Source organism: Ligaoa zhengdingensis (genome assembly GCF_014384885.1).
Lineage (GTDB): Bacteria > Bacillota > Clostridia > Oscillospirales > Ruminococcaceae > Ligaoa > Ligaoa zhengdingensis.
The window spans coordinates 1-86,671 of sequence record NZ_JACRST010000012.1 but is presented as its reverse complement, the minus strand read 5'-3'; the positions used below and the strand labels follow the sequence as shown (position 1 = coordinate 86,671).

The following is an 86,671-nucleotide window of genomic DNA, read 5'->3' as shown; positions in this document are numbered from 1 at the left end:
GATGGGGCTCGAACCCACGACCTCTAGCGTGACAGGCTAGCGTTCTAACCAACTGAACTACCAGGCCATTTCTTTTGGTGGGAACAACAGGGCTCGAACCTGTGACCCTCTGCTTGTAAGGCAGATGCTCTCCCAGCTGAGCTATGCTCCCTCACCGATCACCGTCTGAAGCGGCGTGATTTATTATACTATAACATGCCCGATAAGTCAACAAAAAAATTCCTATTTTCTAAAAAAACTACCTGTACCAGTGCAAAGTGATAATTCCTGTTCCCCTACAAAAAATAAAGAATGCTATTTTATTTTCTCTTTCCAATTTTATAATTCTGATAGGAGTGCGCAAAATGAGAAAACAGGAAATCCACAAGCAGCAACAATTTAACCCGGCGGCTCAGCACGGAAATCTCGCGCGCATCGACCCCAAAATCAACGCCGTCAGCAAATATGAGTTTTACACCGTCATACAGCAGGATTGTAAGGAACCAGAACCACCATCCCCATCGAAAAGCGGAATGCTGTGAAGCTGGCAAACGAAAAAACCATTTTCGTAAGCCAAAACCGGTATTGCCCTGATAGCAACACCGGTTTTCTGCTGTTACTCCATCTTGATAAAGATGGTTGTGGCATAGGCCACGATCATGCCGTCTTCCCGCTCGATCCAATAGAGGCCAGCGCCAATATGGGTAAATTCAGGGCGGCAGATATTTTCGTAATGTCCGGGACTACTTTTCCACTCCTCAAACCACCATTCCGGATCGGTATGCAGTTCCACACGGGGATCGTTGTACTCGACGTTTGCGAGATTCTCTCCGGCGGAATGGTAGGCAACCGGGATATCCTCCTTAAGGACGGTTTGCCAGGGATCCCCGTTCGGCCGGGTATGCGCCCACACGCCACTTCGGTAAAGCTCCCGGCTGCGAATCCTTGCTGCGGAACGCAACCGCTCATCGTATTGCAACTCATTGAGCCCCAGGGAACGCCGCTCTTCATTGATGGCATCGATGATCCCCTGCTCGACCTCACCTAAAAAGTGGGAACCGGTGACCACCGGAACCTCTTGAGACTTCTCTTCTTGTGGTTCCTCCGGTTCAGGTTTTTGCTCCTGCGCCGCCGGAGGTTCGGGTTCGACTTTCTGCGGCTGAAGTCTCTCTGGATAGACTTGCTCCTCAATCTCCAGAAGATGCTGCGAGTCTTCAATTTCATCGCCGCATACCTTCATAAAGGTGTCATAAGAGATCTGAAAATGCTTCAAGAAGGTAAACAGGTTTCGCGTACAGCTTACGCGGCTGTCATTTGCATTCCGCCATTCGATGTAGGCGTCTCGACCGACCAGCGCGACCAAACGGTCATCGATCTCATGCTGCCAGGTGTGGTCGCACAGCTGGCGGATGGTCAGCCCCTTCTCACCGTTGATTCCCACCTCGACCGCCCGGTCAGACACTGCGGAATCGGTGGTGAAGATATATTCATTGTCGGTCTGCACAATCTCGGACAGGCAAAGCCTTTGCGTCCCCTTCTCATCGGTGAGGGACAACCAATAGGAATCCCCGCTGCCGAACAGCAGATGGTAGATCACCGGGAGGGGCCTCCCCTTCCGGCCAATATAAATCTCATCGGGAACATTGTCGAGAAAATTTTGGTAAAAGCGCTCGACAACATCCAATCCAAGCGTCTCATCTTCATCTTCAAATGCGATATTGTCATGCAACTGCAAAAACTCCAACACAGTGCCATCCTCAATCGCCTTCCGCAACGGCTCAGTCAAATCCGTGACCTGCCGCAACACCGGCAAGACAACCGGTGAAGCTGCCGGTCCCTGCTCCTGTGAACTGCGGGGTTCTACTGAGGCGCAAGCTGAAAAGAGCAGTGCGGCCGCAAGGATAATGGCCATATATTTTAATCTCTGCATACTTTCTCGACCTCCTCTATTGCTCATCCAGGGTCAGATACGGGATGATCTTTTGATAAGTGGCATCGCCGATCCCATCCACCTCTTTGAGCTCTGTCAGGCTTTGAAACCCGCCGGTTTCCTGACGGTATGCCAGGATACGTTCCGCCAAAACCGGACCGATGCCCGGAATGTTTTGAAGCTGTTCGGCGGTTGCAGAGTTGATATCATAAAGGTTAATGGAGGCGGAAGCCGACGTGGAAAAATCCGCCTCCCGGTAGGATACCGAGACCGGCTCGTATTGAGGAAGCAAAAACGCATTATACCCCACCAGCACAATCGAGAGAATCAGCGCGGCGACGATCAGCGCGTTGACAGAGAAGAAATCATCCTTCACTTTCGCACCCCCCTCTTAAAAGATCATGCAGCCTGGGAGAATTCCAGGTTATCAAATCCGCTTGCCGCCTGGGTCGATGAACCAGGATTTTGATAGTATTCGATCTTCACCCGATCCCCCGGCTGGGTGAGCGCAAGCTCGTCGCTCAACGAGGCGTCCACGAGATAAATCATATCCTTTGCCTCCGCCAGGATCAGCTTATACTCGGTTGAAGTGCCGTTAAACTCCGATGCGATGCGCAGCACCGTACCAGTTATGGAAAGGGCTTGATCTGTCTCGCTGAGATTGGGTCTCATCCCCACATTTTTCATCGCCTGCTGGTAGTCGCGCATCGCGTCTGGCACCGTCTCGCCAGTGCCGACAATGGAATAGTCGGTCACCGATACCATGGCATACTGCTTAATCAGGCCCTCGTCATCCTTCAGCGTCATAAAATAGGTGGGTTCCGAGCCGACATTGATGATGAGCGGGAAGGTGGCAGTATAGCGCAGGTTCTGCACCTTGCCCTGTGCGCTGCTCATGGCTGCGTTCTCCGTTGCACCGTTCATCACATAGCGCCGCACCGACTTGTCCACCATATCGACCATCACATAGCCGATGGTGCTGTCGTCCTGGCCCACGCTGGTGAGCCCGGTGAAAAGATAGCATCGGTCATTGTTGTACACGATCATATGTCCTTCGGAGGAACGGAACTTGTCCTTATCCGAAAAATTAAAGATGCCGTGTACATATTGCCCCTGGTTGTTGATCTGATTGATGATGAAATCCTCCGGCTGGACACGGTCCACCCACTCGGGCACATTCCCGATGTGGTAGCGGCTGATCTCGCCGGTGGTGGCGTTGAGCAGAATTACGCCGGTCGCCTCAGGCAGGCTGAATCCACGCTGATTCCGGTAGGTGGAAACCACCCAATAGGGTTGCCCGCTATCGTCCAGCTCGAAGGAGTAGTCGGCCAATCCCTCGAACAGGTAGCCGCTCATGCGGATTTTTCGCTTGACATCGTTGAGCAGATAGGAATCGGTCTGATATTTGACGTATTTGCCATCCACATATTCGACATCTTTGACATTGGTCGCGGAGACAACGATATAGCCGGGAGTTCCCTGCAAATTGGTCAGCCACTTGAAGATGCCGGAATGGTGCAGCGGCACCGCCCAGATCAGCTTCCCATCCACGCGCTGGATCGTGGGCTCGCCCAGCACCACCTGGCTGCCCAGCGATTGCCGTTCACCGAGTTTTTTATCGGCCAGCTTCAGCGCCAGTTTGCGATCGACGATCGGCAGCTGTGAAACATCCACCGGCTGTACATCGCTGCTAAATTCCGTGATCTGCGCCTGCCCCAACTGGTCGCGGAAAGTTGTCCAATGGAACAGCACCGAGGACCCGATCAGCATAGCGACAAAAAATACCCATGGCGCGGCCAACAGCACTTTGACCCACTTGGGAAAATGGCGCTCCTGCACATAGTTGAAAGCACGGCCGGAATTTTCCGGGCTCTGTAGAGTAAAGGTGCCGAATTTAAGAAGCGCCCATACCAACACATAAATGGTGACAACTGCGCAATAGAACATAGCCCCCTCCGCATAGAGCGGGTTCAAATTGGGAGCCTCGAAAAAAATATATCCCAGTACAAACAGGGTAATCAGGGAAAAGAGGATCGCTTTTACTTTTTTCAAGGTTGAAATCCTTCCTTTATCGGTGATATCACCTGGATTTTTTCTGTGAGCTTTGTGATTATTATAACATAACCCTTTTCAACACGCCATTCTTCTCCACAAAAGTTCACGTTATATTCAGAATCTGGATTGCAAGATTGCATACGATTTGGCCCGGCTGGAAACAACTGTTTACAAAATCCTTAAGATTTTCTGAAATCAATCGAACCCGCCTTTACTTCCGGCCGTGACTATGTTAAAGTACCCATTAGAATGTTTTTTGATATTCATTGAGAGGTGAGCCGGCGTTGACCGAAAGCATCAAAATTATATCCTTCAATCTCCGTGCAGATTTTAAGCACGACAAGGCAAACCGCTGGGACTTCCGCAAGGAGTTTGCCACCCGGTTGATTCGGGAATCCGGCGCGACCATCATCGGTGTGCAGGAGCTGCTGCCCAAGATGCGCCAGGATGTGCAGCGCCTCTTAAAAAATTACACGGTATTGGGCTGGGGGCGCTACAACGGCACCCGCGAGAAAGGTGACGAGCATTCCGATATCATCATCAAAAATGCCGACGCCGACGTCGATTTCTACCGCACCTTTTGGCTTTCCAAAAAGAACGAGGACGAGGTCAGCCGCGCTTACTATTCCTTCTTCCCGCGCATCTGTACAGTTGCCGAGGTGTATGTCAAGTCGCTCAACCGCACCATCCGCGTCTTCAACACCCATTTCGACCATATCTGCGGTATGGCACGGGTTCTGGGCGTCAACATCATCCTGCGCACCATGAGCGAATTGAGCCGGGAAAAGCCGATGCCCACCATCCTAATGGGCGATATGAACGCCAAACCGAACAGCAAGCCCATCCGCATCCTGCGTGAAAACCGGCATTCTTACGACAATGTGCATCTAAACGACGTCTATGCCCACTGCAAGGATCAGATTAAAAACACCCACCACGGGTTCCATTCCCAAGGGCTGCTCTCTCGGCTGATCGATCGCGCCCCGATCGACTATATTTTTGTTTCGGATGAATTTACCATCCTTGACGCCTATGTCGACCGCACAAATGAGAACGGCCGGTTTCCGTCCGACCATTTTCCCATTGTGGCGACCCTGGCGCTCAATTCGTGACAAATTCTTACTTGACAAACTCATACAAATGTGGTTTAATGATAAAAACCAATGAGGTGGAGATAAAACCGTCAGCGCACTGACAGAGAGCCGGGGATGCTGGAATCCGGTAGAGAGCGGGATGGACAAATGGACCACCGAGGGCGCAAGGAACAGCGCAAGAGCGCTTAGTATATTGCGACGTTAAACCCACGTTACAGGGTGAGGGATGTGTTGGCATTCCGTAAAGGTGGATACAATTTGTATCAATCAAGGTGGTACCGCAGGTTTTACACCTGTCCTTGCAAGAGGACAGGTGTTTTTTGTTGTTCCTTTTGGATGTGCACACGAAGGGAGCAGCCTCTACCGCCCCGGCCTTTGAAATCAAACCAACAAAATTGATATTTTGAAGGAGTTTTATGTGATGAAAAAGGTTATGGCTATTGTTGTATCGGTTCTGATGATTGCAACACTCTTCTCCGGCTGTGCAGCTTCCCCGGCGACCTCCAAAAAGCTCAAGATCGGCATTGTTCAAATTATGGAGCACCCCTCCCTCACCACCATCCGGGAATCCTTCCTGGAGGAGCTCGCCTCCTTGGGCTATACCGACGACAAGGTGGAAATCGACTATAAAGACGCGCAGGGCGACCAGGCCACGCTCAATTCGATCACGCAGAAGTTTGTCTCGGATAAGGTTGACCTGATCGTGGCCATCGCTACCCCCTCGGCGCAGTCTGCGGCCGCAGCCACCAAAGATATTCCGGTGCTGTTCTCAGCCGTCACCGACCCCATCGCTGCCAATCTGATGACCGATTTGGAGCATCCCGACGGAAACGCCACCGGAACCTCCGACGCGATCCCGGTGGAACAGGTGTTTGAGCTCTCCAAAAAGCTCACCCCGGATGTAGAGAAATACGGGTTCCTGTATTGCACCAGCGAAGTCAGCGCCATGTCTGTGATCGAAGAAGCAAAAAAATACTGCGATGACAACGGCATCCCTTACACTGAGGCGTCGATCACGAATACTTCCGAGCTGCAGCAGGCGGCGCAGAGCCTGGTAGGACAGTGTGATGCATTCTATGTTTCTATTGATAATACCATCGCATCGGCTATGCCTGTTCTTGCGGATGTCGCGCTGCAAGCCAAGATGCCAGTCTATGTGGGCGCGGATTCCATGGTGATCGACGGCGGTTTCGCCACGGTCGGCATCGAGTACACGCAGCTTGGTAAGCAGACCGCTGCAATGGCTCAAAAGATTCTGTCTGGCACGCCTGTCTCGGAGATTCCAGTGGAGGTGCTCAGCAACTTCGGTACCATCATCAATGAGGACACCGCGGCTGCGCTCGGCGTCACCATCCCCGACGACATCAAGGCAAACGCACAACTGGTCAAGACTGGCCAGGAGCAGTGATCTCATAAAAACTGCACCCTATCTGCCCGGCCAGCCGAATTTTGATCGGCTGGCCGGCATTCGCGCTTTGCCCCTCCGAAAAATGATCCGCGCAACCCGCGCACGAAAGGAATGGAACAATTTATGAATCTGATGGCCTGGCAAGGTTCGATCGAACTGGGCATTATCTATGGATTTATGGCATTGGGGATTTTTGTGTCCTTCCGCATCCTCAACATCCCCGACCTCACAGTGGACGGGAGCTTCACCTTGGGCGCCTCCTGCTCCGCAATCATTACCCTCGCGGGCCAACCATTTTTGGGGCTGCTGGCCGGAGCTCTGGCTGGCGCAATCGCCGGGCTGATCACCGCATTCCTGCAAACAAAAATGAAGATTCAGCCCATCTTGGCGGGCATCCTGACCATGACAGGGCTGTACTCAATCAATCTGCGCATCATGCAGAAGCGCGGCAACGTTTCACTGCTCAATATTCCAACCGTGTTTGACCCCATGAAGCAGATCTTCGGTAACTATGCCAAGCTGTTGTTTCCCCTGCTGCTCATCGCGGTGGTTATCCTTGGAATGACCCTGTTCTTTAAGACTCAGCTCGGCCTGAGCATCCGCGCGACCGGAGACAATGAGGACATGGTGCGCTCCTCTTCCATCAACGCCGATTTCACCAAAACTGTGGGCCTCTCCCTTGGAAACGCTATCGTGGGTCTTTCCGGCGCGCTGATCGCACAATATCAGCAATTCTCCGATATCAACATGGGCATCGGTATGGTGGTCATCGCGATGGCCTCCTTAATCATCGGCGAAGTACTGCTCTTCCTGGGGCGCAGCCTTCAGTGGCACATCATTTCGGTGGTCATCGGTTCGATCTTCTACCGCCTCATCATTATGTTTGTGCTGAACTTTAACCCCGCTGACCGGCTTTCCTCCTATCTGGCAAACGCCGCCGAGGGTTCCTTCTCCCACCATCTGTTGAGCTTTATCATCCGATACGGCGAAGTCTCCACCTCCGACCTCAAGCTGATCTCCTCCATTATCGTGGGATTGGCACTCTCCTATCCGGTCATCAAGGATCGGATGGAAATTCGCAAACTGAGAAAGGCGGGCGAACAGAATGCTGCAACTCACTAATGTGGGAAAAACCTTCAATGCCAAGACCCCCAATGCCAAGGTCGCGCTGAGAAATATCAACCTGACCCTGGAGGACGGCGATTTCGTCACCATCATCGGCGGAAACGGCGCGGGGAAGTCCACCCTCTTCAACGCGATTGCGGGTGCGTTCCTCTGCGATACCGGCCGGATTTATCTGGACGGGCAAGATTACACCTTTCTTCCCGAATACAAGCGCGCCAGATGTATCGGGCGGCTCTTTCAAGACCCGATGCGCAGCACGGCGCCTTCCATGACCATCGAAGAAAATCTCGCGCTCTGTTACCAGCGCGGAACCCGCCGGGGCTTCGGCATCGGCGTGAAAAAGAGCGACGTCGCCTATTTCAGGGATCGGCTTGCGGAACTTGGCCTCGGCCTGGAGGATCGGCTCAAGACCAAAATGGGGCTGCTTTCGGGCGGCCAACGCCAGGCAGTGACCCTGCTGATGGCGACCATCGTCACTCCGCGTCTACTTCTACTTGACGAACACACCGCAGCGCTCGATCCCGCGACCGCTGTGAAGGTGCTGGAAATGACCGATCGCATTGTAAAAAAGGACCACATCACCACCATGATGATCACCCACAACATCCAATCTGCGCTGGAGCTCGGCAATCGCACGATTATGATGGACGAAGGCGAGATCATCCTCGACCTGAAGGGTGAAGAACGGGAAAATATGACGGTGGAGAAGTTGATCGACATGTTTTCACAAAAGCGCGGCAAAAAGCTGGATAACGACCGTATGCTCCTGGTTTAAAAGGGTTATGAAAAAATCCCCCGCAAGTTCATGGACTTGCGGGGGATTTTTTGATTGGATTTTCTTACAGGGTCGGCACCTCACCGTTTCCGCTTTCATCGATGCTCGAATTACCGTTTTCCGGCTGGCTGGCGCCGCCCTCCACAACTGTCACTTTACAGGTCTTGGACACGCCGCCCGCCTTCACGGTGATGGTGGCTTCGCCCACGCCTGTCGCCACGACAATACCATCGCTCACAGTTGCCACCGATGGACTACTGCTCTCCCAAGTGACCGCAGTACCAGCTGGCTGTACAGATGCGACGAGGACCGCTTCCTTTCCAATCTCCAGCGTCAAGCTGGTCTGATCCAATGTCAGAATTATCTCCGAAGGAGCTGCATCAGAAACAGAGACATTACAGGTTGCCTTTTTGCTGCTATCCTTGCCGTGAGTCGCTGTGACAACCGCAGTCGCTCCATCCTGTTCCGCGATCACTGTACACTCAGCACCATTCGGCGCGATGGTCACGCCGCTTCCGGAAATGCTCCATTTCACATCACTGTTCGACGGAGTGATGTTGGCCTTCAAAACCGCCGTTTCGCCCTTTTTCAGGCTGAGCGATGTGCTGTTCAGACCGATTGTATTCTCCACGGCGGCCTCCACGACTTTGATCTCGCAGGTCGCCGTCTTGCCGTCCTTCGTTGTCGCCGTGATCTTGGCAGTCTTACCAGCCACGACACCCTTCACTAGGAACTCGTAGCCGTCGTGATCGATCTCTTCGATGTAGTTCTTGCCGCTGGTGATCGCCCAGGTGACACCCTTTTCAGCTATCGCATCAGGGGTGACAGAAGCATGGATGGTCGCGGTGGAGCCGACCGCTACTTCCACAGAGGACGGCAGGGAGATGCTGGTCTCCACCACTTCTTCATCTGTAACCGTGATCTTACAGGTCGCTGTACGGCCGCTGTAAATCGCAGTGATCGTAGCAGTTCCTTTTTTGCGCGCCGTCACAGTGCCGCGCGAAACTTTTGCAACCGACTCGTTGCTCGATGTCCAAGTGACGCTGCCACTGCCGCCGTAGGTATCAGCCGTCAGCTCATAGCTATCGCCCACCATCAGCGTAAGCGCGGTCTTATCCAACGTGAGTTCGATCTCCCCTGCCTTGGCCATCTCTTTCATCTTGGCGTTCCACTGGCTCTTGCCCACCTTCACCAGTTCCCTTGCAAAGGCTTCCACCTCGCTGGAGGACATCCAGTCGAGATCGGGATTATCATAAATAGCGTCGATCGCCTGATCCAGCAGGGCATCCCCCTCCTGGCGCTCTTTGAGCAGCGCCAACTTCTCTTCTGCGGTGAGGGTAGCGAGTTCGTTGCTGTCGAGATAATGGGACATGGTCTCCTTGCGGCGCGCGATCTCCACTTCGAGGTCTTCATCCTTGATGTTGGCGAGCTCCGCCTCGGTGAACCACTTTTTGGCCTCTTCGCGGATCGGGCCGTACTGTTTATTCGCCTCTTCCTCCTGCTGGCGCTTGAGCTCCTCCGCCTGCTGCTTCTGAATGTACTGGCTCCACTCAGCGGGCATCACAGGATTGGCGTTCAGCTTGGCGTTGGCCACATCCACAGTCTCCGCTTCGCCGGTGCGTACCTTACGCGCAAAGATGACAAAACGGGCGATGCGCTGGTTGGTGACAGGGTCGCGGAAGGAGTAATCGCAGGTCGAAAGGGTCAAAATTTTGTCGTCGGTTTTCACATCCACTGTGCTGTTGATGAGCGAACGCTCGCGCACTTTGGTGATGAAAGTCTCCATATTCATGTTAGCGGGGTTATTGTTGGCTTCGATGAAGTTGTGATAGCTGAATTCGGGGTCATCCGCCTTGCAGACCACCACGCCGAAAATTTTGTACATGCCCTCACTGTAGACACTGTCAAAATCAATGAGCGGATGCTGCTGATAGTAAGCCAATGATTTATAGTTGAGCAGTTCCCCAAACATCTGGCCGTCGGTCATGTTGTGGCCGTAGATGATGGTATTTGTGCTCGGCTTTTTCAGATTGACGCGGTAATCCACAAATGGGATGCCGTGCTGATTGCTCTTTTTTTCAAAATCGGTGCGGTCGTAATCGGTGTTGTTATTCGTCTGCATCACTGGATAATTGACCTGAGAATCGGCAATGGTGATCCACCCGGCGATATCCGAGTTCTGTTCATAGAGCGGGGCAAATTTTTTGAGATAATCCGTGGGGTAACCGTCCGGGACATCGATGGAGTCCACATCCACATTGCCGCCGGTGATCTCCTCCCACATGCTTTGCAGCACCGCATTCTTCTCCCGGTTGCTGTGGGACTCCCCATAATAACTGCTGATGTATACCACCGACCCGATCAAAACAATGACCGCTACAATCAGTACGATCTTACGGATGAGGTCGGCCTTGCTGTCATTTTTATTGGGGACAAAATTCTCGACAAATCGCTGCATCAAATTCCCCTTTTTCTTGCGGGGGCGACGCTGCGGCAGATTTCTTCCGTTCGGCTCTGCGGGATGTTGTTGCATTCTCACGTTTGTTTGCCTCCTGATCTGATCATTGAACCAATTCTGGTCGTCTGTATTACTATAGTGCGGCAAAGTGCCAAATTTGTTGCACTTATTTGCCTTTTGGCCAAATCTTCGCACCGATTGGGGCGCTGTCAAACAGAACAACGCAATTAACATTATACACCATTTTCTCCAGATTTCCAAATACAATTTACGAATTATCGGCCGAAAAATTGTAGGAGTACAATAGATATTGGACAGATGAAGAAAAAGGATGAAGGATAAGGACTCATCGGTTATAGTTGAATTACCACACACCAACTGTACGAGAGGAGACCATATCCTTCATGAGCAAGAGTATAACACAGGACATGGCATATCGACAATCCCTGATGAAGTACGCAGAAAAATATGGCGTCAGCCGTGCCAGCCGGAAATATAACAAAGGCCGGTCGTATATCTACTTCTGGAAGAAACGCTGGAACGGGACACCGGAGTCATTGGCTTGCCAGTCCCGGAGGCCCCACAGTCATCCAAATCAACACACAGAAGCGGAACTGAAACTGATCCGGGATATGCGCCGCAGGAATCCCAGAATAGGCATGGTGGAGCTGTGGCACCGGCTGCGGCAGCGCGGCTATACCCGCCGCCCGGAAAGCCTGTTCCGGGTCATGCGGAGGCTGGGGCTGTTCCCGCTGGAAGAAAAGAAACCAGTCTACTCGCCCAAACCTTACCAGCAGATGACTTATCCCGGGCAGCGCGTCCAGGTGGATGTGAAGGTAGTACCTCGTCGCTGCATCGCCGATCCGGAACTGCGCTTATACCAGTATACCGCCATTGACGAGTTCACTCGTCTGCGATTCCTGGCTGCCTACCCAGAGCAATCCACCTATTCCTCCGCCGACTTCCTGAAGAAGTTGTTAGACAACCTCGAATAAAGAATGACAGCTTATTCTTCGGTGTAACCAACAAAGTTGTAGTAAATGTGAATATCCCGTTCCTCGTGGCCATCCACAGTGTAGCGTTCGCTGATCTCAATCTTCTGAATCAACCGTACCAGCGTAGGGCGGTCCAGTTCTTCAAGTTGGGCGTAGTCCTGCATCATATCGAGCCATGCGTCCACGGACTGCTCATTCTCCCGGCTGGCGGCAAGCTGCTCGGTCAGTTCCCGGCTTCGCTCCTGCTTTTCTCTGCGCTCGGCCTCGTACTGATTGAGCAAATTGATGCACACGCTTTCCGGGATGCGCCCCAAGACTTTATCCTCATAGGCGGCCTGAATCAATCTATCCAGTTCCGGCAGCCGTTTGCCGATGGCGTTTAACTCCGCTTGCAGCGTCCGGGTTTTCTCCATGCTGGCAGTGTGTTCTCTTGCGAGAAGCTGTTCCCGCAGACTCTCCCGGCTGTTCTGTGCCCATAACGCCTTGCAGCGAATATCCGTCAGCACCACTTGTACCAATACCTTTTGGTTGATGTAGTGGGACGAGCAGGCATTCTTGCCGCCAGACATATAACGGTTACAGGCGTATGCCCTATATTCAGATTCCCCCGATTTTCTCGTTCGGTAATCCCGAAGATACCGCATAGAGGAACCACAATCCATACACCGCAGCAGACCGCCAAACAGGGCGATTGTCCCGCTTTTGCCGCTGCGCCCTCTGGCCGGGTGGTTGTCCATCCGCTGTACCGCGTCCCATGTTTCCTGCGAGATCAGCGGCTCGTGGGTGTGTTCCACCCTGATCCACTCTGATTCCGGTTTGCTGACCTGTTTGTGGTTTTTGTAAGACACTGTACCCGTCTTGTTCCGTACCATGTGGCCGAGATAGACCTCGTTGCGGAGGATGGTTTTCACCGTCACATCGTTCCAGTAGGGCGTTTCCCCTCGCAGGTTTTCCCGCCCCTCAGCCATATAGTAGAAACTTCTGGGGGACGGGACCTTTTCTGCGTTGAGCTGCAAGGCAATCTTGCGAAAGCCGTAGCCCTGCAAGCGCAGGTCAAAGATGCGCCGCACCACCGGAGCAGTCACCGGATCGATCTCAAGGATGTGCTTGTCTTCTGCGCTCTTGCGGTAACCGAGGGGCGCATAGCAGCCCACATACTTCCCAGATTTGAAGGTGGATTGCTTGACCGCCTTGATTTTGCTGCTGGTGTCCCGGGCATAGAGGTCGTTCATGACATTTTTCAGAATTACCAGCATTTCATTGTTTTTACGGAGGGTGTCAACGCCATCGTTGAGGGCAATGAAGCGGCAGCCGAGGGATGGAAACACAAAATCCGTATATTTTCCGGCCTCGATATAATCACGGCCCAGTCTGCTGAGATCCTTGCAGAGTACCAGATTGATTTTCCTGTCTGTTGCGTCCTGCACCAGCCGGTTCAGCCCCGGACGGTCGAAGGTTGTCCCGCTCACGCCATCGTCACAGTAATAGTCGTACAGCGTCCAGCCCTGCTCCCGCACATACCGGGAGAGCATTTCCTTTTGGTTTTCAATGGACACGGATTCCCCGGCCCGCTCATCGTCGCGGTTCAACCTTGCGTAGATGCCGACCATATAATTTTCCTGCATATTCTTTCTTTAACCTCCCGAAATGCAGTGCGTATGGCAATCAGAAATCATGATTTTATTATACCATCGCACCGCCGAAGATTCCACTGGGCAATCTGCCGGGATTCATGCCTCCCGGTTGATTTTTTCCATGGAGAGCGCGTCCAGCACCTCGCCCATCTGCATTTCCTCCGCAAAAAAGCTGCGGACATGGTAGACCGTCCCGTCCTCCATGTATGAATCCAGTTGGTCAGGCAGACGCAGCTTCTTCCTGCTTGTACGGGCTGCTGGATGACCGCCGTCCAGCCTATTCTTTTCTTGTGCCATCGGAACACCCCCTTCACTTTACAACGGACATTTTTTCGAGGGAAAACAGGGGGTGAGAACAAAAACTTTTGGGGGCTGCGCAACTCTGCGGAGTTGCAGAAACCGCTGATGGGAAGCAATTCCTACGGAATCACTTCCCATCAGCGGTTGAAATGGGGAAACGGTATTCGGAGGGAGGCGCAGCAAGGCCGGGAGTACGATATGAGAGAACAGCAAGCAAATCAAGTGTCCGTACACTTGAAAAAACCGGTGTGGCTGTAACCGGATTAGCTTGCAGAAGAGCAAGCAAATTCGGTGGGTACCCACACCGGAAAACTGCGCGTCCCAGCCTTATAGCCGGAACGCGCAGTTTTTCATTTTGGGATAGCCCCAAGCCCTTGTTCTTAATCTTCAACGATAGCTTGATGGGATATACAAAATGAGCATATTATAAGTTACTCTAACTTTGGCAATGAGGGCAAAATGTGCTACTTCGCCCACCGATCACCATGCAGCATAGTTTCGTTCTACAAATCGGGCAAGGTTCCCCTTCATGGCCGTAAACTTGTAAAAAGGGCGTATTGCGATAATCTTGACCTTTTGTTTCTAGATATTCTTCCGAGGAGATTTCGTTTTTCTGGATAAAGAACAACAGCCGCTCCGGGATAATCTCAGCAAGGCATTTCCATTCTGCCCCAGTCAAACAGTTTGCTGGCCGCGCTGGATATATTCTTGCCGTAAATAAAATTTCGTCCGAATAGATATTCCCAATTCCGGTAATCACGCTTTGCTCCATTAAACATTCTTTGATAGCTTTTTTCCGCTTTCCTAATCTGGCAGATAGATATTCCGCAGTAAAGTCCATGGCAAGAGGTTCCTTGCCTAACTTTTCAATTCCACTGTATGTATCTGACTCTCCTGCTCTAATCAACCAAAACCGCCCGAAACGGCGAGTATCGGAAAAGCGTAGTTCCATTCTATTGCTTAACTGCATAATGATATGTGTATGCTTTTCCATTTGATAATCGGACGGAGTAACAAGTAAACAGCCCGTCATTCGCAAGTGCAAAATTATTTTGCTTTGATTGTTCAAATTGATAATCAAAAATTTCCCTCTGCGTACCATAGCTGAGATTGCTTGTCCTGTCACTTCTTTACAAAATTCATCTGCTGTCGGATGTGCAATAACCTCTGGACGGTTGATAAGTACATTTTCAATCGTAAGCCCCTGTACCTGCGGCTCAATTACACTTTTAATTGTTTCTATTTCAGGTAATTCAGGCATTATTTTCACCACCTTTTCGTGCTGACTTTTTGATTTCACTGTGATAAAAATAATTGACAATCAAAGGCGGTGCAGAAAAAGGTCTGTTCATGCTATCGTCATTTGTCACATAATCAAGTCCGATTTCAGCGGCAAACTCCTGTAGATCTGCGTCAAGATTTTCCCAATAACTGCGGTTTCCCCGGTTATAAATCCCTTGATAGAGGGGCAGCAAGTTCGGTTGTTTCTCGGCAATATAGTCCATGATAACCGTCTTATAATTTCCACGAAGATTGAGATTTTCCAGCCAAATCAAATTGCAATACTCTTTTGTTTGTCCAATAATCGCTTTTACATCAGTAATCGCCGGGAAAATGGGCGAGATAAAACAGGTAGTGCGAATACCGGCTTCATAAAAAGTTTTCATTGCAGCAAGACGGCGTTCAATTGACACCGCTTTATCCATATCATCTTTGAAAGTTTCATCAAGTGTATTGATTGACCATGATACACGAGCGTCGGGAAATGTCTTTATCAAATCTAAATCCCGCAAAATCAAGTCCGATTTTGTAGCGATAGAGAGCTTTGCTCCGCTGCCTTGCAGCTCGGTCAACAAAGCTCTTGTGCGTCCATAGACTTCTTCCTGCGGATTATACGGGTCTGTTACAGAGCCAATAAACAATTCCCTGCCCGCATACTTATTCGGATTTTTAATTTTATCCCAATACTTTATATCAAGGAACTCGCCCCACGGCTCCGTGTGCCCTGTAAACCGTTTCATAAAAGAAGCATAACAGTATTTGCAAGCATGAGTACAGCCCACATAGGGATTGACCGCATATTCACAAACAGGCAAATTTGATTTTGATATAATGCTTTTTGTTGCAATTTCTTTTATAATCATTTCCAACTCCCAAAACGGATTTGTTTGTCTATATCAGGGCTATACTGCTCTAATTGCACTTCTTCTGGGTTTGCGTAACCAATTCCGATAAATACAGGTATCATATAGGTCGGCGGCACTTTCAGTTTTTTCTTCACAATATCATGTTCTTCATTCAGCGGTATACGCATGGAACAGGATAGCCCTTCTGCTGTCGCCGCTAAAAAGATATTTTCTATTACACACCAAATGGTAGCGAAAGGATTTAATTTTGAAACATACTCGCCGTTCAATTCTTTTGATTTGAACAAGGGAATAATTACATACGGAGCATCTTTCAGCATAGTATATTGCTTGGGCATAGCATAACCGTACATTTTCTGTCCCAATGTAATCGGGTAAGGTCTGGGCATATTCAAATATCTGTCGGCATCGAATTTATCCGCAATCGCTTTCGCTTCGGAAAAGGCATATTCTTTTTCTTCATCAGTTCTTAAAACGATATATTGCCAATTACGGTTATGGTTCCATGTGGGGGCTTTGTTTCCTGCTTCCAAAATCCTTTTGATAACTTCAAAATCGACTTCTGTATCTAAAAATTCCCTCGTCGTTTTTCTTTTGTTAATTGCTTCGTAAAGTTCCATTACCTAATCCTCCATTTCCTGATTTACCAATATGGTAAGGTTTTTTGTGAATGTTCTTGAAAGGTCAATCAGTTGCTTTTGTTCGTCTGGCGTAAACATAGACATAGCGGTATCCTCCGCCCATGTGATGTGCCGCACAATTTTTTCGCAGTACGCCCGTCCTGCGTCTGTCATTTGGACAATTTTATTCCGCTTATTTTCCGGCACTTCAGTAACAGTAACATAGCGGTCAGACAGCAAATTTTTGACAATCAAATTCACAGTCTGCTTAGATTGAAAGGTTCGTTTACATATTTCTGCCTGCGTCATCCCGTCCTCTGCGTAAAAGAGGACATTTACCACCAGAAGCGTTTTCATCAGCAGTCCGTGGCGTTTTGCATATTCGTCATATAGGGCAAATTGTTCATCTCTGAATTTGCAATATAGATATGCGTTTTTCTTATTTTCTTTAGTCATAATTCACTACCTTTAGTCCATTTCTTTACAGTCAATTTATTGACTTTATTGTAACAAGGATGCAAGGATTTGTCAAGGTTTTGACCTCAATCAGATAAGCAGCATTTTTTCATTCAGGAATGCTGGGATAGGATATGGTAAGTCCGTCAAAGCTGCTTACAGCGAAAGAAAATCCTCAAAATCGCCCTTTATCCTGACAGTGAATCGATAGAGTGGAAAATCTGACGCTCTTTCCACTCTATCAAACCACTTGTTTCTTTATACCGCTTGTAGCCCCTTGTCCACTGTTGCTTAAAAACAACAATTCTTACATCATCCCATGTCACTGAGGGATGTATAGGGATAGAAGCTATGGGTTCTGTTGTACTGGAAAGGCCTTGATACTTCATATGGATATCACCTGGCATTTGTAATATCTGTTACGCGTGGTCGTAATTGACATTTTTCGGCCGATAATTCGTAAATTTGTAGGTTTGTCAAACATATTGGACGGCGAAGTGAATAGGAGAAAGCCAGTGAAGAGGCCTCATGGGAAAGTAGTTGGAACGTCGGTTGTGGACGGCAAGTTGCTTTGCGAAGTCGTCTAAGTCGAAAAAAGAGTGAGAGGAATAGAAGCGTTTCTGGTCCTCCCGGTGGCTGCGCTCCACTTTGCCGTTGTGACGTAGTGTATAGGGGCGGATGAGCTTGTAGCGGATTCCCAGATCGGCGGCTGTTTTCTCAAATGAGGTGGGGCAGTCCTGTTTGCCGGTGAGGAAGCGGTTGGTGAACTCTGAGCCATTGTCAGTCTGGACACACTCCACCCGGATGCCCCGGCGGGCATACCACTGGAATGACAACCTTGCATAAAGCATGACAAGAAAAACAGCGGTGCAGGCAATCAGAAATCATAAAGGCCACATTCCGGTGACTGGGGGATCCAGCACATCAGGATGTGGCCTTTTTTCATAGGCGATCAGAAACGGTTTCGGTTTCCCTTTGTAACGCTGGGAATGGACGGATAGGTGTATTAGGTGTCGTGATAAGGGTTGAAATACGGGGATTTTTTCGTCTGTAAGCGGCGCTTGAAGTGCTGGCTGTATGTTTTCCCATTCAGCCGACAAAACGGCGCAGAGCGCAAATAAAGGCCGATTTTCCCCCCCTTTTTTATGCTGCCCCCTACAGCCGTTCAGCAAGGCGTCGTTTGCCGCTGTTGGGTTATCCGTTGTCGGGAAATCCGATAACGGGGAATCCGTCAACGGGAAAACCGTTATCGGAAAAGCCCACGCTAATAAATACTAATTAAGTAATTACTAAAGAAACAATTACTGACTCTATAAATTATCCATCTATCAATCAAGAGGACGCAGGAAAACGCCTTTCTGCTGGTTGATTTTCAGTGTTACGGAGTGATGGATTCATAGTCGCTGGTTGCGCTGATTGAAGAAATCAGACCGTCAGCGGCTTTTCGTTTGTCCTCAAAGCTGATATTCTCCCAATCGTCCAGATACCCGGACAACAATTCAATCTGCTGGGAGGACAGCGTTTCAACGGACAAGTCGGCAATCGCCTTGGACAGCGTTTTGCGGCGGTTGTCCAAATCCTCGATTTTCTTGTTGGCGTAGGCCAGTAAGGTGACGTTGGCCCCGGTCAGCGTATCAAGCAGTTTTTCAATCTCGGCCTCTACCTGTGCAAGCTCCACCTGATAGGCGGTAATCTTCGGGTTGGCCTTTTCCTCGCCGCCCCGCAACAGCTTGAACTCCCGGAACTTTTCTCCCATGGCGGTAAAAATGAACTGTTCAAACTCCGTCTTGCGAAGAGTGCCGCACCCCGGACAGCCCTTGTGGTCGGCCCGCTTGGAACAGCGGAGATATTCATAGCCAGCGGGATTGTGGGTCGTTTTGAGTGCGTACCCGCATTTCCCGCACTTGATTTTCCCGGCCAGCCAAGTGTTGCGGGCCTTGCGGCCATTCTGGAAGGTGGTGTTTGTCATCAGCTTCTTGCGGCACCTCAGCCAAACATCGGAGGACACGAAGCCCTCATGGGGCGCAATCACAAGGATCTGATCTTTCAGGCTCTTGTCCTTGTCCTCCTTCACATCCCGGCCTTGGTAGAGGTAACAGCCATTTGTCCCGGCGAAGTCGGCGGCGTCATTGACTACCACCGTACCCTGACTTTTGAAAAACTCGTACATTTCCAAGTCGGCCTGTGCGTAGACCGGGTTGCGTAAGAGCTGGGATAGGTAGGAGCGTGTCAATGACTTCCCATAAATCTTGATACCCCGTTCCTCAAAATACCGGGTAATGTCTCCGAAGGAAGTCTCGGGCTTGGCGTACATTTCAAACATCAGACGCACATGGTTTGCGGCTATGGGGTCGGCTACCATCATCTTCGTGCGGATATTTTCTACCACCGTCGGCTCCAAGTCGAAGCCATAGGGGGCTTGGCCGCTCATGTGAAAGCCTTTCAGGCACCGGGAGTAGTAAGCGTCTGTGACACGCTTCTGAATTGTCTCCCGTTCAAGCTGGGCGAAAACGATACAGATATTCAGCATGGCCCGGCCCATGGGGGTCGAAGTGTCGAACTTCTCCGTGGAGGAAACAAACTCCACATCGTATTCCTGAAACAGCTCCATCATATTTGCGAAGTCCAGAATGGAGCGGCTTATTCTGTCCAGCTTATAGACAACCACCCGGCGTACCTTACCCTTGCGTATCTCGCCAAGGAGCTTTTGAAACTCGGGCCTGTCGGTGTTCTTGCCAGAATAGCCCTTGTCCTTGAAAACCCGGCAACTGCCTCCCTTCAACTCATACTTGCAGAAATCAATCTGGCTCTCAATGCTGATACTGTCCTTGCGGTCTACGGATTGTCTTGCATAAATTACATCTTCTCTGATATTCATGTTGGGCTCCTTTCCTGTGGAATGGAGCTACCAACCTACAAGTATATTATACCATTGATAGCCCCGAGGGGCAATGTTGTCGATGGTCAGGCCGGGGTATCTCCGGCCCTTCTGTACTTACTGAACACTTCATAGAGACAGCGTTCAATCTCTTTTTTCCGCTTCTCTTTTTCCTTGGGGGAAAGTACCGGCGTAAGACTTTCCAGCACAATGCTTTTCCCCTGAAAAGGTACGGTCTTGGTTTCGCTCTGATAAGTAACGGATTGTACCATTAAAGCCTCCTTTGCGTAGTTGGTTGACTGCCAGCGTTTTCCCACATTGTCCCGGTGGGGAAAAGCGAAAGGACAGCACCCGGCAAAGAGTGCTGCCCTTTCGTTCCGCTCCACGCTTCGGGCCAAGTTGGCCCGAGGTCAGGACTGCCAGTTTTCGTAATAGTGCGCCGCCTCCTCCACAGCGCAGAAGTCAAAACTTCATAGAGCTCGACAAGTACCTGATGAATGTCCTTTGCGCTGAAACCGCAGTTTTTCATGGCCTTGATAACATAGCCACGGCAAGCGTTGTTGCTCCATTCCTCATTCATGGTCAAAACCTTCTTTCTTATAAAGTTGGGGGCGCTGGCACTGTATGTTCGGCCTGTCGCAAGACAACGATGATTTCAGCCAGCACCCCCGCTGGATTGTGCGGCAAATCGGAGCGGATAAGCCGCCAGCTTATCCCTTGCGGCCCGTTGCAGATCATGGCCGTGGGGATGGCTCGTCCCCACCTGCGGCAAGGGTAGTTATCGCTCGTTTCCCTCACGGGAAAGTCTCTGCGTACCTGCCGCCCGGCTCCCTGCCGGGTACTCCGAGTTGCCCGCTATTCAGTTGTGGGAGGAATGTTTATCCTCTCATTAACCGTGTCGGTTTGACCGGAAAAAGGAATAGGCTCACAGAACTTTTTTCAGATATTTTTTCATGTTGTCCAAGCCACGCTGGATAGCGGCGCTGACAGCCCTTTCCGTCACGCCCTCGGCGGCGGCAATCGCCTTGACCGGGTGGCCCAGCAGATAGTGTTCAAACACCCGCTGGCCCTGTGCGTCTGGCAGACTGTTCAGGGCATGGCAGAGATATTCAAAGCGTTCCATGCGCTCGATCAGCTCTTGCGGAGAGGGGTTGGAGAAGCAGGCGGAATACTCGATACCGTCCTCGGCGTCCAGCGAGTAGTGCGCCTTATTGCGGTAGACACGGCGGCGGCTGGCCTTGATGTACCTCTGGCCCGCCAGCAGTTCTTCTGCAACTTCCTCCGTGACCTCGACCATAACATCTTCCATGTACCACGGGTAAAAATCCCGCAAATTGATTTCCTTCATTGTGTACCTCCGTTTCGGTGTTGGGTGTTGACGAGTGACCGAAACGGAGGACGGCGGGGAGCGGCACCGGGGCCGGACTTCGGGCCAAGTTGGCCCGAGGCGGCTCCATGAGAAAAGAAAAACGCCCGGGCGGCATGAAGCCACTCGGACGAGCGAAACTATATTATCTGCATGGTACTGATATATTGTACCTTCGTAGCCAGACTGCCCCGGAGGGGGAGCTACGCTTTTTTTAGCTGGTGAAAATCATGGATGTTGCGAAAAGGCAAAAAGGACACGGCGATACCTCCTCGGATACCGCCGTATCCTTAAAAAAGGGCGACTTTATCACACCCTCCGTAAATCCATTTTTTCAAAAGGAAAACGGCGGCTCTGAAATCGTTATTTCAAAACCGCCGTTAGGGTAACACCACAAAACAAGCGCACCAAATCAACTGCCCTGACTAACGGTTTTTTTCTTTCCCCATCCGGGGCAGTCAATTTTCACGAAACTTTATTCACTTATACTTTGTCGTTCTCAGGCTCCTAATATTTTTAGACAATTTCTTCTATAACGCCATATCGCATAGATTGCCGTAGCAAGCCATGTAAATCCTGTTGTCAACCAAATTCCCCACATACCAAGAGCAGGAATAGCTGTCAACGAGAAGCCGAGTATAATACGGGCGGCAATTTCTACAATTCCGCTGGTAAGTGTAAATGCAGAATCGCCTACTCCTGCAAGGAGCCGCCGCAAAACTGTCGTCACACCAAATGCCATAAAGAATACCGCTGTTATGCGGGCGCCAGTTGCGGCAATCCCTGTCATGGCGCTATCATCTACAAAAACTCCCATGATGATATTTCCGCCAAGTAATGCACAAATCAGCCAAAGAACGGAGACACCTGCACAAAGAAATAAGACCGTCCGCAAGGCCTCCCGTATTCGTTTCGGTTTTTTTGCGCCAATGTTTTGCGCTGCATAGGTTGCCATTGTTGTTCCCAGAGTGGAGTATATCTGTTGAATCAGTATTTCTACCTGTGTTGTTGCCGCAAATGCGCCAATCACAGTGGCTCCAAAACGGTTTACTGTTCTTTGCAGGATTACACTGGAAAGATAGATCAGCGCGAATTGAAGTCCCGTGGGCAGTCCAATCCGAACAGTTTCTTTGATAATCTTCCAATCTATGGCGGCGTGCTTTACCGCCAATTTCATAATCGGCATTTTTCGGAACGCATAGACGATACAGAAAACAGCCGAAATACATTGTGCGAGAACCGTGGCAATAGCAGCACCATTTACCCCCATTTGCAACGGGCCGACAAACAGCAAATCAAGCACCACATTCAGAACGCTGCATACAATCAAAAAAATCAAAGGCGTTGTGGAATCGCCCAATGCCTGCATAATAGAAAACGGAACATAATAGGCGGATACTGCAATCAAGCCAGCCATATAAATCAGCATATATGAAGCTGCATCATCCATCAGTTCGGCGGGCGTTTGTAATAGCGTAAGAATCGGGCGGATTGTTACCAATGCAATTATCGTCATAACGATTGCCACAGCAATGTTTACATACGCACCGTTTGAAATTGCTTTCGCTGTATTTTTTTCATCTCTCGCACCGTAATACTGCGACACGATGACCCCAGCGCCAGAGGACGCTCCAATGCACATGGACATGAACATTGATGTAATAGCGGTGGTAGAGCCGACTGCCGAAAATGCGTCTGCTCCTACAAGCTGTCCAACAATGATACGGTCAACAAGGGAATAGACCTGTTGAAAGAGGTAGCCTATGAAAATCGGTACGGAAAATCGGGCAATCAGGGAAAGCGGATTGCCTTTTGTAAAGTCAACCGCTTTATTCACCTGTATTTTCCTCCTCGGATAGCTCCAGCAAATCTTTCAAGCTGTTTTTCACAAATTCATAATGTTTTTTTCTAATCGCAATGCACATTTTCCGTTCCTGTTCCGACATGGCCGCAAAAGCCTGATTGTCTGCGTCGATGACCGGACGAACCCAACGGTTGCAAAACTCCTGCCCCTGTTCCGTTAATACAATAATCTTGTGATTTCTCGGCATAGATTTATCCTGCATCAAAACCACATATCCTTGTTTGACTAATTTGGAAATGGCGGTATTTACACTTTGTTTTGCGTAATTCCACTCTCGACAAATATCAATCTGTGACCACTTCTTTCCATCTTCACACAGCGCATATAAAACACGGTAAGGAATTTCTGCCATTCCTGCGTTCTGCGCAATCTTCTGATAAATGCCCTCATACTGATTGTAAAGGTGGGTATAAATGATCCGTTGCTCAATAATCTTATTCATATCGTTCATATCATAAACTCCTTGTAGATTGGTATGTTCTCAAAATCCGTTTACGGATTTTGATTATATTATAGTCCGTTTGCGGATTTTGTCAAGTGGCCAAATCATAAATGCTCCGAAAGTGTCATAAAATACTACCAAAACATAAAATTGCGTTTCGTTCTCATAATCAAACCCGAAATGTAAAATAATATAGAGGTAATATGAGAATGTACCAAGATGAACGACGGCTTGACTTCCACGCATTAGGCCGGGAGATCAAGCGCAAGAGAGAGGCGAAAGGTTGGACGCAGGAATACCTTGCACAGCTCGTAGACCGAACCCCACGCTCCATCATGTATTTTGAAAACCGGGGACAGCACCCGAGCCTGAACACCTTTTACCAAATCGTCACCCTGCTGGACATTTCCGTAGACCAGTTCTTTTATCCTGACAGGCAGAACAGCGAAAGCGACTGCCGCCAGCACATTGATAGGTTGCTCAACTCAATGGACGAAAAGGAATTGACGGTCATGGAGGCCACAGCGGAGGAACTGCAAAAAGCCAGAGAAACGGAGGTCAAGTAAAAAGGGCCTTCGTTTTTCTCATTTTTAGGGGACTTTTCGGGGGTGCCGCTAAATGGCAAGCAATGCTTCTGTGGCCACAGAAGCTATTTTCACAAGACCGGCCTTGCGGCTCGTCTGTGAAAATCTGCTTGTTGGGGAGCCTCCCCAAACCCGGCGCTTCGGGCCAAGTTGGCCCGAAGTGTCAGCGTCGCTTCGCTCCTTACTCTGATATGCCTATGTTACGAAATACCCCCTGAAAATCGGGCAAAAGGTAAGATGGCACTAACGGCAAAAAAATGTCCCGGAAAAGCCTGTCATATCAAGCCTTTCCGGGACGCAAATCGTAACAAAAGTCTACTTTATCTTGCCCTGTTCCATGATGGATAAAATTCCATCTAAAGTAGTTGCCGCAATACCAAGTCTTTGCGCTATCGCAATATCGTTCTTCACATCCTCATCCACCTCGCCGCCGCAAACAACAAGCACATGGGAGCGGCGCAGCATATCCCGGCGCATATCAATCCCGTTCTTGTGTTCCTCAGGGATAGCGTCGTTGATGAACAGCGGCAGATAGAGGATGGGGCAGATAGGAGAAAAGCCCGCCTTATATGCCATGCGGCAGTAACGGGAAGCCATCCCCATATCCGTATCAGGGTCGCCGCACCATGTAGCGGTAATGTACGCTAAAGGTCGTTTCACGGTTTTGTACCTCCGTTTCTACATATTAAAAAGAGCCGGGCAGAGGAGCCCATCCCCTCCGCCCCTTCCCGTGGGAAGGGGGACGGCTCAAAGCATAACCGGGAGAAATCCGTCAAGGGTGCCTCCGGCACCGCCTGCGGCGGCTCTGGCCCTTGACTGATTTTCCCGGATATGCTGCCTGAAAACCGGCGACGGGGAATATTTAATATCCTTTGAGCTTCAGGGTGCGGGGCAGAGCCCTGCATACTGCCTCGGGCCAAGTTGGCCCGAAGTAGGAATAGATTAATATTTACAAAATACCTCCTTCCTCTGCCCATGAAAAAACCGCCCTGTGTCTCATTAGGGCGGTTTTTCAGTAGGTTGGCAGTCCATATTTGATTGTTTTATTCTGTATCCCTTTGTCCATTGACGCAAATGAATATAAAGAAATAATTTTATATAATAAGTATAACAAAAACAACTTGTACAGCATTGATATTTATGATATTCTAAAACAAAAGAGAAAGGAAATATTTCAAATTATGTGCCCGAGCACTTGCCGAATATAATGTTCATTATTTTTTATGAATTATATAGACGAAAATCGTCTTATAAGCCTTTGTAAGTACTTATAGAAAGTGCTTGAAAATGCCTAAATTAAGGCTTTTTTGCATATCTCCGTTTATAGCTCTACATCTCCAAATAAGTTAGTTTTGTAAAGTTGGGCACCATTTTAGCACCACAAATCAGGTAATAAACATAAGCACAGGGCGGCGTACACCCACGAAGGCAGTTTAGGACTACCTTATTTTGCGCCATTATATTACGCATTAGAGATTCATTAAGCCTTGCAAGAAAAGGCTTTACAGGCACAAAACCAACGGGGCAAAGTGTTTATACTTTTTCCCTCGAAAACGCCCTTTAACTGCGTAACATTTCAAAGAGAAATGCTATCCGTTCCCTTCCGTTCCTTGGTGAAAAGTTCCGTAGCAAGCATAGGAAAGGGGTATCCTTTCCATAAAACCACTCATTTCTGTCTGCGACAGTATGAGAAATTTTTGCTTGTTGGGAATATCCCAAACCCTTGCACAAATTAAGATTTGTCTGTTTTGTGCTCATATCAACACATCCGGAAATTCAGGACGGTGCTCATGGAGAACACGAAGTAAGTCTTTCAATGCTGCTTTGCGAAGTTCACCGCCGTTGCACACTACCTCAAAGCGTTCATCACGGAGCATTGTGTAATTTCCTGTTTCGTGGAATCCGTTTCTCAGATAGAAATTTTTTCTACGAACCCTCTGTGCGTTATTTTCTGCATTTTCATCAATCACTTCAAAATCCAGAACAAGTTGCAGTTCAGGATATGTTTCCATCATCTTTTGCATAGCTACGCTGCCATAGCCTTTTGAGCGTGTACAACTATCTATCGCTATAAAATAAACATATCCACATTCCCCATTTTTCAAAAGGACAACAAAGCCTACTGGATTTCCATCATCATATATTCCAAGTACATCTGTGTCCGTATCTGATGCGAAATCAAAAATCTCGTCAAAGCTCATCCGTTCTGAAAGGGGAAATGCTTCATCGTTTATTTGCTCAAAGTATTTTCTGTCTTTGCTGTTTGAATTTAATCTGATTAATTCTAAATTCAATTTACTCTCCTTACAATCCCGATTTGTCAATTTGTATGCTCATATTATAGCACCCATATATGAATTTTTCTATTATTTCCCTATTTGTATATAAGTAGAATAAGAGAGCGAAAGCAACGAGTGCTTTCGCTCTCTTACAGTACAGTATGGTATTCCCTTATATCTGTCCGTATCGTTTTATTTTGCTATAGGAAATCTGGGCACCATTTAGGCACCAAAACATCAAAAAACTTTGTTGCTTTAAGTATCTTAATAGGCAGAGAAACCAGTATTTTCAAGGGGTTTCACAGTTCAAACTTTATGATAGCAAAAATACAAATACTATTTTTATATCCTTTCGAGTTCAGCCAGGATTCGATCGATTTGTTCGCGGGAAAGATTTCCCGCATACCCTAAAGCCTGCTGCAGCGTCATCCCTCGCGCCATAGATATGACAAAGGGATTGCGCATCAGTTGAGGGAATTCCCGCTGTGCAATTCGCTTGGCCTGTGGATTGGCCAACAGCTCCCCGATCGTGATTTGCTTATTTTTCAGATTCATGGTTCCATCACCTCAATCTATGGATACTGCGCTCAGAAGAAATTGATGCAAGAAACCCCGCTTTGCCGAAAAAAATTCCGGCGAGGCGGGGTTTTTGGCATTCATTTAAAGGACGCCCTTGGAGGAAAGCGCCTGGCCGCCCCGGTTGGGGCGGACTGCGACCTTCAGCGCGTGAGCCACCGCCTTATAGATCGCCTCCGCTTTATGATGGTCGTCGCGTCCATACGGCACCTGAATATGCAGGGTGATCCCCGCATTGACCGCAAACGATTGAAAAAAATGTTCGGTCATGGAAGTGTCATACTGCCCGATCTTGGGATAGGTAAAATCCGCGAGAAACACCAGATAAGGCCGTCCGGAGATGTCGAGCGAACAATGGCAGAGCGCCTCGTCCATCGGCACCGAAAAGGTTCCATAGCGCTCAATTGCGCTGCGATCCACGGCCTTGGCCAATGCCTGCCCCAACACAATGCCGACATCCTCAACCGTATGGTGACTGTCCACCTCCAGATCCCCCAGCGCCTTGACTGTGAGATCAAACCCCGAATGCACCGCAAATGCAGTGAGCATGTGGTCAAAAAAACCGATTCCTGTGCTGATGTCCGCCTGGCCTGTGCCGTCCAAGTTGAGACTCAAGGTGATATCCGTCTCCCGTGTCTTTCTTGTCAACGTTGCAGTCCGCATTCCCGCCGCCTCCTCACTGTAAGATCGATCCGAGTTCCTTCACCAAGGTTCGGTTTTCCTCCTGATTTCCCGCGGTGATTCGCAGGTAATCGCCCATCCATCGCACTGCAACCGACCGCTTCAACAGCGCTTCATACACCGACTTGGCATCCCGCATCCGCAGGAAAATAAAGTTAGTACAACTGGGGTAAACCGTGACGATATCCGCCTTTTTTGCCGCCAGCTCGTCCAACGCCTGTTGCAGTTCATCGCGCGAATGCAAAATCTCCTTGACGCAGCGCCCAAGCAAATTCTTTTCCGAGAGGATGATCTCCCCTACCGCCTGCGTCAGGGAATTGACGTTGTAGGGGGATTTGGCCGCCCGGAGGGCCCGCGTGAGTGTGGGATTTGCCACCGCAAAACCCAACCGTATCGCGGCTGCGCCCGCCGCCTTGGAACAGGTCTTGAGCACCAACAGGTTGTCGTGCTCCACCACAGCATCCAGCACCGACTGATCCCAAAAATCCATATATGCTTCGTCCACAACCACCAACGACTCAGTCCCTGTGACGATCTTAAGCACATCCTCGCGCTTCAACCCAATCGAAGTGGGATTGCAGGGGTTGGAGAAGAGCAACATACGCGCTCCGGTATTTTTTAAACACTCAAGCACCGCATCCGGATCGATTTTGAGCGATTCAGACTTGACAAGTGTTTCTACTTTACACTCGTAGAGGTTTCCATAAAAGGCGTACATCGAAAAATCCGGGATCATGGTGAGCACCGTATCCCCTTTTTCCAAAAAGCAGGAGGCCAAAATGCTGATGAGCTCGTCCGAGCCATTGCCTGCTGTCACCAGCTCCGAATCGATGTGGTAACGCTGGGCAAACGCCCGGCACAACTTCGCGGCGTAAGGATCTGGGTAGCGGTTAAAATCGAGGTTAGCCACCACATTTCCAATGCGATGGGCAAAAGGCTCCGCCAGATTGATGTAGCTTTCGTTCGCATCCAGGCGAATTTTGTAATCTCCGCTGATCGGCTGATAGGGAATCAAGTCCTTCAGCTTATTGTTGAGCTCGTATGACAAAAAACGGCTCCCCTTTCCACTTAATCTTCAAAGCGAACCTGAATGGAGTTGGCGTGCGCGGTCAGTCCCTCTTTGTTGGCGATGCGCACGATATCCTCCTTAGCCTCGCGCAGCGCAGCCTCGGTGTAATAGATATAGCTCGATTTTTTGATAAAGCTATCAACTGAAAGCGGCGAAAAAAAGCGCGCGGTACCGCTGGTCGGCAACACATGGTTGGGGCCCGCATAGTAATCCCCCAGAGGTTCGGGCGAATAGCGCCCCAGGAACACCGAACCCGCATTATCCAACCGGCCGATGTACTCCATCGGATTCTCCATCATCACTTCCAGGTGTTCAGGGGCGAGATAATTCGCCAGCTCCACCATCTCGCCGTTATCTCGGCACAGGATGACCGCGCCGAAATCCTCAAGCGAACGCAGGATGATTTCACGGCGCTCCAAATGCTCCACTTGGCGCCCCAGCTCGGCGATCGTCGCAGCCGCCACTGCCTCGTCGGTGGTGAGCAGGATCGCCGACGCCAGCTTATCGTGCTCCGCCTGGCTCATCATGTCCGCAGCCAGAAACTTGGGATCGGCGGTTTCATCCGCCATGATGAGGATTTCACTGGGACCCGCGATCATATCGATGTCAACAGTGCCGTATAACAGCTTCTTCGCGGTTGCGACAAAGATGTTGCCCGGTCCGACGATCTTGTCCACTTTGGGAATGCTCTGAGTGCCGTAGGCCAGTGCAGCAACCGCCTGAGCGCCGCCGACCAGAAACACGCGATCCACCCCTGCGATCGCTGCAGCGGTGAGGATGTCCGGATTTGCGCCGCCGTTCTTGGCGGGTGGGGTGACCATAACGAGCTCCTCCACCCCCGCGATCTTGGCGGGAACCGCGTTCATCAGCACCGACGAGGGATAGGCCGCTGTGCCGCCCGGCACATACAGACCCACGCGTTTCAGTCCGCGAATTCGCTGGCCCATCATTACGCCGTTCGCTTTGGCATCGATAAAGCTCTGGTGCTTCTGGCGGCTGTGGAACTCTGCGATATTTGCCTGTGCATTGAGCAGCGACTCCACAAAATCCGGGTCGGCCTCGGTCAAAGCATCGTTGATCACATCGCGCGGCACCTCAAAACAATCGGGGCAATGCCCGTCAAACTTCACAGTACAGTCCCGCACGGCCGCGTCGCCGTGCAGCCTGACCTGTTCCAAAATATCAGTCACCGCGGCGGTCACGGTTTTATCCACCTCGGTGCTCCTACTGCGCAGCAGATGAATCAGCTCATACTCCGCCTTCCCATCCGCTTTTGTTATTGTTACCATCTGGAAGCACCTCTCTTTGTACAAAATTTGAAGCAAATTGCTTTACTATGATATCACACTAAAGCAATTGTGTCAACTGAGAAAGCTAAAATAGAGTCATTTGGCTGCTGTCCGGCAGGCCTGCTAACGCACCGGAAGCCTCGAGCAACTCGAGTACCCCCTTACCTACACCGGCACGGGTACCCACTTCTTCTTTGGAAAGGTACGGCCCTTGCTTTCCGGCTTCCTCCAGTGCAGTGGCGGCCGCTTCTCCCAGACCTTTGAGGGAACAGAACGGCAGACGGATTTTGCCGTCCTCCACAGTGTAGCGTGTGCCACTTGAGATATAAAGATCGACAGGCAGGAATTCCAATCCGCGCGCCATCATCTCGTTGACAATTTGCAGGGTATTGAGCTGGTCCTCCTCCTTGGTGGTACGCTCGTTACCCTTCATTTTGAGTTCCTGCATCTTCATCTTGACAGCACCTTTGCCGCGGATCGCGGACTCCGCGTCGAAGTCGCCACCGCGCACGGTGAACATTGCGGCATAGAATTCGATCGGCCGGTACACCTTGTACCAGCACAACCGGATTGCACCGATAACATAGGCGGCCGCATGCGCCTTGGGGAACATATATTTGATCTTCATACAGCTATCGATATACCACTGGGGGACATCGTGCTCCTTCATCTCGTTGATATATTCCTCATTGAGCAGGACGGGGGCCTTGCCCTTGCGGACGATCTCCATAATTTTGAACGCACTTTTGGGTTTGAGGCCCTTATACAGCAGATAGGTCATGATGCTGTCGCGGGTACCGATGACGTCGGAAATGGTGCAAGTGTTGTTTTTAATTAGCTCCTGCGCGTTGCCCAGCCAGACGTCAGTACCGTGCGACAGGCCGGAAATCTGGAGCAGATCGGAAAAATGCTTCGGCTGACACTCCTCAAGCATGCCGCGCACAAACGAGGTGCCCATCTCTGGGATACCCAATGTGCCGGTATTGCAGTCGATTTCCTCGGCGGTGACGCCCAGCGCTTCGGGCGACGTAAACAAGCTCATCACCTTTTCGTCGCTCATCGAAACATCCATCACCTTGATCCCGGTGAGGTCCTCGAGATGCTTATAAAGGGTGGGGACATCGTGCCCCAGCTCGTCCAGCTTGAGGATGGTGTCGTGCAGCGAGTGGAAGTCGTAATGGGTTGTGAGCACGCCCGAATCGCTGGAATCGGCCGGATGCTGGATCGGTGTGAAATCATACACCTCATAGTCGTTGGGAACAACCACCATGCCGCCGGGATGCTGGCCGGTGGTGCGTTTGATTCCGGTACAGCCGTTGACCAACCGCTGTTCCTCGGCCTTGTGGACGATCCTGCCCTTCTCCTCCAAATATTTTTTGACATAACCGTAGGCGGTTTTATCCGCCACGGTGGCGATGGTGCCGGCCTTGAATACATGCGAGGTGCCGAACAACTCCTCAGTGTAACGGTGGGAACGCGTTTGATATTCGCCCGAAAAGTTGAGGTCGATATCAGGTGCCTTGTCGCCGTCAAAACCCAGGAAGGTTTCAAACGGAATATCGTGCCCATCCCGGTTGTAAGGGGTACCGCATTCGGGGCAGTCTTTCGGCGGCAGATCAAAACCTGAACCGACTGAGCCATCGGTGATAAATTCGCTGTGCTTGCAGTTGGGGCAGACATAATGCGGAGGCAAGGGGTTTACCTCGGAGATACCCGCCATAGTCGCTACAAACGACGAGCCGACCGATCCGCGCGAACCGACCAGATAGCCGCAGCTCTCCGACTTCCACACCAGCTTCTGTGCGATGATGTAGAGCACCGCGAAGCCGTGCTTGATGATTGAACCGAGCTCGCGTTCCAGGCGGTCGGCCACAATTTGGGGCGGATTTTCTCCGTAGATCGCGCGCGCCTTGCCCCAGGTGATGTTTTGCAGATCCTCTTCGCACCCCTCGATGGTCGGCGTAAAGGTGCCGTCCGGAATCGGCTTGATGCCAGATTCCACCCGATCTGCGATAAGGCCGGGGTTGGTGACGACCACCTCGCGCGCCTTTTCCTCGCCCAGATAGGCGAACTCCTCCAGCATCTCGTCGGTGGTGCGCAAATAGAGCGGCGATTGCAGGTCTGTATCTGGGAAACCCTGTCCCGCCATCAAAATCTGGCGGAAGATGTTGTCTGACTGATCCAGGATGTGGACGTCACAGGTGGCTACCACGGGGATATGCAGCGTTTCTCCCAGCTTGACGATGGTGCGGTTGTATTGTTGCAGTTGCTCGTGGTCTCGCGCTATACCGCTGCGGATCAAAAATTCGTTGTTGGCAAGCGGCTGAATCTCCAAAAAGTCGTAGAAGCGCGCGATATCGCACAACTCCCCCCAGCTTTTGCCGTCGAGAATCGCGCGGAACAGCTCGCCCGCCTCGCAGGCGCTGCCGATGAGCAGGCCCTCGCGCAGCTTGATGAGCTCACTTTTGGGGATGCGCGGCTTTTTAAAGAAATATTTGATATGGGCCATCGAGACCAGCTTATACAGGTTTTTGAGGCCCGCCTGGTTGCGCACCAAGATGATCTGATGGTAAGAGGGCGCTTTTTTATAGTCGGTGCCGGAAAGCCGGGTGTTGATCTGGTCGATCGATGCGATCTGTTTCTCATTCTCCAGCAGCTCCATCACGCGGACAAAGATATCTGCCAGCACCCGGGCGTCGTCGCAGGCGCGGTGATGCTGGAACGGCGCAAGCTTCAAATGCCCTGCAACCGTGTCCAACTTATGATTTTTGAGGCTCGGGAACAGCGCCCGGCAGACGGGTACGGTGTCCACATGTGAAAACTCGTAGGACATGCCGCAGCGGCGCGCCGCAGCCTTGACAAAGCTGGTGTCGAACGGCGCGTTGTGCGCCACCAACACCGCCTTCGAATCCCCACAGAAGTCGTAAAACCGCCGCAGCGCCTCCCCTTCCAGCGGCGCATCCGCCACCATCTCGTCGGTGATGCCGGTGATCTGCGTGATCTTGGGCGGTATTGGCTTTTCGGGATTCACCATACTGTTGAAGGTGTCCACGATCTCCCGCCCGCGCAGCTTAACGGCGCCGATCTCAGTGATGCGCTCGGTCGCGGCTGAAAGGCCGGTGGTTTCGAGATCAAATACGATGAAAGTGTCGTCAAAACGCGCGGATGATCCGCCCGCCACAATCGGGATCATATCGTTGACAAAGTATGCCTCCACCCCGTAGAGGGCTTTGAAGTTGCCGCCGTTTTTGTTGATTTTTGCCACTGCGGCCGCCACCTCGGGGAACGATTGCACCACACCGTGGTCGGTGATGGCGATGGCGCGGTGCCCCCAGCTCGCCGCGCGATTGATCAAATCGGTCGCACTGGAGATACCATCCATCGTGGACATGTTCGTGTGGCAATGCAGTTCGATCCGCTTTTCCCCGGCTTCGTCCATGCGCTGATATTTGGAAACCAAACTGATGTCGCGCGGCCGGATGGAGTATTCACGGTCGTATTTATCGTAGGACAGCTCGCCGTTGACCACGATGGTCGTTCCCTTTTTCAGGGCCTCATACGGCTTTGCCTTGTCCTTGAGCTCGATAATTTTGAGCATGTTGGAACTGGTGTAATCGGTAAAATACACCGACATAATGATGCGGTCGCCCGCGCGGGTGTCGCGGCTCTCCACCTGGAACACATCGCCCCACACAGTCACCTTGGTGCACTCGGGGTTGAGCTCCGCCAGCGGCATGGGGTCCTGCTTCACCGGTTTGCCGACCAGCGCCTTGATGGTGGATTTGTCGTAGGGCAGTTGGTCGCCGCGCACCCGCTTTCCTGCCGGCTTTGGCTCCAGAGGAGCATTTCGCCCCGCATCCTTTGCCGGCTTCTTCGGCGGTTCCACCTTTTCGACAACAGGCTTCGGCGGATCGTCCCAGGGTGCATAGTCCGTCGCCGGACGGATTTGACTCTGATCGCGCTTGACAGTCTCGCGGAAACTGTCGGTGTAATCCTCGATGGTGGTCTTGCCGGTAAAATAGACCTCGCAAGCGGCGCCGAATTCCTCGCGCAGCAGCTCCCGCACCTTGGCGTCGCAGCCAAACCGGCTCAACAACTCCGCCCCGCCGTGGGTCAATTCGATCGCAAAATTGCCCACCTCGTCCAAAAAGGCGTGGGCATCGCTTAGAAACCCGTTGACCACGGTGTTGTGGCGGCGCAAATATTTTTCAATGTTGGGCAGGTAGCTGCCGTCCAGCAGCTCCAGCGGGTATTTGGTTGTAATATGTACATCGCTGAGTTCAAACGCCTGCCGCACCTTATCCTCAAAAGCAAAGATGAACTCCTTATCCACAATCTCGTCGAGCGGCAGGTCGAAGGTCATCCTGCGGCTGTTTTTGTCGATCACAATGCCGGAAACCGACGCTTCCAACAGATATTGCGGTGCGCCCTCCGGCACAAATTTTCCAAAAAGCGCTCCAAGCGCGGTTGCCTGCATCCCAGTCCTCACCTTCTCAATCCATCTGTTCGATTTCTTTGAGGAGCTCGTCCACAATGCGCTCCTCCGGCACCTTGCGCAGGGGCTTTCCCTTCTTAAACAGGAGCGCCTCGCCGACGCCGCCCGCGATGCCGATATCCGCTTCGCGCGCCTCCCCCGGTCCGTTGACAATACAGCCCATAATCGCCACGGAAATATTCTTTTGACATCCCGCCAGCGCCTGCTCGACGCGACCCGCAAGGCCGATCAGGTCGATATTGGTGCGCCCGCATGTGGGGCAGGAGGTAAAGCGCACCCCGCTTTGAGAGAGGCCGAGCGCGCGCAGAATGTCCTTAGCCGCCTCGATCTCCCGAATCGGGTCGGCGGTGAGGGACACGCGAATGGTGTCCCCGATGCCGTCGCACAACAGCCCGCCGATGCCGATAGCCGATTTAATGAGTCCCATGCGCTCGGTGCCCGCCTCCGTCACACCCAAATGCAGCGGATAAGGGTAGCGGCTCGCCATTTCGCGGCAAGCCTCCACCGTCTTTTGCACGCTGCTGGCCTTGATAGAGACCACGATATCTTCAAAGTCGTAGCGCTGTAACAGCCGGATATGCCCTTCGGCGCTCTCGATCAAAGCCTCCACCGTAGGGGAGCCGTGGCGCGCCAAAATCTCCTTCTCCACTGAACCGCTGTTTACGCCGATGCGGATTGGGATTTTGTTCACGCGGCAAGCGTCTGCCACTTGTTTGACGCGGTCGCTATCCCCGATGTTGCCGGGGTTGATGCGGATCTTATCGATTCCAGCCGCAACCGAGTCGAGCGCCAGCCGGTAGTCGAAATGGATATCCGCCACCAGTGGAATGGAAATTTTCTTCTTAATGGCGGGGATCAGCGCGACCGCCTCCCGATTAGGGATGGCTACGCGTAGAATCTGGCAGCCCGCCTGCTCCAGCGCGACCGCCTGCTCCACATTGCTTTCAATATCCGCTGCGGGACGGTTGAGCATCGATTGAATGGCGATGGGGTTGCCACCGCCGATGATCATTGTGCCGATCTTCACCGGCTTGGTCGGTATTTTTTGAAGCATAACAGCCTCCTGTGTCGTTCAAGATGAGAAAGACTAAGAGAAAAACAGCCGCACAATGTCGTTGAAGGTGACAAACAGCATCAGGCCGAGCAACAGTATCATGCCGGCGGTGTGCACATAGTTTTCGTATTTGGGCGGAACTGGCCTGCGAAACACGGCTTCTATCAGCAAAAACAGCAGCTTACCGCCGTCCAGCGCGGGCAAGGGAAGAAGGTTGAACACCCCCAAGTTGACGGTAATAAATGCGATGAGCAGGAGCAGCGGGCGCAGCCCCATCGAGGTGGCCTGGCCAATCACCGCCGTCACACCCACCGGTCCGGAAAGCTGATTGACCGAAAACTTGCCTGAAAGCAGCTCCAAGAGGCTCACCCATACCAAACGGGCGATCGCACCGGTGTAATAAAAGCCGTTGTAAAGCAGCGAACCAAAGGTTTTTTCCGCTGGATATACGGTAAAATCGATGTAGATCGAATGTGTTCCATCTTCAGCTTCGGTCATTTGGAACGGCACCGTCAGATTGAGCAGTTCACCGCCGCGCTCCACCTGCATCTCCACCTGGCCGTCCTCATCGCGCACCAGGCCGAACACAATATCGTTATCGATATGCACCCTGGAACCGTTGATTTTGACAATCCGGTCGCCCACCTGCAACACCGAGCTGCTGACCGACTGCTGCTGAAAGTTCGAGACAGTTGTCGTCCCAAGCGTCGGCTGCATGGCGAGCACCACCAGCACTACTATGAAGCCGAGCAGCAGGTTCATGATACCGCCCGCCGCCATCACAACAAAGCGCTTCCAAATCTTCTGCTTGCCGAAGGACCGCTCGTCGTCGCTCTCCTCCTCTTCGCCGTCCAAAGTCACATAGCCCCCCAGCGGAAACAGCCGGATTGCGTACGTCGTATCACCCTTGGTAAATTGAAAGAGCGCGGGCCCAAACCCCAGCGAAAAATCGTTGACGCGAATGCCAAATGCCTTGGCGGATAAAAAATGCCCCAGCTCGTGGACCGTAACAAACACACCAAAAATAATAATCGCCAGCAGAATCGTTCCCACAGTACCCAATCATTCTCACAACCAATCCAATTGATCTCGCAGCCGCCTGCTGATATTACTTCGCCGCCTCGCGCAACACAAAATCCCGCGCCATGCGGTCCACTTGAAATACATCTTCCAGGTCATAGTGTTCCTTTGCACAATTGATTTCATTCAGTACCCGCCGCACCAGAACACCGATCTGTAAAAAGGAAATCTTTCCGGCCAAAAACAGTTTTACCGCCTGCTCGTTTGCGCCATTGACCAGCGCCGGATACAGCCCATCGCGCCGGATTGCCTCCAGGCAAGCGCCAAGACATTCAAACGTTTCACAGTCCGGCTTGTAAAAGGTGAGCCGGCCGATCTCGGTGAGCGAGAGGCGCGGCACCTCACAGGGAAGACGCTTGGGATAGGTCAGCGCGTATTGGATGGGAATTTTCATATCCGGCACCCCCATCTGCGCGATGACCGACCCGTCGGCGAATTCGACCGCCGAATGGATGATGCTCTCCCGCTGCACGATGATTTCGATTCGCTCAGGCGGCACGCCGAACAGTCGGACCGCCTCAATCACCTCCAAGCCTTTATTCATCAGGGTAGCGGAATCGATGGTGATCTTCGCGCCCATCTCCCAGTTGGGGTGGGCCAGCGCATCCAAAGCGCTCACCTGTTGCAGCTCCTCCCGCGTCTTACCAAAAAACGGGCCGCCTGAGGCGGTGAGCAACAGCTTGTGCGGCGGATTGCGCCCCTCAAAGCCGCCAAGGCACTGAAAAATCGCTGAGTGTTCGCTGTCCACCGGCAGAATGCGCGCCCGCTTTTTGCGCGCAAGGTCGGTGACCAACCGTCCGCCCGCCACAAGGCTCTCCTTGTTGGCCAACGCCAGGTCGCGTCCCGCTTCCAATGCTGCGACGGTGGGGCGGAGACCCGCAATGCCCACCACTGCGTTGAGTACGATGTCGTTTTCCGGCAGGGCCGCAACCTGGCAGACTCCCTTCTCGCCGCCCAACACTTTGACCGGCAAGTCAGCGAGTCTGCGGGCTAGCTCCTGTGCCGCTGACTCATCCGCAAGAACCGCATAGGAGGGACGAAACGCGCGCACCTGTTCTTCCAGGAGATCAACCGACCGGTTGGCGGTCAAAGCGGTGATGCGGTAGCCCATCGCGCGGCACACCGCGAGGCTTTGTATGCCGATCGAACCGGTGGAACCCAATATCGCTACTTTTTTCAAAATCTCACCTCAAAAAAATCGCGCCACGCGTGGCGTGCACAGGGATGCGGAAAAAGCCTTCCCGCCGCCGCTGTCTGCCGCCCAGCCTGGCACAACTTTCTTTTTCTTTTGTTTTCTCTTCCATCCTGTATCATACCAACGTGAACAGCTCTACATACTGGATGTAAACAAACACCGTCGGCGCAACAAATAACACGCTGTCGAATCGATCCATCACGCCGCCATGCCCCGGCATAATTGAACCAAAATCCTTGATGCCGCACTGGCGCTTGATGACCGACGCCGTGAGATCACCCAGAATCCCAGCAGCCGACGCCAAAAGCGCCAAAATACCGAGCGCAAGATAGTTCACTTGGATGGCAATCTGAAAGAAATAGCCGACAGCCGTTATGTAAAGCCACGTCAGCAGATAATAACAGACCAGATTGCAAAGTATCCCACCGATTGCCCCCTCCACTGTCTTGTGAGGGCTGATCTGCGGAGCCATTTTGTGTTTACCGAACATTCTTCCGGAAAAATAGGCTCCGGTATCGGTGAGCCATGCGCCCCCCAACATCATCAGCAGGTATAAAATGCTGACCGACATCTCATAGCGGTCATGCACCAGCTGCATGACCGAGAAGGAAAACGGCACCATCAAACCAAAGAAAAACGCCAGGCTGACCTGCTCGATCCGCAGGGTGTTGTGGTAGCGGATCAGATTTAAAAACAGCAAAAATGCGTATGCCCCGCAAATGACGGCCAACTGCCCTCCGAGATGTTTGGTCTGCAGCAAAGGGACCAAGGCGGAAAACACCAGGCAAAGCAGGAACAGGGGTCTGTGCTCGGTGAGCTTCGCCGCCTTGAAGAGCTCATACACCGCCAACAAGATGAGTACGATGATGGTGATGTTAAATACGGCTGTTTCATAAAACGCGAGCACAAGCGCAAGCACGCCCAGACCAATCACGGAAGAAATGATACGCTGTTTCATTTCAGCCCACACCTCCAAATCTTCTGCTTCGTTTTGTGTACTCCAACAAGGCTTGGTTCAAATCATTGGGGGTAAAATCGGGCCATAAAATGTCCATAAAGACATATTCGGAGTAAGCTGACTGCCAAGCAAGAAAATTGGAACTGCGCTTTTCCCCGCTCGGTCGGATGATGACATCGGGGTCTGGAATGCCTCTGGTATCGAGATGATCGGCGATGCAGTTCTCATCAATGGTATCGGGCGAGAGCGCGCCGGCCGCCACCTTTTGTGCGATTGACCGCACTGCACGGCTAATCTCGTCGCGGCCGCCGTAGTTGATCGCCATGCACACGGTGATGCCAGTGTTATTTTTGCTGCCTTCCTCCGCCTGCCGCATCAGGTCGCGCAATTCGTCATCCAGTGCAGTTCGGTCCCCAAGGAACAACAGGCGCACATTCTCATCCTTATAGTTGGAGACATCCCGCAGGTGCTCTTTGAGCAGCTCCATCAAATCCGCCACCTCGTCGGCCGGTCTGCGCCAGTTCTCGGTGGAGAATGCGTAAACCGTGAGGTAACGAATGCCGATATCGCGGCAGTATCTGGCGATCTCACCAAATACGCGCGCACCCTTTTTGTGGCCTGCCGTGCGTGGCAATCCGCGCTTTTTTGCCCATCTGCCGTTGCCGTCCATGATGATTCCAATATGGCACGGCAACAGCTGGGGATCCAAATATTCGTTCTTCAAGGGCAGGTCTGCCTCTCTTTCATTTGTATGATCTCAGAAAAGAAGATATGTGCAGCTGATTCCAAATGAAAAGCCCTGTACCTTCATTAGATTTCCATAATTTCCTTTTCTTTATTCTGGGACATCTGATCGATCTCTTTGATATATTTGTCGGTCAGCTTCTGCAGATCCTCTTCGTAGCTCTTCTGATCGTCCTCGGTGATTTCCGAAGCCTTCTTCATCGCCTTAAACTTCTCATTGCCGTCTCGACGGATCGAACGGATGGCAACCTTTGCCTCCTCGCCGTATTTGCTGACTTTTTTGCAGAGTTCTTTTCTGCGCTCTTCCGTTAACGGGGGAAAATTCAGCCGGATCACCGTGCCGTCATTATTGGGATTGATGCCGATATCCGAAGCCATAATCGCCTTTTCAATGGCTTTCAGGGTGGACTTATCCCACGGCTGGATGGTCAGCATCCGCGGATCCGGCACCGATACCGCCGCCATCGAGTTGATCGCAGTGGGCACGCCGTAATAATCGACTGTGATCTTATCGAGCACCGAAGCGCTCGCCCTTCCCGCTCGGATTCCAGCGAAGTTGCTGTTGAGAGCAGACAGGGTTTTGGTCATTTTTTCGTCGTATGGCTGAAGATGAGCTTTCATAGCAGTACCTCCATCAGTTATAGTTATATTTTTGCACAGCGCCCGCGACGCCGCTTTATTTCACAATGGTTCCAATTTCCTCGCCCTGCACGGCGCGGACGATATTGTGCGGATCATCCACACTGAACACAAGGATAGGAATGCTGTTGTCCCGGCACATCGAAGCCGCTGTGCTGTCCATGACGCCCAGCTCCTGCGTGAGAATTTCTGCGAAGGTGAGGTTATCATATTTTTTTGCGTCTGCGTTCTCCATCGGGTCGCTGTCATATACGCCGTCCACCTTTGTGGCTTTCAGGATGATGTCCGCGCCGATCTCCGCCGCGCGCAGCGAGGAGGCCGTGTCGGTGGAAAAATACGGGTTGCCGGTGCCACAGCCAAAGATCACCACGCGCCCCTTCTCCAGGTGGCGCAGCGCCCGCCCGCGCACATACGGCTCTGCGATGGCCTGCATGGTGATCGCAGTTTGAACGCGCACATCCACGCCGAGCTGCTCCAATGCGTCGGCCAGTGCGAGCGAGTTGATTACGGTCGCCAACATCCCCATGTGATCCGCACGGGTGCGGTCCATCTTGCCGCTGGTGCGGCCGCGCCAGAAGTTGCCGCCCCCCACCACGATGCCGATTTCCACCCCGAGTTCCCATGCATCCTTGATGCTCGCACAGATGTGAAGCACCGTGTCAAAATCGAGACCGCTCTTTTTTTCACCCGCCAGCGCTTCCCCGCTGAGCTTCAGCAGAATCCGTTTGTACTTGATGGCCATTGGCAGCATCCTCCATCTAAATCTTGATTGTCACAGAAATCCCCCGCAAACGCCGTCTGCGGAGTTCTGTCCATATCCTTCCCTATTTTACAATAACACGGGCGGGAAGTAAAGAATAATTTCACCAGCTCCGCTCTACCGCTTCTGAAAGATTCCACTGCGCTGGATATAAAATTTAATATATCCATGCTGTATCACGATGAATAAAAAACTGGCAAGTGCATCGAGTTTTGTGCATGCAAATCTAAATTTTGCGGCTGTGCTCCCGGCCAATTGAAAGGACTTTTGTAAAACAAATTGGCCCGATAACGATGGTTTTCGTTATCGGGCCGTTTCCCTTACACGATGAAATCACCGCTACGGAGATTTACAGCATACGGGCGAGTTCCCGTCCAGCTTCCCGCGCGCGTTCCAGATCGCTTTCAGAGGGAACAAACTGGAATTTGAGGCCCTCCCCACAGACCGCCAGCTTCAGCCCGTTCATCCGCGCGATGAGATTCGGCACCGCCTCTCCACTCCAACCGTAGGAGCCGAAGGCGAGCGCGGGCTTTTTCTTATTGGTGATGGCGTCCACATGGCTGAGCAGCTCCCAGACCGGCGCAACCGCGTCTGCGTTGATGGTGGGGGATCCCACCGCAAATGCGTCGGAGCGGTTGAGCTGCGCCTGCAGGTCGCCCATCGCATGTTCATTGATATCGTAGACATCCACCTTCGCGTCTGGGATGATCTCCAGGATCCCCCGCTTGATCTCCTTCGCAGCGAGGCCGGTGTTGCCATATGCCGAGCAATAGAAGACCGGAACGGTCTTCACCGCATTGTGATGCGGCTGACTCCACTGGTCGTAAAGCGCCATGGCGGATTCTAGGCGGCAGCCCTTGGTGAGAATTGGGCCGTGACTGTTGCAGAGGTATTCGATATCCAGGCCTTTGATCTTGGCCAAACCGTTCTGCACATAACTCGGGAACGGGCCAAAAATCGCCGTGTAGTAGCCCAGGAATGCGTCCTCATATTTCGTCGGGTAAACAATGTTGGTATCAAAATCGTGGGGTTCGCAATAGTGGCAGCCCAAAAAGTCGCAGGAAAACAGGACCTTGTCCTCCTCGCACCAGGTGAACATCGAATCGGGCCAGTGCAGGAACGGCGCCATGATAAACCGCAGCGTCTTACCGCCGAGGTCGATGCTGTCCCCATCCCGCACGACGCGGGGCTTAAAGTCCGACAGATTGGTGATATTTTTGAGGTAGATCGAGCCGGCCTGAGAGCAGATGATCTGCGCGTTGGGGCAATGTTGCGCCAGCTTGGCCAATACGCCGGAGTGGTCGGGCTCGCAGTGGTTCAAAATAATGTAATCAATTGTTGCAGGGTCGCACGCCTCCTGAATGTTCTTCCAGTACTGCTCCCAATAGGTCAGGTGGCAGGTCTCAATCAAAGCTGTCTTTTCCCTGCCGCGCACAACATACGAATTGTAGGTGGTGCCGTAGTCGGTGCGCATCACAACGTCAAAAATGCGCATGATGGGGTTGAGAATCCCCACCGACATGACCCCGTCCGTCACTTTTCTTGCCGCCATAGCAAATACCTCCTGTTTACGATAAACTTCTAGTTAAAAAAGATGGAGGGGCATGGCGCCCCTCCCCTTACCACTTACGCTTTTTCAAACATATCCTTGCCAACGCCGCACATCGGGCACACCCATGTATCGGGAATATCCTCCCATTTGGTGCCAGGCGTGATGCCGCTGTCGGGATCACCCACTTCGGGATCATAAACATAACCGCAAATCGAACAAACATATTTTTCCATGACTGTAACCTCCATCTCATTGTATTTCTCGGAACGGCTTTATTATACCATCAAAGTATAACATTGTAAAGAGAAAACAGGAATAATTCTTATTACTTTTTAGGAGTTTTCTAACACTTTTTTGAGGTATTGCCCCGTATACGATCTCTCGCAATTGACAATCTCCTCGGGGGTGCCGGTGAAAACCACCTCTCCCCCTTGGTCGCCGCCCTCTGGGCCGAGATCGATCAGGTAATCGGCTGTTTTTATCATATCCAAATTGTGTTCGATCAATACAACAGAGTTGCCCGCGTCCACCAATTTTTGCAGCACCTCGATCAGCTTGTGCACATCCGCCGTGTGCAGGCCGGTGGTGGGCTCGTCCAAAATATAGATGGTTCTGCCGGTCGGCCGCCGGGAAAGCTCGGTCGCCAGCTTGACACGCTGCGCCTCGCCGCCCGACAAAGTGGTGGCAGGCTGCCCGATTTTGATGTAGCCCAGGCCGACATCGTACAGGGTTTGCAGCTTGCGTTTGATCTTGGAGTGATTGTCAAAGAAGGCGAGCCCCTCCTCCACCGTCATCTCCAACACATCGTAGATGGATTTGTCCTTGTACTTGACCTCGAGGGTTTCTCTGTTGTATCGCCTGCCTTTGCAGACTTCACAAGGCACGAACACATCCGGCAAAAAGTGCATCTCGATTTGGATGATGCCGTCGCCCTCGCAGGCCTCGCAGCGCCCTCCCTTGACATTGAAGGAAAACCGGCCGGAATTGTATCCGCGCATTTTCGCCGCATTGGTGGATGCGAACAACTCGCGGATATCGGTGAACACGCCGGTGTAGGTAGCCGGATTGGAGCGCGGGGTGCGGCCGATCGGAGATTGGTTGATGTCGATGACCTTGTCGAGGTGTTCTGTCCCCAGAATATCGTCGTGCTTGCCTGCGCGGGTGCGCGCTCCGTTCAGGGTTGCGGCCAACTTTTTATAGAGAATTTCATTGACCAGAGAGCTCTTGCCCGAACCGGATACGCCGGTGACCACCGTGAAGGTGCCCAGTGGAATTTTTACATCGATCCCCTTGAGGTTGTTTTCGCTGGCGCCCTTGATCTCCAGGAAGTTGCCGTTGCCGGGTCTGCGGGTCTGCGGCACTGGAATCTGCTTGCGGCCGGAGAGGTACTGGCCGGTGACCGACTGCTCACACGCCTCGATCTGCTTCACAGTTCCCGCACAGACTACCTCGCCGCCGTGCACGCCCGCGCCCGGGCCGATATCCACAATATAGTCGGCCGCGCGCATGGTGTCCTCGTCGTGCTCCACCACGATCAGGGTGTTGCCGATATCGCGCAGCCTCTTGAGGGTGGCGATCAGCTTGTCGTTGTCGCGCTGATGCAGGCCGATACTCGGTTCATCCAGGATATACAGCACCCCCATCAGCGAGGAGCCGATCTGGGTAGCCAGACGGATGCGCTGGCTTTCGCCGCCCGAGAGGGTACCTGCCGCCCGGGAAAGGGTGAGGTATTCGAGGCCCACGCTCTGCAAAAAGCCCAGCCGCTCCTTGATCTCCTTGATAATCTGTGCCGAAATCATCCGCTCTCGCTCGGTAAGTTCCAAATGCTCCAAAAAGTCCAGCGCGCGGACGACCGACATCTTGCAGAAATCGCTGATGTTGATGCCCCCCACCAGCACCGAAAGATAGATCGGTTTGAGGCGCGCGCCGTGGCAATCGGGGCACTCTTCTGAGCTCATATAAGCCGACAGCTCCTGCTTCATCCATTCACTGTTGGTGACGCGGAACCGCCGCTCCAGGTTGTTGATGATCCCCTCAAAATCGGTGAGATACTGCCCCTGCATCGCGCCCACGTCACGGTAAATGGTGAATTTTTCGCCGTTTGTACCGTACAGCAAAACATCCTTGGCCTTTTGGGAGAGCTCCTGAAAGGGGGTATCCAGCGAAAAGCCGTAATGGTCCGCCATGCCCTCAAAGTAGCTCTGCGCCAATCCGCCCTCAGCGTAGTACCAGCCGCTAGCCTTGATCGCCCCCTGACGCACCGAGAGCTTCTTGTTCGGCGCCACCAGATCCGGGTCCACCTTCATAAATGTACCCAGACCGGTGCACTTTTCGCACGCGCCCTGCGGATTGTTAAAAGAGAACATGCGCGGGGTGAGCTCCTCCACACTGATGTTGTGTTCGGGACAGGCGTAGTTCTGCGAAAACATCATCTCTCCACCATCCAGCAGGTCGATAATCACAAGCCCGCCCGAGAGGTTCAGCGCGGTCTCCAGCGAATCGGAGAGGCGCGACTTGATCTCCGGCTTGACCACCAGGCGATCCACCACGATTTCGATGTGGTGCTTTTTATTCTTTTCCAGCTTGATCTCTTCGGTCAGGTCGTAGAGGTTGCCATCCACCCGTACCCGGGCGTAACCGGAGCGCTTGGCGGCTTCAAATTCCTTGACATGCTCCCCCTTGCGGCCTCGCACCACCGGCGCCAGCACCTGAATTTTGGAGCCCTCCGGGACGGCTAAAATCTGATCGACCATCTGGTCGACCGTCTGCTGCTGAATCGGCCGGCCGCAGACCGGGCAATGCGGGATACCGATGCGCGCATACAGCAGGCGCAGGTAGTCGTAAATTTCTGTCACGGTGCCCACGGTGGAACGCGGATTTTTTGAGGTGGTCTTCTGGTCGATCGAAATGGCCGGAGACAATCCCTCGATCGAGTCCACATCCGGCTTCTCCATCTGGCCCAAAAACTGGCGCGCATAGCTCGAAAGGCTTTCCACATATCGCCGCTGTCCGTCGGCATAGATGGTGTCGAACGCCAGTGAGCTCTTGCCGGAGCCGGAGAGCCCGGTGAACACCACCAACTTGTCGCGCGGCACCTCCAGGCTGACATTTTTGAGGTTGTGTTCCCGCGCCCCTTTTATAATCAATTTATCGTTAGCCAATTGCTCGTTCCTCCAACTATGTCCCGCTGCAAGGGGCTACTTCTGCTCCTTGAGCTTCTTGATTTTATCGCGCAGATAGGCCGCGTGCTCGAATTCGAGAATCTTGGCCGCATTTTTCATCTCCGCTGTCAGCTTGGCGATCAACGCCTCACGCTCCTGCTTGCTCATCTTCTTGCGCGACTTGCCCTCGGCTGTCTCGCGCGACGAAATCTCCAAAATCTCGCGCACATCCTTGCGAATGGTCTGCGGGGTGATGCCGTGTTCCTCGTTGTATGCCATCTGAAGTGCTCGGCGGCGCTCGGTCTCGCTGATCGCCCGTTCCATCGAATTGGTGACCGAATCCGCGTACATAATCACCTTGCCCTGGGCGTTGCGCGCGGCGCGGCCAATCGTCTGAATCAGCGAAGTTTCGGATCGCAAAAAGCCCTCTTTGTCCGCATCCAGGATCGCCACCAGCGACACCTCCGGGATGTCGAGACCTTCTCGAAGCAGGTTGATGCCCACCAGCACGTCAAACTCGCCCAACCGCAGGTCACGGATAATCTCCATGCGCTCGATGGTGTCGATGTCGTGGTGCATGTAGCGGATTTTGACCCCCATCCCCTCAAAGTAGGAGGTCAGATCCTCCGCCATCTTCTTGGTGAGGGTGGTCACCAGCACGCGCTCGTTTTTGGCCACGCGCAGGTTGATCTCGGAAAGCAGATCGTCGATCTGCCCTTCCACCGGTTTCACCACGATCTCCGGATCGACCAGGCCGGTCGGACGGATAATCTGTTCCACCGTCTGTACACAGTGCTCCTGCTCGAACGGGCCGGGGGTGGCGCTGACATAGATCGCCTGATTGATTTTGCCGTAGAATTCATCAAAGTTGAGCGGACGGTTGTCAAAGGCGGAGGGGAGGCGGAACCCATAGTCCACCAGGTTTTGTTTGCGCGCGTGGTCGCCTCCGAACATACCGCGCACCTGCGGCAGCGTCACGTGGGACTCATCCACAAACAACAAGAAATCCTTGGGAAAGTAATCGAGCAGCGTGGTGGGCATACTGCCCGGTTGACGGCGGGACAGCACACGCGAATAGTTTTCGATCCCCTTGCAGAACCCGATTTCCGTCAGCATCTCAATATCATAATTGGTGCGCTCCGCGATGCGCTGCGCTTCAATCAGCTTGCCGTGCTCGGTGAAGTACCTCACCCGATCGTCGCATTCCTGCTGGATATCGCGGATGGCCTCCTCCATGCGGTCGCGCGGCACAATATAGTGACTTGCCGGATAGATCACCGTGCTTTTGAGGTTGGCTTTGACCTCGCTTGTGAGGGTGTTGATCTCGCTGATCCGCTCGATCTCATCGCCAAAGAACTCGATGCGCAGCGCCACATCCCCCGAATACACCGGGAAAACCTCGACCACGTCCCCCCGCACCCGGAACTTGTTGCGGATAAAGTTGATGTCGTTGCGCTCGTATTGAATTTCCACCAGCTTGGAGATGAGCTGGTCGCGATCCTTTTGCTGGCCGATGCGCAGGGAGATCACCATATTTTTATAGTCGATCGGGTCGCCCAGGCTGTAGATGCACGAGACGCTGGAGACGACGATCACATCCCGGCGCTCGCCCAGCGCAGCCGTGGCCGAATGGCGCAGCCGCTCGATCTCGTCGTTGATCGCGCTGTCCTTTTCGATGTAGGTATCCGTATGCGCGATGTACGCCTCCGGCTGGTAGTAATCGTAGTAGGACACGAAATATTCCACCGCATTGTGGGGGAAGAACTCCTTGAATTCGCTGCAAAGCTGCGCAGCCAGCGTCTTATTGTGCGCGAGCACCAGCGTCGGCCGGTTGAGCTGCGCAATGACATTGGCCATGGTGAAGGTCTTGCCGGACCCGGTGACACCCAGAAGCGCTTGTTCGTGCGCCCCCGAACGCACGCCCTCCACCAGCTTGTCGATCGCCTGTGGCTGGTCGCCGGTCGGCTGATAAGGGGATACCAACTCAAACTGTTCGGGCATCGATGCACCTCCCACTCCAGACTCACATCTTTGTTTTTTCTCCGCAATCAGAACATAAGTTCTGAACATTTCTACTATATCACAACCAAATTGAAGATACAACTCCTGTTTTTCAAATTCGCCCTTTTTCCTATTTATTATGGTTCGTCTCCCCTGGTTTATCGCAATATTTTCATAAAACGGGAAAAAGGCCCCCTCCTTGCGGAGAAAGCCCTCTTTTTGCGGATGATGGTCATGATATCGCACCGGAGCTGTCCAGTTCTCGGTAGTTGCCCAAAAAAGCAAAGTAATCGCATTGCTGCTCCAAACGCGTCAGCAGTTTGATGATATGCTCGTTGGCCGCGTTTCCGGTGAAATCAAAATAAAACAGGAACTCAAAGTTGGTGTCCGGCAGCGGCCGCGACTCCAGCTTGGTGAGGTTCAGCTCCAGCATGGCGAACTGGGTAATCAGCTTATAAAGGGAGCCCGCCTCATGCGGCAGGGTGAGCGCGACACTCATCCGGTTTGCATCCTCGGTGATCAGCATCTTGTTGCTGATGGCAATAAACCGGGTATAGTTGCGTTTGGCGTCCTTGATCTCGTCGAGCACCACATTCAGGCGGTAGATATCCGCACACTCGCGCGACGCAATTGCCGCTACCCCGCGGTCGCCGCACTCAGACACAAAGCGCGCCGCAGCCGCTGTATTGGAGTAGAGGTGCACCCGGATGTTGGGGTGCGCCTGCAAAAAGTCGTGGCACTGGCTGATCGCCTGGGTGTGGGAATAGACGTCGGTGATGTCGTCGAAGTGCACGCCGGGCTTGGCCAGCAGGCAGTGGCGCACCTCCAGCCGGTAGCCGCGCACAATGTGAAACTGATATTTTTTCATCAAGTCGTAAACATTGTTGACCGAACCTGCGGTGGAATTTTCGATCGGCAGCACACCGATATCGCATTCCCCACGCTTGACACTTTCGAAGATATCGGAAAAATCCTGATAAAAGCGGAGCTTCCCGTCCGAGAACATCCCACGGGCCGCCATGCTGGAATAGGCGCCGTCCACCCCTTGGCAGGCAACCACGGGAGCGACAGGTAGCGTCCGCCCGTCCTCGAGCGCCTGATGAATCGTGCGGCTCAGCCGCGTGTCGGCGGTGAGATCGTTGTTCTGCTGTGTCTTGCTCAGATCCATGATAGTGGTGAACAAGAATCGGACATAGTCGGATAGGTCGTCGCCTGTCACCGGGTCGGTCGCCATCGCCGCGACCCGGTCCAACACCTGCTGTTCCCGGTCGGTGTGCAGCACCGGCAGGTTGTTCAACCGCTTATATTCCGCCACATCGTGAACGATGCGCATCCGGTTTTTAAAGAGCGATACTATCTGCTCGTCGATTCCATCGATCTGTTCCCGCATGTTCTTTAAATCCATCGAAAAAACTCCTCCGTTTTTATCTGTAAAGGGATATCATATTACACCAAGTAGGACAGAAGCGCAAACGCTGCCGCCGCTTCTACACAGGGAACCGCACGAGGCACCACGCAAGGGTCGTGGCGGCCTTTCACCACCAGCTCGCATGCACAGCCTTCCTGAAAATTGACGGTCTGCTGCGGCCGGGAGATGGACGGCGTCGGCTTGAACGCCACCCGCATGGTGATCGGCATTCCGCTGGAGATGCCGCCCAAAATGCCGCCGTGGTGGTTGGTCCGGGTGACAACTCTGCCCTCTTGCAGCTCAAACTCGTCGTTGTTCTCCGCTCCGGTCAACCCGGCCGCGTCGAAACCGGCTCCGAACTCGACCCCTTTCACCGCTGGAATTCCGAACAGGATGGAGCTCAGGCTGTTTTCCAGGCCGTCAAACATCGGGGTACCCACCCCGGCTGGGAACCCCACCGCACAGCATTCCACCACGCCGCCGAGAGAATTGAGCTCGGCGGCGGCCTGTTCGATCGCGCCAATCATCCTCTCGCCCGCATCCTTGTCGAGCACCGGAAACGTCTGCTCGCCGACCGACCGCAGGGTCTGTGCGGTCACAGCTACCGGATCGAATGCGCGATCCACGATGCTGTGCACCGACAGGATGTGCGCGCCGACCTCAACACCGCGCCGCCGCAAAATCTGTTTGGCAATGCCGCCCGCTACCACCAGAGGCGCGGTCAGGCGGCCGGAAAAATGCCCACTGCCGCGCACGTCGTTATAACCCTGAAAGCGCAGCCATGCGGTGTAATCGGCGTGGCCGGGCCGGGCTGTCGTCCTCAGGTTGTCATAATCCCCCGAATGGGTATCGCTGTTTCTAATCACCGCGCAAAGCGGCGCGCCGGTGGTTCTACCGTCCAGCAGACCGGACAGAAATTCCGGCCGGTCCGGTTCCTTGCGCTTGGTCGCAGTCGAGGATCGGCCGGGCGCACGCCGGGCACAAAAGGCCATCAGCTCCTCCACGTCGATCTCCTCCCCGGCGGGCAGGCCGTCGATCACCACGCCGATTCCCGGCCCATGTGATTCCCCAAAGATGCTCAAATTCAGTGTTCCTCTACCCCATACGGACATTGGCGCTCCCCCCCAATCGGTTATAGTCGTCATAAAATTGCGGATAAGACTTGTTGACCGCTTCTGCGCCGTCGATCAGCACCTCGCCATCGCAGAATAGCGCTGCGATGGCCGCGCTCATCGCGATGCGATGGTCGTTGCAGGCGGACACCACCCCGCTGTGCAGCACCTTGCCGCCACGCACCGTGATGCTGTCGTCATCACAAAAGGCGTCGGCTCCCAGAGCACGGAGCGCCTGGGTGGTACTCACCAGGCGGTCGCTCTCCTTGAGTTTGAGGCGATGGGCGTTGTAGATGCGGGTTTCCCCTTCGGCGAACGCCCCCACCACCGACAGAATCGGCACCAGATCTGGGATCTGGGATGCATCGATTTGGATGCCGCGGAGCTTTCCGCGCGAAATGCGGATCGCCCCCCCTTCGGCGGACACCCGGCCGCCGAACCGCAACAGCAGGTCGATAATCTCCCGGTCGCCTTGCCGGGAATCGCCTGCCAGGCCGTCGATCACAACCCCCTGTTCGCTGAGCAACCCCGCAGCCGCAAAGAAAGCCGCATTGGAGTAATCCCCTTCCACACGGTAGGTACAGGGGGTATAACGCTGATTACCGGCGACCCGGTAGCCCTGTTCCGTCTCTTCCACCGCCACGCCGAACCGCGCGAGGGCGGAGATCGTCATATCCACATAGGGGCGGGACTCGAGGGGCGAGGTGAGCACCAGCTCGCTGTCCCCGTCCAGAAGGGGCAGGGCGAACATCAGACCAGTAATGAACTGGGAACTGACGTTTCCCGGCAACAGGAACCGCCCCGCATGGAGCTGGCCGGTGACCTTAAGCGGGAGCTCATCGCTCTCCAGGCGTTTGAGGCGCACTCCCTTTTCCGGGAACAGCTCGTGATAGACCCCCAGCGGACGCTGCGGCAGCTTGCCCGAGCCGGTGAACACCACCTCGATGCCAAAAGCCGCCGCGATGGGGATGAGAAACCGCAGGCTCGAACCCGATTCGTTGCAATGAATGCGGATGTGACCGGCTGGGGTGCGGGAAATCCCCTGTACCAGCGCGAGGTTGTCCTGAATCTGGATTTTAGCCTCCAGCATCTCGAGGGCAGACCGGGTGGCCTCCACATCTGCGGACGCCACCACAGGGGCGACATGGCTGAACCCATCGGCGAGCGCCGCGCCGATCAGGGCGCGGTGGGAATCGCTTTTAGAAGGCGGGGCGGTATAGCGCCCCGTTAGCTTTGACGGTTGAATTGCAGCGATCATCTGCATCCCTCACAAATAAATTTTTGAAATGCTTCCACGGGCATCGGATGGATCACAGCTCGGCCGATCTGTTCGGGCAGGATCACATTGATTTGATTCTGGTTCCGTTTTTTATCTCCAAGACAGATCTGGGCCAGTCCGGACGGGTCAAAGTCGGTGCTGGTCGGCAGGTCGAACATCCAACAGGCACGTTCGAGCTCCTCAGCGATCCCTTGCGGAACGATCCCCGCTGCCGCTGCCGCCTTTGTGATCGCCACCATACCGATGGCGACCGCGCGGCCATGCGGGATTGTATATCCGCTTTGGGTCTCGATGGCATGGGCGAGCGTGTGGCCGAAGTTGAGCAGCATCCTCTCCCCGGTGTCGAACTCGTCGTTCTGTACGATGTCGCGCTTGATCGAAACACAGCGGTGGATGATCTCCTCCAGATGCTTCCGATAATCGGGCGATGCGGTCATCTCGAACAGCTCCCGGTCGCGGATCGCGCCGTATTTGATGACCTCCGCCGCGCCGTCGCAAAATATTTCCCGGGGAAGGGTATCCAGCAGTTGGATGTCGCAGAGCACCAGGCTGGGCTGATAAAAGGTGCCCACCAGGTTTTTGCCGCACTCCAGGTCCACAGCGGTCTTGCCGCCCACCGAGGAATCCACCTGGGCCAGCAGGGTTGTGGGGATCTGCACATACCGCACCCCGCGCAGGAAGGTGGAAGCCGCAAACCCGGTCACATCCCCCACCACGCCGCCCCCCAGGGCGATGATCCAATCGCCGCGGGTGATCTGATGGCCGGCAAAAAACTCATAGAGCTTGGCCGCAGTAGCCAGCGTCTTGGACGCTTCCCCGTGAGGGAACGTGAAGAGGGAACAGTCGTCAAAGCCCGCCCGATGCAGCGAATCCAACAGCCGGCCGGCATAGAGGGCCGCAACCGTGTCGTCCGACACCACCGCGACCCTTTGGGCGGACGACAGGGCGCGAATCCGCTCCCCGGCGCTGTCCAAAAGACCATTCCCCACCCATACTTCATAGGTCTTGCTGGTTTTTACCGTCACCTGTTTCACTCTGCTCACCTGTCCTTATCGTTATCGTTGTTGAGGCTCTCCTTGATGACCCGGCCCTGCGCCAGCAGGGCGCGCAGCCGTTCAGCATCCCGCTGGTCGATCGCATTGCGAATCTCCTTCAGATTCTCTACAAGGGTGTCGATCTCCTCCACCAGATGATCGGGATTGTCCAGAAACAGCTCGGTCCACATCCCCTCGTTGAGCTTCGCCACGCGGGACATATCCTCAAAGCTGCCCCCGGTGAAACCCAATTGAAATCGGCAGTTGGGGCTTTTGACATAGGAGCTCGCGATCACATGCGGAAGCTGCGAGGTGTAAGCGATCATCCGATCGTGGAATTCCGGCGTGGTGTTGATGACCCTGCCAAAGCCCAGCGACAGGATGAAATCGGACACCCTGCGCAGCACGTCGCGGTCGAGGTCGGCATCCGGCGTGAGGATCATACTCGCGCCTTGAAACAGGTCCTGATCGGAGACGGCAAAGCCGCTGAATTCGCGGCCCGCCATGGGGTGCCCTCCGATAAAGACGAGGTCGCGGCCGGCGATCACCTCGCGGATTCCCCGGCACACCACCCCTTTGACGCCGCAGACATCCAGGAGGATACAGCCCGGCCGAAAGAGATCGAGATGGGTGCGAACATAGGCGATGGTATCCGCGGGATAGAGCGCCGAAAGGACCAAGTCACAGCCTGCGAGAGCGCGGCCGTCCAGCCGCCCGTCGATGGCGCCAAATTCGAGCGCGGAGGAGAGCACGGCCTCGTCCCGGTCCTCCCCCCAGACGCTGTGATGGGTATACGCCTTGATCGCCTTGCAGAGGGAACCGCCGATCAGCCCCAGGCCGACCACACCGATGTTCATATTTATCCTACCCCTTTCGTGTTAGCAAACCGTGATTGTTCTGCGAAACTTTTAAAAATGCTTGCCCTCGAATTCCACCATGCGCTTGACCGAATCCATCACTTCACCGAACTGCTGGGGGGTGAGGGACTGCGCACCGTCGGAAAGCGCGTGCTTCGGGTCGTTGTGCACCTCGATAATCAGGCCGTCCGCACCGGCTGCGATCGCCGCCTTGGAGAGGGGTTCCACCAGCGAAGTCAGCCCCGCCGCGTGGCTGGGATCGACCACCACCGGCAGGTGGGAGAGCTGTTTGAGCAGCGGGATCGCGGAAATATCCAACGTGTTTCGGGTCGCGGTTTCAAAGGTACGGATGCCGCGCTCGCAGAGGATGATGTTCTCATTACCGCCCGCCATGATGTATTCGGCGCTCATCAGGAATTCTTCAATGGTGTTGGCGAGCCCCCGTTTGAGCAGGATCGGCTTATTGAGGGTTCCCAGCGCCTTGAGCAGCTCGAAATTCTGCATATTGCGCGCGCCCACCTGGATGATATCCACATCGCGGAACAGCTCGATGTGAGCCGCGCTCATAATCTCGGTGACGATCGGCATACCAGTCTCTTTCTTCGCGTCCAGCAGGAACTCGATTCCCTCGGCGCGCAGCCCCTGGAACGCATAGGGAGAGGTGCGGGGTTTGTACGCGCCGCCGCGCAGCAGCCCCGCGCCGGAAGCCTGCACATCGCGCGCGACCTCCTTGATCTGCTCCTTGCTTTCCACCGAGCAGGGGCCCGCAATCACCTGGAAATTGCCGCCGCCGATTTTGCGGCCGCACACCTCCACCACCGTGTCATCCGGATGGAACTTACGGTTTGCCGCCTTGAACGGCTCGGAGATGCGCCGCACATTTTCGACGATGTCGTTGGCGCGCACCGCATCCTCATCCACCTTGGAGGTGTCGCCGATCAGGCCCAGGATGGTCTTGCTGGCGCCTTCCACCACATGAACATCCAGCCCCTGCTTCTTGATCCAATCGATCAGATTGACGACCTCTTCCTTTTTGGCCTTCTGCTTTAAGATGACTACCATTTCTGAAACAACCCTTTCCCATATCGTGAAGTTTTCTGATTTTTTATTGATTCTGCATTCTGTCCGGAAATCCTGCAGCAATTTCCTTTGGGACGCAGAAAAAGGCCGGTGCCTTTGTCACCAAAAGCACCGACCGATCAGTCGTTGTCATTCTCAATTCCGGTTCCAGAATTATCGAACACCATTTGGCAACACATTTTTTGAACAGCAAAAATAACCCGCGCTAAAGAAAAAGCTCAGGCTAAAAAAGTAAAAATAACGGTTTGCATTGTTCAAAGCGTTTGCCATGGAGGATGTTCTCCTTTCCTCAAAACTGACTTTTTTAAATGATACCCCTCAAGCCTCCATTTGTCAACAGTTTTTTTCCAATCGAACGGTAAAAATAACCGAAAAGCCCTCTCCTCCCCTGTTGAATACGCCCGACCTTTTGAAAGATTCCGGCAGGAAATGCCGAAAATAGTTGCCCCGATGCAGGCACTATGTTAAAATAAAAAATAACGAATTTTTACAGTTTGGGAGAATCAAAGAATGATATTATCCGCTGTGGGAATCAGCAAAAGCTACGGTTCCAACCTGGTTTTGAAGGAAACCGATCTTAAAATAGAGGATAGCGATCGCATCGGCCTGGTCGGCGTCAACGGTGCGGGCAAGTCCACCCTGCTCAACCTGCTCACCTCGCGCGAGCTGCCCGACACAGGCGATATTTTCGTCTCCGCGCAGGCGACCATCGGTTTTCTGCGGCAGAACAGCGGCCTGGACACCGAAAATACCATCTGGACAGAGATGCAGTCGGTGTTTGCACCGCTGCTGCGGGTGCAGGAGGAGCTGCGCACGCTGGAGACGGAGCTCGCACAGACTGACGCCATGCAGAACCCGCAGCGATTCGATGAACTGACTCGCCGCTACGCCACCCAGTCGGAGTGGTTTGAGGCGCAGGACGGCTACCTGGTCGATGTCAAGATCAAGACCATTCTCAACGGCATGGGTTTTGCTGACAAACCCTGCGACACCGTCATCAACACCCTGTCCGGTGGAGAAAAGACCCGCTTGGCCATGGCTAAGCTGTTGCTTGAGGCGCCGCAGCTTTTGGTGTTGGACGAACCGACCAACCATCTGGATTTTAAAACCTTGATGTGGCTGGAGGAATATCTCACCAGCTATAAGGGCGCGCTATTAGTGGTGTCGCACGACCGCTACTTCCTCGACCGACTGGTCACATCCATCTGGGAGGTGGAGCACAACCGGCTCACCACCTACAAAGGGAATTACACAAAATTTGTTCACCTTAAGGCCGAAGCCAAAGCGCGCTATCAAAAGGAGTACGACCAGCAGCAAAAACAGATCGCTTCGATGCAGGACTATGTGGCGCGCAACATTGTGCGCGCCACCACTGCACAGATGGCCAAAAGCCGCCTGGCCGCGTTGGAACGCATGGAGGTGCTTGAGCGCCCGGAAGGCGAGATCAAGACGGCGAAGCTCACCTTTTCCTATGAGCGCGAGCCGGTCAAGGATGTGCTGGATGTATGCGGTCTTTCCCTCGCGGTAGGTGAGCGGGAAAATCGCAGGGTTCTCTGTAAAGGAATTGACCTTCACATGTTTCGGGGTGAAAAAATCGCAATCATCGGGGCGAACGGTATCGGTAAATCCACCTTTTTAAAGGCGATTCAAGGGTTGATCCCCTACCCCACCGGCAGCGTGGAATGGGGTAAAAACGTTTCGTTGGGCTACTATGAGCAGGAGAATCATGGGCTGCATAACGACAAAACCGTCCTCGACGAGCTGTGGGATCGCTACCCCCGTATGCCTGAGCACAGCATCCGGAGCGTGCTCGGCTCGGTGCTGATTACTGGCGAAGAGGTCTACAAAAAGGTTTCGGTGCTCAGCGGCGGCGAGCGCGCCAAACTCAGCTTCGCTATTCTCATGCTTCAACATGCGAACACGCTGATTCTCGACGAGCCAACCAATCACCTGGACCTCGCCTCCAAGGAGATTCTCGAGCAGGCGCTGCTGGATTTCACAGGAACGCTCATTATGGTGTCGCACGACCGCTATATGCTCAATAAGCTGCCGGATAAAATCGTGGAATTTACCGAGGGAGGGGTCAAGGTCTATCCCGGCCGGTTTGACGATTATTTGGAGCAGACAGAACGGGAGCGCCAGCAGATGCAGGCGGAATCTGTTAAAGCTCCGCCAAAGCCGTCTGCGGGCGGCTACCGTAGCCGTGAGCAAAAGAATTTGGAATTACAGCGTAAACAGCGCATCAAGCAGCTTGAGGAGCTCATTGCGCAGGGTGAACAGCGCGTTTCAGAATTGGAACAGGAAATGACCCAGGAGGATGTTTTCAGCGACTATCAGAAGATGGCCGAAAAATGTACTGAACTGGAAGAGTTAAAAGCGAAAATTTCCAGCTATACCGACGAATGGCTGGATCTCGCTGAATAAAAACTGGTTTTTCCAAAATACTTGCTTTATAATGGTAAAAATAGAACGCGAGCCAAGTGGGAGGTGACGGGTTGAAGATTCAGTGGAATAGAAGATACACCACCATCGCCGTCTATGCATTTCTGGTGATTGTAGCGGCCATCCTGTTTTTTACGATTATCCAGAACTTCAACGGTTTCAGCGCCTACACCACCCGGGTGCTGACCCTGCTCACCCCCTTTGTCTACGGATTTATCATCGCTTACATCCTCAACCCAATCCTGCGCATGTTCGACAAATGGCTGCTGCCCCGGCTATTCCGGGATAAACTAAAGCCGAAACTGCGCCGCGCTGTTGCAATCCTGCTCACCTATCTGGTTGCGATCCTGTTCTTATCGGTGTTTTTCTCAATTGTCATCCCGGAGATCGGCGCCAGTCTATCTGGGATCATCTCAAAATTCCCCGAATACCTCAAGACAGCCGAAACCTGGATCAGTGAAATCTTCATCGCCGTGGAGTCCTGGGGGATTGACGACGCCAATATCCAGCGGATGCTGCAGAGCGTTCTGCAAAGTTTCGATGATCTGCTGGAGAGAGGCTATAATCTCATCAAAGATGCCCTTCCCGTTCTGCTTAACACCACCAAACAGTTTGCTGATGGGGTGTTTAACATCATCCTGGGCATCATCATTTCTGTCTACCTCCTGATGGGCAAGGAAAAGTTTTTTGCTCAGCTCAAAAAGGCTTTATATGCTTTTCTACCCGCCCCGGCGGTGGAGCGCTCGGTGTACATCGCGCACAAAAGCCATATTACCTTCAGCGGTTTTATCAACGGCAAGCTGCTCGATTCCCTCATCATCGGAATCCTTTGTTTTATCGGGATGTCGATCTTCCGAATGCCCAATGCGATGCTCATCAGCGTCATCGTGGGCGTCACAAACGTCATCCCGTACTTCGGTCCGATCTTCGGCGCGATTCCAGGCGCTTTGCTCATTCTGTTGACAGACCCGATCAAGACCATTGGATTTCTGATTTTCATCTTTCTACTGCAACAGTTCGATGGCAACATCCTGGGCCCCAAAATTTTGGGGGAAACCACAGGTATCTCCGCTTTTTGGGTGATCTTTGCGATTGTGGTGTTCAGCAGCCTGCTCGGCGTCTGGGGAATGTTCATCGGTGTGCCGCTGTTTGCGGTGATCTATACCTTAATCAGCGAATATATCGACAACCGTTTAAGGCGCAAAGGAATGCCGACCGAAACCGATGAATATGCGTCGGAACATCATAAAATTGAATTTTAGCCGCTTTGCGGCAACCACTAAAATGGAGGTTACTATGAAAATTGAAACACAATGCCTGCACGCGGGCTATGAGCCCGGCAACGGCGAAACACGCGTCCTGCCCATCTATCAAAGCACAACCTACAAGTATGATTCCACCGAGCATGTCGGCAAGCTGTTCGATCTGACCGCCGACGGCCATATGTATTCTCGCATCTCCAACCCCACCGTTGCTGCGGTGGAACAGAAAATTGCGGCGCTGGAAGGCGGTGTGGGGGCCCTTTGCACCACCTCTGGACAGGCCGCCAGCCTGATTTCGCTGCTCAACATTGTCAATGCCGGAGATCATTTCATCACCGCTTCCACCATCTACGGCGGTACGGTAAACCTGTTCGCCGTCACGCTCAAGCGTCTCGGCATCGAATGCACCTTTGTAGATGCGGACGCTGACGAAGAGGATTTGCAAAAAGCGTTTCGTCCCAACACCAAAGCGGTGTTCGGCGAGACGATCGCCAACCCTGCCATCGCGGTGCTGGACATCGAAAAGTTTGCCCGGCTCGCTCACCGCAACGGCGTGCCCCTCATCATAGACAACACCTTTGCCACCCCAGTTCTCTGCCGCCCGATCGAGTTCGGCGCAGATATCGTGATCCACTCCACCACCAAATATATGGATGGCCATGCGATACAGGTGGGCGGTGTCATTGTAGATAGCGGCAACTTTGATTGGACCAACGGCAAATTCCCTGGCCTGTGTGAGCCGGATGCCTCCTACCACGGGATCGTCTACACCAAGCAATTCGGTAAAGCCGCCTACATAACCAAGGCCCGTGTCCAGTTGATGCGCGATTTCGGGGCCTACCCTTCTGCACAGGACGCATTCCTGCTCAACCTCGGCCTCGAGACTCTGTCGGTGCGCATGGAACGGCACTGTGCCAATGCGGATGCAGTCGCCCACTTTCTGGCCAAATCCGACAAGATTGAATTTGTCAACTACCCCACCCTGGACGGAAATCCCTACCGGGCATTGGCCCAGAAATATCTGCCGCGGGGCGCTTCCGGCGTCATCTCCTTTTCGATCAAAGGAGGGCGGGAACGCGCTATCAAATTCATGGACGCACTGGAGCTCGCTTCCATTGTGGTACATGTGGCGGACATTCGCACCTGTGTGCTGCATCCCGCCAGCTCGACCCACCGTCAGCTCACCGATGAGCAACTGGTCGGCGCAGGTATTACCCCCGGCATGATCCGCCTATCTGTAGGTCTGGAGCACATCGACGACATCCTGGCGGATATCCAGCGCGGCCTCTCCGCCCTGGACTGATTCAAATCCACATAAAAAAATCCGACCGCTTCCGCATTGTGCTGGAGCGGTCGTTTTCCTTTAAAAAGAGCGGAGTGCCCCACCATATGGCGGGACACTCCTTTTATATTATTTTTCTTTTCTTTTGAAAACCCAAAGCGCACCCAGCGCTGCGATAAGCAGAATTCCAACAACCAGGGAGCCTGCCGCCGTTGCAGCCGCTGGCTGTCCAGCGTCCGCAGGGGAAACTGTCTCAAGCTCTGATTCCGCAGCAACAGCGCCGTTGGAGGGCATCTCCGGTGCAACCGTCAATGCGGCCTCGCCGCCCGTTTCTGGATTGCCGGATACTGCTTCCGTGTCAGGGGCCCGCTTCTCGCCTGCCATCGCGATCAACTGCTGAGCGGTGTAATAAACCGCAGCCGCGTCGTAACCCTTGAGAGCAGTTCCGCTCAGGATGTAATCTTTACCGCCGATTTCCAGCTTCAGATTGATATTCCTGTCGTTCAGAAGGTCGATCCCAGCTGCCGGCATCATCTCCCCATCCTCCAATTTTGCCTGGATGGTGTCGCCGTCTGCCGCCGATGCAATTTTCTCCTGGATAACCGACCAATAGTCGCCTCCGCTTGTGGAGACCGCGTGGGAAGAACCGCCGCTCGAAGCTGAGCGCTCCCGCAAACCGTCCACCGCTTTTTGCAGCAAGGAAAATTGACGATTGAGGGCATCTGCGCCGGCGTTTTCATCACTCAGCGCGGACAAAGCCGCTTGCCGCGCCGCGGTCATGCGGCTCCAGCTCGCCGAGGTGTAGTTGGACGCCGTGAGCTGACCCGATTCTTTGACCAACTGGATCAGGCGCACCTTCGCCATTGCACGCGTCAGCGCTTCGCCCATTGCTCCAATTTCTTCCTGTGTGGCCTCCTCCCGATCCAGAATCGCCTGCGCCTGATCCATCAATGCGGCCAGCTCTGTCAGGCTCTCCTGGTCATATCTGCCGCTTTCCATCAGAACCTTGGCCAGATCCATCGCGTTTTGCAGCGCCGATTTGTCACCCAGAAGCTGCAGTGCGGTCATCGCGTCGGTGAGCATCCGATGCGCTTCCTGCACTTGGGCCTCGCTTGCCGCATCGTCCTCCAGCACCTGCCGTGCAGCCATCAATGCAGCGGTGAAGGCATTCCAGCTTGCGGTGGTGTATTTCTCCCGGTGCAGCTGATCGCCCTCTGCAGCCAGGTCGGCCAAAAGCAGTTTATCCACCTTGGCCAGTTGGGTGATCGCCTTCATCACCGCAGCGTACATCTCATTGACCTCAGCCTGCGTCTTTTGGGCGGAGCCCAGCAATTCCTTTGCGGCCTCGACCTGTTCAGCCAAGGCTTTCTTGGAAGTTTCACTCAGACCTGTATTCTCTAACGCACGTTCCGCCAACTCGACTGCCAGCTTCAGCAGGCTGTCGTCCACCGCATAAATCAGCCTGTCGCGCGCCAGAACCAGCGCGTTGAATGCCGCGTAAACTTCGCTTTGCAGCGCCGCATCGTCCGCAGCCACCCGTTTGGCCGCCTCCAATGCCTGCATGAAAGGCGCCCAACTCTCAGCGGTATATCTGAATTCGTCATATTTGCCGTCGATTGCCTCGATGAGCGCCTCGAGCATCGCTTTTTCTGCCGGTTTCGGATCACCGACAATAACCCGTACCGAGACCTTCAGCCCCGCATCATTGAGCAGGCCGTCGCTCAGGATCAGCTCGCCGCTCAGGATGCAGATTCCATCTCGATTGGGTTCGTAGCCGTCCGGGCTCCATTTCACCGCCAGGTCGGTAACTTCGCCGTTGTCAAGCGTCACACCGACTACCTGCGGCAGGATCAGTTCTTCCGCAGACGTGCCGAGCTCCACCTTGCAATTTTCAGACGGAATTACACCGATCACCTGCGCCGTCGCATCATCTTTTCTCGCAAACGGCATCGCAACGCCATTGTAGGTAAAGTTCGCAAATGTCGCGGGGATATCGCTGTCCGGAGCCAGTGTGCCTGCGAACGCGGAAACCGCGACTGTCCAGCGTTCTCCCTCTGAGAGCGACAAGGTGTTTTCTCCAACCAGAATCCAATGCTCGCTGTCGGTGCTGTAATAGCTCTTGAAGGCATCCCCCACCTTCTCCATCCTCAAAAATACCGGTTGATTGGGGTTCGGATCGGAGATATGGGGCTCATTGTAGTCGCCGTCCACCTTGATTGCTTCAAAAATGTTGCCGCCAAAGTTGCTGTGGAAGCGGCGCAGAATGCCGACATATTTGTTATCGCTCGCGTGGACAGTGATGCCCGCCGTCTGGTACGAGCTCTCCGGCGCAAAGTCGCACTTCACAACCAACGTGAAGTCCTCATCCTCCGGCTGGAAGGATAAAAAGTTCTTCGCCGCGTTGCCGTCTGTGTCGATCTGGCCGTTGCAGGGGTAGGTGGTCACGGAATACTCCGAATTGATCCGGAACCGGGATTCCGGCCTCTGGCGTGTCCAGGGAGACGCCAGGATGTAATCCGCTCGCACCACATCTACGACGCAGAAAGCGGTCAAAGGCTCGTAACCTTCCATCGGGATGGAAGCCTTTGCCGTGATCACGGCTGTGCCGAGTTTGTGTGCTGTGAGCACGCCGTTTTCAACACTGACAACCTCATCGTTGGAGGAGCTCCACTCCACGTTGGTCAGATATTGCGCATCTTCGGGCGTAAAGACCGCCTCGAGCTGTGTGGAAGCACCGTTAACCAGATTGATCCTATCTTCGCTCAGTGAGAGCGCCTCGGGCAATACCAGGTCGTCCTTGACAATCTTGATGGTGCAACCGCCGTTTTGACTCATCGGTACAGTGAGCACATCTGCCGCTGTCACCTTTTGAATCTTGAGGTCGATATCCCAGCGGGAGGAACCGTCCATGTAGATATAAGCGTTGTATTCGCCGTCGCCCAAAAAGTCGAGCGGAACAATCGCATCCTGCGCATCGGTGCAGATCGCAGCCACATACCAGTCCTCGCCGTTGCGGCGGGCAAGCGCGGCGGATTCCCCGGGCGCGCCGCTCAGGAATACGGTGTCGTCCCAGCGCGCGGGCATGTTCTTCACCAGCGTGTAGACCGGCAAACGCTTGTAGGTCTCCACCTTGTCGGATGGGCAGGGAAGCCCCGTTTCATACAGGATATTGAGGGCCACCTTGTGTCCCGCAGTCACATCGCCGCCCTGCAGCAGATCGATACAGGGGTTGTAATCCGCCGGACCGATGGCAGTCCGTGTAAAGACATACATCGTGTCAATCGCCGCACGGACATCGTTAAACTCCTGCGCACGGATTCCCTCGCGGGTGAGCAGATTGGGCCAGGTGCGGACTTCACCGGTCGGCTTGTTCGCGCCGTGGATATCCAACATCATTTCATTTTCTGCACAGATGCGGTAAAGCGTATCGTACAGCTTCATCGTGGTCTGAGATTCGGAATCGAAGAAATCGATCTTCATGCCGACGACGCCGTGGTCGTGGAGCTCCTTGATGAACTCCTGCTCCTTCGGGGTGTCGATGTCGCCCGAATGAACCCAAGCCATGATGCCGACACCCTTTTCTCGGCCGTAGGCGACCACTTCGTCCAGCCAGTCGGGAATACCGACCCATTTGTGCCAGCTGTCATCGACCGTTCCATATTTCCCCTGCCAGCCTTCGTCCATCAGGAAATACTTCCAGCCGAGCTCGGCCGCCACATCGATATACTGTTTGATGAGCTCGGGGTCGGACTGCGGCCCATATCCGGGCGAGACATACCAGGTCCAGGCCGTGGTGGCCGGTTTGATCCAGGAGGTGTCCTCGATCGCACAAGACGGGCTCAGATTCTCCGGCATGGTGTTTTCCACGATCTCCTTGGGTCCGCCGATGATGGCGGTTCTCCACGGGGAGACCCAGGGCGCCTTTGTCACAACTGCATTGCCGCCCTGCGTGGGGGCAAATTCCACCTTCATTAGCCGTCCGTCGCTCCCCTTGAGGACGGAACCGCAGTATTCGGTGGAGAGCGCCGCCTCGGTGAGCAGAGCCCATTCCCCTTCTGCTGTGCGGTACAAGAATGGCATGTTGTAGGTCTTGCCTGCGGTAGCCTCAATCGTTCCGTTGGCAAACATATCCTCGTAACAGTGTCCCAACCCGCCGTAGGCGAGCATCGTCGTTTCAGACGCTGCCGGCACGCGGAAACCGGACGCCTCGGAGGAGATCGTGAACTCTTTGTCGCCGTCGATGGCGTAACGGAAAGCGACGCCGTCGTCGTAGGCGCGCGCAATCACCTTCAGCGCATCTTCAATCCCTTCCTTAGTGAAGGTAAAGGTCGCCTCATTCGCGTGGTTGCGATATTCCGCCTTCTTGCCGGAGATCATGGGATAGGTCTCGTCGATCTCCACATCGCTGCGGTTTTGGTAAATCAGTCCATCGGTATATTCACCAATGCTGGTGGTCAATCCCAACGGGGAGGGTTCAACGACCAGCTTGCCGTCGGACAGGGCCATATATTCGAGACCGCCGTCCACAGTTTGCAGCAGCAACAGCTCGATATTGCCTGAAGGGGACGATACAACCCAGCAATCCTCCCGGTCCGGCAAAACCGTCACCGCGATCTTGGCGGTTTTGACGGTACCGTCCACTTCGGCTGTCACGGTGATAACCGCGCTGCCTTTGCCGACCGCCGTAATAACACCAGCTCCATCCACCGTCACAACTGCTTCGTCGCTGCTGGCATAGGTGCAGTATCCAGTGATTCCATCGACCGGCGTGCCGTCCAGGCGGATACCCGAGGCGGTAATCGCGGCCGTTTCGCCCTTATGAAGGGTTCCCTTATCCGCTTTGGCGGAGAAAGAAACAAACTCATGCGGAGCTTCAGGGTCACTTTCCAGCCTCGGATCGACCCAGTCCGCCCAGTCGCAGTTGATGCCGTCGCCGCCGTCAGCGGCGACCAACGCGATTGTCCTGGTCCCCTCAGGGATCAGCACCGCAATCTGAACCGCGGGATCGACCGAACCGAGGACACCGCTGCTGTAGGCCTCCTTGCCGTCCAGCAGAACCTTAAATTCACAAGTACCTCTGGTCCCGCCCGCACCGCTGTCGGAGTAGTAGTCCACACCTGCAGTTGCGCGGAACACGTTATATCCGCTGAATTCCGAAATATCGTAGACCACGCGGGCGGGCCCTTTCGCATCGCCCGATGCAAAGGCGTGCATCCCGATGCCGCGGCCGTAATCGATCGCTTTTTCCCCGTTCCACAAGGTGATCGAGGTGCCGCCGGCATTTTTGCCGTTGAAAAGCATCTGGCCATAACCGTTGGCGCTCTCCTGCACCGGCTGCTCAATCAACATCACAGTGTCGCTCGAATAAGTCACCTTGACGGTACATTCGTCGAAGACGGTGCCGTCGGCGTTCTTCGCTGTGATGGTCGCAGTCGCTCCCGGACACTCGCCGGTCACGTTACCAAACTCGTCCACCTTGGCCAGCTTCGGACAGCAGGTCTCAAAGAAAACCTGTTCCGTATGGTTTGCGGGCTCCACAATCACTTCCAGTTTGACGCTCTTGCCAACTTCCACCGTCTCATTGTCCTTCACAAACCGGATGGAGGTGATGGGGATCACTTCCGTGCTGCCGCCCGTTACCGTCACGGTGGCGGTTGCTTTCAGGTCGGTGCCGGCAACGGCGCCCTCTACAGTAAAGGTGCCCGCCTGCGCATAGGCTTCCGCCGGGATCGTATCCCAGACAACCGCAGCAACTTTTTCTACCTTGTCGCCCCGGACCGTCGTCACACTGCTGGGCAACACCGGTGCAACGCCAGCCACGGTTGTCGCAGATACCGGCTTGATCGCAATAACCGGATAATTGCGCACCTCAATCTCATACAAGCTCGGATCGGTTCCGTTGAAATAATTTTTGATCTCATCAAAGGCTATTTTCAGCTTTACAACGTCAAACCCATCATGTCGAATCGTTACTAGGCTCTCCGCCTCCAATTCGTCATTCTGAGGAGCATCGGAAATAACCGCCAGATCCTTCCATCCTGTTCCATCGTCGTACTTGACAGTGGCCTTCACAATTCTCTGATACCATTCTCCAAAATGGATCTGGATGTTATTTGCCCTGACCGCAGACGGAAAATCAAGCTGGACATAGCGTTCTTCCTCATTCCCCTTCTCGGCCAGGTTCCAACGGGTACCTAAATCTCCGTCGTTTATTTTTGCAGCGTCGTACCCTGCTCCATAATAGGAGGATGCGGCGGCGCTTGCTGCCAGCGCGAGATTGTCCACAACCAACACATCGGTAAGATTCTCATAATTTTCATTCAGCCGGTTGTTGCTGTCAAAAATTTGGAATTCACACAAGGTCGGCGGCTCTTCCCGGATGCTCCCGTCGCCCTTTTCTTCCGTGCTTTCAGACACATACCAGCGCACCGCCCGCGCGGTGACCGGCTCAAAGGAGAATATGTTGTCCCCATCTTTCATCGCGCCGATTTCCGCGATGGTAATCCAGTCCCCATTGCTGTCCTGATACTCCAGTCGGGACGCTTTTGGCCGTTGATAATAGGTTCCCTGGATCAGATTGATCTCGTCAAACGTCTTTTCTGCGCCCAAATCTACCTGAATCCAGTACGCGTCGTCCGCGTCCGCGAAGCGGCCGCTCCAATAGGACGCGGTGTTGCCGTCAATTGCAACCAGCGCCCGGTTACTGCTGCTCCAGCTGCTGTTGGATTGAGCAATCCCACTGCGCGCATAGTTGTTCTCACGGCGGGTATTGCCGCGTTCTACAGGGTCGCCTTCAGCGATCAACACCACCGTTCCCTCTTTCGCCACACTTGCACTGTATCGGGTTCCGGCGATAACTTCGTCCTTCCCCTCCCACACATTGTGGGCAGAAGTCACGTGGGCAAGGCCGACGTCGCTCCAGTCAAAACCGATTCCGGCCTCTTCATTGCCGCGATTGAGCAACATAATTGCATAGCGCGCCTTGCCCGGCTCGGTGGGCTCCAGCTCCTTAGCATAAACCTGCAAGCCCTTGACATCCTCGCGGATGAGAACCGGCTGTTTGACCAGGGGGTCCTGGTTGATCGCGATCATATCTTTGTTTGTGATCGTCGCGAGGTTGTGTTCGGTCAGGTTGGTCAGATCACCGGAAAGAATCAGCGGGCCCGCGGACATTGCCCACAGGGTAAAGTAGGTTCGTTCCTGGTCGTCGTTCAGCCCATAATCGCCGATGATCAGATAATCCGGATCGTTGTAGGCGCCCACGCGATTGGCACTGGGCGAAATGTTGACGTCGAACTGATCGAATACACGGCTCATCGATACCGCATTTCCATATACCATATCGCCGCCGGTGCGCCAGGAAGCCGCGATTTTATAAGCCCAGCTTGCCGGGTCCTCTTCTCCCCACTCGCAGACGTTGAGCAGCATATTTGCATCCGGGTCTTCCGCCAACATGGCCTGATAAAAGCCCGCATACACCTGATAGTTGTTCAGCAGGCCGTTGTGTCCCCCGCAGTGGTCGAGCTTGATGGCGTCCACACCCCAGCTTTCGTACAGCGCCACATCCTTGCGGTAGTTTTCAAACCAATTTGGGCCGCCGCTGCCAAAGATACTGCCGCAGCCCCAGGGGCCGGTGTCGGTATAGATGCCGAATTTTAGTCCTTTGTCGTGAATCGACTGTATGTATTGCCCCATATCCTTGTGGAACCGGTCGTTGAAGACGATATTTCCGCTCTCATCCCGGTATTCCCGCTCGGTATCTGCGGCATATTCACTTCCAGGTCTTCCCCAGCCGCCGTCGTCGATCCAAACAATGTCATATCCCGCCTGATCGAGACCGAGCTCAAGCAGCTTGTCCACTTGAACATCGACCTTTTCTTGGGTGACGTCCATATAGTCGGCATACCAGTGGTTCCATCCCATATATGGAGTGGGGCTTTCCGCGATGCCGCGGCCCTCAACCACCTCGATGTCGGCTGTAACCGTGATATTCTCCGGTTCATAAGTACCGGAGACGACATAGGTTCCGGGGTTCTCATACTGATACTGGTCCACTTCTTCCCATTCAATTGGAACGAGCACCCGGCCGCCGTCAGCTTGATCGATGTTGATCTGCTGCGGCATGGTGGGCGGAACCCCCTCCCCGGTCGTGATCTCAATCGAAGCTCCATCGACGAGCGGATCGTCGTTGTAAACCTCAATCTCGGATACGCACGGGTAGCTGGTATCCTCACCAAAACGCAGGCGGATTTTGCTCGCCGCCAGATTATCCACTTCGGCGGTGACCTGTACGTCATCCCCCCCAGTGAGCGCCTCGGTAGACTCATAGAAGGATTCCCACTCCTCCTGCTCCCAGTTGTATTTCTCCAATTGGAAACTCTGTACGCGGGAGGCGTAGTTGAATGTGATTACCACACGGTCAAACTGGCGCAGGGTGCCGAAGTCCACAGCCACCCACTGGTCGCCGCCGCCGTTTGGGCACCAATGCTTGTTTGCACCGGTGGCTCCATCCACTACCAAACTGTCGCCTGCCCCACTCCAGCAGGAGCTGGCATAGGTCTTTTCCCCCAGTGCAATGTCAATCTCACTCCGAAAACCTTCCGCACTTAAAAACAAAGGGGCTTCCTCTTGTTTCTCTCCTTCAGCGGGATTCGCTTCCTCATCCGGCTCCGAGTTTTCCGGAGGCGCAGGCGTTTCTTCCCCGCCCCCCTGTTTATCCGGCAGCTCCGGCTCCTCCTCCCCGTTTAGCACTGTTTCCGCGTTCAGTGTTGGGGGACCCGGAAATACCTGGCCTTCTGCGAACGCAACCAGACTTCCGCCCGCCATCAGTTGGCATGCCAAAACGAAGCAGATCACCTTCCGAAAGAATCCTTTTTTCATGTTTCTCCTCCTTTTTCTCTTATGCACTCCGCAATATATACAAAACTTACATTATTTTGTATATATTTTTGCCTAATTTATCCATCACTCCTATTGTATCACATCTGTTATTTTTTTCATTACGAAATCCGATCAATTTATTTCATTTTCCGACCTTTTATCGTTGGAAAGCGTTCAAAGGGGATTGGAAATTCGTTCCTCGCACGGTATAATAAAACTAGACAAAATTTTCGCTCTTTTCCAGGAGGAATACTTTATGTTGTGCAATGAGCCCGGCGTACTTCCCCCTTCCAATTATTATTTTTTAACCCCTTCTCCCCTGGCTAAGCAGATTCTATATTATCTGCTCTGTGCCGGTTCCTACCAGTGTGCCGAAGGTTATTATGTCAAGCGTAAAAGCTACAATAGCATCCTATTAATGTGCGTACTGGATGGGGAATGTAAGGTCAAACAGGGAAATAATGTGTACACCGCGTGCAAAGATGATGTAGTATTGCTCAACTGCTACAAACCTCACGAATACTACACGGATTCGTCGCTCAAAATCAAATGGATGCACTTTGACGGCGCGCAGAGTCTCACTTTCTGGGAAACGATCCAGCAAGCCCAATCTCCCGTGATTACAAGCCAACAGCCCGAATTTTTTACCGATGCACTCGACCATCTGCTTCTGCTGCTGGAACGCGGCGGGCCAATTCCGGAATCGTTCTTCTCCACCGCCATCTATCAGATTTTGTGCCGCCTGTTGGACTCTGCTTCTATTATGGGATCTACCGATCTGTCAGATAATTTTATCAGCAAGGCCACCCAATTTATCCGGAACAATCTGTCCCTGCCGATCACTGTGGCTGACATAGCGCAAGCAGTCAATATGAGCAGCTCCCATTTCACCAGACAGTTTAAAATCCATACCGGCTTGTCCCCCTATGAATATGTGATGAATGAGCGCCTCAACCTGGCCAAACAGCTTCTGAAGGTGACTCAGGAATCGATCAGCAATATCGCGGGAAAAGTTGGGTTTTCCAGTGCTTCCAATTTTATTGTGCGCTTTAAAGAGCGGGTGGGAATATCTCCCAATCAGTTTCGCCAAATGCCGTTTTGACATACAAAAAGCGCCTCCACACTGTGGAGGCGCTTTTTGCCGTCAGGTTTTCGATGCAGACACCGCCTTAAAGTGCCGTTCCTTTTTTCGGCACAAACAAGGACGACATCTCGACACCTTCTAATTCCAGCAATTTTATTTTTGTGTTGATACCAGCTGCATACCCGGTCAGGCTACCGTTCGCACCAACGACCCGATGGCACGGTATGATAATAGAAATTGGATTGTGTCCAACTGCTCCGCCTACGGCTTGGCTGGACATGCTCGATCTATTCATTTTTTCCGCCATTTTTTGAGCAATATCGCCGTAGGTGATGACCTGCCCATACGGAATTTGGCAAAGAATTTCCCATACACCTTGACGGAACTCCCCGCCGATTGGAGCCAATGGCAACCCGGAAATAGCAGGCTTCTCCCCAGCAAAGTAACGATCTAACCAGTCCTTTATCCGATCAAATACAGGGATATCCTCTTTTTCCACCATGTTTTCCAATATGGTATCGCCATGATATTTTTGGCCTTCAATCCAAAGACCGATGAGATTGCTTCCATCAGACGCCAATTTGATGGCGCCTACCGGCGATAAATACATCGTAGAGTAGATCACCCCACACCAACTCTCCTTTCTGTTTTGAACCCACATCACAGCATCGCCCGTATGTATGTTTTCATCTTCTACTTATCATTTAATTTGCGATATTCTTCATCGGACACAGCCTCCAGCCATTCATTGAAACTGTCCTCACCAGGAACTTCGACGGCCAGATGGGAGAACCAGCTATCGGCTGTGGCTCCGTGCCAATGTTTGACGCCAACCGGAATGTTCACCACGTCTCCAGGCTGCAACTTTCGCGCCTCTTTGCCCGCCTCTTGATACCATCCGCATCCACCGATGCAGAGGAGAATCTGCCCGCCGCCGGACTTGGCGTGATGGGTATGCCAGTTGTTGCGGCAGCCCGGCTCGAAGGTGACGTTGAATATCCCGACCTGTTCGGTGGAAAGCGGAGCAAGGTAGCTCTGTCCAATAAAATACTGTGCAAAAGCGTCGTTAGGCGCTCCTATGGGGAAAAACAGTGTACTTTCATAAGCCGACTTTTCATCACCAGCAGCCGATTCTTCGCTCCATACCTCTTTCGCCATACGGAATACCGCCCAGCCCTTCGGCCAGCCCACATACATGGTGGCATGGGTTATGATTGCGGCAATTTCTTCCTTTGTTACGCCGTTTTTTTTCGCGTTTTCCAGGTGATATTGCAAAGAAGAATCTGTGATGCCTGACGCCATCAGGGAAACGACTGTGACGATACACTTCATTTTGACAGAGATTGCTTTCTCGTTCCAGACCTCTCCGAACAACACATCGTCGTTCAAATGGGCGAACATAGGTGCAAATTCTCCAAGGGCATTCCTGCCAGCAGTTTGTTTTATCATCATACGCTCCTTCTGCGGCTAAACGCCGCGTTTTCGTTTTACCATGTCTCTGTCCATCGCAGATAATATGCCATGGGTCAGAAGACAGACCGACATGATGACGCTGATATATTCTGTATAGAAAAGCGGCCCTGAGGGCGGGACATTGCTTTGCGGGATGATCAGCATATCGTATGCCAGTCCGTTTTTCCAAAAGGCATAGACTCCAAAAAGAAAGATCAGCAGTTCCAACAGCCAGCCTACGTACTCAAAAGCCGTCCTCTTCAGCTTCCGTTCGATATTTTTGAGTGCTCCGTGCAAATGCAACCCAAGGTGAAATGCCATCAGCAGAAAGCCCCATGCGCAAGAGAAAACATGGATATCACGCCAAAAAAACCGCACCGGCAAAAAGGATACATCGAACACCAGCCCGGAGATCATAAAGGAGCTGAGCATCATCAAAAGCATGGCAAGAAATAGCAGGGTATCTGAGCACGTCAGCAGAATCCGCCTCGCGCCCCATCTGCCGCGAAATAGTGTTTTATACCAATTCATATTCAGCAGATGATGCGCGATAAACAGCAAAAACGTACCAATCCCAATGAGCGCGTGAAGCAACAGCCCCATTCCCGGATGATAGTACATCAGGTACAGGAACAGCGCCAGCATCAGGACATCAACAACAATTTTAACGCGTCTTTTCATGGCCTATCGCTCTCTAATCCCGCTTTGGCTCAACCATTCGGAAATGCGATCCGAAAGTCCGCTGCCGCCGGAATAATTGAATTCAAAACCACAGCCCACATATGCTCCTGGGATGGCTTTGGACACATCAGAAACGCTGTCGCCGAACATGGTGCCGCCGTGGGAGCTAAAGGTGATGACCGTTTTGCCGCTGAAATCGTACTCCTCAAGGAAGGAGTAGACCGGCATCGGCACGGTTGCCCACCAGGTGGGATAACCGAGCAGAACGATGTCATACTGCTCCATGTTCTGTACATGAGAGGACAGCGCTGGATGCACGCCCTGCATCAGGTCGCGCTGGGAAACATCATAGATGTTGCCGCGATATGGATTGGCCATCGTGATCTCAAACAAATCCGCGCCGGTTTTTTCTGCGATAATCTCAGCTCCATTTTCCGTGTTGCCGGAATAGGAGAAGTATGCTACCAGAATTTTAGGATTTTCCGGGGTGGAAATATCCAAGGAATTGGTTGTTACGACCATCTCATTCCCCGCCTCTGCGTTGCGGCAGATGCGAAAACCAAGGTTCTGATCGGCGTCAATGGGATTGGTCGCACTGCGGTACGCACTGCGCAGATGCTTGCCAAAATCGTTATAGCTGCCGCCCCGGTTGACGCGCAGGGAACCGCTAGCCGCGCCTGACGGATCGATGGTACTGCTTAAATCGTATTCTCCATAATAATCAAAGCACCATTCCGCCACATTGCCGTGGGTGTTGTAGAGCCCAAAGGTGTTGGGAGGCAGTTCCGTGACCGGGATCGTCTCTCCACGATTGCGGCTGGTCACCACCTCAGGATTGGTGTGGGAAACATAATTTTCTTCGATCAGGTACGGGTAGCTGCCCTCAAAGTTAGCGTAGTCGCTGTGTACCTGATCGCCGAAATTGTAGATGGTTGTTGTCCCAGCCCGGCAGACATATTCCCATTCCGCCTCGGTCAGCAGTCGGTAACCGTTGGCGTTTCGGTTCCACGTAACTGTGTTCCCATCGACGGTATAGACCGGCGTCAGTCCGCGGCTCTCGCTGAGCCTGTTGCAGTAATGGACAGCGTCAAACCATGTCACATTTTCCACCGGCAGAGCATCGCCGCGAAATACGCTGGGGTTCTCCCCCATGACTTCCTGATAATCCTTCTGTTTGACCTCATATGGATCGACATAAAATGCGCTGATGGAAACCTCATGCTGCGTTTCATCTGTACCGCGCTGGCGCTCGCTTTCCGGGCTGCCCATCTGATAGGTCCCACTGGGGATCAGAATGAGTGAGTCGTCGATCGCTTGCATTTCATGGCCCTCCTGTATTGTATCCGGCTTTGTGGTCTCGCTGGATGCTGCTGGATCCTGCTGCAGGGCACTTGGGCTTGCAGACGTGCGCTCGGCGCCGCCTTTGGAAAAAAAAGATATTCCTAACGCAATAGCCGCAAGCGTCGCCAAGGCGATCACCAAAACCAGGATTTTCGCTTTTGGGGTTGTATTCATTGCCCGTTCCCCTCCAACCATTGACCGATCCCTTCATCGGATGCGCCGCTTGCCCGCAGGCCGTCGGTCACAGTGGCGTCGGGCTCCTGTGTACGAATCGCCGATACAGAAGTGGATATCCCGCTGCCGCCCGAGGTGCAGAAGGGCAGGATCGTTTTGCCGGACAGGTCATAGGTGTCCAGAAAGGTGTTGATAATTTGGGGCATCGTGCCCCACCAGATGGGATATCCGAGGTAAACCGTATGATAGCCGGACAGATCGATGGTTTCTCCCGCTATCGCGGGGCGGGCGGAATCATCGTTCATCTCCCTGTTGGCGCGGCAGTCGTCATTTCGATAATTTAGGTCCTCGTCTGTGTACGGGGTCTCGGGGACGATCTCATACATATCCGCGCCGGTTAGCTCTGCGATTTTTTCTGCGACAGCCTTCGTGTTGCCGGTACAGGAGAAATACACGACGATTGCGTTCGTTGCTGTGTCATCCGGCACCTGTGTCTGCTCACTGCTGGAGTTGTCGCTTTCCGATGTGCTGCTCGAGCTGGGAGTAGAGGGCTGTGCCGCATTGTCGGCACCTGATCCCTGCGCCTGCTGTTCGCCGTCTTCTACAGGCGATGTGCTGTTATTGTTAGCCTTCCCTCCGCAGGCTGTAAGCGAAAACAACATGCTCAATGTGAGGAGCATTGGTAGAAACCGCTTCATGTTCGTCATCCTTTCTGACTTTTCTTCATCTTGTGGCGTAAATAATCCAAACGGTTCAGCTGCGCCTCTTTGAAATGGATCTCGTCCAGTGAGCTGGTACGCTTGGCGTCCAACATGGCCATGCGCTCCACTTCAGTATTTTCATCACTGAGCAGCAAGCGCATATAAGTCTCCACTTCTTCCTTGGTAAAGCCGACATCGTGCAGGGTCATGATCGTGCTGAGACGTTCAATATCCTGTTCGTCATACTGCCATACCTCCATAACCTGTTTCACGGGATCGCATAGGTGCATCCCAGCATATTCATCCAGCAGAGAAACAGGAATATTATAGCGGGCAGCCGCTTCTTCCTTGGTCATGCTCCACCTCTTTTCAAAAATATATAGGCATCCAATTACTGGACACCTATATCATAAGTGATGTTATCAGAAATGTAAAATACTTATTTTAAATTATTTTCTATTCATTTACTGTATTTCTTTGCAAATTCAAGAAAGGCACTTAACGTGTGGGCCTCCATCTGATTCTTTTTCCACACCAGGAAGGTTTTTCCAGTAAGCGGCGGATTCATGGGTAAAAACCGAACGCCATCGTAGGAACAGTTGCGTTTTAATCCGATTGCAATTCCGACATCCTGCTGCACCATGAGAGCGGCGTTGCCCATCAGATTATATGTCTCGATAATATTCAGTTTTTCGTAATCCTCATCGAACCAACCAGCGATGGCGTTTTGCACTATCGTCCGCTTGGTCATGACGATTTTTTCATTTATCAGTTCAGAGGGAGTAATACAGCTTTGATGTGCCAACGGATGCTGCTCGCTGACAAAAACACCCCATTGCTCCTCCCCTGGCATCTCTAGAAAATCATATTTTCCGATGTCCACCGGTGCAAGCAACAGGCTGACATCAATGAGTCCTCTATCAATGCGATCCTTAATACTGTCCGCATTTCCGCTGTAGATATCGAAGAGAACAAGAGGATGTTTCTTTTGAAATTCTGAAATGATTTTTGCAAGGTGGGAAAAGGCCATAAGCTCTCCGCTTCCGATCGTGATCTCACCGCTGAGCTCTTCCTTCTCATTCAATTCTCGTTTCGTCTTCTCCGCAAGAGAAACAAGCTCCTGCGCCCGGCGGCGGAGCAGCATTCCCTGTTCGGTGAGGATGATATTATGATTGCTCCTCGTAAAAAGCTTGACGCCGAACTCCTCCTCAAGCTGCATCAGCTGACGGGAAAGTGTCGGCTGCGAAATGTGGAGGATCTGCGCTGCTTTTGTGATGTTCTCCTCGCGCGCTATGACGAGAAAATAGTTCAGCACACGCAATTCCATAACGCCATCCACATCCTTTCCTGTTTTTAGCAGTATAGCATCTTTTAAATATGCAATCAACTGTGGCTTTTTGTATCCAGCAGTCGGCCGAACCGCATCGGCCCCTTTCACCTCCGAGAAGATCTAAAGTCCGAAGGACAAAACTATTCAGATTCTCCACTTTTCCCAACTAAGTCAAATCAGCCGCGCCAGCCGGTATTTAAAGGGTTGAGAGCGAATAAGAAGCCGCTTTAAGACTTGAGTTTACAGTACCACAACAATTTATCTCTAACGCTGACAGACAGGGTGCAACCAGAATAGGACCCCTCCCTAGCAAAACCAGAGGTTCTTTATAGGCACATACGGGCATCAAACGAACATGGATCTGCAAAAAATCGCTGCTCAGCTCGACCGAATATTCGCGGATATTTTGAGTGAAGATCACGGTGTGGGTTAAAAAGTGGGTTATATGGCAAAAGAATAACCCGCACAAACGCGATGTTCATGCGAGTTATTCGTGGTTGGGCTGGCAGGATTCGAACCTGCGGAATGCGGGAGTCAAAGTCCCGTGCCTTACCGCTTGGCGACAGCCCAATTTATTTGAAAAGATGAGCAACACAAAAAATGCATCGCTCATCTTTTCTTTTGTGGGGTGGGTAGACGGATTCGAACCGACGGTCTTCAGTGCCACAAACTGACGCGTTAACCAACTACGCTATACCCACCATATTTACCCTTTTGCCACCAAATGCAAAATTGGCGCGCCAGAAGGGACTCGAACCCCTGGCCTACTGCTTAGAAGGCAGTTGCTCTATCCAGCTGAGCTACTGGCGCAAATTGATTGGAGCGGGTGATGGGAATCGAACCCACGCGACCAGCTTGGAAGGCTGGGATTCTACCATTGAACTACACCCGCATCTACATTTCAGCGGCAGAATTTATTCTACCAAATTATCGGTTAAATGTCAAGGAAAATTTCTCGAAAACTTATCTCCCTTTTCATATGTGCAATTTGCTCTTTTAATCGCTTTCTGTTACACTGGAGCAGTCATATTTTTTAGGAGACAGAGGTGTATGATTGTGAACCAACCGCAAATCGATTGCAACACTCAAATCTTGCCCGGCGCGATTATTGTGGGGGATGTGACCCTGGCGCGCGGATGCTCAGTATGGTACAATGCGGTATTGCGCGGAGATGTTGCCGCCATCCAGATCGGTGAAAATACCAACATCCAAGATGGCTGCATTTTACATGTCGACTTCGATCACCCTCTTATTGTGGGGAAAGGTGTTACCGTCGGTCACGGCGCGATTCTGCACAGCTGCGAAATCGGCGATAACACCTTGATTGGGATGGGAGCGATTCTGCTCAACGGTGCAAAAATCGGAAAAAACTGTATCATTGGAGCCGGTGCACTCGTCACCCAAAACACCGTTGTGCCTGATGGCAGCGTAGCGCTGGGCAGCCCTGCGCGGGTGATCCGGCCGGTCACCGAGCAGGAAATCGCATCCAACCGGCGCAATGCAGAGGCTTATCTCCAGCTCAAACATGAATATCACAACGACTGAAAAGAGCCCCTTCGCGGATGAAGGGGGCTCTTGCTAACGCAACAGGTGACTGGCTTCCCCTTCCGCATACAGGTATAACCGGTGCAATGGGCGGGTACATGCGACATAGAGCAGCTTTCGATCATCCTCGGTGTGATAATGCGCTTCGTCCACTCCATACACAAAGGCACAATCGAACTCCAAACCCTTCGCCATATAAATCGGCATCACATATAACCCACGCCCAATCTCCCCTGTCTGTTCCCCGACAAGTCGCAGTTCGGCGAGCCCAGGCTGTTCGATCAGACGGCGATACAGTTCCCTTGCGGCCTCAAAGCTCTTACAGAGGATCGCCAGGGAACCGAATTCCTGCTGTTGACAGCTTCGCACATCCTCGATCAACAGCGTATCCAACTCTTTCGCATCCGGAGCAGTGCGCACCCGGGGCTCCTCTCCATGGCGGTCAAAACTTTCCTGCTTCAACTCGCGGTCGAGAAACCGGCGGCTGAAAGCAGTGATCTCGGCGGAACAGCGGAAGCTCTTGTTCATCACTGCAAGCGTACTCTTCTGTTTGCCCAAAATAATCCGAATGCGGTCGTACAGGGTCATATCTGCCTCGTGAGCGATCGTCTGGTTTACATCCCCCAGCACTGTATAGCGTGCAGCCGGCATCATCCGCTGCAACAGACGGAAGTGAACGGGAGAATAATCCTGCGCCTCATCAATCACCACCTGCTTGATCTCATCGCTTGGCTTGCCGCCCATCAAGATCAACCTTAGATAGAGCAGAGCCATTCCGTCGGCATATCCCGCCGAATTGCGCTTGAGACCGGAGGCGATAAAATCTAAAATCTCATCCAAATTTGGAGGCAGCGGGAGATCCCCTGCCGCACGACGGAATAGGTCATGGTCACCGACCAGCTTGCGGTAGATGCCCATAATGTTGAGGCGGGTGAAGGAACGGACCTTGTGCGCCAACGAGGTGATCTCCTTGATCGACAGCAGGCGTGCCTGCGCTTTGACTTCAAACTGGTGCTCAGGATGTTCCAGCACAAACTGTTCCAGCTCCTTGAGGCGCGCTTTCTTTTCCTTATGGATTCTTTCCATCAGGTGCTCCTCGATGACACGCAGGCGCTTGGCCAACGGCATGTTGATGCGCGATTGCAGCAGCTCGGCGCGCAAAGCCTGGCGGGTGGCGATGCAGATCCCGCCGTAGAAGACATCCGGCATTTCCAACAGGCTGCGCTCATATAGCTGCGCGTAGCGTTCGATGATCTCACAAAAGGTCTCAGAGAGCTGAAATTCCACCGTATCGCGCAGAAGGTCGCGCCGCCCGTCTTCCCCATCCGCGCAAAGCCGCTCCAGCACATTGTTTCGGGTGGAAAGCTGGATGCCGCCCTCAAAATAATCTTCAAAAATTTCCTCAAAGGTTTTGGTGGCGATGTTCTCTTCCCCCAGCTCGGGCAGCACGCCGGAGATGTAACGGCCGAACAGCGCATTGGGAGATAGAATGATGATGTTGTTGGCGGACAATCCACCGGTCACGCCCTGGTACATCAAAAATGCAACGCGGTGCAGCGCCACCGAAGTTTTTCCACTGCCAGCAGCTCCCTGCACCATCAACAGGTCGCTGTCCAGGTCGCGGATGATCACATCCTGCTCCCGCTGAATCGTTTCAACGATCGACTTCATCTTCGGCGAGGCGTTTTTGGAAAGGACGCTACGCAACACGTCATCCATGATGTTGACGCTGCTGTCAAAGAAATATTCCAAGCGGCCGCTCTTGATTTCATACTGGCGCTTGAGCTCCATCTCGCCGCTGATCTCTCCGGACGGCGATGTATAGCTGACCCGACCGGGCTCGCAGCGATAAAACAGACTGGCCACTGGAGCGCGCCAATCGTAGACGTAAGCGTCCAGCCCATCCTCATCGGTCAGGTTGCCGGTGCCGATATAGATCGGCTCGCGTTCAAACCCGTCTTCGGTGAAATCGATGCGGGCAAAATAGGGCGCTTGGATCATCCGCTCGTAAAGCGCGAGCTTTTTCATCATCATCTGGTAATGGATCGTGCGGGTTTGGATATCCCCCAACTCCTGGTTGGCCTCGGTCAATTTATCAAAATCGTGCGAAAAATGCACGGTGTTTTCATACATCTGGCGGTTAAGCTCCATCAGTTTTCTCTTTTCTGTTGCAGCTACGTTCTGCTGCGCTGCCAGGCGGGCACGTGCCAGGTCGGTGACCCGCTTTAAATAGTCCTGTTCCTGTGGCAATTCTTCCTCGTAACTCGGCAAAGCATTCACTCCCTCTGTCGGATGGTCATAATTGATTATTATAGCACAAAAGCAAAGGGAATTTCCAGTTGTTTTCCTGACAGATTAAAAAAATACAGCAGAGCAACCGCATTGAACCGGCCGCGCGGCTGTGTTATACTAAAAATTGAAATGCACCAAACCACGCCAGGGGGTACGCCGGATGGAATTGCAGACAGGCATCGACCTCGTTGAGGTCAGTCGGATTCAAAAGAGCTTGCAAAATTCACGCTTTTTGCAGCGGGTCTTTTCGCGTGAAGAACGGGCGCTGTTCGTACAGCGCGGCGGGAATCCTCAAACAATAGCCGCCAACTTTGCGGCCAAAGAGGCGTTCGCCAAGGCAATCGGCACCGGCGTCCGCGGCTTTGCACTCGACGAAGTAGCGCTTCTGCGCGACCAGCTTGGAAAACCGTACTTCCAGTTGAGCGGCCGTGCCTTGGCATTGGTGGAGGCGCATCAGTGGACCTTGGCGGTGAGCGTCACCCACACGAGGGCGTACGCCAGCGCGGTGGTTGTGTGTTATGGAGGGAAAAACAGATGAGAATTGTCACATCCTCGCAGATGAAGCAGATCGAACAGCGCGCCGATCAAAACGGTCTGTTTTACTACGACATGATGGAAAATGCGGGTACAGCAGCGGCCAACAGTATCATGAGCAAAATTTCACCCAGGGATAAGCGGGTGCTGGTTTACGCGGGCAAGGGCAACAACGGCGGAGACGGCTTTGTGGTGGCACGGTTGCTGTTTCAGGCTGGCGCCAAAGTCAAGGTAGTGCTGGTTGACGGCGAACCGGTGACCGAGGATGCTGCCGCCAACTTTGACCTGCTGCATGATTTGGAGATTGGGGTGCTGGATTTTCTCAACGACGAACCGCAGCTTCAAGTGCTCCTGCGCGATGTCGATATTATTGTGGATGCGATTTACGGCACCGGATTTCACGGCGCGCTGCGCAAAACCGCGCGCCTCGCAGCACGGTCGATCAACGGCGCGATCGCGGCGGTCTTTTCGCTCGATCTCCCCAGCGGAGTCAATTCGGACAACGGCGAAAGCGACAAAGATGCGGTGCAGGCCGACTTTACCATCGCTTTCGACAGTCTCAAGCCCGCGCATCTGATCTACCCTGCGGCCGGACGGTGCGGCGCGGTAGAGTGCGCCGAAATCGGCATTGTACCCCAGTGGCGCACCGATCTGCCGCGCACCTTTTTACACATCACGCCGGAGATGGTGATGGAGGCGATCCCCGAACGGCCGGTGGATTCCCACAAGGGGACGTTCGGCAAGCTGCTCAACATCAGCTCCAGCCTTGGTATGACCGGCGCCGCCAAGCTGTCGGTGCTGGGAGCGCAGCGGGTGGGAACCGGCTTGGTGACATTGGCCGCCCCCCGTTCGCTCATCAGTCTGCACGCCGCTTCCCTGACCGAAGCGGTGTTTCTGCCATTGATCGAAAATGAGGCAGGCACGGTCGCCCGCACGGCAGCCGTCCAACTCGGCCCCAAACTGGAGCAATCGTCCGCCTGCTTGATCGGGTGCGGCCTATCTAACAACGACGACACCGCCGCAGTGGTGGAATTTGTTGTGAAAAATGCAAAATGTCCCCTGTTGATCGATGCGGATGGCATAAACGCACTTGGACGGAATATAGATATACTGAGCGAAGCAGCAGGGCCGGTCGTGTTAACCCCCCATCCCGCCGAGCTTGCCCGTCTGCTGAACGTAGAAACCGAGGACCTGCTGGCGCACCGCGTCAAATACGGAAGGGCATTCGCACAAAAATACAACCTGACGCTCGTCTTCAAGGGGGCGCACACCCTGGTATTTGCCCCCGACGAGCGGGTGTTCATCAACACCACCGGTAACAACGGACTCGCCAAGGGCGGCAGCGGCGACCTCCTGGCCGGTATGATCGCCGGCCTGATGGCGCAGGGTATTCCTCCGCTGCAAAGCGCGATGTGCGGCGTCTGGCTGCATGGAGCTGCGGCCGATCGCTGCGCTGACCGTCTTTCCAAGACCGCAATGCTGCCCTCCGACATCCTCACCGACCTCTGCGGGCTGTTCCGCGAATACAACCGCTGACAAAGGAGATTATGCCTATGGACCATTCGCCGCGCAAGCCGACCGGCATCCGGACGTTGAAAGAGAAACCTAACCGCCCGGGGATATGCGGTCCCAAGACACTTCGCCACGCCGCATTTCTGGGCGCGTTGACGGTGATCCTTGCGCTGGCGTTGGTTGCCTGCGGCAAGCAGAAAGCCGTCACCGAGCGGAATATCGCCGATGAACTGACCCGCCCGTTTGAAAGTACCGTTTCGATCAAGTACAAGGAGATCGACGCCACAGCGAAGATCGCCAAGCAGACCCCCGGATACTGCAAAATCACCTTTGCCAGCCCCGAAGCATTACAAGACATGGCGGTGGAATTCACCGTCGATAAGGTGAACATCGACTATAAAAAGCTGCACACCTCCTTCAATCCCAGCAGTATCCCGGGCAGCGCAGTGAGCAAGATGTTGGTTTCCGCCATCGACTCGGCCACCAAGGACAGCGGCGTGCGAGTGGAGTACAAGGACGATATCCTGCTGGTGACTGGCCAGATGGAGGATGGTGCGGGAGAGTTCATCCTGCGCATGGATGCAAAAAACGGGAATCTCATCCGTTTGAGTGTCCCGGGGGACGATTTTGAGGCGGAATTTTCCAACTTTAACTTCGTCGCGCAGTAACACTACACGATGCGATCCCCCTGCCTGTCTCCCCTGCCCCCCAAACGACAGAAAAAAATCCCCGCGGTTCCTTTTGGGAACTGCGGGGATTTTTAATTCATTTTCATTCGGTCCTCATGCCAAAGCAAAAAGCGAACGGCAGCACGCATTGTCATCCAGTTTGTCCGATGAATAGGATGAAGTAGACGCGCGCCCCTCCCGCCGCTTGGAAAATTTTAAATTTTGCAGGAACCGGCGACTCTGGACGATTATTCGGCGGCGCGACTGACAACAATAATAACACACAAAGTTTAAAATGTCGGAGTGATACGAAATGACCGTGAAACGAGGAGACATCTACTACGCCGATCTCAGTCCGGTGGTTGGCTCAGAGCAGGGCGGGGTCCGCCCGGTATTAATTGTGCAAAACGACATCGGCAACAAATACAGCCCCACTGTGATTGCGGCGGCCATCACAAGCCAAAAGGAAAAATCCAAGCTGCCCACCCACATCCCTTTGAGCCAGGACTGCGGACTATCGCGCGACTCGGTGGTGTTGCTCGAACAGATTCGGACGATCGACAAGCGCCGGTTAAAGGAACGCATGGGCCGGCTGGACGGCGGATCGATGACAAAAGTGGATAAGGCGCTGTCCGTCAGCTTCGGGCTGAGCTTGGACGACCATCGGCCTACATAAGCATCGTGAAAATACAAAACGACGTGCAAGGCCGATCAAAACGCGGAATAGGATGCTTCCTCAAAAGGGGAATGGCTGCCCATTCCGCGTTTTCTTTTTTCCTCATCCACGTTGAAATGGAGCTTCCTCTTCGCTTTCTTCCAAGCAGTGCTCGATCATACTCACCACCACGTTGTTAAAGCTGGTGCAGTTCTCCACTGCAATCTGGTTGATCTGATCGATCAAATTCTGGGAAAGATACAAGGTTTTGTAGCCGGCTTTTACTTTCTTCTTGGTTGTCTTGGGCACAAATGTCATAGTCGACTGTCTCCTCCTTTTGTCACTTCTATTGTAAAACAAAATGTTAATTTGAAATATATGAGATTTTTCTATTGTATTTTTTTCGTCTATCGACTAGAATATCTTGGGGAGTTGTCTCGAAAGTAAAAATAACGGCAAAAAAGAAGACCACCCAACCGCTGGATGGCCCTTGTTATAACTCAGATTGCAACCCCATCTGTTGGCCTGGCCTATTCAATCTTTCCTATCGGCCAACCATCAAATGTGCGCATTTATTGACGTCGCCGCAGCCCAATGTGATCACCAGATCGCCCGGCTCGGCATGGGATAAGACATAATTAGCGATTTCGGGAAAGGTTTCAAACCATACGCTGCCCGAAATCTTTTCCGCCAAATCTTTGGCGTAGATATTATAGGTATTGACCTCCCTTCCGCCCATGATCTCAGACAGCACCACATGGTCGGCGATGGAGAGCACACGGGCGAAGTCGTCCATCAGCATCGCGGTGCGGGAATAGGTAAACGGCTGGAACACTGCCCAAACCCGCTTGAAATCCAATTCCTTCGCCGAGCGGAGGGTCGCCTCGATCTCAGTGGGGTGGTGGGCATAATCGTCGGCGATGGTGACGCCGTCCACCTTGCCGAGGATTTCAAAGCGGCGGCCGGCACCGTGGAACTTCTCCAGCTCCCGGCCCAGCGAATCGGCCGGAGCACCCGAACACAGCGCCGCCACACAGGCTGCAACCGCATTGAGGATATTGTGGCGGCCAGGCACATGAACGGAAATCGGTGCGATGCACCGGTTGCCCTGCATCAGATCGAACGAAGACTGCGCACCGGCGTGAACCACATTCGCCGGATAATAGTCGTTGGTGGATTCCCAGCCGAAGGTGACGATCTCCCGGCCGACAAGCCCCTCCACTACCTTCATCGCATTCGCATCGCTTCCATTGACGATCACCGCGCCGCTGGTGAGCTCTGCAAAGCGGCGGAAGGAACGGATGACGTTCTCCAGCGTGCCAAAGTAGTCGAGGTGATCCGCGTCGATATTGAGGATGACGCAGAGGTTGGGGTCCAACAGCAGAAAATGGTCGCAGAACTCACATGCCTCGCAGATCATCAGTTCGCTCTCCCCTACGCGTCCGCTACCGTGGATCGCCTCCAGCTTGCCCCCGATTACGACGGTTGGGTCGAGCCCAGCTCCCAACGCGATCTGCGTCAGCATGGATGTGGTGGTGGTTTTGCCGTGAGTACCGCAAACGCAGACACAATTTTGGTATTCCTTTGTAATCAGGCCGAGGAGTTGTGCCCGCTCCAAGCAGGGAACGCCGGATTGCTTTGCGGCCACCAGCTCGGGATTATCCTTCAAAATGGCTGCTGTATACACAATAAGGTCCGCCCCAGCGATATTTTCAGCGCGCTGGCCGATCGTCACATGAATACCCAGCTCGCGGCGTTCAATGGCAACTGTATCGGTTTCATTGTTGTCCGATCCAGTGATGTGATAGCCCTGCGCATGTAAAATCTGAACCAGTGGGAACATACCCGAACCGCCGATCCCAATAAAATGGATGTGGCGTTTGCCCTCCAGAATGGTGTTTTCAATCTTTGTCATAACAACAACTCCCGACCATAGTTTTGCCCGCCTTTTCGGGCCATCGCGCCGCTTTTGGAGACAGAACCTGTTTTATTATGTGCAGATTGCAATCAATCTGTGACAAAACACAGCATTCTCTCCAAACGTTGGGGAATCAACCTCTATTATAGGACAAACCTGTGATAAAATAAACAGATTTTTTTCTTTTCTTCCAAAATCAAAGGAATCTTTCCCCTCAATTGTATAAATCTGAATATTTCGAAAAATAATAGAGTCAGCGGACAATTACCAAACCAACATCATCACAGCAAAGGAGTCGTCATATTATGAACATTACGGATATTCGGATCAGAAGAACCTACCAGGACACCCGCCTGAAGGCCCTGGTGTCCGTCACAGTCGATCACGATCTGGCGGTGCACGATATCAAAGTGATTGAAGGACCGGAGCGCCTGTTTGTCGCTATGCCCAGCCGCAAGGACGACAACGGCGTATTTCGCGACATCGCCCATCCGATCACCCCGGAGGCGCGCCGCGAGTTGGAAGGCGCGATTTTAGAGGCATATCACAACCACATTCAAAACCAACAGAACGCGGTTGCAGCCGATCATTAAAGGCGATCCTCTCCCCTGTTTTTCAGGAACCCATTGTGTCTGACCCTCATAGGATATGGTATATCGCCCCTCCAATCCAGGGGCAATATAAGAAGTATCCTATGGGGGTTATTCTCATGATACATGATAAAACCTTACAGATCGCCGTGATCGGAGGGGATCTCCGCCAGGCGCATCTCGCCAATTTACTGGCGCGGGATGGCTTTTATGTTTCCGCGCTCTGCTTGGAACAGGATGTCTATTTGGGGGACGATGTCAAACAAGGCGAAGACGTGCAGAACGTATTAAGCCGAAGCGATGTGATTGTGCTGCCGCTGCCCGTCACTGTAGACAAAAAAAATATCAATACACCGTTTTCCAAACAAAAATTAGCGGTGCGCGACGTACTTACCTACGCCAAAAAAGATGTACTTCTCTTGGGGGGAATGCCCGACCCGGAGCTGCGGACCAAGTGCGAACAGATGGGGCTGACAATGATCGACTATCTGGAGCGTGAAGAGCTCGCGGTGCTCAACGCCATACCTACCGCCGAAGGCGCAATCGCTATCGCGATGGGAGAACGTGCGAGTACTATCTACGGCAGTACCTGTATCCTAACAGGGTATGGACGCATTTCCAAGGTACTGTCCCGGCTTCTGTTGAACATGGGAGCCCGCGTGATAATCGCTGCGCGTAAACCCAGTGACCTCGCCTGGATCCGAATCAACGGATGTGAAGGGATACATATCTCAAAGATAAAAGATTATGCCGATCAGGCCGATATTCTTTTTAATACCGTCCCGGCTATGATCCTGGACGAGGAAATCCTTTCCTGTCTGAGCCGCGACTGCCTCGTCATCGACCTCGCCTCTAAACCGGGGGGAGTTGATTTTGATATGGCAAAAAATCTGCGGATCAAGACCATTTGGGCGCTGTCACTGCCCGGCAAGGTGGCGCCTATCTCCGCCGGAGCCATGATCAAAGAAACGATCACCAATATTCTGACGGAAAGGGGGATCATCTATTGAACAACATTCGAGTCGGATTCGCAATTTGTGGATCCTTCTGCACCTTTTCCAAGGTATTGCCGGAGATGCAGCGGCTGGTGGATGCCGGCTATGAAGTATGGCCGATCATGAGCGCCATCTCCTGTACTACCGACACCCGTTTTGGCAAGGCCGCCGACTTTGTTGCGCAAATTGAGGAAATGTGTGGCCGGCCAATCATCAAAACCATCAAAGATGCCGAACCGATCGGCCCCAAGGCTCTGCTGGATGCCCTTGTAATCGCACCCTGCACCGGAAATACGTTGGGCAAACTTGCCAACGGGATTACCGATACATCTGTCACAGCAAAACTTATAATATGATTGCAAGTGCGCACACGCTGGGAGAGCGATGTCGCGCCTACCGCAAGCTACACGGATTGACGCAAACGCAATTTGCCGCTATAGTGGGAGCCTCACGTTCACAGATTTGCCGCATTGAGCGCAGTTCGAACCATGTCGGCGCGGCCGTAATTGATGCGGTACGACTTTTTATAGCGAATTTTCTCCCCGAAAAGAACTAAAATTCAAAGGCCCGAAGGAGCATATTTGCGCTACTTTCGGGCCTTTTTGTCATACAATAATCGCGCTGTAGCCTTTTTCTTTGAGTTCTTTCGCCAACCGTTCGGCATTTGCCTTAACCCCAAACGCCCCAACCTGCACCCGGTAGAGCTTGTCGGGCTGGGGCGGGTTCACCAGCGCCCTGACCCTCTCGCGGAAGGTAAGCCACGCCTCCGGGTGCTCCACATACCACAGCGGGCATTTCTTCCCCGTCACATCGTAGTGCCGAATCACATCTTTGCCCGGGTCAAACCCTCTCCGCTTGCAGATGTCTGCCACCAGCTCCGCCAATGCCTCCTCCGTCACGGCGCTGAACTTCCCAGTCTT

Annotated in this window: 74 protein-coding genes and 6 tRNA genes; 21 read left to right on the top strand and 59 right to left on the bottom strand. The window is 53.2% G+C overall.

Features of this window, described 5'->3' with window-relative positions:
* A tRNA-Asp gene (locus tag H8711_RS08835) sits at positions 1-59 on the bottom strand.
* 16 nt (positions 60-75) lie between these two features.
* Positions 76-151: transfer RNA gene (locus H8711_RS08830), tRNA-Val, on the bottom strand.
* 193 nt (positions 152-344) lie between these two features.
* Between H8711_RS08830 and H8711_RS08825 the strand changes: the two genes are divergently transcribed.
* Positions 345-521, top strand: coding sequence for a hypothetical protein (locus H8711_RS08825; RefSeq protein WP_249283102.1), 177 nt, complete (start codon positions 345-347; stop codon positions 519-521).
* Positions 522-595: 74 nt separating this feature from the next.
* Here the strand turns inward: H8711_RS08825 and H8711_RS08820 are convergent, their stop codons facing one another.
* From H8711_RS08820 to H8711_RS08810, 3 genes are read right to left on the bottom strand one after another with little or no spacing between them, the layout of a single operon-like run.
* Positions 596-1,909 carry a CAP domain-containing protein gene (locus H8711_RS08820; RefSeq protein ID WP_249283101.1) on the bottom strand — a complete coding sequence of 438 codons (1,314 nt, stop codon included), beginning with the start codon at positions 1,907-1,909 and terminating at the stop codon, positions 596-598.
* A gap of 16 nt (positions 1,910-1,925) precedes the next feature.
* Positions 1,926-2,285 (bottom strand): helix-hairpin-helix domain-containing protein, encoded by a 360-nt coding sequence (locus tag H8711_RS08815; protein ID WP_249283100.1) that lies wholly within the window; start codon positions 2,283-2,285, stop codon positions 1,926-1,928.
* 23 nt (positions 2,286-2,308) lie between these two features.
* Positions 2,309-3,961 carry a hypothetical protein gene (locus tag H8711_RS08810; RefSeq protein WP_249283099.1) on the bottom strand — a complete coding sequence of 551 codons (1,653 nt, stop codon included), beginning with the start codon at positions 3,959-3,961 and terminating at the stop codon, positions 2,309-2,311.
* Between the two features lie 287 nt (positions 3,962-4,248).
* Between H8711_RS08810 and H8711_RS08805 the strand changes: the two genes are divergently transcribed.
* From H8711_RS08805 to H8711_RS08790, 4 genes are all read left to right on the top strand, one after another.
* Positions 4,249-5,076 (top strand): endonuclease/exonuclease/phosphatase family protein, encoded by an 828-nt coding sequence (locus H8711_RS08805; RefSeq protein ID WP_249283098.1) that lies wholly within the window; start codon positions 4,249-4,251, stop codon positions 5,074-5,076.
* 403 nt (positions 5,077-5,479) lie between these two features.
* Positions 5,480-6,466 carry an ABC transporter substrate-binding protein gene (locus tag H8711_RS08800; RefSeq protein WP_249283097.1) on the top strand — a complete coding sequence of 329 codons (987 nt, stop codon included), beginning with the start codon at positions 5,480-5,482 and terminating at the stop codon, positions 6,464-6,466.
* A gap of 123 nt (positions 6,467-6,589) precedes the next feature.
* Positions 6,590-7,588, top strand: a complete 999-nt coding sequence (locus tag H8711_RS08795; RefSeq protein WP_249283096.1) for an ABC transporter permease — start codon at positions 6,590-6,592, stop codon at positions 7,586-7,588.
* On the top strand, positions 7,572-8,366 hold the full coding sequence (locus H8711_RS08790; protein ID WP_249283095.1) for an ABC transporter ATP-binding protein: 795 nt from the start codon (positions 7,572-7,574) through the stop codon (positions 8,364-8,366). Before H8711_RS08795 ends, H8711_RS08790 begins: the two co-directional genes overlap by 17 nt.
* A 64-nt stretch (positions 8,367-8,430) precedes the next feature.
* Here H8711_RS08790 and H8711_RS08785 read toward each other — a convergent pair whose 3' ends face one another.
* Positions 8,431-10,899, bottom strand: a complete 2,469-nt coding sequence (locus H8711_RS08785; protein ID WP_249283107.1) for an Ig-like domain-containing protein — start codon at positions 10,897-10,899, stop codon at positions 8,431-8,433.
* Between the two features lie 329 nt (positions 10,900-11,228).
* On the opposite strand from H8711_RS08785, the gene H8711_RS08780 reads away from it, so the two are divergent.
* Entirely contained in the window at positions 11,229-11,819 is a 591-nt protein-coding gene (locus H8711_RS08780) for a transposase (protein ID WP_249283094.1), read from the top strand.
* 11 nt (positions 11,820-11,830) lie between these two features.
* On the opposite strand, the gene H8711_RS08775 is transcribed toward H8711_RS08780, so the two are convergent.
* The 11 genes from H8711_RS08775 to H8711_RS08725 form a co-directional block, all read right to left on the bottom strand.
* Positions 11,831-13,444, bottom strand: coding sequence for a recombinase family protein (locus H8711_RS08775; protein WP_249283093.1), 1,614 nt, complete (start codon positions 13,442-13,444; stop codon positions 11,831-11,833).
* 105 nt (positions 13,445-13,549) lie between these two features.
* Positions 13,550-13,750 carry a hypothetical protein gene (locus H8711_RS08770; RefSeq protein ID WP_249283092.1) on the bottom strand — a complete coding sequence of 67 codons (201 nt, stop codon included), beginning with the start codon at positions 13,748-13,750 and terminating at the stop codon, positions 13,550-13,552.
* Positions 13,751-14,189: 439 nt separating this feature from the next.
* Positions 14,190-15,014: a bifunctional DNA-formamidopyrimidine glycosylase/DNA-(apurinic or apyrimidinic site) lyase gene (gene mutM, locus H8711_RS08765; RefSeq protein ID WP_249283091.1), complete on the bottom strand. Its 825-nt coding sequence runs from the start codon at positions 15,012-15,014 to the stop codon at positions 14,190-14,192.
* Positions 15,007-15,897, bottom strand: a complete 891-nt coding sequence (locus H8711_RS08760; protein WP_249283090.1) for a radical SAM mobile pair protein B — start codon at positions 15,895-15,897, stop codon at positions 15,007-15,009. The genes mutM and H8711_RS08760 overlap by 8 nt, the downstream gene beginning before the upstream one ends.
* Complete coding sequence (locus tag H8711_RS08755; RefSeq protein ID WP_249283089.1) at positions 15,894-16,520, bottom strand: nitroreductase family protein; 627 nt, start codon at positions 16,518-16,520, stop codon at positions 15,894-15,896. Before H8711_RS08755 ends, H8711_RS08760 begins: the two co-directional genes overlap by 4 nt.
* A gap of 3 nt (positions 16,521-16,523) precedes the next feature.
* Entirely contained in the window at positions 16,524-16,976 is a 453-nt protein-coding gene (locus tag H8711_RS08750; RefSeq protein WP_249283088.1) for a MarR family winged helix-turn-helix transcriptional regulator, read from the bottom strand.
* A gap of 476 nt (positions 16,977-17,452) precedes the next feature.
* The gene (locus H8711_RS14360; protein ID WP_425516099.1) at positions 17,453-17,827 is read right to left on the bottom strand and encodes an integrase core domain-containing protein; all 375 of its coding nucleotides are present in this window, start codon (positions 17,825-17,827) and stop codon (positions 17,453-17,455) included.
* Between the two features lie 527 nt (positions 17,828-18,354).
* The gene (locus H8711_RS08740; protein WP_249283087.1) at positions 18,355-19,854 is read right to left on the bottom strand and encodes a recombinase family protein; all 1,500 of its coding nucleotides are present in this window, start codon (positions 19,852-19,854) and stop codon (positions 18,355-18,357) included.
* Between the two features lie 86 nt (positions 19,855-19,940).
* A complete protein-coding gene (locus H8711_RS08735) occupies positions 19,941-20,126 on the bottom strand; it encodes a hypothetical protein (RefSeq protein WP_249283086.1) in 186 nt (61 codons plus the stop codon).
* Complete coding sequence (locus tag H8711_RS08730; protein WP_249283108.1) at positions 20,126-20,434, bottom strand: hypothetical protein; 309 nt, start codon at positions 20,432-20,434, stop codon at positions 20,126-20,128. The genes H8711_RS08735 and H8711_RS08730 overlap by 1 nt, the downstream gene beginning before the upstream one ends.
* A gap of 345 nt (positions 20,435-20,779) precedes the next feature.
* A complete protein-coding gene (locus H8711_RS08725) occupies positions 20,780-21,202 on the bottom strand; it encodes an RNA polymerase sigma factor (RefSeq protein WP_249283085.1) in 423 nt (140 codons plus the stop codon).
* A 248-nt stretch (positions 21,203-21,450) separates the two neighbouring features.
* Here H8711_RS08725 and H8711_RS08720 point away from each other — a divergent pair, with 248 nt between their 5' ends.
* Entirely contained in the window at positions 21,451-21,609 is a 159-nt protein-coding gene (locus tag H8711_RS08720) for a hypothetical protein (RefSeq protein WP_249283084.1), read from the top strand.
* 110 nt (positions 21,610-21,719) lie between these two features.
* Here the strand turns inward: H8711_RS08720 and H8711_RS08715 are convergent, their stop codons facing one another.
* Positions 21,720-23,057: an MATE family efflux transporter gene (locus H8711_RS08715; protein WP_249283083.1), complete on the bottom strand. Its 1,338-nt coding sequence runs from the start codon at positions 23,055-23,057 to the stop codon at positions 21,720-21,722.
* A complete protein-coding gene (locus H8711_RS08710) occupies positions 23,050-23,535 on the bottom strand; it encodes a MarR family winged helix-turn-helix transcriptional regulator (RefSeq protein ID WP_249283082.1) in 486 nt (161 codons plus the stop codon). Before H8711_RS08710 ends, H8711_RS08715 begins: the two co-directional genes overlap by 8 nt.
* A 194-nt stretch (positions 23,536-23,729) precedes the next feature.
* Between H8711_RS08710 and H8711_RS08705 the strand changes: the two genes are divergently transcribed.
* Complete coding sequence (locus tag H8711_RS08705; protein ID WP_425516100.1) at positions 23,730-24,092, top strand: helix-turn-helix domain-containing protein; 363 nt, start codon at positions 23,730-23,732, stop codon at positions 24,090-24,092.
* 333 nt (positions 24,093-24,425) lie between these two features.
* On the opposite strand, the gene H8711_RS08700 is transcribed toward H8711_RS08705, so the two are convergent.
* The 24 genes from H8711_RS08700 to aroF form a co-directional block, all read right to left on the bottom strand.
* Positions 24,426-24,770 (bottom strand): DUF7768 domain-containing protein, encoded by a 345-nt coding sequence (locus H8711_RS08700; RefSeq protein ID WP_249283081.1) that lies wholly within the window; start codon positions 24,768-24,770, stop codon positions 24,426-24,428.
* 1,094 nt (positions 24,771-25,864) lie between these two features.
* Positions 25,865-26,404 (bottom strand): GNAT family N-acetyltransferase, encoded by a 540-nt coding sequence (locus H8711_RS08695; RefSeq protein ID WP_249283080.1) that lies wholly within the window; start codon positions 26,402-26,404, stop codon positions 25,865-25,867.
* A 327-nt stretch (positions 26,405-26,731) separates the two neighbouring features.
* The gene (locus tag H8711_RS08690) at positions 26,732-26,944 is read right to left on the bottom strand and encodes a hypothetical protein (protein ID WP_249283079.1); all 213 of its coding nucleotides are present in this window, start codon (positions 26,942-26,944) and stop codon (positions 26,732-26,734) included.
* 105 nt (positions 26,945-27,049) lie between these two features.
* Positions 27,050-27,628 (bottom strand): imidazoleglycerol-phosphate dehydratase HisB, encoded by a 579-nt coding sequence (gene hisB, locus H8711_RS08685; RefSeq protein ID WP_249283078.1) that lies wholly within the window; start codon positions 27,626-27,628, stop codon positions 27,050-27,052.
* A gap of 13 nt (positions 27,629-27,641) precedes the next feature.
* Positions 27,642-28,694: a pyridoxal phosphate-dependent aminotransferase gene (locus H8711_RS08680; protein WP_249283077.1), complete on the bottom strand. Its 1,053-nt coding sequence runs from the start codon at positions 28,692-28,694 to the stop codon at positions 27,642-27,644.
* Positions 28,695-28,714: 20 nt separating this feature from the next.
* Positions 28,715-30,004, bottom strand: a complete 1,290-nt coding sequence (gene hisD, locus H8711_RS08675; protein WP_249283076.1) for a histidinol dehydrogenase — start codon at positions 30,002-30,004, stop codon at positions 28,715-28,717.
* Positions 30,005-30,089: 85 nt separating this feature from the next.
* The gene (locus tag H8711_RS08670) at positions 30,090-34,481 is read right to left on the bottom strand and encodes a PolC-type DNA polymerase III (RefSeq protein ID WP_249283075.1); all 4,392 of its coding nucleotides are present in this window, start codon (positions 34,479-34,481) and stop codon (positions 30,090-30,092) included.
* A 16-nt stretch (positions 34,482-34,497) separates the two neighbouring features.
* Positions 34,498-35,553, bottom strand: coding sequence for a flavodoxin-dependent (E)-4-hydroxy-3-methylbut-2-enyl-diphosphate synthase (ispG, locus tag H8711_RS08665; protein ID WP_249283074.1), 1,056 nt, complete (start codon positions 35,551-35,553; stop codon positions 34,498-34,500).
* Between the two features lie 33 nt (positions 35,554-35,586).
* The gene (gene rseP / locus H8711_RS08660) at positions 35,587-36,606 is read right to left on the bottom strand and encodes an RIP metalloprotease RseP (protein ID WP_249283073.1); all 1,020 of its coding nucleotides are present in this window, start codon (positions 36,604-36,606) and stop codon (positions 35,587-35,589) included.
* A 55-nt stretch (positions 36,607-36,661) separates the two neighbouring features.
* On the bottom strand, positions 36,662-37,816 hold the full coding sequence (locus H8711_RS08655) for a 1-deoxy-D-xylulose-5-phosphate reductoisomerase (protein ID WP_249283105.1): 1,155 nt from the start codon (positions 37,814-37,816) through the stop codon (positions 36,662-36,664).
* A 127-nt stretch (positions 37,817-37,943) separates the two neighbouring features.
* Positions 37,944-38,798 (bottom strand): phosphatidate cytidylyltransferase, encoded by an 855-nt coding sequence (locus H8711_RS08650; protein ID WP_249283104.1) that lies wholly within the window; start codon positions 38,796-38,798, stop codon positions 37,944-37,946.
* On the bottom strand, positions 38,788-39,456 hold the full coding sequence (gene uppS, locus H8711_RS08645) for a polyprenyl diphosphate synthase (protein ID WP_249283103.1): 669 nt from the start codon (positions 39,454-39,456) through the stop codon (positions 38,788-38,790). The genes H8711_RS08650 and uppS overlap by 11 nt, the downstream gene beginning before the upstream one ends.
* A gap of 140 nt (positions 39,457-39,596) precedes the next feature.
* Positions 39,597-40,151 (bottom strand): ribosome recycling factor, encoded by a 555-nt coding sequence (frr, locus tag H8711_RS08640; RefSeq protein ID WP_249283072.1) that lies wholly within the window; start codon positions 40,149-40,151, stop codon positions 39,597-39,599.
* Positions 40,152-40,206: 55 nt separating this feature from the next.
* Positions 40,207-40,911, bottom strand: a complete 705-nt coding sequence (pyrH, locus tag H8711_RS08635; RefSeq protein ID WP_249283071.1) for a UMP kinase — start codon at positions 40,909-40,911, stop codon at positions 40,207-40,209.
* A 367-nt stretch (positions 40,912-41,278) separates the two neighbouring features.
* Entirely contained in the window at positions 41,279-42,481 is a 1,203-nt protein-coding gene (locus H8711_RS08630; RefSeq protein WP_249283070.1) for an FprA family A-type flavoprotein, read from the bottom strand.
* A gap of 74 nt (positions 42,482-42,555) precedes the next feature.
* Positions 42,556-42,714 (bottom strand): rubredoxin, encoded by a 159-nt coding sequence (gene rd / locus H8711_RS08625; protein ID WP_249283069.1) that lies wholly within the window; start codon positions 42,712-42,714, stop codon positions 42,556-42,558.
* 99 nt (positions 42,715-42,813) lie between these two features.
* Complete coding sequence (uvrA, locus tag H8711_RS08620; RefSeq protein WP_249283068.1) at positions 42,814-45,642, bottom strand: excinuclease ABC subunit UvrA; 2,829 nt, start codon at positions 45,640-45,642, stop codon at positions 42,814-42,816.
* Between the two features lie 36 nt (positions 45,643-45,678).
* Complete coding sequence (gene uvrB / locus H8711_RS08615) at positions 45,679-47,643, bottom strand: excinuclease ABC subunit UvrB (protein WP_249283067.1); 1,965 nt, start codon at positions 47,641-47,643, stop codon at positions 45,679-45,681.
* 232 nt (positions 47,644-47,875) lie between these two features.
* A complete protein-coding gene (locus H8711_RS08610) occupies positions 47,876-49,048 on the bottom strand; it encodes a bifunctional chorismate mutase/prephenate dehydratase (protein WP_249283066.1) in 1,173 nt (390 codons plus the stop codon).
* 41 nt (positions 49,049-49,089) lie between these two features.
* The gene (gene aroC, locus H8711_RS08605) at positions 49,090-50,163 is read right to left on the bottom strand and encodes a chorismate synthase (RefSeq protein WP_249283065.1); all 1,074 of its coding nucleotides are present in this window, start codon (positions 50,161-50,163) and stop codon (positions 49,090-49,092) included.
* Positions 50,147-51,421, bottom strand: coding sequence for a 3-phosphoshikimate 1-carboxyvinyltransferase (gene aroA / locus H8711_RS08600; protein ID WP_249283064.1), 1,275 nt, complete (start codon positions 51,419-51,421; stop codon positions 50,147-50,149). Before aroA ends, aroC begins: the two co-directional genes overlap by 17 nt.
* Entirely contained in the window at positions 51,418-52,485 is a 1,068-nt protein-coding gene (gene aroB / locus H8711_RS08595; protein ID WP_249283063.1) for a 3-dehydroquinate synthase, read from the bottom strand. Before aroB ends, aroA begins: the two co-directional genes overlap by 4 nt.
* Entirely contained in the window at positions 52,482-53,333 is an 852-nt protein-coding gene (locus tag H8711_RS08590; protein WP_249283062.1) for a prephenate dehydrogenase, read from the bottom strand. Before H8711_RS08590 ends, aroB begins: the two co-directional genes overlap by 4 nt.
* Positions 53,334-53,384: 51 nt before the next feature.
* Entirely contained in the window at positions 53,385-54,395 is a 1,011-nt protein-coding gene (gene aroF / locus H8711_RS08585; protein ID WP_249283061.1) for a 3-deoxy-7-phosphoheptulonate synthase, read from the bottom strand.
* A gap of 528 nt (positions 54,396-54,923) precedes the next feature.
* Here aroF and H8711_RS08580 point away from each other — a divergent pair.
* The 3 genes from H8711_RS08580 to H8711_RS08570 all read left to right on the top strand — a co-directional run bounded on the left by H8711_RS08580 (position 54,924) and on the right by H8711_RS08570 (position 59,420).
* Positions 54,924-56,837: an ABC-F family ATP-binding cassette domain-containing protein gene (locus H8711_RS08580; RefSeq protein WP_249283060.1), complete on the top strand. Its 1,914-nt coding sequence runs from the start codon at positions 54,924-54,926 to the stop codon at positions 56,835-56,837.
* A 71-nt stretch (positions 56,838-56,908) separates the two neighbouring features.
* Positions 56,909-58,117, top strand: a complete 1,209-nt coding sequence (locus H8711_RS08575) for an AI-2E family transporter (protein WP_249283059.1) — start codon at positions 56,909-56,911, stop codon at positions 58,115-58,117.
* Positions 58,118-58,151: 34 nt separating this feature from the next.
* Positions 58,152-59,420, top strand: coding sequence for an O-acetylhomoserine aminocarboxypropyltransferase/cysteine synthase family protein (locus H8711_RS08570; protein WP_249283058.1), 1,269 nt, complete (start codon positions 58,152-58,154; stop codon positions 59,418-59,420).
* Positions 59,421-59,528: 108 nt separating this feature from the next.
* Here the strand turns inward: H8711_RS08570 and H8711_RS08565 are convergent, their stop codons facing one another.
* Positions 59,529-68,279 (bottom strand): glycoside hydrolase family 97 N-terminal domain-containing protein, encoded by an 8,751-nt coding sequence (locus H8711_RS08565; protein ID WP_249283057.1) that lies wholly within the window; start codon positions 68,277-68,279, stop codon positions 59,529-59,531.
* A gap of 256 nt (positions 68,280-68,535) precedes the next feature.
* Between H8711_RS08565 and H8711_RS08560 the strand changes: the two genes are divergently transcribed.
* The gene (locus H8711_RS08560) at positions 68,536-69,381 is read left to right on the top strand and encodes an AraC family transcriptional regulator (RefSeq protein WP_249283056.1); all 846 of its coding nucleotides are present in this window, start codon (positions 68,536-68,538) and stop codon (positions 69,379-69,381) included.
* A 67-nt stretch (positions 69,382-69,448) separates the two neighbouring features.
* Here the strand turns inward: H8711_RS08560 and H8711_RS08555 are convergent, their stop codons facing one another.
* From H8711_RS08555 to H8711_RS08505, 11 genes are all read right to left on the bottom strand, one after another.
* The gene (locus tag H8711_RS08555; protein WP_249283055.1) at positions 69,449-69,988 is read right to left on the bottom strand and encodes a methylated-DNA--[protein]-cysteine S-methyltransferase; all 540 of its coding nucleotides are present in this window, start codon (positions 69,986-69,988) and stop codon (positions 69,449-69,451) included.
* 68 nt (positions 69,989-70,056) lie between these two features.
* Complete coding sequence (locus H8711_RS08550) at positions 70,057-70,815, bottom strand: carboxymuconolactone decarboxylase family protein (RefSeq protein ID WP_249283054.1); 759 nt, start codon at positions 70,813-70,815, stop codon at positions 70,057-70,059.
* Between the two features lie 15 nt (positions 70,816-70,830).
* Entirely contained in the window at positions 70,831-71,496 is a 666-nt protein-coding gene (locus H8711_RS08545) for a DUF4405 domain-containing protein (RefSeq protein WP_249283053.1), read from the bottom strand.
* Between the two features lie 3 nt (positions 71,497-71,499).
* The gene (locus H8711_RS08540) at positions 71,500-72,816 is read right to left on the bottom strand and encodes a flavodoxin (protein ID WP_249283052.1); all 1,317 of its coding nucleotides are present in this window, start codon (positions 72,814-72,816) and stop codon (positions 71,500-71,502) included.
* A gap of 191 nt (positions 72,817-73,007) precedes the next feature.
* Positions 73,008-73,709, bottom strand: a complete 702-nt coding sequence (locus H8711_RS08535; RefSeq protein WP_249283051.1) for a flavodoxin — start codon at positions 73,707-73,709, stop codon at positions 73,008-73,010.
* A 5-nt stretch (positions 73,710-73,714) separates the two neighbouring features.
* Positions 73,715-74,068, bottom strand: a complete 354-nt coding sequence (locus H8711_RS08530) for a MerR family transcriptional regulator (RefSeq protein WP_249283050.1) — start codon at positions 74,066-74,068, stop codon at positions 73,715-73,717.
* Between the two features lie 104 nt (positions 74,069-74,172).
* Entirely contained in the window at positions 74,173-75,039 is an 867-nt protein-coding gene (locus H8711_RS08525) for a LysR family transcriptional regulator (protein ID WP_249283049.1), read from the bottom strand.
* Between the two features lie 497 nt (positions 75,040-75,536).
* Positions 75,537-75,612, bottom strand: a tRNA-Gln gene (locus H8711_RS08520).
* A 54-nt stretch (positions 75,613-75,666) separates the two neighbouring features.
* Positions 75,667-75,743: transfer RNA gene (locus H8711_RS08515), tRNA-His, on the bottom strand.
* 32 nt (positions 75,744-75,775) lie between these two features.
* Positions 75,776-75,852: transfer RNA gene (locus tag H8711_RS08510), tRNA-Arg, on the bottom strand.
* Positions 75,853-75,860: 8 nt separating this feature from the next.
* Positions 75,861-75,934, bottom strand: a tRNA-Gly gene (locus tag H8711_RS08505).
* Between the two features lie 158 nt (positions 75,935-76,092).
* Here H8711_RS08505 and H8711_RS08500 point away from each other — a divergent pair.
* Entirely contained in the window at positions 76,093-76,587 is a 495-nt protein-coding gene (locus H8711_RS08500) for a gamma carbonic anhydrase family protein (RefSeq protein ID WP_249283048.1), read from the top strand.
* Between the two features lie 33 nt (positions 76,588-76,620).
* On the opposite strand, the gene H8711_RS08495 is transcribed toward H8711_RS08500, so the two are convergent.
* On the bottom strand, positions 76,621-78,858 hold the full coding sequence (locus H8711_RS08495) for a HelD family protein (protein ID WP_249283047.1): 2,238 nt from the start codon (positions 78,856-78,858) through the stop codon (positions 76,621-76,623).
* 181 nt (positions 78,859-79,039) lie between these two features.
* On the opposite strand from H8711_RS08495, the gene acpS reads away from it, so the two are divergent.
* The 4 genes from acpS to H8711_RS08475 all read left to right on the top strand — a co-directional run bounded on the left by acpS (position 79,040) and on the right by H8711_RS08475 (position 82,269).
* Positions 79,040-79,417, top strand: coding sequence for a holo-ACP synthase (gene acpS / locus H8711_RS08490; protein WP_249283046.1), 378 nt, complete (start codon positions 79,040-79,042; stop codon positions 79,415-79,417).
* Positions 79,414-80,949, top strand: a complete 1,536-nt coding sequence (locus H8711_RS08485; protein ID WP_249283045.1) for an NAD(P)H-hydrate dehydratase — start codon at positions 79,414-79,416, stop codon at positions 80,947-80,949. Before acpS ends, H8711_RS08485 begins: the two co-directional genes overlap by 4 nt.
* Positions 80,950-80,966: 17 nt before the next feature.
* On the top strand, positions 80,967-81,593 hold the full coding sequence (locus H8711_RS08480; RefSeq protein WP_249283044.1) for a hypothetical protein: 627 nt from the start codon (positions 80,967-80,969) through the stop codon (positions 81,591-81,593).
* A 313-nt stretch (positions 81,594-81,906) separates the two neighbouring features.
* Positions 81,907-82,269, top strand: a complete 363-nt coding sequence (locus H8711_RS08475; RefSeq protein ID WP_249283043.1) for a type II toxin-antitoxin system PemK/MazF family toxin — start codon at positions 81,907-81,909, stop codon at positions 82,267-82,269.
* 102 nt (positions 82,270-82,371) lie between these two features.
* On the opposite strand, the gene H8711_RS08470 is transcribed toward H8711_RS08475, so the two are convergent.
* Positions 82,372-82,566, bottom strand: a complete 195-nt coding sequence (locus H8711_RS08470; protein ID WP_249283042.1) for a hypothetical protein — start codon at positions 82,564-82,566, stop codon at positions 82,372-82,374.
* A gap of 226 nt (positions 82,567-82,792) precedes the next feature.
* A complete protein-coding gene (gene murC, locus H8711_RS08465) occupies positions 82,793-84,163 on the bottom strand; it encodes a UDP-N-acetylmuramate--L-alanine ligase (RefSeq protein WP_249283041.1) in 1,371 nt (456 codons plus the stop codon).
* A 308-nt stretch (positions 84,164-84,471) separates the two neighbouring features.
* Between murC and spoVG the strand changes: the two genes are divergently transcribed.
* The 4 genes from spoVG to H8711_RS14355 all read left to right on the top strand — a co-directional run bounded on the left by spoVG (position 84,472) and on the right by H8711_RS14355 (position 86,307).
* Complete coding sequence (gene spoVG, locus H8711_RS08460) at positions 84,472-84,759, top strand: septation regulator SpoVG (RefSeq protein WP_249283040.1); 288 nt, start codon at positions 84,472-84,474, stop codon at positions 84,757-84,759.
* Between the two features lie 116 nt (positions 84,760-84,875).
* Complete coding sequence (dpsA, locus tag H8711_RS08455) at positions 84,876-85,766, top strand: dipicolinate synthase subunit DpsA (RefSeq protein WP_249283039.1); 891 nt, start codon at positions 84,876-84,878, stop codon at positions 85,764-85,766.
* Complete coding sequence (locus tag H8711_RS08450) at positions 85,763-86,107, top strand: flavoprotein (protein ID WP_249283038.1); 345 nt, start codon at positions 85,763-85,765, stop codon at positions 86,105-86,107. The genes dpsA and H8711_RS08450 overlap by 4 nt, the downstream gene beginning before the upstream one ends.
* Positions 86,104-86,307, top strand: coding sequence for a helix-turn-helix domain-containing protein (locus H8711_RS14355; RefSeq protein ID WP_430413573.1), 204 nt, complete (start codon positions 86,104-86,106; stop codon positions 86,305-86,307). Before H8711_RS08450 ends, H8711_RS14355 begins: the two co-directional genes overlap by 4 nt.
* A 49-nt stretch (positions 86,308-86,356) precedes the next feature.
* Here the strand turns inward: H8711_RS14355 and H8711_RS08445 are convergent.
* On the bottom strand, positions 86,357-86,671 hold a 315-nt coding region (locus H8711_RS08445; protein WP_249283037.1), incomplete at its 5' end, for an SPOR domain-containing protein.

What these genes read in the sequence shown, in the direction of transcription:
- H8711_RS08580 (WP_249283060.1), top strand. Translation starts at nt 54,924, where the DNA reads ATGATATTATCCGCTGTGGGAATCAGCAAAAGCTACGGTTCCAACCTG.
- H8711_RS08550 (WP_249283054.1), bottom strand. Translation starts at nt 70,815, where the DNA reads ATGATGATAAAACAAACTGCTGGCAGGAATGCCCTTGGAGAATTTGCA.
- aroC (WP_249283065.1), bottom strand. Translation starts at nt 50,163, where the DNA reads ATGTCCGTATGGGGTAGAGGAACACTGAATTTGAGCATCTTTGGGGAA.
- H8711_RS08725 (WP_249283085.1), bottom strand. Translation starts at nt 21,202, where the DNA reads ATGAAGGAAATCAATTTGCGGGATTTTTACCCGTGGTACATGGAAGAT.
- H8711_RS08820 (WP_249283101.1), bottom strand. Translation starts at nt 1,909, where the DNA reads ATGCAGAGATTAAAATATATGGCCATTATCCTTGCGGCCGCACTGCTC.
- H8711_RS08480 (WP_249283044.1), top strand. Translation starts at nt 80,967, where the DNA reads ATGGACCATTCGCCGCGCAAGCCGACCGGCATCCGGACGTTGAAAGAG.
- H8711_RS08755 (WP_249283089.1), bottom strand. Translation starts at nt 16,520, where the DNA reads ATGGAACTTTACGAAGCAATTAACAAAAGAAAAACGACGAGGGAATTT.
- H8711_RS08610 (WP_249283066.1), bottom strand. Translation starts at nt 49,048, where the DNA reads ATGGATTTAAAGAACATGCGGGAACAGATCGATGGAATCGACGAGCAG.
- pyrH (WP_249283071.1), bottom strand. Translation starts at nt 40,911, where the DNA reads ATGGCCATCAAGTACAAACGGATTCTGCTGAAGCTCAGCGGGGAAGCG.
- H8711_RS14360 (WP_425516099.1), bottom strand. Translation starts at nt 17,827, where the DNA reads ATGCTTTATGCAAGGTTGTCATTCCAGTGGTATGCCCGCCGGGGCATC.
- uppS (WP_249283103.1), bottom strand. Translation starts at nt 39,456, where the DNA reads ATGGACGGCAACGGCAGATGGGCAAAAAAGCGCGGATTGCCACGCACG.
- H8711_RS08485 (WP_249283045.1), top strand. Translation starts at nt 79,414, where the DNA reads ATGAGAATTGTCACATCCTCGCAGATGAAGCAGATCGAACAGCGCGCC.
- H8711_RS08785 (WP_249283107.1), bottom strand. Translation starts at nt 10,899, where the DNA reads ATGCAACAACATCCCGCAGAGCCGAACGGAAGAAATCTGCCGCAGCGT.
- H8711_RS08750 (WP_249283088.1), bottom strand. Translation starts at nt 16,976, where the DNA reads ATGACTAAAGAAAATAAGAAAAACGCATATCTATATTGCAAATTCAGA.
- H8711_RS08570 (WP_249283058.1), top strand. Translation starts at nt 58,152, where the DNA reads ATGAAAATTGAAACACAATGCCTGCACGCGGGCTATGAGCCCGGCAAC.
- murC (WP_249283041.1), bottom strand. Translation starts at nt 84,163, where the DNA reads ATGACAAAGATTGAAAACACCATTCTGGAGGGCAAACGCCACATCCAT.
- H8711_RS08760 (WP_249283090.1), bottom strand. Translation starts at nt 15,897, where the DNA reads ATGATTATAAAAGAAATTGCAACAAAAAGCATTATATCAAAATCAAAT.
- H8711_RS08690 (WP_249283079.1), bottom strand. Translation starts at nt 26,944, where the DNA reads ATGAATCTGAAAAATAAGCAAATCACGATCGGGGAGCTGTTGGCCAAT.
- H8711_RS08670 (WP_249283075.1), bottom strand. Translation starts at nt 34,481, where the DNA reads ATGCAGGCAACCGCGCTTGGAGCGCTTTTTGGAAAATTTGTGCCGGAG.
- H8711_RS08560 (WP_249283056.1), top strand. Translation starts at nt 68,536, where the DNA reads ATGTTGTGCAATGAGCCCGGCGTACTTCCCCCTTCCAATTATTATTTT.
- H8711_RS14355 (WP_430413573.1), top strand. Translation starts at nt 86,104, where the DNA reads ATGATTGCAAGTGCGCACACGCTGGGAGAGCGATGTCGCGCCTACCGC.
- H8711_RS08720 (WP_249283084.1), top strand. Translation starts at nt 21,451, where the DNA reads ATGGATGTTGCGAAAAGGCAAAAAGGACACGGCGATACCTCCTCGGAT.
- H8711_RS08740 (WP_249283087.1), bottom strand. Translation starts at nt 19,854, where the DNA reads ATGAATATCAGAGAAGATGTAATTTATGCAAGACAATCCGTAGACCGC.
- H8711_RS08470 (WP_249283042.1), bottom strand. Translation starts at nt 82,566, where the DNA reads ATGACATTTGTGCCCAAGACAACCAAGAAGAAAGTAAAAGCCGGCTAC.
- H8711_RS08780 (WP_249283094.1), top strand. Translation starts at nt 11,229, where the DNA reads ATGAGCAAGAGTATAACACAGGACATGGCATATCGACAATCCCTGATG.
- H8711_RS08545 (WP_249283053.1), bottom strand. Translation starts at nt 71,496, where the DNA reads ATGAAAAGACGCGTTAAAATTGTTGTTGATGTCCTGATGCTGGCGCTG.
- H8711_RS08540 (WP_249283052.1), bottom strand. Translation starts at nt 72,816, where the DNA reads ATGCAAGCGATCGACGACTCACTCATTCTGATCCCCAGTGGGACCTAT.
- H8711_RS08535 (WP_249283051.1), bottom strand. Translation starts at nt 73,709, where the DNA reads ATGAAGCGGTTTCTACCAATGCTCCTCACATTGAGCATGTTGTTTTCG.
- H8711_RS08525 (WP_249283049.1), bottom strand. Translation starts at nt 75,039, where the DNA reads ATGGAATTGCGTGTGCTGAACTATTTTCTCGTCATAGCGCGCGAGGAG.
- H8711_RS08770 (WP_249283092.1), bottom strand. Translation starts at nt 13,750, where the DNA reads ATGGCACAAGAAAAGAATAGGCTGGACGGCGGTCATCCAGCAGCCCGT.
- spoVG (WP_249283040.1), top strand. Translation starts at nt 84,472, where the DNA reads ATGAACATTACGGATATTCGGATCAGAAGAACCTACCAGGACACCCGC.
- H8711_RS08630 (WP_249283070.1), bottom strand. Translation starts at nt 42,481, where the DNA reads ATGGCGGCAAGAAAAGTGACGGACGGGGTCATGTCGGTGGGGATTCTC.
- aroA (WP_249283064.1), bottom strand. Translation starts at nt 51,421, where the DNA reads ATGATCGCTGCAATTCAACCGTCAAAGCTAACGGGGCGCTATACCGCC.
- H8711_RS08825 (WP_249283102.1), top strand. Translation starts at nt 345, where the DNA reads ATGAGAAAACAGGAAATCCACAAGCAGCAACAATTTAACCCGGCGGCT.
- H8711_RS08775 (WP_249283093.1), bottom strand. Translation starts at nt 13,444, where the DNA reads ATGCAGGAAAATTATATGGTCGGCATCTACGCAAGGTTGAACCGCGAC.
- uvrB (WP_249283067.1), bottom strand. Translation starts at nt 47,643, where the DNA reads ATGCCCGAACAGTTTGAGTTGGTATCCCCTTATCAGCCGACCGGCGAC.
- H8711_RS08790 (WP_249283095.1), top strand. Translation starts at nt 7,572, where the DNA reads ATGCTGCAACTCACTAATGTGGGAAAAACCTTCAATGCCAAGACCCCC.
- ispG (WP_249283074.1), bottom strand. Translation starts at nt 35,553, where the DNA reads ATGCTTCAAAAAATACCGACCAAGCCGGTGAAGATCGGCACAATGATC.
- H8711_RS08730 (WP_249283108.1), bottom strand. Translation starts at nt 20,434, where the DNA reads ATGAATGAGGAATGGAGCAACAACGCTTGCCGTGGCTATGTTATCAAG.
- aroF (WP_249283061.1), bottom strand. Translation starts at nt 54,395, where the DNA reads ATGGTAGTCATCTTAAAGCAGAAGGCCAAAAAGGAAGAGGTCGTCAAT.
- H8711_RS08475 (WP_249283043.1), top strand. Translation starts at nt 81,907, where the DNA reads ATGACCGTGAAACGAGGAGACATCTACTACGCCGATCTCAGTCCGGTG.
- H8711_RS08705 (WP_425516100.1), top strand. Translation starts at nt 23,730, where the DNA reads ATGAGAATGTACCAAGATGAACGACGGCTTGACTTCCACGCATTAGGC.
- rd (WP_249283069.1), bottom strand. Translation starts at nt 42,714, where the DNA reads ATGGAAAAATATGTTTGTTCGATTTGCGGTTATGTTTATGATCCCGAA.
- H8711_RS08795 (WP_249283096.1), top strand. Translation starts at nt 6,590, where the DNA reads ATGAATCTGATGGCCTGGCAAGGTTCGATCGAACTGGGCATTATCTAT.
- acpS (WP_249283046.1), top strand. Translation starts at nt 79,040, where the DNA reads ATGGAATTGCAGACAGGCATCGACCTCGTTGAGGTCAGTCGGATTCAA.
- H8711_RS08800 (WP_249283097.1), top strand. Translation starts at nt 5,480, where the DNA reads ATGAAAAAGGTTATGGCTATTGTTGTATCGGTTCTGATGATTGCAACA.
- dpsA (WP_249283039.1), top strand. Translation starts at nt 84,876, where the DNA reads ATGATACATGATAAAACCTTACAGATCGCCGTGATCGGAGGGGATCTC.
- H8711_RS08530 (WP_249283050.1), bottom strand. Translation starts at nt 74,068, where the DNA reads ATGACCAAGGAAGAAGCGGCTGCCCGCTATAATATTCCTGTTTCTCTG.
- hisD (WP_249283076.1), bottom strand. Translation starts at nt 30,004, where the DNA reads ATGGTAACAATAACAAAAGCGGATGGGAAGGCGGAGTATGAGCTGATT.
- H8711_RS08590 (WP_249283062.1), bottom strand. Translation starts at nt 53,333, where the DNA reads ATGAACATCGGTGTGGTCGGCCTGGGGCTGATCGGCGGTTCCCTCTGC.
- H8711_RS08500 (WP_249283048.1), top strand. Translation starts at nt 76,093, where the DNA reads ATGATTGTGAACCAACCGCAAATCGATTGCAACACTCAAATCTTGCCC.
- H8711_RS08565 (WP_249283057.1), bottom strand. Translation starts at nt 68,279, where the DNA reads ATGAAAAAAGGATTCTTTCGGAAGGTGATCTGCTTCGTTTTGGCATGC.
- frr (WP_249283072.1), bottom strand. Translation starts at nt 40,151, where the DNA reads ATGAAAGCTCATCTTCAGCCATACGACGAAAAAATGACCAAAACCCTG.
- H8711_RS08710 (WP_249283082.1), bottom strand. Translation starts at nt 23,535, where the DNA reads ATGAACGATATGAATAAGATTATTGAGCAACGGATCATTTATACCCAC.
- hisB (WP_249283078.1), bottom strand. Translation starts at nt 27,628, where the DNA reads ATGCGGACTGCAACGTTGACAAGAAAGACACGGGAGACGGATATCACC.
- mutM (WP_249283091.1), bottom strand. Translation starts at nt 15,014, where the DNA reads ATGCCTGAATTACCTGAAATAGAAACAATTAAAAGTGTAATTGAGCCG.
- H8711_RS08735 (WP_249283086.1), bottom strand. Translation starts at nt 20,126, where the DNA reads ATGGTACAATCCGTTACTTATCAGAGCGAAACCAAGACCGTACCTTTT.